At 26.9% G+C, this 115343-nt stretch carries 105 protein-coding genes, 1 tRNA gene, 1 pseudogene and 1 riboswitch (1 of these 108 running past the window's edge); of the genes and pseudogenes, 33 read left to right on the forward strand and 74 right to left on the reverse strand.

What is annotated here, in order from left to right; all coding sequences use genetic code 11:
- Positions 1 to 344 precede the first annotated feature (344 nt).
- A complete protein-coding gene (locus tag BN346_RS09140; RefSeq protein WP_040328087.1) occupies positions 345 to 1523 on the reverse strand; it encodes a class I SAM-dependent rRNA methyltransferase in 1179 nt (392 codons plus the stop codon).
- Positions 1524 to 2125: 602 nt separating this feature from the next.
- Here BN346_RS09140 and BN346_RS09145 point away from each other — a divergent pair.
- Positions 2126 to 3682, forward strand: coding sequence for an ABC-F family ATP-binding cassette domain-containing protein (locus BN346_RS09145; RefSeq protein WP_040328088.1), 1557 nt, complete (start codon positions 2126 to 2128; stop codon positions 3680 to 3682).
- Positions 3683 to 3727: 45 nt separating this feature from the next.
- Here BN346_RS09145 and BN346_RS09150 read toward each other — a convergent pair whose 3' ends face one another.
- The 3 genes from BN346_RS09150 to BN346_RS09160 form a co-directional block, all read right to left on the reverse strand.
- Positions 3728 to 4483 (reverse strand): hypothetical protein, encoded by a 756-nt coding sequence (locus BN346_RS09150; protein WP_040328090.1) that lies wholly within the window; start codon positions 4481 to 4483, stop codon positions 3728 to 3730.
- Positions 4484 to 4510: 27 nt separating this feature from the next.
- Positions 4511 to 5539 carry a hypothetical protein gene (locus BN346_RS09155; protein ID WP_040328091.1) on the reverse strand — a complete coding sequence of 343 codons (1029 nt, stop codon included), beginning with the start codon at positions 5537 to 5539 and terminating at the stop codon, positions 4511 to 4513.
- A 1000-nt stretch (positions 5540 to 6539) separates the two neighbouring features.
- Positions 6540 to 7250, reverse strand: coding sequence for a Fic family protein (locus BN346_RS09160; protein WP_040328093.1), 711 nt, complete (start codon positions 7248 to 7250; stop codon positions 6540 to 6542).
- A 618-nt stretch (positions 7251 to 7868) separates the two neighbouring features.
- Here BN346_RS09160 and BN346_RS09165 point away from each other — a divergent pair.
- The 6 genes from BN346_RS09165 to BN346_RS09185 all read left to right on the forward strand — a co-directional run bounded on the left by BN346_RS09165 (position 7869) and on the right by BN346_RS09185 (position 15224).
- Complete coding sequence (locus tag BN346_RS09165) at positions 7869 to 8105, forward strand: DUF1653 domain-containing protein (RefSeq protein WP_040328095.1); 237 nt, start codon at positions 7869 to 7871, stop codon at positions 8103 to 8105.
- Positions 8106 to 8130: 25 nt separating this feature from the next.
- Positions 8131 to 8913, forward strand: a complete 783-nt coding sequence (locus BN346_RS09170) for a hypothetical protein (protein ID WP_040328097.1) — start codon at positions 8131 to 8133, stop codon at positions 8911 to 8913.
- 10 nt (positions 8914 to 8923) lie between these two features.
- Positions 8924 to 9064 carry a hypothetical protein gene (locus BN346_RS21610; protein ID WP_158644471.1) on the forward strand — a complete coding sequence of 47 codons (141 nt, stop codon included), beginning with the start codon at positions 8924 to 8926 and terminating at the stop codon, positions 9062 to 9064.
- Positions 9065 to 9154: 90 nt separating this feature from the next.
- Positions 9155 to 12430, forward strand: a complete 3276-nt coding sequence (gene hsdR / locus BN346_RS09175) for a type I restriction-modification system endonuclease (RefSeq protein ID WP_040328099.1) — start codon at positions 9155 to 9157, stop codon at positions 12428 to 12430.
- Between the two features lie 2 nt (positions 12431 to 12432).
- Entirely contained in the window at positions 12433 to 13851 is a 1419-nt protein-coding gene (locus tag BN346_RS09180) for a class I SAM-dependent DNA methyltransferase (RefSeq protein WP_040328100.1), read from the forward strand.
- Positions 13852 to 13853: 2 nt separating this feature from the next.
- On the forward strand, positions 13854 to 15224 hold the full coding sequence (locus BN346_RS09185) for a restriction endonuclease subunit S (RefSeq protein ID WP_040328101.1): 1371 nt from the start codon (positions 13854 to 13856) through the stop codon (positions 15222 to 15224).
- A 263-nt stretch (positions 15225 to 15487) separates the two neighbouring features.
- Here BN346_RS09185 and BN346_RS09190 read toward each other — a convergent pair whose 3' ends face one another.
- From BN346_RS09190 to BN346_RS09195, 3 genes are all read right to left on the reverse strand, one after another.
- Positions 15488 to 16468: a hypothetical protein gene (locus BN346_RS09190; RefSeq protein ID WP_040328102.1), complete on the reverse strand. Its 981-nt coding sequence runs from the start codon at positions 16466 to 16468 to the stop codon at positions 15488 to 15490.
- Positions 16469 to 16545: 77 nt separating this feature from the next.
- Complete coding sequence (locus BN346_RS22060) at positions 16546 to 16722, reverse strand: ATP-binding protein (protein WP_278245513.1); 177 nt, start codon at positions 16720 to 16722, stop codon at positions 16546 to 16548.
- 23 nt (positions 16723 to 16745) lie between these two features.
- On the reverse strand, positions 16746 to 16937 hold the full coding sequence (locus tag BN346_RS09195) for a hypothetical protein (RefSeq protein ID WP_040328103.1): 192 nt from the start codon (positions 16935 to 16937) through the stop codon (positions 16746 to 16748).
- A gap of 668 nt (positions 16938 to 17605) precedes the next feature.
- Here BN346_RS09195 and BN346_RS20515 point away from each other — a divergent pair.
- Together BN346_RS20515 and BN346_RS09205 are read left to right on the forward strand one after the other, a co-directional pair.
- Complete coding sequence (locus BN346_RS20515) at positions 17606 to 18751, forward strand: GGDEF domain-containing protein (RefSeq protein WP_051540236.1); 1146 nt, start codon at positions 17606 to 17608, stop codon at positions 18749 to 18751.
- A 77-nt stretch (positions 18752 to 18828) separates the two neighbouring features.
- Positions 18829 to 19230 carry a hypothetical protein gene (locus tag BN346_RS09205; protein ID WP_040328104.1) on the forward strand — a complete coding sequence of 134 codons (402 nt, stop codon included), beginning with the start codon at positions 18829 to 18831 and terminating at the stop codon, positions 19228 to 19230.
- 54 nt (positions 19231 to 19284) lie between these two features.
- Here the strand turns inward: BN346_RS09205 and BN346_RS09210 are convergent, their stop codons facing one another.
- The 3 genes from BN346_RS09210 to BN346_RS09220 form a co-directional block, all read right to left on the reverse strand.
- The gene (locus tag BN346_RS09210) at positions 19285 to 20199 is read right to left on the reverse strand and encodes a zf-HC2 domain-containing protein (protein ID WP_040328105.1); all 915 of its coding nucleotides are present in this window, start codon (positions 20197 to 20199) and stop codon (positions 19285 to 19287) included.
- 4 nt (positions 20200 to 20203) lie between these two features.
- Positions 20204 to 20707, reverse strand: coding sequence for an RNA polymerase sigma factor SigX (locus BN346_RS09215; protein ID WP_040328107.1), 504 nt, complete (start codon positions 20705 to 20707; stop codon positions 20204 to 20206).
- Between the two features lie 419 nt (positions 20708 to 21126).
- Complete coding sequence (locus tag BN346_RS09220) at positions 21127 to 21342, reverse strand: DUF3955 domain-containing protein (RefSeq protein WP_040328109.1); 216 nt, start codon at positions 21340 to 21342, stop codon at positions 21127 to 21129.
- Positions 21343 to 21563: 221 nt separating this feature from the next.
- Here BN346_RS09220 and BN346_RS09225 point away from each other — a divergent pair, with 221 nt between their 5' ends.
- Both BN346_RS09225 and BN346_RS09230 read left to right on the forward strand, forming a co-directional pair.
- Entirely contained in the window at positions 21564 to 22121 is a 558-nt protein-coding gene (locus BN346_RS09225) for a hypothetical protein (RefSeq protein ID WP_040328111.1), read from the forward strand.
- Between the two features lie 216 nt (positions 22122 to 22337).
- Positions 22338 to 22769 carry a YrvL family regulatory protein gene (locus BN346_RS09230; RefSeq protein WP_040328113.1) on the forward strand — a complete coding sequence of 144 codons (432 nt, stop codon included), beginning with the start codon at positions 22338 to 22340 and terminating at the stop codon, positions 22767 to 22769.
- Between the two features lie 768 nt (positions 22770 to 23537).
- Here the strand turns inward: BN346_RS09230 and BN346_RS09235 are convergent.
- The 8 genes from BN346_RS09235 to BN346_RS09270 all read right to left on the reverse strand — a co-directional run bounded on the left by BN346_RS09235 (position 23538) and on the right by BN346_RS09270 (position 31086).
- Positions 23538 to 24047 (reverse strand): GNAT family N-acetyltransferase, encoded by a 510-nt coding sequence (locus BN346_RS09235; RefSeq protein ID WP_040328114.1) that lies wholly within the window; start codon positions 24045 to 24047, stop codon positions 23538 to 23540.
- A 435-nt stretch (positions 24048 to 24482) separates the two neighbouring features.
- A complete protein-coding gene (locus tag BN346_RS09240; RefSeq protein WP_040328116.1) occupies positions 24483 to 25829 on the reverse strand; it encodes an ABC transporter substrate-binding protein in 1347 nt (448 codons plus the stop codon).
- Positions 25830 to 25880: 51 nt separating this feature from the next.
- Complete coding sequence (locus tag BN346_RS09245) at positions 25881 to 26705, reverse strand: carbohydrate ABC transporter permease (RefSeq protein ID WP_040328117.1); 825 nt, start codon at positions 26703 to 26705, stop codon at positions 25881 to 25883.
- An 11-nt stretch (positions 26706 to 26716) separates the two neighbouring features.
- Positions 26717 to 27613 carry a carbohydrate ABC transporter permease gene (locus BN346_RS09250; protein WP_040328118.1) on the reverse strand — a complete coding sequence of 299 codons (897 nt, stop codon included), beginning with the start codon at positions 27611 to 27613 and terminating at the stop codon, positions 26717 to 26719.
- Positions 27606 to 28685, reverse strand: a complete 1080-nt coding sequence (locus tag BN346_RS09255; protein WP_040328120.1) for an ABC transporter ATP-binding protein — start codon at positions 28683 to 28685, stop codon at positions 27606 to 27608. The genes BN346_RS09250 and BN346_RS09255 overlap by 8 nt, the downstream gene beginning before the upstream one ends.
- Positions 28686 to 28697: 12 nt before the next feature.
- A complete protein-coding gene (locus tag BN346_RS09260; RefSeq protein ID WP_040328122.1) occupies positions 28698 to 29267 on the reverse strand; it encodes a CD3072 family TudS-related putative desulfidase in 570 nt (189 codons plus the stop codon).
- A 703-nt stretch (positions 29268 to 29970) separates the two neighbouring features.
- Complete coding sequence (locus BN346_RS09265; protein ID WP_040328124.1) at positions 29971 to 30438, reverse strand: RpnC/YadD family protein; 468 nt, start codon at positions 30436 to 30438, stop codon at positions 29971 to 29973.
- Positions 30439 to 30582: 144 nt separating this feature from the next.
- Entirely contained in the window at positions 30583 to 31086 is a 504-nt protein-coding gene (locus BN346_RS09270) for an Rpn family recombination-promoting nuclease/putative transposase (RefSeq protein ID WP_040328126.1), read from the reverse strand.
- Between the two features lie 218 nt (positions 31087 to 31304).
- Positions 31305 to 31473, forward strand: a riboswitch (cobalamin riboswitch).
- A 117-nt stretch (positions 31474 to 31590) separates the two neighbouring features.
- On the opposite strand from BN346_RS09270, the gene BN346_RS09275 reads away from it, so the two are divergent.
- From BN346_RS09275 to BN346_RS09315, 9 genes are all read left to right on the forward strand, one after another.
- A complete protein-coding gene (locus BN346_RS09275) occupies positions 31591 to 33165 on the forward strand; it encodes an ABC transporter substrate-binding protein (protein WP_040328128.1) in 1575 nt (524 codons plus the stop codon).
- A gap of 65 nt (positions 33166 to 33230) precedes the next feature.
- Entirely contained in the window at positions 33231 to 34181 is a 951-nt protein-coding gene (locus BN346_RS09280; protein WP_040328129.1) for an ABC transporter permease, read from the forward strand.
- Positions 34181 to 35014, forward strand: a complete 834-nt coding sequence (locus tag BN346_RS09285) for an ABC transporter permease (RefSeq protein WP_040328130.1) — start codon at positions 34181 to 34183, stop codon at positions 35012 to 35014. Before BN346_RS09280 ends, BN346_RS09285 begins: the two co-directional genes overlap by 1 nt.
- A 1-nt stretch (position 35015) precedes the next feature.
- On the forward strand, positions 35016 to 35963 hold the full coding sequence (locus BN346_RS09290; RefSeq protein ID WP_040328131.1) for an ABC transporter ATP-binding protein: 948 nt from the start codon (positions 35016 to 35018) through the stop codon (positions 35961 to 35963).
- On the forward strand, positions 35956 to 36726 hold the full coding sequence (locus tag BN346_RS09295) for an ABC transporter ATP-binding protein (protein ID WP_040328133.1): 771 nt from the start codon (positions 35956 to 35958) through the stop codon (positions 36724 to 36726). Before BN346_RS09290 ends, BN346_RS09295 begins: the two co-directional genes overlap by 8 nt.
- 20 nt (positions 36727 to 36746) lie before the next feature.
- A complete protein-coding gene (locus BN346_RS09300) occupies positions 36747 to 37616 on the forward strand; it encodes a class I SAM-dependent methyltransferase (protein ID WP_040328135.1) in 870 nt (289 codons plus the stop codon).
- A gap of 121 nt (positions 37617 to 37737) precedes the next feature.
- Positions 37738 to 38556 (forward strand): alpha/beta fold hydrolase, encoded by an 819-nt coding sequence (locus BN346_RS09305; RefSeq protein WP_040328137.1) that lies wholly within the window; start codon positions 37738 to 37740, stop codon positions 38554 to 38556.
- Between the two features lie 553 nt (positions 38557 to 39109).
- Positions 39110 to 39412, forward strand: coding sequence for a hypothetical protein (locus BN346_RS09310; RefSeq protein WP_040328139.1), 303 nt, complete (start codon positions 39110 to 39112; stop codon positions 39410 to 39412).
- 28 nt (positions 39413 to 39440) lie between these two features.
- The gene (locus tag BN346_RS09315) at positions 39441 to 40136 is read left to right on the forward strand and encodes a flavodoxin family protein (protein WP_040328141.1); all 696 of its coding nucleotides are present in this window, start codon (positions 39441 to 39443) and stop codon (positions 40134 to 40136) included.
- Between the two features lie 64 nt (positions 40137 to 40200).
- Here the strand turns inward: BN346_RS09315 and BN346_RS09320 are convergent, their stop codons facing one another.
- From BN346_RS09320 to BN346_RS09345, 6 genes are all read right to left on the reverse strand, one after another.
- On the reverse strand, positions 40201 to 40575 hold the full coding sequence (locus BN346_RS09320; RefSeq protein ID WP_040328142.1) for a hypothetical protein: 375 nt from the start codon (positions 40573 to 40575) through the stop codon (positions 40201 to 40203).
- 62 nt (positions 40576 to 40637) lie between these two features.
- Positions 40638 to 41540, reverse strand: coding sequence for an acetamidase/formamidase family protein (locus BN346_RS09325; protein ID WP_040328143.1), 903 nt, complete (start codon positions 41538 to 41540; stop codon positions 40638 to 40640).
- 176 nt (positions 41541 to 41716) lie between these two features.
- The gene (locus BN346_RS09330) at positions 41717 to 42172 is read right to left on the reverse strand and encodes an SH3 domain-containing protein (protein ID WP_040328144.1); all 456 of its coding nucleotides are present in this window, start codon (positions 42170 to 42172) and stop codon (positions 41717 to 41719) included.
- Between the two features lie 360 nt (positions 42173 to 42532).
- A complete protein-coding gene (locus tag BN346_RS09335) occupies positions 42533 to 43189 on the reverse strand; it encodes an HAD family hydrolase (protein ID WP_040328145.1) in 657 nt (218 codons plus the stop codon).
- Between the two features lie 180 nt (positions 43190 to 43369).
- The gene (locus tag BN346_RS09340; RefSeq protein WP_101541694.1) at positions 43370 to 44710 is read right to left on the reverse strand and encodes a [Fe-Fe] hydrogenase large subunit C-terminal domain-containing protein; all 1341 of its coding nucleotides are present in this window, start codon (positions 44708 to 44710) and stop codon (positions 43370 to 43372) included.
- Positions 44711 to 44938: 228 nt separating this feature from the next.
- Positions 44939 to 46231, reverse strand: coding sequence for an MFS transporter (locus BN346_RS09345; RefSeq protein WP_040328146.1), 1293 nt, complete (start codon positions 46229 to 46231; stop codon positions 44939 to 44941).
- 294 nt (positions 46232 to 46525) lie between these two features.
- Between BN346_RS09345 and BN346_RS20520 the strand changes: the two genes are divergently transcribed.
- Positions 46526 to 47830, forward strand: coding sequence for a helix-turn-helix domain-containing protein (locus tag BN346_RS20520; RefSeq protein ID WP_051540238.1), 1305 nt, complete (start codon positions 46526 to 46528; stop codon positions 47828 to 47830).
- A 136-nt stretch (positions 47831 to 47966) separates the two neighbouring features.
- On the opposite strand, the gene BN346_RS09355 is transcribed toward BN346_RS20520, so the two are convergent.
- Positions 47967 to 48185, reverse strand: coding sequence for a DUF2922 domain-containing protein (locus BN346_RS09355; RefSeq protein ID WP_040328147.1), 219 nt, complete (start codon positions 48183 to 48185; stop codon positions 47967 to 47969).
- A 210-nt stretch (positions 48186 to 48395) separates the two neighbouring features.
- Positions 48396 to 48617 (reverse strand): DUF1659 domain-containing protein, encoded by a 222-nt coding sequence (locus BN346_RS09360; protein WP_040328148.1) that lies wholly within the window; start codon positions 48615 to 48617, stop codon positions 48396 to 48398.
- A gap of 314 nt (positions 48618 to 48931) precedes the next feature.
- On the opposite strand from BN346_RS09360, the gene BN346_RS09365 reads away from it, so the two are divergent.
- Complete coding sequence (locus BN346_RS09365; RefSeq protein ID WP_040328152.1) at positions 48932 to 50047, forward strand: DnaD domain protein; 1116 nt, start codon at positions 48932 to 48934, stop codon at positions 50045 to 50047.
- Between the two features lie 9 nt (positions 50048 to 50056).
- On the opposite strand, the gene BN346_RS09370 is transcribed toward BN346_RS09365, so the two are convergent.
- Together BN346_RS09370 and BN346_RS09375 are read right to left on the reverse strand one after the other, a co-directional pair.
- Entirely contained in the window at positions 50057 to 50674 is a 618-nt protein-coding gene (locus tag BN346_RS09370) for a class I SAM-dependent methyltransferase (RefSeq protein WP_040328154.1), read from the reverse strand.
- Between the two features lie 177 nt (positions 50675 to 50851).
- Entirely contained in the window at positions 50852 to 51994 is a 1143-nt protein-coding gene (locus tag BN346_RS09375; RefSeq protein ID WP_040328155.1) for a papain-like cysteine protease family protein, read from the reverse strand.
- Positions 51995 to 52339: 345 nt separating this feature from the next.
- On the opposite strand from BN346_RS09375, the gene BN346_RS09380 reads away from it, so the two are divergent.
- On the forward strand, positions 52340 to 52876 hold the full coding sequence (locus BN346_RS09380) for a protease inhibitor I42 family protein (protein WP_040328156.1): 537 nt from the start codon (positions 52340 to 52342) through the stop codon (positions 52874 to 52876).
- A gap of 262 nt (positions 52877 to 53138) precedes the next feature.
- On the opposite strand, the gene BN346_RS09385 is transcribed toward BN346_RS09380, so the two are convergent.
- Both BN346_RS09385 and BN346_RS22325 read right to left on the reverse strand, forming a co-directional pair.
- Positions 53139 to 54287, reverse strand: coding sequence for a papain-like cysteine protease family protein (locus BN346_RS09385; protein ID WP_040328157.1), 1149 nt, complete (start codon positions 54285 to 54287; stop codon positions 53139 to 53141).
- A gap of 342 nt (positions 54288 to 54629) precedes the next feature.
- Positions 54630 to 54932, reverse strand: a pseudogene (locus BN346_RS22325) (hypothetical protein); the annotation flags it as partial.
- 1573 nt (positions 54933 to 56505) lie between these two features.
- Here BN346_RS22325 and BN346_RS09390 point away from each other — a divergent pair.
- Positions 56506 to 57042, forward strand: coding sequence for a protease inhibitor I42 family protein (locus tag BN346_RS09390; protein WP_040328158.1), 537 nt, complete (start codon positions 56506 to 56508; stop codon positions 57040 to 57042).
- Positions 57043 to 57118: 76 nt separating this feature from the next.
- Here BN346_RS09390 and BN346_RS09395 read toward each other — a convergent pair whose 3' ends face one another.
- Positions 57119 to 58267 (reverse strand): papain-like cysteine protease family protein, encoded by a 1149-nt coding sequence (locus BN346_RS09395; protein WP_040328160.1) that lies wholly within the window; start codon positions 58265 to 58267, stop codon positions 57119 to 57121.
- A gap of 508 nt (positions 58268 to 58775) precedes the next feature.
- Here BN346_RS09395 and BN346_RS09400 point away from each other — a divergent pair.
- Both BN346_RS09400 and BN346_RS09405 read left to right on the forward strand, forming a co-directional pair.
- On the forward strand, positions 58776 to 60086 hold the full coding sequence (locus BN346_RS09400) for a hypothetical protein (protein WP_040328161.1): 1311 nt from the start codon (positions 58776 to 58778) through the stop codon (positions 60084 to 60086).
- 48 nt (positions 60087 to 60134) lie between these two features.
- Positions 60135 to 60314: a hypothetical protein gene (locus BN346_RS09405; protein ID WP_040328163.1), complete on the forward strand. Its 180-nt coding sequence runs from the start codon at positions 60135 to 60137 to the stop codon at positions 60312 to 60314.
- Between the two features lie 173 nt (positions 60315 to 60487).
- Here BN346_RS09405 and BN346_RS09410 read toward each other — a convergent pair.
- From BN346_RS09410 to BN346_RS09435, 6 genes are all read right to left on the reverse strand, one after another.
- Positions 60488 to 60563 (reverse strand) — tRNA-Pro (locus BN346_RS09410).
- 359 nt (positions 60564 to 60922) lie between these two features.
- Positions 60923 to 62065 carry an ABC transporter permease gene (locus BN346_RS09415; protein ID WP_040328165.1) on the reverse strand — a complete coding sequence of 381 codons (1143 nt, stop codon included), beginning with the start codon at positions 62063 to 62065 and terminating at the stop codon, positions 60923 to 60925.
- A gap of 3 nt (positions 62066 to 62068) precedes the next feature.
- Positions 62069 to 63181 (reverse strand): ABC transporter permease, encoded by a 1113-nt coding sequence (locus BN346_RS09420; protein ID WP_040328167.1) that lies wholly within the window; start codon positions 63179 to 63181, stop codon positions 62069 to 62071.
- Positions 63182 to 63188: 7 nt separating this feature from the next.
- Entirely contained in the window at positions 63189 to 64124 is a 936-nt protein-coding gene (locus BN346_RS09425) for an ABC transporter ATP-binding protein (protein WP_040328169.1), read from the reverse strand.
- 251 nt (positions 64125 to 64375) lie between these two features.
- Positions 64376 to 65002, reverse strand: coding sequence for a response regulator transcription factor (locus tag BN346_RS09430; protein ID WP_040328170.1), 627 nt, complete (start codon positions 65000 to 65002; stop codon positions 64376 to 64378).
- A gap of 16 nt (positions 65003 to 65018) precedes the next feature.
- Positions 65019 to 66143, reverse strand: coding sequence for a sensor histidine kinase (locus BN346_RS09435; RefSeq protein WP_040328171.1), 1125 nt, complete (start codon positions 66141 to 66143; stop codon positions 65019 to 65021).
- A gap of 318 nt (positions 66144 to 66461) precedes the next feature.
- Here BN346_RS09435 and BN346_RS09440 point away from each other — a divergent pair, with 318 nt between their 5' ends.
- The 3 genes from BN346_RS09440 to BN346_RS09450 all read left to right on the forward strand — a co-directional run bounded on the left by BN346_RS09440 (position 66462) and on the right by BN346_RS09450 (position 70134).
- A complete protein-coding gene (locus BN346_RS09440; protein ID WP_040328172.1) occupies positions 66462 to 67835 on the forward strand; it encodes an aldehyde dehydrogenase in 1374 nt (457 codons plus the stop codon).
- 11 nt (positions 67836 to 67846) lie between these two features.
- Positions 67847 to 68185, forward strand: coding sequence for a hypothetical protein (locus tag BN346_RS09445; protein ID WP_040328173.1), 339 nt, complete (start codon positions 67847 to 67849; stop codon positions 68183 to 68185).
- Between the two features lie 521 nt (positions 68186 to 68706).
- Positions 68707 to 70134 (forward strand): APC family permease, encoded by a 1428-nt coding sequence (locus BN346_RS09450; RefSeq protein ID WP_040328174.1) that lies wholly within the window; start codon positions 68707 to 68709, stop codon positions 70132 to 70134.
- Between the two features lie 79 nt (positions 70135 to 70213).
- Here BN346_RS09450 and murC read toward each other — a convergent pair whose 3' ends face one another.
- Positions 70214 to 71590, reverse strand: coding sequence for a UDP-N-acetylmuramate--L-alanine ligase (gene murC / locus BN346_RS09455; RefSeq protein ID WP_040328175.1), 1377 nt, complete (start codon positions 71588 to 71590; stop codon positions 70214 to 70216).
- Positions 71591 to 72247: 657 nt separating this feature from the next.
- Between murC and BN346_RS09460 the strand changes: the two genes are divergently transcribed.
- Entirely contained in the window at positions 72248 to 73468 is a 1221-nt protein-coding gene (locus BN346_RS09460; RefSeq protein WP_040328176.1) for a NupC/NupG family nucleoside CNT transporter, read from the forward strand.
- Between the two features lie 68 nt (positions 73469 to 73536).
- Here the strand turns inward: BN346_RS09460 and BN346_RS09465 are convergent, their stop codons facing one another.
- Complete coding sequence (locus BN346_RS09465; protein ID WP_040328177.1) at positions 73537 to 74484, reverse strand: calcium/sodium antiporter; 948 nt, start codon at positions 74482 to 74484, stop codon at positions 73537 to 73539.
- A 769-nt stretch (positions 74485 to 75253) separates the two neighbouring features.
- Between BN346_RS09465 and BN346_RS09470 the strand changes: the two genes are divergently transcribed.
- Positions 75254 to 75520 (forward strand): hypothetical protein, encoded by a 267-nt coding sequence (locus BN346_RS09470; protein ID WP_040328178.1) that lies wholly within the window; start codon positions 75254 to 75256, stop codon positions 75518 to 75520.
- A gap of 3 nt (positions 75521 to 75523) precedes the next feature.
- Here the strand turns inward: BN346_RS09470 and pdxR are convergent, their stop codons facing one another.
- From pdxR to splB, 10 genes are all read right to left on the reverse strand, one after another.
- Positions 75524 to 76972 (reverse strand): MocR-like pyridoxine biosynthesis transcription factor PdxR, encoded by a 1449-nt coding sequence (gene pdxR, locus BN346_RS09475; protein WP_040328179.1) that lies wholly within the window; start codon positions 76970 to 76972, stop codon positions 75524 to 75526.
- A 217-nt stretch (positions 76973 to 77189) separates the two neighbouring features.
- On the reverse strand, positions 77190 to 78116 hold the full coding sequence (locus BN346_RS09480) for a DUF2232 domain-containing protein (protein ID WP_051540240.1): 927 nt from the start codon (positions 78114 to 78116) through the stop codon (positions 77190 to 77192).
- A 185-nt stretch (positions 78117 to 78301) separates the two neighbouring features.
- Complete coding sequence (locus BN346_RS09485) at positions 78302 to 79009, reverse strand: 2-phosphosulfolactate phosphatase family protein (RefSeq protein WP_040328181.1); 708 nt, start codon at positions 79007 to 79009, stop codon at positions 78302 to 78304.
- Positions 79010 to 79037: 28 nt separating this feature from the next.
- Positions 79038 to 79994: a TRM11 family SAM-dependent methyltransferase gene (locus BN346_RS09490; RefSeq protein ID WP_040328182.1), complete on the reverse strand. Its 957-nt coding sequence runs from the start codon at positions 79992 to 79994 to the stop codon at positions 79038 to 79040.
- Positions 79995 to 80153: 159 nt separating this feature from the next.
- Positions 80154 to 81089 carry a tRNA modification radical SAM protein MnmL/YtqA gene (mnmL, locus tag BN346_RS09495; RefSeq protein WP_040328183.1) on the reverse strand — a complete coding sequence of 312 codons (936 nt, stop codon included), beginning with the start codon at positions 81087 to 81089 and terminating at the stop codon, positions 80154 to 80156.
- 667 nt (positions 81090 to 81756) lie between these two features.
- Positions 81757 to 81906 (reverse strand): hypothetical protein, encoded by a 150-nt coding sequence (locus BN346_RS21615; RefSeq protein WP_158644472.1) that lies wholly within the window; start codon positions 81904 to 81906, stop codon positions 81757 to 81759.
- 99 nt (positions 81907 to 82005) lie between these two features.
- A complete protein-coding gene (locus BN346_RS09500) occupies positions 82006 to 83355 on the reverse strand; it encodes a DUF4179 domain-containing protein (RefSeq protein WP_040328184.1) in 1350 nt (449 codons plus the stop codon).
- Positions 83348 to 83902: a sigma-70 family RNA polymerase sigma factor gene (locus BN346_RS09505; RefSeq protein WP_051540242.1), complete on the reverse strand. Its 555-nt coding sequence runs from the start codon at positions 83900 to 83902 to the stop codon at positions 83348 to 83350. Before BN346_RS09505 ends, BN346_RS09500 begins: the two co-directional genes overlap by 8 nt.
- A gap of 186 nt (positions 83903 to 84088) precedes the next feature.
- Positions 84089 to 86146, reverse strand: coding sequence for a methyl-accepting chemotaxis protein (locus tag BN346_RS09510; protein ID WP_040328185.1), 2058 nt, complete (start codon positions 86144 to 86146; stop codon positions 84089 to 84091).
- Positions 86147 to 86295: 149 nt separating this feature from the next.
- Positions 86296 to 87303, reverse strand: coding sequence for a spore photoproduct lyase (gene splB, locus BN346_RS09515; RefSeq protein ID WP_040328186.1), 1008 nt, complete (start codon positions 87301 to 87303; stop codon positions 86296 to 86298).
- A gap of 178 nt (positions 87304 to 87481) precedes the next feature.
- Between splB and BN346_RS09520 the strand changes: the two genes are divergently transcribed.
- Entirely contained in the window at positions 87482 to 88561 is a 1080-nt protein-coding gene (locus BN346_RS09520; RefSeq protein WP_040328187.1) for a YkvI family membrane protein, read from the forward strand.
- Positions 88562 to 88914: 353 nt separating this feature from the next.
- On the opposite strand, the gene BN346_RS21620 is transcribed toward BN346_RS09520, so the two are convergent.
- Positions 88915 to 89232, reverse strand: coding sequence for a hypothetical protein (locus BN346_RS21620; protein WP_148361092.1), 318 nt, complete (start codon positions 89230 to 89232; stop codon positions 88915 to 88917).
- Between the two features lie 186 nt (positions 89233 to 89418).
- Here BN346_RS21620 and BN346_RS09530 point away from each other — a divergent pair, with 186 nt between their 5' ends.
- Positions 89419 to 90324 (forward strand): radical SAM protein, encoded by a 906-nt coding sequence (locus BN346_RS09530; protein ID WP_040328189.1) that lies wholly within the window; start codon positions 89419 to 89421, stop codon positions 90322 to 90324.
- A 40-nt stretch (positions 90325 to 90364) separates the two neighbouring features.
- Here BN346_RS09530 and BN346_RS09535 read toward each other — a convergent pair whose 3' ends face one another.
- The 24 genes from BN346_RS09535 to BN346_RS09640 all read right to left on the reverse strand — a co-directional run.
- Positions 90365 to 92164 (reverse strand): heme NO-binding domain-containing protein, encoded by a 1800-nt coding sequence (locus BN346_RS09535; protein WP_040328190.1) that lies wholly within the window; start codon positions 92162 to 92164, stop codon positions 90365 to 90367.
- A gap of 154 nt (positions 92165 to 92318) precedes the next feature.
- Complete coding sequence (locus BN346_RS09540; protein ID WP_040328191.1) at positions 92319 to 93827, reverse strand: sensor histidine kinase; 1509 nt, start codon at positions 93825 to 93827, stop codon at positions 92319 to 92321.
- The gene (locus BN346_RS09545; protein WP_040328192.1) at positions 93811 to 94500 is read right to left on the reverse strand and encodes a response regulator transcription factor; all 690 of its coding nucleotides are present in this window, start codon (positions 94498 to 94500) and stop codon (positions 93811 to 93813) included. Before BN346_RS09545 ends, BN346_RS09540 begins: the two co-directional genes overlap by 17 nt.
- A gap of 252 nt (positions 94501 to 94752) precedes the next feature.
- A complete protein-coding gene (locus BN346_RS09550; RefSeq protein WP_040328193.1) occupies positions 94753 to 96126 on the reverse strand; it encodes a peptidoglycan-binding domain-containing protein in 1374 nt (457 codons plus the stop codon).
- A gap of 330 nt (positions 96127 to 96456) precedes the next feature.
- Positions 96457 to 96711 (reverse strand): putative Se/S carrier protein, encoded by a 255-nt coding sequence (locus BN346_RS09555; RefSeq protein ID WP_040328194.1) that lies wholly within the window; start codon positions 96709 to 96711, stop codon positions 96457 to 96459.
- Positions 96712 to 96747: 36 nt separating this feature from the next.
- Positions 96748 to 98007, reverse strand: coding sequence for a double-cubane-cluster-containing anaerobic reductase (locus BN346_RS09560; protein WP_040328195.1), 1260 nt, complete (start codon positions 98005 to 98007; stop codon positions 96748 to 96750).
- A gap of 173 nt (positions 98008 to 98180) precedes the next feature.
- Entirely contained in the window at positions 98181 to 100001 is a 1821-nt protein-coding gene (locus BN346_RS09565; RefSeq protein WP_051540244.1) for a S8 family peptidase, read from the reverse strand.
- On the reverse strand, positions 99991 to 103572 hold the full coding sequence (locus tag BN346_RS09570; RefSeq protein WP_051540246.1) for a S8 family peptidase: 3582 nt from the start codon (positions 103570 to 103572) through the stop codon (positions 99991 to 99993). Before BN346_RS09570 ends, BN346_RS09565 begins: the two co-directional genes overlap by 11 nt.
- A 105-nt stretch (positions 103573 to 103677) precedes the next feature.
- Positions 103678 to 104349: a helix-turn-helix domain-containing protein gene (locus tag BN346_RS09575; protein WP_040328196.1), complete on the reverse strand. Its 672-nt coding sequence runs from the start codon at positions 104347 to 104349 to the stop codon at positions 103678 to 103680.
- Positions 104350 to 104418: 69 nt separating this feature from the next.
- Positions 104419 to 104793, reverse strand: coding sequence for a DUF3783 domain-containing protein (locus BN346_RS09580; protein ID WP_040328198.1), 375 nt, complete (start codon positions 104791 to 104793; stop codon positions 104419 to 104421).
- A 22-nt stretch (positions 104794 to 104815) separates the two neighbouring features.
- On the reverse strand, positions 104816 to 105334 hold the full coding sequence (locus BN346_RS09585; protein WP_040328200.1) for a peptidylprolyl isomerase: 519 nt from the start codon (positions 105332 to 105334) through the stop codon (positions 104816 to 104818).
- Positions 105335 to 105512: 178 nt separating this feature from the next.
- Positions 105513 to 106550, reverse strand: a complete 1038-nt coding sequence (locus tag BN346_RS09590; protein WP_040328201.1) for a cache domain-containing protein — start codon at positions 106548 to 106550, stop codon at positions 105513 to 105515.
- A 3-nt stretch (positions 106551 to 106553) separates the two neighbouring features.
- Positions 106554 to 106964: a hypothetical protein gene (locus tag BN346_RS09595; RefSeq protein WP_040328203.1), complete on the reverse strand. Its 411-nt coding sequence runs from the start codon at positions 106962 to 106964 to the stop codon at positions 106554 to 106556.
- Positions 106965 to 107226: 262 nt separating this feature from the next.
- Positions 107227 to 108372, reverse strand: coding sequence for a hypothetical protein (locus BN346_RS09600; protein WP_148361093.1), 1146 nt, complete (start codon positions 108370 to 108372; stop codon positions 107227 to 107229).
- 141 nt (positions 108373 to 108513) lie between these two features.
- Positions 108514 to 108645: a hypothetical protein gene (locus tag BN346_RS22240; RefSeq protein WP_278245512.1), complete on the reverse strand. Its 132-nt coding sequence runs from the start codon at positions 108643 to 108645 to the stop codon at positions 108514 to 108516.
- A 71-nt stretch (positions 108646 to 108716) separates the two neighbouring features.
- Entirely contained in the window at positions 108717 to 109493 is a 777-nt protein-coding gene (murI, locus tag BN346_RS09605; protein ID WP_040328207.1) for a glutamate racemase, read from the reverse strand.
- Between the two features lie 170 nt (positions 109494 to 109663).
- A complete protein-coding gene (locus BN346_RS09610) occupies positions 109664 to 110188 on the reverse strand; it encodes a TDE2712 family protein (protein ID WP_040328209.1) in 525 nt (174 codons plus the stop codon).
- A gap of 615 nt (positions 110189 to 110803) precedes the next feature.
- Positions 110804 to 112273, reverse strand: coding sequence for a transcriptional repressor LexA (gene lexA, locus BN346_RS09615; protein ID WP_040328210.1), 1470 nt, complete (start codon positions 112271 to 112273; stop codon positions 110804 to 110806).
- Between the two features lie 139 nt (positions 112274 to 112412).
- Entirely contained in the window at positions 112413 to 113423 is a 1011-nt protein-coding gene (locus tag BN346_RS09620) for an ion channel (protein ID WP_040328211.1), read from the reverse strand.
- 118 nt (positions 113424 to 113541) lie between these two features.
- The gene (locus BN346_RS09625) at positions 113542 to 113733 is read right to left on the reverse strand and encodes a ferredoxin (RefSeq protein WP_040328212.1); all 192 of its coding nucleotides are present in this window, start codon (positions 113731 to 113733) and stop codon (positions 113542 to 113544) included.
- Between the two features lie 43 nt (positions 113734 to 113776).
- Positions 113777 to 113962 (reverse strand): ferredoxin, encoded by a 186-nt coding sequence (locus tag BN346_RS09630; protein WP_040328213.1) that lies wholly within the window; start codon positions 113960 to 113962, stop codon positions 113777 to 113779.
- Positions 113963 to 114208: 246 nt separating this feature from the next.
- Positions 114209 to 114352 carry a hypothetical protein gene (locus tag BN346_RS21625; protein WP_158644473.1) on the reverse strand — a complete coding sequence of 48 codons (144 nt, stop codon included), beginning with the start codon at positions 114350 to 114352 and terminating at the stop codon, positions 114209 to 114211.
- Between the two features lie 199 nt (positions 114353 to 114551).
- Positions 114552 to 114944: a hypothetical protein gene (locus tag BN346_RS09635; RefSeq protein WP_040328214.1), complete on the reverse strand. Its 393-nt coding sequence runs from the start codon at positions 114942 to 114944 to the stop codon at positions 114552 to 114554.
- Positions 114945 to 114962: 18 nt separating this feature from the next.
- On the reverse strand, positions 114963 to 115343 hold the final stretch of the coding sequence (locus BN346_RS09640; RefSeq protein WP_242838417.1) for a rhodanese-like domain-containing protein. 1005 nt of this gene lie beyond the right edge of the window; the window shows 381 of its 1386 coding nt (coding positions 1006-1386); its start codon lies off the right edge, out of view; it ends in the stop codon at positions 114963 to 114965.

The following is a 115343-nucleotide window of genomic DNA, read 5'->3' on the forward strand; positions in this document are numbered from 1 at the left end:
ACCAAGTAAGAGTTAAAAGTGAAAAGTTATAGTTGATATTACTCACTTCGCTTTTAATATCTAAAAATAGAAATGCTTAAAAACTACGTTTTTATATTGTTTTCAACTAATTTGCTCTGCAAATCTAATAAAAAATCATTCTTTAAAATTGGAAGTCCAATTTTCACATTAACTTTCAATTTTCAATTTTCCATTTCCAATTAAATTAATTAGAATTCTCAACTAAAACATGAATAACTTAAAGTTTAGACTTGTTTCCTTATACTAATGGTGATGCTTCTAATCCTATAGCTATTTAATTTTGCCACAATTTCATCATAATTATAAATTTAGATTTTTCTTTCCTATATAACTTGGAATATAAGAAACTTTAAGTAGTATGACTCTTCATCATCAGTCCACAAAATTGGGTGGTCTGGTGCTTGAGTTTTAAATTCAACCTGTCTTAAAAGTCTTCCTGCATCTTTAGCTGCTTCATATATAGCTTCTTTAAAAGATTTTTCATCCATAAAGTGTGAACATGATGCAGTTACTAAATATCCGCCTTGTTTAACAAGTTTTATTCCTCTAAAGTTTATTTTCTTGTATCCTTTTTTAGCATTTTTTATAGTTTCTCTAGCTTTTGTAAATGCTGGTGGATCTAGTATTACAACATCAAACTCTCTATTTTCATAATTAAATTCCTTTAAAATTTCAAATGCATCATGACATTCAAATTTTACTGTATCCTCTAGATTATTAAGCTCTGCATTTTTTCTACAGAAATCAACTGCGTGCTGTGAAATGTCTATTCCTAAAACACTTTTTGCTCCTGCAATTCCTGCATTTAATGCAAATGAACCTGTATGTGTGAATACATCTAAAACTTCTGCATCCTTACATATTTTATGTATTGCTTTTCTATTCTCTTTTTGGTCTAAGAAGAATCCTGTCTTTTGACCATTTTCTATGTCTACATTATATTTAACACCATTTTCTTCTATTGTTATCATAGTATCAAATGGCTCTGTTAAAAATCCCTTTGTAAGTTCCATGCCTTCTTTTAATCTTACGTTTGCGTCACTTCTTTCATAAACACCTCTAGCACCATACTCTTCTTTAAGTATGTCTACAATGATTCCTTTGTACTTATCAATTCCTAGTGCTAATGATTGAATAACATATATATCTTCAAATTTATCTATTACCATTCCTGGTAGAAAGTCTGCCTCTCCAAATACAAATCTACAAGAAGATGTATCTATAACTTTCTTTCTATATTCCCAAGCTGCTTTTAATTTTCTTCTAAAAAGCTCTTTATCTATCTCTTCATTTATATCTCTAGTCATAATTCTTATAGTAATTAAAGATATATCATTTATATATCCTTTTCCTATAAATTTTTCATCTGATGTATAAACTTCAACTATATCACCATTAGTGTATTCTCCATCATATCCAGCTATTTCATTTGAATAAACCCATGGGTGTCCACTAAGTGTTCTCTTACCTCTACCCTTATCTAAATAAAATTTACAAGCCATTCTAAACCCTCCTAAATGTTAAACTTCTTAATATTTATATTAAACTCTTCTAACTCAGTTTTACTTTAATTTAATACGCTTTTGTAGTATATCACACAATGATATTTTTAGAAATGCATACAACCCTTAAACTGTATTATTTATAACTTTGCCACAAAATTCTTTTGACATACACACTCACTATAATTTAAACTATAAGCTGAATATTTTTTTAAAACAAATACATATAGGGTTCCAAACCAATATTTTAATTTATATACTTAATTAGCAAGAATGAAAATGAATTATCAGCTTTTTAATATTTAAAGTAATAGTACTATTTCCTGTTTAAAATATGGTTAGTAGAAATATTATAATGGGGAATTTATTATCCAAAATGAACTTTTTATGGATAAGTATTGCATTAACTTTATTTGAATTGCAAATAAAACATTGCAGCGGGGATTTCAATCCTCAGAGATATTCACCATCATTATTAACCACTAATTAGTTTAAAATATGAAAGCAATAATAAATTATAATTATGAAATTATTATTTTATAAATATTTAATTTGAAATTTAATTTGAACCCTATAGAATTATATATATACGGAGGAATTTTATGAGTATACTTACGGTTAAAAACATGAATCACGGATTTGGTGATAGAGCTATATTTGAAGATGTTTCGTTCAGACTTTTAAAAGGTGAACACGTTGGTCTTATAGGCGCTAACGGTGAAGGAAAATCTACTTTCATGAATATAATTACAGGTAAGTTAATGCCTGATGAGGGAAAAATTGAATGGTCTAGTAGAGTAAGAGTTGGTTATATGGATCAGCATGCCCAACTTCAAAAAGGACAAAGTATAAGAGATGTATTAAGAGGTGCATTTAAATACTTATTTGATTTAGAAGCTGAAATGCTTCAAATAACTGATAAAATGGCTGATGCTACACCTGAAGAACTTGAAAAGCTTCTTGAGGATATGGGTACAATTCAAGATTTATTAGATAATAACGGATTTTATGTTATAGATGCAAAAGTTGAAGAAGTTGCAAAAGGTCTTGGACTTTTAGATGTTGGATTAGACAAGGATGTTGCTGATTTAAGTGGTGGACAAAGAACTAAAGTTCTACTTGCTAAATTACTTCTTGAAAATCCAGACATACTACTTCTTGATGAGCCTACTAACTACTTAGATGAAGTACATATAGAATGGTTAAAGCGTTATCTTCAAAACTATGAAAACGCATTTATATTAATATCTCACGATATTCCATTCTTAAACTCAGTTATCAACCTTATATATCATGTTGATAATAGAAAGTTAAATAGATATGTTGGAAGTTATGATGATTTCCAAAGAATATATGAAGCTAGAAAAAAACAACTTGAGCAAGCTTATGAAAGACAACAAGCTGAAATTGCAAAACTTGAAGATTTCGTTGCTAGAAACAAAGCCAACGTTGCTACAACTGGTATGGCTAAAGCTAGACAAAAGAAATTAGATAAAATAGAAAGAATAGAACTTGCAGAAGAAAAACCAAAACCAACATTCAACTTTAAAGAAGCTAGAGCTGCTGGAAAAATGATATTTGAAACTAAAGATTTAGTAATTGGATATGATTCTCCACTTTCTAAACCATTAAACTTATATCTTGAAAGAGGTAAAAAAGTTGCTCTTGTAGGGGCTAACGGTCTTGGAAAAACAACTCTATTAAAAAGCTTAATGGGTGAAATAAGAGCTTTAAGTGGTAATGTAGAACTTGGTGACTACCAACACATAGGTTACTTCGAGCAAGAAATAAAAGATGCAAACCACAACACTTGTATAGAAGAATTTTGGAAAGACTTCCCTAGCCACACTCAATATGAAGTGCGTGCTGCTCTTGCAAAATGTGGTCTTACAACAAAACACATTGAAAGTAAAGTAATGGTTCTATCTGGAGGAGAAGCTGCTAAAGTTAGACTTTGTAAAATACTAAACAGAGAAACTAACATCCTAATCCTTGACGAGCCTACAAACCACCTAGATGTAGACGCAAAAGATGAACTAAAAAGAGCACTAAAAGCATACAAAGGAACAATCCTAATGGTATGCCACGAACCTGAATTCTATGAAGACATAGTAACAGACATCTGGAACTGTGAAGAATGGACAACTAAAATAGTTTAACGAAGTATAAAAATTTTATAGTTAATACAATAAAAAGCCACTATTCTAGTGGCTTTTTAATATTAAATTAATGAAGTTATTTATCTGAATAAATGAAAATGAATATATAAAACTAGATATAATAATACTAAAACCTAATGCTACTATTAGTTTGCTTATTTTAAAAAATATAACGTTTTTCCAAATATCATATAGACAATTCCAAGCCCAATAGTAATCTCCAACATCTGAAAAATGAGTATCTGATATGGAATCAGTATGAGTAATAATATTAGTTTTAAAATAGTTATTATATTTTTTCATTTGTTTAAATATATGAAATGATGGTAAATCATAAAAGTCTTCTTGTGTAGTAGGAATTGATATGTTTATATTATGACTACCAACATTAAACGTAATATAAGGATTTTCTAAAATATTAGAAGTAATCTTTCCGTCTAATAATGTATGAGCATCGTATCTTTTTATGAATGGCCATCTTGTCCATTTTTCTTCTTGTAAAATATCAGAATATAATATATCAACATTTGATAATATCCTATTTGATTTATCTGATTGGAAAAGTATAACACTTGAAATAATTGCTGAACCAAAAGTAGCAAATATTGCACCTAATGAAATTGTATTGGATAAGTTAAGTTTATTTTTTTCTATACATGAATCAAATATAAAATATGTTAGTATAAGCGGTGAAATTACAATGAAAAAATATAGAATATTAGTTATCATTTTTTCTTTTAGCAACTCTTTATCAATAACCTCTTTTTCAGTACCTTTTCTTAAAATAAGTTTTCCATCCAAAATACTATCTCCTTTCAGTAAGATAACTTAATTATCGTTAGTCATTTTTTGAATTGATACCTTGCTGCTTTTTGTAACTTCTTTTATTTTATTTAAAACTTTTTTAGCAAGGTTATTTATATTTGAATTGCTAGAGTTAAATGTTTTTTCAATTAAATCAGCATCGTTATTAAAAGTAGTATTATCAGCTAAAGTAAAAGTATCATTTTCAGATAATATTAAATAATTAAATATATTCTTCATAATACCTGTTGCATTAACAGTAATTTTAATTGGACTATTCCTGGTAATACTAATTAATCCAAGGTTATCATTGCAGTTTTTTCCTTTTTCAAACATTTGGTCAGAATTAATAATTTTAATAGTATTAGTTGTTTTTTCATAGATACCGATTATAGGTCTAGAAAAATTATAAAAATTATTCATAAATGTTTTGTTAGTAGTAACTGTAGATGTATGGATATATTTTCTATATCTATTATCTATGTTACTATGCTTTTGAGAGAGTTTTTGCATAGTTTTAGTGTAAAATTCTTCATTAGGATATTGTTGAATTTTATAATATTTTTCAATTTTGTCTTTATAATCGTCAAACATATTTTCTAATACTTGGTTCATAGTATTTTGCGAAAGCATTTTTAGGTATTTAATTAGGTCTCGAGACACAAATTTTTTACGTTTTATATTATGGTTTTTAAAATTATCTAACATATAATTTAGGGATTTATATTCATCTAATAAATGTTGAATGTTAGCCAAATCTTCATTATATTCAAAAGGTATTATTTTTCCCATATAGGTTATGTTTTGTAAATCATCTAGATTATTAAGACTTAGCTGATTTCCAGTATTAAAGTATCGACTATAGCTACTACTAATCTTAAATGAGGCACTGAATATAAATATTGAATTCTCTTCTCCATTATTATTTAAGTATTCAGAAATATATTTCAGAATATTTACTTTGTTATTTCCAGTATTAAGAGTATCAAATGTATGTGTTGCTTCCCAATTAGACATATTATAGTTTTTTAAACTTTCAATCTTTACTTCCATTTTTGTTCAATCCTTTCAAATTTATACTATAATATTACAATATATTACGTGGATTTACAATTAATATAAATAGTGAAGTGTGGTATTAAAATGAACAAATAATTTAAATTAATATATAATATACATATAAGAAAGTGTTTTAGTTGATAGACAAGCCTATAATAATTATTGGATTAAAAATTCTGTAGTTAGTGAAGATTTGAAATCATTAGCAAAAATATATTCACAAAGAGAATTGTCTATAAATGATTATAATTATTTAAGGGATATTATATTGTCAAAATGAGAAACTCCATATAAGATGTTAATTGAAGGGGAAGAAAATCCTCTTCTTTTTTTGTTAATAGGTAACTTATGTTACCTAGCTATATAGAAGTATATAAGAAGGTCATCAATGTTACCTATTATTATAGAAATCTTATTTGGAGCGACAGCTACAATAGGCGAATGAGGAACGAATGAAGCCTAATATATTCAAAGTAATGTGTTTAATATAGGTGTAATAATCCAAGTTATACCATCTTATTACAAATGTTCTTTGCTATGGCAGAAAATGAAGTTGCTGAAACTTAAAAAAGGAATAAAAGAGGAAATAAAACATCTATATTACAAAATAGAATTAGATATTTCTAGTATTAAATCCATTTTATTTAATAAAAAAAGCATATTAGAGACATAAATAAAAAAATAAGTAAATTAAAAAATAAACTACAAAGCTCATTAGATATTGAATTAACAAAAGAAGAGTGGTTAGATAGAGTTGAGAGCATATCTGTAAAGAGTAAGAACTCTTTTATAATTAAGTACAATCTTGATTAATTTTTTTTAATTTCAAGCTTGTCATAAAGATACTAAGAATGAACAAATAAAATAATTTAATATAAAAATTAGCACTAATCTTTTTTCGATTAGTGCTTTTTCTTTTATATCTAATACAAGTTATTGAATTAAATACAAATTATTTTTTAATTCAATAACTTGTTCTTTATTAAGTTTTGTATTAATATAAATGACTATTTGTTTCCATGAAATCAGGTAAACTCTCAAGATATTTCGTTAATTGAATATATTCATTAGAGGTACATTTACTTAAAGATTTTCTATATAAATCTTCAGTATCCCATGAAATAATTTTAATAGGTAATTTATTCTCAATCATTTGTTTCAACATTAAAAATCGACCTATCCTTCCATTTCCATCTTGGAATGGATGTATTAGCTCAAATCTAATATGAAATTCTGATATTTCATTTAAAGTTATTTTATTTAAGTTATAATACCATTCTAAAAGCTCATCTAATTTAGACTGCACTTCAAAAGGTTGTGAAATCTTAGCATTAGTTCCAATAATCATATTAGGAATTGTTTTATAAATTCCTGCATATCCCATACTATGAGAAGTAGTGTTAAACATAAGTCTTGCATGAAGGTCTTTTAAAAATCTATCATCTATTTTCTCACCTAATGAATCAATTATTCTATCAAAACAATAACTTGAATTCACTGTTTCTTGAACATCATCTAAAGTATGTTTTCCTTCTACTACATTTTTATCTAGCAATAAAGCTAATGCCTCAGTAGTGAACGTACTTCCTTCTATCTTGTTGGAATGATATAAAAAATCATGTTTCAATACTGTATATAATGAATTTTTCAAATTCTTAGTTTTAATTAATACATCTAAAAACTGATTATAATTTTTATTCTCCATAATAAACCTCCATGTTACATTGTAACTACTTTAATATTACATATAAATAGATTTTACTCTATTAAAAATATAGTGTCAAAGTAGAAAATTTAACTTTTCACCTAATCATAAATCATAATATTTAACCTTGAATTCTATAAACACATAGTAACATACATCTGGAACTGTGAAGAATAGACAACTAAAATAATTTAATATAAAATTATCACTAATCTTTTTCTAGATTAGTGCTTTTTTACATTAGTTTTATAAATAATTAGAATACTCCATAATGAAGAAATTTAAACCGTTAATCTGTGAAGACTTTCTAAATCAATTTTCAATGAATAACTTATTTAAATTTTTCATTATAAAAAATTATATATTGCCTTTATACTTTTATAATAATTTTAACTTTCCATTTTAATTAATACATTTGATAATATATAATCAATAAAAAAGGGATTGTATGGTGAAATCTATGAAGACATAGTAATAGACATATTCAACTATTAGTAATTTATTGTTTTTGATTAACAACAATTTACTTAAATATTAAAATAATCATATAATAAAATATGTAAAATTAGTGATAAAAATGTTATTATGTATATAAATGTACATAATAAGGGGGATACTATGGAGAGAATTATTGAAACCAAAAGACCATATATGCATTTTAAAGGAAATTTATATTATATTCATGATATAGTTAAGCATACTGAAACTGAGGAAATTATGGTTTCTTATCAGGCTTTATATGAACCATACGAAATGTTTGTTAGACCATATGAAATGTTTATTAGTAAAGTTGATAAGGAAAAATATCCTAATTCAAAACAAGAATATCGATTTGAATTATATGGCCGAAGATAATTGAATAAGAATGGAGATGCAACATATGAAAAAAATAAAAGTAATACTTAATGCCATTATATTTGCATTAGTTCCAACTATTTTAGCTTATCTTGGAAAGTCATATAACATATTGAACTACCTCAAAGAAAATGAATATATTGGTAATAAAGTTAATATTAATTTTATTAAAGAAATATGTTTATTTTTAAATATAATCGCTACATTTTTAATTGTAACTTTGAAAGGAATTAAATCTAATATTAATGAAAAAAATTTAACTAAACAACGTGATAATTTGTTAAAACAGTGTAAGGAAATATTAACAAGTGCGTTGTCAAGTGAATTAGATAAGGAACATTTAGAATTAAATGTACGCATTTTTGTTAAAAGAAAAGAAACTTTAAAAGAAAAGTTTAAAAAAATTTGTAGAATAGACTATCCAGTTGAATTTATTATAAAGAATATTACTGGTTTTGCCAATGATGATGTAACTAGTAAATTAAAATTTGAAGTTGCCCCTAATCCTGTAGGATTAGTAGGCAGAACTTTTAAAGATAAATGCATATACTATGATTGTGACTTAGAAAATACTAATACTAGTATGTACAACTTAAGTCATTCACAAATAAATAAAACTAATGACTTAAAGTTTAGTTTAACATGTCCAATATTTAAAACTAAAGACGAGGTTGTTGCTATTTTAGCAATCGATAGTAGGCAGAAAATTGATATAAGTGGTAAGAATGAGAAAATAATAACAAATTCAGTGAATAACTTTTCTACTCAATTATATGAATATGTTCCTGATTTATTTAAAGAAATATAGGAGGAATACTATGAAAAAGTCTTTAATAGTGAGAGTTAAAGTAAAACTTACATGTAAACAAAAAGAAACATGTAATATATTAATGGGAAAAAGTGCCTATGTGAATAAAGAACCAAAACGGAAAATAGAGGCTTATAATATTAATGCATAAATTTATTAACACCATTTATAGAATAAGTGGTGTTAATTCATATATAATGTAGTTAAGTTAATTAATATATTTAATTGGATGTGATGAAGAATGAGTAATTTTACTTTTTTGAAAGAGAGATGGCCAATACTTGAAAATTTAGGGAAATTAGCGGAAAGAAATCTTTATATAGATTCCAACACTACATTTATTAAGTGTGGTATGTTTGGGGAGATCTTAGTTAAGTACATGGTATCAATGGAAGAGGTTGATGAAACACTAATAGCTCATGATAATAATCATAATAATAGAATTAAACTACTTAAAAAAGAAGATTTAATTCCAGAAGATATAGATAGTATTCTTCATATGTTAAGGGTAAAAAGAAATAATGCAGCTCATAATGGATATGAGGATATAGAAAAAGCAAAGATACAATTAGAATTAACATATAAATTAGCTGTTTGGTTTATGCAAACATATGGTGATTGGAGTTTTGAACCAAAGCCTTTTGAAATGCCAATAGATAATGAATATGGTGAAAACGTTAATGATATAGCAAAAGAATATGATGAAAAGCTAAAAGCTTTAGAAGCCGAGCTTGAGAAATTGAAAGCAGAAGAAAAAGACAAAAAACAATTAGAAGAACGTAAGATTCAAGGTAAGAAGGCTAGTAGACATATAGAATTAAGTGAAGCTGAAACTAGAAGAATTATAGATTCACAGTTACAATCAGCAGGATGGGAAGCTGACACTACTAATCTTAGATATTCCAAAGGTACAAGACCAACTAAAGGAAAAAATTTAGCTATATCAGAATGGCCAACATACTCTGATGAAAAAGGAAATGGATCAGTAGATTATGCTTTATTTATTGGAGAAAAGCTTGTTGGATTTATTGAAGCTAAAAAATATTCAAAAGATGTTGCAGGAACTATGGTTGAATCTAAGACTTACGCTAAAGGAGTTAAAGAAGAACATAATGATTATGTTGTTTCTGAATGGAATGGGTATAAGGTTCCATTTTTATTTACTTCTAATGGTAGAAAATACATAAGAGAAATAGAAGACAAAAGTGGTGTTCACTTCTTAGATTGTAGAAATTCTAAAAATAATGAAAAAGTACTTCAAGGATGGTATTCACCAGAAAAACTTGAATCTATGATTAATGAAGATATTATGATTTCCAATAAATCATTAGATGATATGAGTTTTGAATTTTTACAAAGTGAAAATAGTATCGGACTTAGATATTATCAAGTTGATGCAATTAAAGCAGTAGAAAAAGCCATTATTGATGGAAAAAAGTCAGCTTTAATTACTATGGCAACTGGTACAGGTAAAACAAGAACTGTATTAGGTTTGATTTATAGATTGCTTAAGACTAATAGGTATAGAAGAATCCTCTTTTTAGTTGATAGAACATCTTTAGGTGACCAAGCTATGGATACATTTAAGGAAGTTAAGATTGAAGATTTAAAAACATTGAATCAACTTTATAACATAAATGGATTAGATGAAAAACTAATAGATAAAGAAACTAAAATTCACGTAGCAACTGTACAAGCAATGGTTAAGAGAATAATGTATAACGAAGAGGAAATTAATGTGCCATCAGTTGGAGATTATGATTGTGTAATTATAGATGAAGCACACAGGGGTTACACATTAGATAAAGAAATGACTGATACTGAAGTTGAATGGAGAGATAATAGAGATTTCTTAAGTAAATACAAGAAAGTAATAGAGTATTTTGATGCATTTAAGGTTGCCTTAACAGCAACTCCTGCACTTCATACAACTATGATATTTGGTGAACCTGTTAATAATGATGGTAAAGGCTATAGTTATAGAAATGCTGTTATTGATGGATATCTTGTAGACCATGAACCTCCACATATAATAGAAACTGAACTTACAAAGGATGGGATTCACTATAATAAAGGTGATAAGGTAGCAAAGATTAATAAGTATACAGGGGAACTTATTAATGGTGCTGAACTTGAAGATGATGTTAATTTTGAAGTGGATCAGTTTAATAAAAAGGTAATTATTGAATCTCATACAAAAGTAGCATTAGAAGAAGTTTCAAAGTATATTGATCCTGAAAATGATGAAGGAAAGACATTGATATTTGCAGCTAGTGATGCTCATGCTGATATGATAGTTAGATTATTAAAAGAGATATTTAGAGATACTATAGGTGGAGTCGATGATGATTCTATTCTAAAAATAACTGGTTCAATTAAAGATCCAGACTTAGCTATCAAAAGGTTTAAAAATGAAAGATATCCTAATGTAGTTGTTACAGTAGATTTACTATCTACTGGAATAGATGTGCCTAAGATTGATAAAATAGTATTCTTAAGAAGAGTAAAATCGAGAATTCTGTACGAGCAAATGTTAGGAAGAGCAACTCGTCTTTGTGATGCGATAAATAAAAATCACTTTGAGATATTTGACTGTGTAAGACTTTATGAAGCTTTGGAAGATGTAACAAATATGAAGCCAGTTGCAGCAAGTAAAGGTGCAAGCTTTAAGGTACTAAAGGAAACACTAGAAAGAGCTGATAGTGAAGAAGAAAAAGAAGCTACAGTTAAAAAGGTTATTGCAAAGCTTCAAAGAAAGAAAAAATTAATAGATGAAAATGAAAAGTTAATATTTAAGAGCCTTTGTAAGGATAAAACACCTGAAGAATTTATCAAAGAATTAAGAGACAGCCATACAGATATTGCGGTTAATGAAATAATAAATAATAATGCACTTATTGAGTATCTTGATGAAAAGTATAGTAGTGATGAGATAATAATAATATCTGATACAGAAGATAAACTTCTATCACACACTAGAGGTTATGGAAAAGGTAAAAAACCTGAAGATTACTTGGATGAATTCAGAACTTACATTGAAGAACATAAAAATACAATTCAAGCTTTAGAAATTGTTTGTACTAGACCACAAGATTTAACTAAAGACAGTTTAAAGCAATTAAAAGTACTATTAGACAATGATGGTTTTAGTGAAGAATACCTTAAAACAGCTTGGAAAGATTTGACCCATGAAGAAATAGTTGCAGACATAATTGCATTTATTAGGCAACAAGCTTTAGGTAGTCCATTAGAATCTAATGAGGAGAGAGTTAAAAGAGCTGTTACAAGAATTAAGAAAGAATACTATTTAACTAAGCCTCAAGAAAATTGGATTAATAGAATAGAAAAGGTAATGCTAAAAGAAGTAGTACTAGATAAAGAAACACTTGATACTGGCGCATTTAAAACTCAAGGCGGTGGATTTAACAGGTTAAATGAAAAATTATTCAATGGAAACCTTGAAGAAATAATAACAAAACTAAAAACATACATGTTTGAAAATAAGGAGATTAGCTAAAGATGAATACACAAGAGATAGTAAGTAAACTTTGGAACCTTTGCAATGTACTAAGAGATGATGGAATAACCTATCATCAATATGTAACTGAGTTAACATATATCCTATTTTTAAAAATGGCAAAAGAAACTGGAGCAGAAAGTAAATTGCCAGAAGGGTATAAATGGGATGATTTAAAATCAAAAAGTGGAATTGAACTTAAAACATTCTACAAGGATTTATTAAATCATTTAGGCGAAAAATCTACAGGAATAGTACAACAAATATATCAAGGTTCAGCTACAAACATAGAAGAACCAAAGAACTTAGAAAAGATAATAACAACAATAGATGGACTAGACTGGTACTCTGCTAAAGAAGAAGGACTAGGTAACCTTTATGAAGGACTTTTAGAAAAAAATGCATCAGAAAAAAAATCAGGGGCAGGACAATACTTTACTCCAAGAGTTCTTATTGATATGATGGTTAAATTAATAGACCCTAAACCAGGTGAAAAATGTAATGACCCAGCAGCAGGAACATTTGGATTTATGATTGCAGCAGACCATTATTTAAAAGAAAAAACTGATAACTATTTTGATTTAGATACAAATTTGGCAGAGTTCCAAAGAACAGAAGCTTTTTCTGGATGTGAATTAGTTCATGAAACTCATAGATTAGCACTTATGAATGCAATGCTTCATGACATTGAAGGAAATATCATCCTGGGAGATACACTAACTAATGTAGGAAAGCAAATGAAAGACTTAGATGTAGTGCTTTCAAATCCTCCATTTGGAACTAAGAAAGGTGGAGAAAGAGCAACAAGAGATGACTTAACTTTCATGACTTCAAATAAACAATTAAATTTCCTTCAACATATCTATAGAAGTTTAAAAGCAGATGGAAAAGCAAGAGCAGCAGTAGTTCTTCCTGATAATGTTTTATTCCAAGAAGGTGATGGAACTAAAATAAGAGAAGACTTAATGGATAAATGCAACCTTCACACAATACTAAGACTTCCAACAGGTATCTTCTATGCTCAAGGAGTTAAGACAAATGTACTATTCTTTACAAGAGGAACTGAAGATAAAGGAAATACTAAAGATGTATGGTTCTATGATTTAAGAACTAATATGAAAAACTTTAATAAAGGAAATGCATTAAAAGAATCTCACTTTGATGAATTTATTAAAGCTTATATGGCAGAAGATAGAGAAAAAGTTGAAGATGAACGATGGAATAAGTTTACTAAAGAGCAAATTAGAGAGAAGAATGATAACTTAGATTTAGGACTTATAAAGGATGATTCAATTCTTGATTATGAAGATTTACCAGATCCAATAGAAAGTGCAGAAGAAGCAGTATCAAAATTGGAGGAAGCAACAGACCTACTTATGAGCGTAATTAAAGAGTTAAGAGCGTTAGAAAGTGAGGAATAATAATGGCTAAGAAGAAAATTACATTGGAAGAAAAGTTAGAAGAAGCTATTGTTAAAGATATTCCTTATGAAATACCTCAGAACTGGATATGGAGTAAGTTAGATAGTATATCAACTTTAGTTACAGGAAATACACCATCTAAAAAGAATTTAGAGTATTATGGAGAAAATGTTCCATTCATAAAACCTAATGATTTAGATCAAGGAAGAAGATTAAAATCTTCAATAGAAATGTTAAGTAGTTTAGGTGCAGAGAAAGCAAGAATTTTACCGAAGGGATCAACTGCTGTTTGTTGCATAGGCTCTATTGGTAAAACGGCATATTTAGAGGTCGAAGGAGCTACAAATCAACAAATAAATTCAATAATACCGAATAAAGTAAATAATTTATATATTTATTATTATGTCTTAAGTGAATATTTTCAGAGAGAATTAATAAGTAATTCATCAGCAACGACAATTTCAATAATAAATAAATCTAAGATGGGCGAATTAGCTATAGCAGTTCCACCTTTAAAAGAGCAACAAAGAATTGTTGATAAGATAGAAAGCCTTTTTGAAAAGTTAGATAAGTCTAAGGAATTAATAGAAGAAGCTAGAGATGATTTTGAAAAGCGAAAATCTGTAATCACATATAAAGCTTTTAGGGGAAAATTAAATGAAAGAAATGGTTGTATAAAGTTAGACAAAGGATTAGAAGGATATTACAAAGTTCCAGAAAATTGGGAGTGGTTGAAACTTAAAGATGTATGTGAAAAGATAACTGATGGAACACATAAAAGTCCTAAATCATACTCAGAAGGAAAGTATAAATATGTGACAGCTAAGAATATTAAAGAATGGGGAATAGATTTATCCAATATTACCTACTTAACTAAAGAAGATCATCAGGTGATATACAATAGATGTGATGTGCAATTTGGAGATGTACTATATATCAAAGATGGAGCAACGACGGGGATAGCAACTATAAATGAGTTGGATGAAGAATTTTCATTATTATCATCAGTAGCTATGTTAAGAGTCAATAGTAATTTAATTAATAAGTATTTAGCTTATGTATTAAACAGTAATGAAATAAAAACTAAAATTTTGGAATCAGTTAAGGGAGTAGCGATTACAAGATTAACATTAAAAAAGATAAATGAAATTATAATACCAGTTCCTCCATTAGAAGAACAAAAAGAAATAGTAGGAATTCTAGATCAACTTTTAGGTGAAGAATCTAAAATAGAAGAACTTACAAGATTAGAAGATCAAATAGAGCTAATAAAGAAATCGATCTTAGCAAAAGCATTTAGAGGACAGCTTGGAACAAATTGTGAAGATGATGAAAGTGCTTTAGAGCTGCTAAAAGAGATATTGAATAAATAATAAAGAAAAAGTCTTGGTTAAAATAAATTCTTATTTTAGAAGGCATAAATTTACATAGATAGCTATGAAATTAATTGGAATGATGATGTAAATGTTAGCGAATATGAACTATGGAATATTTAACATTTGAATTTGTACAAATAACAAATTACATTTATAAAAAAGCATTAATCTAAAAATATTAGTGCTTTTTTATAAATTTCATATTAATTTTGTAAATAAAATTTTAATTTCAAATGTTTATTACTGATGATTAATTATCATTAAAGTTTTATTATCTTTTTTTTATATAATATGCCTAATGAAATACCTCCCAAAACTAGGAAACTACAGACAATTAGAGGATAGTAGTTATGTTCAGAAGTTTTGTTTATTTCAGTAGTATTTATAGCTGATAAATTTACTGGATTAAGGTTTTCATAGTTTATGGCACCACTTGAACACAGATTTCTTTCTACAGCTGGTTTTAATGCTTCTTCTTGAAATTTTTTTTCAATTTCTAATGCTGATGTTTTTCTTGCTTTAAAAAAATCACTTGCTAAATATGGAGTAAACGCTTTACAAGTTGCAACATTTTCATCATAAGTATCTCCATCACTTAATGGAATTATTATTGGTTGTCCATTTTCTTTTAAGTATAATGCTGCATTTACCCCTTGAATTCCGACAATAACCTTTAAATCTTTAGGGTTTTTTATGCTTAGACTATCTAATAAATCTTTTATATTTTTCTCATCAGATAAAAAATGGATAGTATCTTCTGCCATTATAAAAGTTCCAGAACTAACACTTGCCCAACCATCTATTGTTTTTTCGTCACTTTGCGGATCTTTTATAAATAATATAGAATCAATAAATTGTTCTTCACTATCTCTATATACTGTTATAATAGCATTTTGTTTAGCAATAAATTCATCCAAGTCACCTTTTTCTTCATAAGTTTTATAAAAGTCAGATGATAAAATATCCGCAAATGCATATATTTTTATATTTTCTTTTGCTTTTACATCTTTAGAATCTCTATCTATTAAACCCCTACCATTTTTTTGTCTCTTGTTGTATGATTCAATAACCATATTTATATCTGGAGACATATCTGCAATAGTATTATTGAAACTACCACTTTCTTCCTTGGAAAGCAATATCTGTTCACCTGATTGATTTTGCACATCATTAGTTTCAGCAAATACTGATGTTGTTAATACTGTTATTATTAAAAGTGTTAAAGCAATTATTTTCTTCATATTTATTCTCCCTATTAATTAATTTACACTATAGCTACACCAAGTTTCACTTAAAGACTCTTCTATATGAACATGCCTTATTCTAGATTAAAATCCCCTAACAAAGCTTTGATTTCTTTCATTCTATATGAATTTGATTTCATATTTATTACAAAAGATTTATGAATTAACCTATTGGTCATTTCAGCTTTCATTACTGAATCTATAAAAATTTCACCACACCTATAAAAAGATAAATTGGTGTATAATAAGATTTATGATTAAAAAATAAGGCAGATTATTGACCTGCCTCAGTTTCTTTTCTTATTTTTTTAACTACTTCTATGTTAAGTCCTACTTTTGATGCTATAGTTTCATCATCTAAAATATCTAATAAATTTCTAGTTAGCTCTATTTTTTCTTCTTCTCTTCCTTTTTTTTCTGCTTTTTCTTCCATTTCTTTTATTATAAATGCGTTGTTAGCTACCATATTTTTAACCTCCTCTTTACTTGCTTCTAAAACTTCCCTTGCCTTTTCAGCTAGTCTATCCTCGGTTGTATTTTTTATCCAGTGTTTTATAGCTTTTAATTCTTCCTTGGTACGTTTATCAAAGAATAATGCTATTGTTTTAACTCTTTCTAAAAACTCTATTGGTGTTATTTTTTCATCTAATAAAAATATATAACTTCAATATATTCATTTATGTATATATACTATTAATTTCCAGCTTGTTTTCCTACATTATATCATATGTAAATTTTTTAATTCCATCTAATTGGTTCTATACTTACTAGATTTAATTCTTTAAGCTTAAAAATACCAATGAACAAGAGGGACATACATTTTTAGGTCTAGTTACCTTTTCTTAATTTACTACCCTTTTTAATAAGCTATTTATCTAAACAATCAAAGTCAGTCCCAGGAGCTCTGCTGAGTTTTATTTGTTTAGATTAAATGTTAATTATTAAAAAATAATTTAATAAAAAAGCACTAATCCTTTTTTAGACTAGTGCTTTTTTTCTATTTTTATAATGCTATTAAATATTATAATTCAACGTGTTAAGTTTATATTAATTTTGTAAATTTTTATACATAATGCATAATTTATAGTGTTAAAATTATATGTAATTTTTAAGATTATGTATATGAGGTGCAATATGTTTTATTTAAAAGATTTTTTTAATACACTTACTATTAAAGATGATAAAATAAAATTTTTAAAATTGCAGAAAAATATTACTAGAGCTTTTTATATTTCTATTTATATGATTGGTGCAGAATTTTTTACTTTAATATCATTTATACCTTTTAAGGATAGATTACCTACAAAATTTAAATATATATATATTTCTTTATATATTTTGTTTCTACTTTTAAGTATTCTATCTTTATTTATTTCAAAGAAGGCAAAAGACAATAGTGAGTATTTACACAATCAAAGAAGATTTCTAAATTTTTACTTTCACTCTTTTGTTTTTCTTTCTATACTTTGGTCTGTAATTATAACACTGCTTGATCAGTTGGTTTATGGTCAAATTATTGCATTTGCAATAAACTATGTTATAGCGGCTACACTGTTTATCATAAGTCCTAAGCATTTTTTTCTTATAGAGATTATACCAATATGTATTTTAATGTTTGCATTACCTACATTTCAATTGGACAATGATATTATAGTTGGTCATTATTTTAACTTAATTATTTTAATTACTTTCATAACTTTAAGTAATTACTTTTTATATACATACTTTTATGAAAAAGAATTATCTAGTGAAAAGTTGAAAGCATTATCAGAGAAAGATGAAATTACAAACTTATATAATAGAAGAAGTATGCGTCAATATTTTGATTCAAACTTTTTCAAATTAAATAATGAAATACATAGTTTTTCTATTCTCATGATAGATGTCGATTTTTTTAAAAAATATAATGATTTATATGGACATCCTTCTGGAGATGCTGTGTTATCTTTAATTGGAAATATACTAAATTTAATTGCAAGTAAGCACACTGTTTTTTGTGGTAGATATGGTGGAGAAGAATTCTCTGTAATTATAAAAAACAAATCTCATTCTGATGTTTATGAAATAGCGAGTGAAATTCAAAAACTAATGAATGATTTAAACATTGAACATAAGGCTTCTCCTATTTCTAATATTGTTACTTTAAGTATTGGTTTATATCATACTAATAAAATTGAAAAAAATACTGATATTGTAGATTACATAAAACAATCTGATATTGCATTATATAAGGCAAAGGAAATGGGTAGAAACCAAATATGTGAAATCACAAACATATAAAGTTATAATTAATTTTTATATTATAATACTACATAATGCAATATACTATAGATATAACTATTTCGTGAGGTTTTGAAATGACAACATTCTTAAAGAAAAATATAATAATTATTATTTTAATGATTTTACTTTTAGCATCATTTTTTTACAATCTTAAACTTAGAAATGATATTTATAACATTACTAATGTAGATATTGTTGGCACTTTTAGTACTGAAAATGAACATGATGCTGAATACTTTGTTTTCACTAAGGATGGTAAGTTTTATAATTATAAACAATTTAAACTTTTGCAAAAAGGAACTTATGAAATTGATGAACATATTTTAACTTTAAATTGCAACGATATACAAAAGCATGTTGTATTTGAAAATAAAAATATTTATTGCTTCAACAATGCTGAAAATAATATTTTTAAATACTCAAAAATCAATGAAACTCCTCTTTTTATAAACTTAGAAGGAGTAACTATTAATTAATTTTAAATATATAGAAAAAGCACTACTTCAAAAAAATAGTGCTTTTATTTTTAGTTATTTAGTTGGATTAATTTCAATTTGTCCATTCCATGAACCTGATGTTTTTCCTATTTTATTTATGTTAATATCTAAGTTTACAGGGTATTCTAAAGGATCAAAACCTATAAATGTTATAGTTCCTTCTGCTTTTTCTCCAAGTTCACGAACACCAATTTCTAACTTTTTGCCATCTTTAAATAATTCAAATGGCATACGTTCTTCTTTGCTTTGTAAAAAGTTTATTGTTGAGAATGTGCCAGCTTTCTTATCTAAATAATATTCAGGATTGTCTACTTGTTTTCCATCTACAATACCATCATATTTTAAGTCTAATCCTTCTGTATCATACTCAAGCGGCACAATATTTCCATATTTATCTTCTATTCTATAGTTAACAGATACTCTAGATTCTGAAACATATAATTCTGTTAAATGAACAGTAATGTCTTTATCCGTAATCTTTTTATCTATAGTTTGAAACTGACCATCTTTAGTTCCATCTACAACTGATCCATCTTCTTTAACTAACGTTTCATTGACAATAGTATCATCTAATACATGACTTGAAAATAAACTCTGCACTCCTTTTGCAGCCATTGGTAATGCCATTATCATTAGTGCCGACACTGTAACTGTAGTAAATTTCTTTAATTTATTCATATTCATAAACGCTCCTCTAATTCTGCTAATTACATTTCTATTATTTAATTTTTCTTCTAACTCATTCCATGCTTTTTCTACATCAATTGCATCTCTTTCTATATGTTCACTTTTTAATTCAACTTCCCATTTATTCATATCTAATAATTCATCAAATTGCTTTTGGCACACCTTACATTTATCTAAGTGGTCAGAAACTTTCCCCATCATTTCTTCTGAAAGTTCCCCATCAATATATGATTGTAAAATCCCTGTATCATAACACTTCATATTTTTACCTCCAGTTTTCTTTATATAAATCTCTAAACTTTTTTTGAGCCCGAACTAACATTGTACCAATATTAGCTGATTCTATTTGTAGTATTTCAGCTATTTCTTTATATTTAAGTCCTGAATATCTCAATAATAAAAGCTTCTTATCTTGCTCTTTTAACTTATCCATAACATTTCGCACATTCTCAATTTCTTCTTTTCGAATAAATGTCTCCTCAAGTGCCTGAATATCTTGTTCTTCCATAAAAGCACCTGCCTTTTCTACTCGTGCTTTATGCCTTTTTTCTGATCTTAAATAATTATATGAAACATATATAGCTGATTTATTAAGCCACCCTGTAATATTCTCAATCTCTTTCCAGTTTATCTTATATAATTGCATAAACACTTCTTGTGACAAATCCTCAGCTATAGTTTGATTTTTTACAATTTGCATAACTTGTTTAACAACATACACATAATACTCTTTAAACAACTCCTCGAATTCCATAAATGCTTCAATCATCTCCTCGTTCTACCTCTAATTTTTATCTCTTGTGCAACCTTTTTTATATTCTTTATCTAATTTGCTTTGCAAATTATTATAAAAATTCATTTTTAAACTTGTATTCCTATAATTCTCAATTAAGATATAAAAAGTATACCTTCCACTCAAACTCTCTTAGATATTTATTTTATCCTTTATCATTTTGTCTAGACATATATATAGAAACCACATTTTTGTTTTTTATAACACTTTTTTTATTTTTATTTTCATATGTTTTTATATAATCAAAGTTTTTTATTTTATATCTTTTATTTTTTAAAAATAAAAAGCACAACTCTTTCGAATTAGTGCTTTTACTTATATACTACTTTATTTCAAAATCTTCAACCCATAAATAAACACCATTCTAATGAAGAATGGTGTTTTCTATTTTTGTTTTATAGTTTTTTAAGTAATTTTGTTTTATAACTGATAATTCCTCTTATACCTAACCCTACTATTCCCATGAAGAAAAACATCCATGCAATTGGTATTAGATAGAATGGTTCTACAAGTGTGCCATCACTCAAAATTTCTGAACCTATCATATTAAATGCTACTAAGCAAATTGCTGCAATTCCAAATGGTATTAAATTTATAATATATTTTTTCATTTTTATTACCTCCATAAGTGTGATTTCCTTTGAATTAATATTACCACTTATTTTTGTGAATTTCAATATATTTTTATTGTTTTTCAATAAATTATTATCTCTTATTAATATTTATTTATTGTTTTAGTTTTATTTTTTCTAATAATTACTTTATTATTTTTGTATATCCTTAAATCTTAAAGGATATTCTAACTAAATAAATACAATTATGGAGAGTTTCTATGAATACAAATTTAATTGATGATAATATATATAAAATTCCTATTAAAGTTGATGATTATGATAGTCTATTTAATGAGTTTGATTTTAGCGATTTAAGTGAAAGAGACCTTAACGAGGATATAGATGATTTAATTGATAAGTATATTTTAAAATGTCCAAAAAAAATTAAACATTTAACTTTTGAGCTTATCATAAACTTGCCTAAAGAAGTTAAAAATCCTGAAAAAGAAATAGCTGTAGAAAAAGGCATCTACAATTACTATAAAGGTTATTTAACTTATCAAAAAAGATTAACCTTTACTGGTATTAAAAGAATTGCTTATTATATGTTTTCTGCTTTTATTTTACTTAGTGTTTGGTATCTTATTAGACAAATTAATGGTGATTCTCTTGTATTATCATTATTAAACTCTGGTGGAACTGTACTTCTATGGGAAGTTATGAGTTTAATTTTCATTGAAAGGAAAAATGCTAATGACAAAGCTAATTTAAAAAGAAAACTTATGAAAATGAAAATAACATTTAGATATAGGGTTCCAAGCTCAAATCAAAAATAATAGCTTTATCAAATGATACTAACGATATTGCAGTTTATTATGATATCATATTGAGAAGCAAGTAAAAAGTAAGAGTGAACAGTGAATAGTGCTGGTTGATATTACTAACTTCATTTTTAATATTTATAAACTATTTAAATAAATTGCTCCATAAATAGGTGTTCTTATCCGAATATAAGATTAATATCTTATATTGATTTGAAAGGTTATAAAATTATGAAATACAATAAAAATAAATTCAAAGACTTTATTGGAATATCTATAGCTGCTATTATATTATTCTTAATAATATTTATTCCTATCTACTTTTTTGGTGGAGCTCTTTTCTCATTTTTAGGTTTAAAATACTCTAGTTTTTTTGCTCTTGGTAAGTTTTTTATAATTCTTTTAGTTATATACTCCCCACTAGATTTTTTTGTTGAATGTTTTTTCAAGGTACTAACAGAACTTAATAAAAACAATGCAAAACTTTATAATGTAATAAATAATTTATTATGTATGTTTATAATGTTCCTTAGCATTGAAGTTATAGACATTTTTTTAGAAGATATTGTCTGTCCACCCTTAACTGCTCTTCTATTTTCAATAATATTTTATTTGTTTTTTTATATTGTTGGCGAAAAACTACATTCTAAAGTAGATGAGTAATTAAATTTCAATCTTGGCGGTTTTTGATATGGATATAAAATTTAAAATACCAACGTGTAATAGCAAGGTTAAAACCTCGCCTACATAAGTTGGGGCAAATCTTCTTTCCCCTTTATATCTGAGACTTTAGTCTTGGTGATTTTTGATATGGATATAAATTTAAAAATATCAACGTGTAATAGCAAGAATAAATTCTCGCCTACATAGATTGGTACAATTCTTATTTTGTTGGCACGTTCAATGGGTAGAATGAATTCCACCCTACAAAATAGATATTAATTTAACCTCTTTCCCATTTGTAGCTGAGACTTCAGTCTTGGCGGTTTTTGCTATGGATATAAAATTTAAAATAATAACATGTAACAGCAAGGTTGAAACCTCGCCTACATAGATTGGTACAATTCTTATTTTGTTGGCACGTTCAATGGGTAGAATGAATTCCACCCTACAAAATAGATATTACATTAACTTCTTTCCCATTTGTAGCTGAGACTTCAGTCTTGGCGGTTTTTAATACGGAGGCAAATTAAAATAATAACATGTAACAGCAAGGTTGAAACCTCGCCTACAGATTTGTTGGAACATTTAATTGATAGACTGAATTTCATCTACGTAACAAGCAATATTTTTTGTACAAACATTAATTTATTGATAAAAATGTTTAAATTCTAATTTTTTTCTTTAAAAATGTTTTAATCTCTATATAATAAAAAAGAACTGATTATCTCTTCAATTTAGTTAATCAGTTCTTTTTAATATTTTAATTTTTTAAATTCCAAATTCTTTAGGATACTTCATTGCTCCATTGATAGGCTGTGCATTTTCTTGTAATTTAATAGCCATGAAGTTTTCAGGTGGAATGCCATAAGGTGTTTGTATTCCTAATTGTTCAGCCTTAATATAACCAAAGCGAGAATAATAGCTTTCGCTTCCTAAAACATTAGAGTACTTATAGCCTAATTGCTTTGCAATTTTATGTCCTTCTATTATTAAAGCACTACCTACACCCTTTTTTTGATATTCTGGTGCTATAGCTAATGGTGCTAAAACAAGTACTTTATCATTTCCTACTTTGCCCTCTGTAAACATAATATGACCTGCAATTTTACCATCTATTTCTGCAACTAATGATAATTCAGGTACAAATGAATCACTCTTTCTTAACGCAATAACTAAATCTTGCTCTGTTCCATCACTATGTTCTGCAACTTCAAAAGCAGCTTTAACAACAGAATATACTTCATCAAAATCATTGCTATTTTCTTGTCTGATTAACATAAAACATACCTCCAACTTTATATTCGATTATTCTAAATTATTTAATACGCTATGTCAACAATGCCTTTAAGTATATATTTTATTGTTTCTTTTTTTAACATTAAAATATATCCCACCCTATAAAAATAGATATTATCTTAACTTCTTACTCCTTTGTAGCTGAGATTTCAATCTTGGCGGTTTTTGATATTGATATAAATTTTAAAATACCAACGTGTAATAGCAAGGTTGAAACCTCGCCTACAGAGATTGGCACAATTCTTATTTTGTTGGCACTTTCAATGGGTAGAATGAATTCCACCCTACAAAATAGATATTAATTTAACCTCTTTCCCCTTTGTAGCTGAGACTTTAGTCTTGGCGGTTTTTGATATGGATATATAATAAAAAAGCATTGCACATACTTTTTATTTTGTGTGCAATGCTTTTACTATTTTATTCTCCGAAAGATTTTTTAGCTTCGTCTAGTGCTTTTCTAGTGTTTGTTTCTGCTTCAGTTAATGCATCTTTTGTGCTTTTTTCACCTAGTATTATTTGTTGTAATGCTTTGTTCATGTTTTCATGTATAGCATATCCATTTAATACTTTAGGGTCGCAATATCCATAGTCAAATTCTTCTGTTGCTACAGCTTTTGCTGGATTTTCTTTTTCTGCATAGTCTTTAAAGTCTTTTGAATCTAAAACAGATTTTCTAAGTGGTAAGTATCCTGATTTTGTTCCCCAAGTTAATTGGCTTTCAGGTTCCATAAAATATTTTATGAATTTGAATGCTGCTAGTTTTTCTTCTGGTGATGGTGTATTAAATATTGTTACATCTGTACCTGAGAATAATGCAGCTTCTTTTTCATCTTTAGGTAAAACTGCTGTTTTAAAGTTTATGTTATTACCTTTGCAAGTTTCGATTATTTCTGGTAATGCAGATATTGAAGATATACCCATTGCAGCTTCCCCTCTTCCGAAAGGTCCTGTCATGTATTTTTCTTCATTACATATTTTAGCTGAACCATCTTTAACCATTCCAGCTAAGAAATCAAAAGCTTTTTCTGTTTCTTTTGAATTAAATAATATTTTATCATTTTCTTCATCTATAAGATGTCCGCCTGCTTGTTCTACCCAAAAACTTGAGTCTATTCCAACTGAAGAGTTAAATGCTAATCCATATTTTCCATCAGTAGTTAATTTTTTTGCTGCATCTTTAAGTTCATTCCAAGTTGTTGGAACTTTTACATCAGCACCTTTTAATATATCTTCATTGTAGAATAAAAGGTATGTACCTTTATTGAATGGTAATGAGTGATGTTTTCCATTCCACATTCCATTGTCTCTTAAGAATTCAGGAATATCATTCCAAGCCTTTTCATCAAAGCCTATTTCCTTATTTTCTATGTATGGATTTAAATCTTCTACTAAATCATTTTTAACATAAGCAGTTAATCTATTAGGATATATCATAGATAATGCTGGTAGTTGATTAGATTTTGAAGCTCCTTCAAGTTTAGAGAATAACTCTTTATAATGTCCTTGATACACTAAATTTACAGTGATTTTATCAGGATTTTCTTTGTTAAACTTCTCTGTAATTTCCTTAAGTACTGCTTCATTTTCTCCACTCATAGCATGCCAAAATTCTATGCTTACTGGCTCTTTAATTTCTGTAGCAATTTTAGCTGTTTCTTCTTTTTCACCTGCATTTGCTGATGTGTTTGCTGAGTTTCCACATCCAACTAATCCAAAAGTTAAAAGACAAGATGTTAAAATTGCTGTTAATCTTTTTAGTTTCATAATCTTTCCCCCTCAAATTTTTATATAATTAAGGTTTTGTCTTATTAAGACTTAACCCTTTATACCTGATTTAGTTATTCCAGAAATAATATATTTTTGAAGTACGAAGTATATTATCATTATGGGCACTATAACCGTTGTTGTAGCAGCCATTAATAAATGATATTTTCCGCCTACTTCTGATGTAAAATTCATTATTCCTACTGGCAACGTTCTCATAGTTGGTATATTTGTAACTATAAGTGGCCATAAAAATTCATTCCAACTGTTAACTATTTTAAGTAATGCTATTGTTATTAATGCTGGTTTTGATATTGGAACCATTATTGTCCATAAATATTTAAAATCACTACATCCATCTAACTTTGCTGCATAATAAAGTGAATTTGGTATTGTTAAAAAGAATTGTCTTAGTAAAAATACTGAAACTACACTTATAGTCCAAGGAATTGTAAGCCCTTTAAAAGTGTTTATCCATCCTAGCCTTGCAGTCGTTATATAGTTTGGTATTAACATTAATTCTCCTGGAACCATCATTGTTCCAATCATAATAGAAAAAATAATGTATCTTCCCCAAAAGTTAATCTTAGAAAATGCAAATGCAGCTAAAATCGTTGTTATAAGCGTTCCAACTGTAACAATTGCCGTTATGATTACACTATTGAAAAAATAACGTACTATTGGAATTTGCGTTGCAACTTCTTTATAATTAGAAAACTTCGGATTCTTAGGTATAAACTCTGGTGGCATTATAAATACTTCATTAAGTGATTTCAAAGAAGTACTTAACATCCACACAAATGGAAGTAACGTTATTATGCATCCTACTATAAGAATGATATAAACAAAAATCTTAGAAATTTTAATTTTTTTCATATTCCCACCTCTTAATCATAGTTCACCTTTTTCTTTCCAATCTTAAACTGAATAGTATTTAACACAACAATTATAAAAAATAATACTAATGCAGCTGCAGAGGCAATTCCATATTGATAGTGGTTATAAAATTTATTGTATATATAATAAACCATAGTTAAACAACTATTTAATGGACCTGGTTGTTTATCAAATAGTGCAAATACAGAACCAAATACTTTAAATCCATTTATGCAAGTTATTATACAAACAAAAAATAATGTTGGTGATAATAAAGGTATTACTACATACCTTACCCTTTGCATAAAGCTTGCTCCATCTATTTTTGCAACTAATTCATACTTTTCATCTATATTTTGAAGCCCTGATAAGAAAATAATTATGTTGTATCCAAGTGTCCTCCAAACACTGACTATAACTAAACTCGTCATAGAATATTTAGGGTCTGTAAGCCACTGAATAGGGTCTATATTAAATATAGAAAGAAAATAATTTAAAAGCCCATGGTCACCATGAAAAATCCATCTCCATACCATAGATATAGCAATGCTTGATGTTACAAATGGTAGAAAGTATACACTTCTAAAAAAGCCTTTAAGCTTTATATTTGAATTTAAAAGTATGGCTATAAGAAGTGATAAACCTATAGATATTGGCATAACTAAAAGTACATAAACAAATGTATTCTTTATAGCTAAGAAAAAATCTGGATCACTTAAAAGATAAGCATAGTTATCTAATCCTCTTTCAAAAACTATATTTTTTTGATAGTTATACTTACTGTAAAAACTCATATCAAAAGTCTTTATTATAGGATATATATTAAAAATAATTAATATTATAAGAACTGGTGCTATATATAGTAGTCCTTTTAAAAAAGTTTTTAAATTCTTATTTTCATTAAGCAAATTTTATATTTTCTCCTGTCTCGGCATCAAAGAATAATAATCTATCCTTTTTTATACCAATTGAAATATCCTTAGTTTCTAAACTTAATAAATCATAAGGGACCACTATTTTAACCTTAGCACCGTTAATATCAACCTTTAATATTGAGTCTTTGCCTATATTTTCTCTATCCATAATTTTGCCATCAAAATATTTATTGTCTGCATTCACTACAAAATCTTCTGGTCTAATACCAACCTTGTAGCTATTAACTTTTTCCGATATTTTATCTATATTTTTAAAGTCATCCAATTTTAAATTCTTATCAAAAATGTTTAATACGTTTTTTTCTTTACTTATATAACAATCAAAAATATTTATAGACGGATTTCCTATAAAATTTGCTACAAATAAATTTTTAGGATTTTTATAAAGTTCATTTGGCAAATCATACTGTTGGAGCTTTCCATCTTTTAATATAACGATTTTATCCGAAATACTTAATGCTTCTTCTTGATCATGAGTTACAAATATTGTAGTTATATTCAGTTCTTTCTGAATTCTCCTTATCTCAGATCTCATTTCAACACGAAGTTTTGCATCTAAATTTGATAATGGCTCATCTAAAAGTAATATTTCTGGTTTTTTAACTAAAGCCCTTGCAATTGCTACTCTTTGCTGTTGTCCACCTGACAATTCTGATGGCTTTCTTTTAAGTAGTTCTTCAATCTTAACAAGATTAGCCATATAAAGAACGTTTTCTTTTATATACTGCTTGTCCTTTTTTTGTAATTTCAAAGGAAATGCTATATTATCGAAAACATTCATATGAGGATATAATGAATAGTTTTGAAAAACCATACCTATATTCCTCTTTTCCGGATCAACATTATCTATTACCTTATCATTAAAAGATATAGAACCATTTGCAGCTTTGTGTATACCTGCTATAGTAAAAATAGTTGTACTTTTACCACATCCACTTGGTCCAAGCAAACTCACAAGTTCTCCAGATTTAACATGTAAGTTAAGACCATCTACAGCAACAAAATCTTTAAACTTAACAGAAAGATTCTCAATTTTTAAATCCATAAATTCACCTTCCTAAATTTTTTTCTTAAAGAATTTGATTACTTCATCTATATTTAAACTGTCTATCCCAACTACAGGAACATCTAAATTTTTAACTTCTAATAATTTATAAAGTCTTTCAATAAGTACTCCTGGCTCATTAATAAGCTTTATAGAAGAAATCATCTCAGATAAATTCTCATTACTACCTATCTCACCATACCAATCTCCAGAGCAAGTTTTATCTACTCCACAGCTTGGACTACCATTGATACCTATAATACCTAAAACTGAAAAACCATTATTTATATATTCTTCTATCTGATTTATAGGTTCTTTTAATAATAAATCGCTTACCTCTCTAAAATGAGGTGTATCAAATTGCTCCTTAACATGTCCCCAACGCTTTAACCCATAGCAAGTTGTTTCAGGACATGGAAGTTGTAAAATTCCAACACCATTTTCAAAAAATAAAGAAAGAAGTTCTTTTTTCTTCATTTCAAACTCCTCATTAGATTCTTTAAAACTAACTACCTTCGAAAACGGATTTATTAAACAATGACTTAAAACAATAATTTTTTTACATGTATTTATATTTTTCATAAAACCACCTAAATTAATTAAAAAAAGTAATATAATCGTACGTTTACAGTATAAATATACAAACAAAATATTACAAATATACAATTTCAATAGATATTTGTTATCTATTTGTAAAACAAATAAACATATACATATAATGATAAAACAAAAGAACTGCATAATTTTGCAGTTCTTATAAATACTCTTTTAAATCATCTAAAGATTGCATATCTAATATTTCTGTCAAACTAAACACCTCCTTATTTATTTCAATTTTATCATCAGAATTCTATATTTATAGCATTTCTAGATTTTATATTTTTTATCTTAAAACATCAATTGACTAAAGGAAGTTAATCTTCAGTAGCCGCTGGGACTGGCTCTGATAAATTTATTTATGGATATGCACCTTTGTTCTAGACTCTTCTTAATATATATAACACCTTGAGTTGCCTGTCCCTTTTGTTACGGCTTAAAACTTAGATAGTAATTTACTAATATACGGCTTCTAACTTTTTACTTGACTTTATCCTTACTTAATTTATCTTTTTAATCTTAAACATACCAATCAACAAGAGGGACAGACATTTTTGGGGCTAGTTACCTTTTCTTGATTTACTACCTTTTTTAATAAGCTACTTACCTAAACAAGCAAAGTCAGTCCCAACTGAAGAAGTTACTGTACTTAAATTTTAATTATTATTTTCAAACATAAAAAGACAGGTTATTTACCTGCCTCAGTTTCTTTTCTTATTTTTTTAACTTCCTCTATGTTAAGTCCTACTTTTGATGCTATAGTTTCATCATCTAAAATATCTAATAAATTTCTAGCTAGCTCTATTTTTCCTTTTTCTATTCCTTTTTCTATTCCTTTCTTCTCTGCTATTTCTTCCATTTCCTTTATTATAAATGCGTTGTTAGCTACCATATTTTTAACCTCCTCTTTACTTGCGTCTAAAACTTCCCTTGCCTTTTCAGCTAGTCTATCCTCGGTTGTATTTTTTATCCAATGTTTTATAGCTTTTAATTCTTCTTTTGTAAGTTTATCAAAGAATAATGCTATTGTTTTAACTCTTTCTAAAAACTCTATTGGTGTTATTTTTTGATCTAATAAAAATATAGCTGATGTTACATTTTTATTTTCCACCAATTTTTCTTTTGTAAATCCGTTGTTTATATCTATAGGGTTCAAAGTTTCTCCTTATACTTATCCTTCTTATAACTTTGACACCCTTATTAGTGAGACTAGCTCGGAAAACCCTCTATAAAAATTTAAAATATATAACTTCAACATATTCATTTATGTATATATAATATTAAATTCGAGCTTGTTTCCCTACATTATATCATATGTAAAATTTAAAATTCCATTGTGAAATTTATCTTCATTATAGAACATTTTTCTAAATTCATTTGGTGCATCCCAAACCTTTGTTCCATTATATAAAACAATTGGAACTACTACTGGTATTTTTATGTTCTTATCATTTTTATCATGTTTGGCATTTTTACAATACTCTCTAAGTATTTCACAAATATAAAATAAAAGCCTTATTGGCATTGTGTAGTCAACTCTTGATTGAAATTCTAAAAGTATATAAAATATTGCTTCACTATCTCCTATTTTTGCTTTATATACTATATCTGATTCAGATTCTTCATAATCAGAAGCTATGTAAGACTTGTTAACTAGTGTTAAATCTTCTGCCCTTAATTCCTTTGTAAACTCCTTGTTTACAAAATTCTTTAATAAATCAAGTGCTATTTCCTTTTTTGAATACAAATCTTTATAGGATTTATCATGAATATGATATATATCCTTTTTAGTTTTTTCCTTCATCTAAAATCAATCCTTTATTTGTTCATTTATCTTAAGTTGTACCCTTAAAGTCTAAAATTATACATTATCGCATAAGTCAAAATAATAAATTCCTTTCTATATAAAAGAACAATTATCCTACTATTAACATATCTATTTTGAATCGCTAACTAAGCTTGTGATATCAAAATGGAATGTCTGAATCGTTTACATATATTATTTTAAATGTTATTATTTTGTTGAATTTATAAGACATATGAGAAGATATGTCGAAATATATTTTCTTTAAAGGGAATGCAGTGTAATTCTGCAACAGCCCACGCTACTGTGATGATAATACCTTATTACTATAGTGATTATAGTTCGGTTGATTCTAAGTCAGAAAACCTTCCGTGTATTGTATATACTATTATCTCGATGGGGGATACTTAGTACGACAAATTTCTGTTTTACTATACGTATAAAACAGCTGTGGAATTCCCTCAGCTGTTTTTATTTTTAAAATTATATTAAGGGAGAGAGAATATGAAAAAAGCAACTACTAAACGACTTTCTATTATTCTGACGGTGATGTTTGCCCTATTCACTTTTATAGGATGCTCGCCGAAATCAAACAAAGCTGAAGCTTCTAACATCGATCAAACACGAGAGATGATTTTTGCAGCTTCAAGAGATCAAGCACCTGGTGAAAAAGATGCACATTATTGCACTATTAATTTAGGTGTATGGGAACCACTTGTTACAAAAGATGAAGACGGTAACCCAGCCCCAGCATTAGCTGAATCATGGGAAAGCAATGATGCTCGTACTGAATGGACATTTAAATTAAAGAAAGATGTTAAATTTTCAAATGGAACACCTTTTAACTCTGACATTGTTGTTAAGAACTTTGATCGTTATAAAAAAGGTCCATTTCCATCATCTTTTTATGGAATGAACATAGAAACTACTTATCCAGGTCTTAAGGATGTTGTAGCTGTTGATGAAAACACAGTAAAACTTACATTCTCAAAGGCAAATCCTATGCTTACATATACAATGGCTAACTTCGGAAGTAGTATTTTTGAACCATCTTGCTTTGCTGAAGATGGAAATTTCAAAGAAATGGCTATTGGAACAGGTCCTTATAAACTAGTTGAAAATGTTGTAGGAGAATACTGTGTAATTGAAAAAAATGAAAATTATCATGGTGATGCCCCAACTCTTCAAAAATTAAAATTCCGTGTTATAAGTGATGCAAATAATAGATACTCTGCATTATTATCAGGTGAGGTTCACGGATTATGTGACTTAGGAGCTATAACTCCATCACTTGCTGCAGAACTTGAAAAGAATAAAGACTTCACTGTAAGTGTTGGTGATTCTGGTATCACTCACTTTTTAAATGTTAACGGAAACAAATTTCCTTTCAATGACATAAAAATGAGAGAAGGATTAAGCCTTTTATTAGATAGAGAAGAAATTATAAATGAATTTTACAATGGATACGGACTACCTGCTGGTGCATTCTTAAATTACACATCACCTTTCTACAAGAAAATAGATGCTGTGCATAATGCTGAAAAAGGTAAAAAACTAATCAAAGAAGTAATTGGTGATAAAGAAGTTAATCTTGAATTTATTTTACCAACTGGAGATTGCAACCGTTATCCTTACGAAGAAGAAGCTGTTTATATCCAATCTCTTTTATCAGAAGTGGGAATAAACTCAAATATAACAGTATTTGAATGGGGTAAATGCAAAGAAATGATGAAATCCGGAAGTTATGATATGTGTTTAAAAATTCAAGGACTTCCAAGTGCAGACCCATTTGGTCTTTTTAAAGGATATATGTATAGCAAAGGTGGTTCAAATATTGGATATGGTTTAGGCTATAAAAATGAACATGTTGATGAACTTATAGAAAATGCTAGTAATGAATTAAATATGGACAAAAGAAAATCCATTTATGATGAATTACAAGATATATCAGCAAAAGATTTTCCAAACATTCCAGTAATGTATTCTCAAGAAGTAGTTGCTTGTAGCTCAAAAGTTAAAGGTTACAAAGCTACTCCATACGGTTTAACTGGATACACTCAAGTTGAGTGGGCTGAATAAAATAAAAAAACAAATATCCCTGAAGGTCTTATGACTTTTGGGGTATTTTTTTAAGAGAGGTATTTATGGATTTATTTAAATATATATCAAAACGACTTTTAACTTTAATCCCTGTGCTATTAGGCATTACTTTTTTTGCTTTTCTTCTTGGTCATATATCACCTGGCGACCCTGCTGAAGAAGCACTAATTTCCATAGGCATAGAAGTTCCTAGCGTTGAGCAACTAGCTGAAATGCGCGAAAATATGGGCCTTAATGATAACATCTTTAAACAATATGGACATTGGGTTAAAAATGCAGTTAAAGGTGATTTAGGCACTTCCTATTTCACTAAAAAAAGTATATCTGAAGAATTTAAAACACGAATTCCAATAACACTAAAGATATCTATATTAGCTTTAATTATGACTATATTCCTAGGCATTGGCATTGGTCTTTTAATGGCTATATTTAAAGATACATTTACAGATAAATTGCTCAGGTTGATTTCTGTATTATTTTTATCAATCCCAGGCTTTTGGCTTGCAATAATAATGATTATTATATTTTGCGAAAAACTACATTTACTGCCTACAAGTGGAAATGGTGGAATTAAACACATGATTATGCCAGCCTTTGTCCTTGCTAGTTCTACTATTGCAATGACTTCTAGGGTAACTCGTTCTACACTAATTAAAGAACTAGGTGAACAATATATTGTTGTTGCTAAATCTAAAGGTTTATCTCAAAAACTTGCTACATTCAAACATGCATTCATTAACTCTCTTGTACCTATTGTAACTCTTATAGGTAATTACTTTGGTGGAATTTTAGGTGGTGCAACCATTGTTGAATCAATTTTTTCACTTCAAGGAATGGGAAGTTATGTATTAAGAGGTATTAGTAGTCGAGATTACCCTATAGTTCAAGGTTACGTTTTATATACTGGTATCATTTACGTTGTAATAACTTTAACAATTGATATTATATATATTTTTATTAACCCTAAAATTAGATTGAATGGAGTGAACAATTAATGAATTATAAAGGAAAAGTCAAAATAAGAATTGCTTCATATAGCAGTATTCTCATACTTATTGTTCTAATAAATGTTTTTGCACCTTATATTGCACCCTATAATCCTAACGAAGTTGTAATGTCTCAAAAACTTCAAACCCCTAATAGTGCTCACCTTTTGGGTACTGACAATTTAGGTCGTGATATTTTAAGTAGAGTAATTTATGGTGGTCGTTCATCCATTTTAATTGCTGCCGCTGCTACCTCTCTTTCTATGAGCCTTGGGCTAATAATTGGACTAGCTTCTGGATATTTTGGGGGAATTTTAGATAGCATAATCACTATAATTTCTAATATATTTCAGGGGCTTCCAGGTATGACACTTATGATTGCACTTGTAGGTATTCTAGGTGCTGATAATAAAAGTCTTGTATTCTCTTTAGTTATCACCTCATGGGTTGGTTTTTCGAGATTTGTTCGTGCTGAAGTTATGCGTACAAAACAAGAAACATACATTGAAGGAATGAAGTGCTTTGGTGCTAGTCATCTTAGAATTATTATAAAAGGAATTATACCTAATATTTTAAGCAACTGCCTAATTTTATTTACAACACGTATAGGTAGAGTTGTACTATCAGTTTCTGGTCTTAGTTACCTAGGTCTTGGTATTCAGCCACCTACTCCTGATTGGGGTGCTATGATAAGTGAAGCACAAAAATATTTTCGAACAACTCCCCATCTATTAATTGCACCAGGCATTTGCATAATCATATTTTCACTTGCAGTTAATCTTTTAGGTGATGCTCTTCGTGACTATATGGATGTAAAAAATGACTCAATAAAGGAGTTTTAAAATGGATAAAAATAATATTAAAATAGAAAATTTAAATGTAAAATTTGTAACACCCTTTGGCTCTGTAAAAGCCGTTAAAAATCTTACAACTACATTTACGGCAAATAAAATAACTGGAATAATTGGCGAAAGCGGAAGCGGAAAATCTGTAATGGGAATGGCTATTTTGCAGCTTCTCCCTGAAAATGCCCTTATTAATGGTACATGTACTTATAAGGATTTTAATTTATTTAAATTAGGACCTAAAAAAATGCAAAAAATATGTGGTAAAGAAATTGGACTTATTCCCCAAAATCCCAATGCATCTCTTAATCCAATGATGAAAATTAGAAATCAACTTAAGGAACCTCTTTTAATTCATAAGTTAATGAACAAGAAAGATGCCAATAATGAAGTTAATGATTTATTAAAGCAATTTGGGTTTCATGATTCATCTTCAATTGGACAAAAATATTCATTTCAAATGAGTGGTGGAATGAACCAACGTATTGTTTCAGCTTTAGGCCTTGCTTGCAAACCCAATTGGATAATAGCAGATGAACCAACTAAAGGATTAGATGCCATAATGAGAAATCAAGTTTACAGAGTTCTAAAGAAAATTTACTCTGAAAATAATTGTGGAATGATTGTTATTACACATGACTTAATGCTTGCCTTTCATTTGTGTGATGAAATAAGAGTAATGTATTCTGGAGAAATAATCGAGCAAGGTCCATGTAAAAATGTGTTTGAATCACCTTTGCATCCTTATACAAAAGGTCTTTTAAATGCATTACCTCAAAATGGAATGAAACCTGTTCCATATGGTTCTAAAAATATAGATGATAAGTCTTCTGCATGTGCCTTTTTTAATCGCTGTCCAAATGCTAACTCAAATTGTTTGAATAAAAAAATGGAAAACTTTTCGGTTAGCGAAAAAAGAAAGGTAAGGTGCTTTAACTATGCTTAAATTAAAATCTATTAATAAAAGTTTTGAAAGTGGAATTATCGTTAAACATACTATAAAAGCTGCAAATGGCATATCATTTAATATAGCAAAAGGAAGTACTCTTGGTCTTGCTGGCAACAGTGGTTGTGGTAAAACTACTATATCAAAAATGATTTTAGGCATTTTGCCTCCTGATAGTGGTGAAATTCTTTATAATGATAAAAATATATATAATTTAACAAAACAAGAAATGAAACAATATCATAAGGATGTACAAATCATTTTTCAAAACCCTGAAGGTTCTATGAATCCTTCAAAAACAGTTTTAGATAACTTAATAGATCCTATGATTATCCATAGCATTCTTAACTCAAAAGAAGAGAGAATTAAAAGAATACATGAACTTTTAGATATGGTTGGTTTATCCAAGGGATTATTAAATCATTATCCTCATCAAATAAGTGGTGGTGAAGCTCAAAGATTAGTTATATGTAGAGCTTTAACTTTAAATCCTAAAGTTCTTATATTAGATGAACCAACATCAATGCTTGATGTTTCTGTACAAGCACATATTATGAATTTACTTAAAGACCTTAAAGCTTCACTTGGTCTTACTTATATTTATATTTCTCATGATATTGACCTTCACAAATGGTTTACAGATGAATTAATCATAATGCATGAAGGTTGTATTGTAGAGCAAGGTTCTACTGAAGCTTTACTAAATAACCCTAAAGAAGATTATACAAAGAAATTATTGAACTCCTTTGAAATGTGGGATTAAAAAGAAAGTGGGGATGTTAAATGACTTATTTAAATGAAAGATACTTACCAATTGATTTTAATGAATACTGGGGAGAATTATTAAAACAAGAAGACGGCACATACTCTCAACGTATGAAAGATGACAATGTAGAAAGGGATTTTTGGAAAAACTTTATCAATAAAAAACATGGCTACAATCAAGATGCATCTGCAAAAATAGTAATGAATGAAATAAGAAATATCCTTTCCAATTATTCTATTAACACGATTTTAGAAATTGGGCCAGGATGGGGAAACTACACACTAGACTTAGCTTCTATATGCTCTAATATCACATGTGTTGATATTTCTAATGACATACTTAACTTTATAAACAAAATTGCCAAGGAAAACAATAAATCTAATATAAGTACTGTGTTTTCTAAATTTGAAGATTTTAGCGAAGATAAAAATTATGATTTTATATTTGGTTATAGTTGTTTTTATAGAATGAGAAATTTAAAAGATGTCTTTAAGAAAATGAATACTCTTTCTAATAAACTATGTATGGTAGGTATGGGAATGGGCATTGTAACTGACTATTATAAAGAAATGGAAACTAGTCTTAATCTAGAACTTACTCATAATAAAAAAGATTATATCCACTTTGCCAATATTCTATATCAAATGGGCATTGATGCAAATATAAAAATAATTCCTCTCGAAAAGAAAATTATTTATGACACTTGGGATGATGTTATAAAAAATGAAACTACCAGATTAATAGATAAGGAAACTGTTCTAAAAAAACATTATGATTCAATAAATCAGGTTTTAAAAAAATATTTTAAATTAAACTCTGATAATAAATATGAATATACCTATAAATTTAGGGGCTCTCTAGTATACTGGGAACCTCAAGAAATATAAAAATGCGAGCTCATTTTCATACCTAAGATTTTAGTCTTTATTGTTTTAATATTACTCAAATTCACATATTCAATTATCATAGAATACAATATTAATGAATATTTTGATTGGAGTTATTTATATGGGATATTACATTGAATCAAACTCAAATGTAGACTTATACGTAGAAGACCTTAATCCAACAGGAAGTAACACTATAGTTTTTCTTCATGGTTGGCCTGGAAGCCACAAATTATTCGAGTATCAATTTAATTACTTATCTTGTCATGATTGTCGTTGTATTGGAATTGATCAAAGAGGATTTGGCGAATCAGATAAACCTATTGATGGATATGATTATGATACATTAAGTGATGATGTTAAGTGTGTTGTGGATGCACTAAAACTTAAGGACTTTACCTTAATTGGCCATTCTACAGGTGGTGCAATTGCTATAAGATATATGGCTAGACATAAAGAATTTGGAGTTAATAAACTTATTCTTTGTGCAGCTGCAGCACCAAGTTTAATTAGACGTTCTTACTTTCCATATGGATTAAAAAGAGAAGTAGTTGAAGAAATAATTAAAGAAACATATGCTGATAGACCCAAAATGTTAAATAATTTTGGAAAGATATTTTTCTATAAAAAAGTTAGCCAACCATTTTCAGATTGGTTTCTTCAATTAGGATTTCAAGCTGCAGGCTGGTCTACCGCCGCTATTGCAAAAGCTTGGCTAGATGAAGAACAATTATTTGATGATATGAAGAAAATTAAAGCTCCAACGTTAATTTTACATGGAATTCATGATAAAGTATGCTTGTTTCCTTTAGCTGAGCAACAAAAAAAACTAATTCCAAATGTAAAACTTATAAAATTTGAAAATAGCGGCCATGCATTATTCTATGATGAACTGAACAAATTTAATAAAGAAGTATTATGTTTTATTAATAAACACTAAATTAAAAACATTTTAATTTTTGTTATGATGTGATGCTTCATTTTAAAATAGAAATAAAAAATACTTTATTTCTATTTTTGTTTTTTTGTAAATTAATTACTTCTATAGTACTTTATAAACATTAATGAATATGTGATAAAATATAAATTAATATATAGGAATACAATGTTAAACTTTAAGTTATTCATGTTTCAGTTGAGAAAGAGAAATTTAAAGTATTGTGCAAAAATTAACAATTAACGATGAACAATTAACAATGAAGGATAAAACTGAAGTCTCAGTTTATTTGAATGAATCTTTATGATAATTTGCTAAGCAAATTAGTTTGAAAACAATATAAAAACATAGTTTTTATGGAATTCTATTCATAAATATTAAGAACGAAGTGAGTAATATTAACCATCATTGTTAATCGTTAACTGTTAATTGTTAATTGGTTCCAAGCATGATAATAGTAATAAACTATAAGGTTAGTACTGTGATTTGATAAATCTATTATTTTAAATTTGAACTTGGAACCCTATATAAAAGCTAATTTTAAAGGAGATATTTTATGGATTGGTATTGTGCCGTTTTTAATAGTGATAAAGTTTCAAATGCAATGGGAGCTCAAATTTTATATGATATGCTTTGTGAAGGCAATGATTCTTTAGTCGGTGATATTGAATTTATTGATGACTTTTATAATGATTTAACGTCAAAAAACTTTAAAATAACTGCTGATAAAGGAAAAGGATTTGTCATTGTTGGATGCAATTTAGAGGATGCAGAATATCTAAATGATTTAATTCAAAGCTTAGCTAAAAAACATGGTCTTTCATACTATGAGCCACAAAATTTAACTTATGTATTTTAGATTAAAAATATTTTTTGGGGGTATTTAAATGAAAATCGCCGTTATTTATGGAACTGAAAGAAAAGGCAGTACATATAATATTGCTCAATTATTTATATCTAAATTATCTGATGCTAAAGAAGATGTAACTGAATTCTTTCTTCCTACTTCTATGCCTAATTTCTGTCGTGGTTGCTTTATGTGTTTTAATGAATCTAGTAACTGTCCAGACTATAAATATGTTAAGCCTATTTTAGATGCTATGCTTAATGCGGATATACTTATTTTTGCTTCTCCTGTTTATGTTTATCATGTAACAGGTCAAATGAAAACATTCTTAGACCACTTTGCATTTCAATGGATGGTTCATAAACCTAATGAAAAAATGTTTAAAAAGCAAGCATTAATTATTTCTACAGCTGCTGGTGGTGGTACTAAATCTACAATGAAAGACCTTAAAGATAGCATGATTTATTGGGGCGTTGCTAAAACTCATACTTATGGTGTTAATGTTGCTGCTGGAAGTTGGAATCATGTTTCTGATAAAAAGAAAACAGAAATTAAAAATACTGTAGATAAATTATCAACTAAAATTAAAAATAATAGCTCTCATATAAAACCATGTTTAAAAGTAAAAACGCTTTTTTATGGAATGCGTTTTTTTCACAAAAAGTTTGGTGTCAACAAACCAGACGTTGAATATTGGGAAAATAAAGGCTGGCTCTATAAAACTAGACCTTGGTAATATGTTTTATATTATAAAAATAATAAGCACTTTAAAATGCTTATTATTTTTATACTAATATATTTTAAGCAAAAACTATTCCTGAAGCACTAAGAACATCTATTTCTCCAAGTGCTTGAACTCTTAGTGAATTAGCCAAAATGCTTAGTATATATGAATATGCCAATTTTTTGTATGGATATATAGTTTCATTATTGGTTTCTTGTGAAATTATAAACCTCTTTTCAGCTACTATCCATAAAACTACATATCCAATTAAAACTATTTCTGCACCATTTAACGTAACAGTTGTAGCTTTAGGTCCATCTTCATCTATTTCTAAGATTTCTGTTACATCTATGTTTGCTCCAACTACAAATAAAGAATATCCAATAACTAATAATGTAGCTCCAATCTTCTCAAGATTTGCAAGTTCTATAAGTATATCTTCTTTTTCCATATAACTATTCCTCCATAAATGAAGTCATTTTATTATATGTAAAAAAGTTACATTTAGTGTTCCTAATCACAAATTTTATAATTGTATTTTCTCAAACAACTTAAAGGTAATTCCATCCTAACTGTTTTTAATGGATTTACTACCTGGCAAATAACTAAATTTCCTACCATCGATAAAAGCATTCCTGCATCATATACATCCATTTTTAACTCTTTCACTAAGAAATTATGCATATCCACTGTAGCTTTCTTCCAAGCTTCTTCAACAGTTTTACTAGATGCAACAACTATAAGTTTATCGTCAACTTCTATCATTGGGCCTTCTATTGACTTATTTTTTATAACTGTAACTTTTAATGTAACTTCTCCTTCAATTTCTAATCCACACATTGATATTTCACCATCACCCATTAAAGCATGTAAGTCACCTAAAGCCAAAAGTCCCCCTTCAACTTGAACTGGAAAATATAATGTAGCACCCTTCTTTATTTTTGTACAATCCATGTTTCCTCCATGACTTCCTGGTGTTACCGTTGGCACTACGTCATTACTTGGTGCAACCCCTATTACACCTATCATAGGATCAATTTCAAAACTTAACTTTTCATTAAAATAAGCTATATTGTTTTTCACTTTAATTCTTTTTATTTTAGATTCTGTAAATTTATCTCCAAGGCACCCTTCATTTGCTATTGCACCTATTACTCCAACTTCACCAACTTTGATATCTAATATTTCTACTTTTAAAACGTCATTTACTTCAGCATTATTAACATAAATTGGTCCTGTTGCTGGATTAGTTAAACTCATATCAATTTCCTCTAATGCTTTAGAATCATCTAATAGTTGATTTTTAAAACAATCAAAAGTTTGTACTTTTATTACGTCACCTGATTCTATATTTTTAATTGATTTATTTTCTTTAGAAAAATTATAAATAACATTTTTTCTATCAATATTAATCATATTATTCGCCCCTTCTTATTTTAAAATTTTAATTTTTAGAAGTTGAAACCTAAAATAAATCTAATTTTATTTTCTATATTATACTATATACTCACTGATTTTAAAGTACATTTGTCTTCTCATCTGATGCTTCAGTCTCAATTTTATAACTTAATAAAAAAATAAACTAGCCAAAACTAGTTTATCTTTGAAACTTCTATATTTTTAGATATTGTATTTAGTGGTTTTATTTGATTTTTCATAACAAACCCTTTTAAATTCTTATATTCACCTGCTAAAATTAACTTTACTTCATACCATATGATTCCATATGCTTCACAGCAATCCACCACTTCAACTCTAGTTCCCTTTAATACGTTTCTTAGCGTTGGTAATGTTGTCACTGGTCCAACATGCATAGATGTACTGCTTATAACCTCACCATATTCAACCTCTAAAGGCAAATATGACACAGTTATATTATTTTCACTCATCTGTTCAAATAACTTTAACTTCTGCTGAAGTTCACTATTTCTCTTACTTAAAACTCTACACTTAGTATTCTCTTTATTAGCTTTTAACATTAAATTATAACTATACCCACCTAACCCGCAACAACTAAAAAATAAAATTAATATAAGAAACCCGCTCATTCTCTCCTCCCAGGATTAGCTATTACTTCTCTTAATATTTATATGTACTTTTTTTTAATTAATTACACCTTCATTTCATTTATAGGTTTCCAAGCTCAAATTTAAAGTAATCTTTTTATCAAATGATACTAACAACATTATAGTTTATTCCTGTTTTTATATTTGAAACCAAGTAAGAAGTAAAAGTGAAGAGTGAAAAGTGATGGTTGATATTACTCACTCTGTTCCTAATATCTAGCACTGCCCTGACAATTGTCAGTTTTAAATTTTACTTAGTTTTCACTTACCTCAAATCATAAACTTAATCTAAGTAAAAAAATAAAGGAAGAACACTAAGTTCCTCCTCTAATCATCTAATTTCTATGAAATTTTTTTATTTAATTCATCATATTCATTTATGAATATATCTGCTAATTCCTTCATTGCTTCATGATCTTTTGTTGAGTACTCATCATGTACACCAACAACTTTCATGTTAGCTGCTTTGGCACCTTTAACTGCTGGAAGTATGTCTTCAAAAACCATGCAATTCTCAGGAGCTACCCCTAATTTTTCAGCTGTTAAAAGATATACATCTGGAAAATCCTTACCCCTATTAACTTCATTTGTAGTTGTTATTACATCGAAGTATTCATATATATCATTTCCTTTTAAACATGCTTCTAATAAGCTTGTACTATTACTAGTTGCTAATGCTATCTTTATATTATTTCTTCTTAGTAACTCAAAGAAAGTTCTAACTCCTGGCTTTAATTTTATGTTTTTAGAATATTCCTCATAAGCCATTTCATTCCAATGTTCTTTTATTTCATCAACAGTGTATGGTAAATTAAATGTATTCTTAAAATATGCTGCAACTTCATTATAGCTTAGATGTGCTATACTATCCTTTAAAGTTTCAGGTATTTCTATATTATGCTTACCTAAATAGTTTTCATCTATTTCATCCCATACCCACATAGAGTCGACAATTGTTCCATCCATATCAAATATTGCTGCTTTAATGTTCTCTAACATATCTCGTCACCTCTTTTATCCTAATTTATATAAATATATTTAAAATTCTTTTAAACTTTATTTATCAGTATAACAAATTATCCTAACTTATAAAAGATTATTTGTTATACATTATAGAATATATTTTCCAATTTGACACAAAATAATAGGCCATTAATAAAAATTAATGACCTATTTTTTTTATTTAAAGCTTCTATGGAATATGTTTGTTTTATCATGATTTAAGAAGTCTTTTAATCTTTTTATATCTAACTCAGCTAATATTTCTTGCATTTTTTCACTTTGCGTTGCAACTTTAAATTCAGCGTCATCAGCACATTCATTTACTTTCTTAGTTCCTTCTTCCATAGGAAGTATAGCCTTAGGACCGCCTACACAGCCACCTTTACAGCCCATTCCTTCAATAAAGTTACCATCTACTTCACCATTTATAACTTTATTAAGTAGTACTTTACAATCTTTAACTCCATCAGCTTGTATTGCTGTTAAATTTTCATATTTATTAGGGAATAACATTTCAATAGCTTCTGTTATTGCCATTGAAACTCCACCAGTTCTTGCGTAAAGTCTTCCCCCTTTAGATGCATATTCTAATGTTTTTGTTTCTTCTAATTCAGCTGGATTTATATTTAATGCATCAAAGATTTCTTGAACTTCTGCAAATGTTAATACATAATCTATATCACCTTTTAAATCTGGTTCTTTAGCTTCTGATTTCTTAGCTATACATGGTCCTACGAAAACTACTTTTACCTTAGGATTTAATGCTTTTAAAACTCTTCCTGCTGCTATCATTGGAGATACTGATGGTGATACATGTTTTATTAAATCGCCATAAACTTTTTTAATCATAGCAACCCACATAGGACAACAACATGATGTTATCATAAAATCATCCTTATCTTTTACCATTGCATCAAATTCTACAGCTTCCTTTAAAGTTAACATATCTGCAAAAAATGCAACTTCAATCATATCTGTAAAACCAACCTTTTTAAAAGCTGTTCTCATTTGGTCTAAATTTGCATCATTAAATTGATTTGCAATAGCTGGTGCAACTGCTGCTATAACTACATCTCCACTATTTATAAGTTCAAACAATGGCAAAAACTCAACTTTGTCAACTATAGTTCCACCTTTACATGCCTCTACACATAAACCGCAATCAGTGCATGCTTCAGCATCTATATATCTTCCTGTTTCTTCTTTATTAAGTTTTATTGCATCAAAAGGACAAGATGCTTCACATCGTGCATTATGCTCACTACATCCACTACAATCCTCTGTTATCTTAGTTACTATTTTTTCATTGTTCTCACAGTTTTTAATAGCTTCTTTTAATCTTTTAGGATAATCTTCACTATACCCTAACTCAACTCCACACAAACTAGATATGTTTTTACATAAAACATTTTTATCTCCAGTTTCTTTAGACAATATTTCCTCTATTTTACTTTCAAACACTCCATTTTTATATGCAACAACCAATTCTTTAAACATATCATTATAATTCTTATTCAATAAAATCACATCCTAACTCTTCAAATCACAAAATTTATTTAAATGAAACTTAATTTCACCATATTTTTAAAATACAATATACTTCTATTATTTATGAATACTTTACCCTAATATAAATTAAAATATGCATAACTTACACATTAAAGAACATATATCCATAAAAAAAGAGACTATTCATTAAGTTAAATAATCCCTTTTATCTAATCTATAAATTAAAATTATTTTATCCTAATTCTCATATACGGTTCCTTCTTGAGATGAAATATTTGCTTCCTCATCCCCTAAGCATAAACTTCTTCTTAGTAAAATTGATGCAAGTATTACTATACTAGAAGAAATTATTACCACAATACTTGCTGGAATTTTATCATAAAGCATACCAAAAAACATACTTCCAAGTGGTGAAGCAGCCATTAATAATGCATTCATTACTGTTGAAACTCTTCCTAAGTATTGTACTGACACTTGTTGTTGAACAGATATACCTAGTGCCATGCTAGTAGCTGAACCTAATGCTACAACACATATACATAATACAGTTAAAATAATAAATATAATTGATTTATTTCCTATAATATTAATAATATCTTTTGATGCACATAGCGAAACTAAAAATACACTTATTCCCATAGATATAGTAGCTATAAACATTAATTTCCCGATTTTCATTTTCTTACATAAATATGCACAAAGAACTGGTGCTATAAACATTCCTACAACTAAAACTGATTGCATAATTCCATATTGATAATCAGATACTTTTAAAATCTGTTTACTAATATACAAAACTCCAATACTTATAAAAGAATTAAATGCAAAATTTAAAATTATACCTAACTTAATTATAGCTTTTATTACTTTTCTCTCTTTTACAAAGTTAAGTCCAGCCAAAAAATCCTGCTTAAATACTTTGAAATTAATTTTCTCTGGTCTTTTATTTAACTTAGGTACATTAATAAACATCTCACTTATTGCTGATAATGTAAAACTTATTGCATTTATAATAAATACTAATCCTAAACCCTTTATGCCATATAATATTGCTCCTATACATGGTGAAAGCAATAATCCTATATTCATTATGGTTGAATTTATTCCATTTGCTGCTACAAGTTCTTCTTTTTCTACAATTGACGGTATAATTGTTCCTACTGCTGGTTGAAATAGTAGTTCAATAATTGCAAGTGATACCGTAAGTACATATATATATGGCATTGATATTCCACCATTAATATGAAATATACAAGCATATAAAGCTATAATTAATCCATTTAAAAAATCTAATCCTACAACTATCTTTTTTCTATCAAACCAATCTGCAAAAACGCCTGCTATTGGTCCTAATATAATTTTAGGTATAACTGTTACGGCTAAAACTGATGCAAATTTAGTTGCCGATCCAGTCTTGGCTAATACATATAATGATAATGCTGTAGCTTGCATCTCACTTCCAATTAACGATACAAACTTCCCCTGCATTAACAATAAAAAATCTTTTTTCTTTAAAACACTACTTACCATATTCCCCTCCACAATTATTAAACAGATTTTTTCACTTTCAAATTTAATTACAGTTTCATATCATTTCCTTAGCTTATAAGCCTTTTCTATATAATCATTCATATTCAATTTAGTTACACTTATAATTTTACATATAATTTCATTAATGGTAAAATATTTGTAATTGTTTCCTTATTCATTTTTACAATATATATTTTCTTTTACCGATTATTCTATTGTTTTTTATATAACTTATTATAATTTACTAAAATGTTCTTTTTCAGAACATTCATTCTATTTCAGGGGGACTTTATAATGAATTTAGGTGATAAAATAAAGTTTTTTAGAAAAAAAGTGGGCCTTACTCAACTTGAGTTAAGCTGTGATATATTAAGTAGAAGTACTATTAGTAAAATAGAAAGTAATAAATACACGCCTTCTATACTTCAACTTCAGCATATAGCTAAAGCACTTAACATAGATGTATCTTATTTAATATCTGAAGCTGATGCTATAACAAAATTCCCTACTAAAACTTATAACATTAATCTTATAAGTGACTTATATGAAAATAAAAAGTATCTTGATATAATTGAACGTTTTACTCCCTTTGATTTTGTAACTTATTATTACATTGGTATGAGTTACTATAAGCTTGCTTTATTTAATGATGCACTAAAATACTTAGATTGTTGTGAAAAACTCTTTAAAGATTTATCAAGTGAATTACGTTTTATTAATGTAGAAAATCTATGTTATTCTTTAAATTCCTTAAGAATATTAAAAATAAAATCTTTAGGAGAAGATTTAAACAAACATTATTTGGAAAAAATATTAGCTTATTTAAATTACTATAATAAGTTAAACTGTGAAATTTACTTTATTGCTTACAATAATTTAGGTGTATATTATTTGAATATAAATGATTATGAGAAAACTATATATTTCATCGAGGATTTTTTAAGTAAAAATATAAAAATTAATTCTTTTAGTGTACTTCCAAACATGCACTTAATCTTAAACAATGCTTACTTTTCAATTAAAAATTATCAAAAAGCCATTGACTCAATGCTTAAATGCATATTCTTTTTTAATTATATTGGTAACTTTGATGCTGAACAGGAATGCTATATAATTCTGCTAAACTGTTATTTATATGCCTATCAATATGATAAATTTATTGAAACTTTGAGTGAATTGTTCATAAAATTTAAAGGTTGTGAATTTGAAGAGTCATATAAAGTACTTGACCTAGCACTTTTATATAATAATAATAAATTAAGTGAAATATTGTATAAAACTCGCACTATAAATGTAAATAAATTGAAATTAAATTCTAAAATGGACTACTATTTTATCTTAAGTCGAACTAATTTTATGTTAAACAATACTGATATTGGTTATAAACATTTTAAAAAATGCTATAAATTCTTAAAAGATAACAATAAATTTTTAGATTTATCTCTATTATATAAAGATTTATTTGTAGCTTATAACAATATAGAATATTATAACTCATATATTAAATATAAAAATATACATGAAAATAGCAACTATAATGTTATGAATCCTAATATTACTTTACCACACTATAGGGCTCCAAGCTTAAATTCAAAATAATAGTTTTCTCAAATGATACTATTAATCTTATAGGTTATTGCTATTTTTATATTTGGACCCAAGTAAAAAGTAATAGTGAATAGTGTTTAATAAAAAATAGGGATGTTTCCTATTTAAACATCCCTATTTTTATTAATTAATTTAATTCATATTTTGTTTTGCTTGTCTCAACTAATTCTGCTGAATCCACCTTAACCAGCTCACCCTTAGATGTTTCAAACACATTTTTATCCACTACTAAATTCATAAATTTTAATATGTCATCTTCCACTAAATTATCCTTTACATTTTTTATAGTAATTCTGCTCTTTGTTCCACCCTGATTTATAAAAGTTAATACTAATTGTTTTGCCATTTGAAATTCCCCCTCATTTTTATTTTTAATATATCTGATTTTAATAGTTACCTTTTAAAGTATTATTAAAATCATTTTTTATTTATAGTTATAATTATTTCTAAAGATTTATTTAAAATAAACTTTACAGTAACATTTATATTTATTTTAAATAACTCTAAAAATAATTTTTTTAAGCGGAAAAGTAATTTTTTACTTTTCCTCATATGCCTAACCTACTAGTTCGCCTTTGTCTTCTTTTACTATCTTTTGAATTTCTCCCTCTAGTAAGCTTGTCATTGCACTTCCTATTTCGTATAGTGCTTCATCAGGTGCATCCTTTTTGATCTTTGAAAATTTTTGAGATTTAACAATGTCTTTTCCATTCTCATCCTCTCCAACTTTATAAAATACACTTATGGCACTGCTTTTTCTAAAATTTTTTACTGCCATTATCATCATCCCCTTTCACTCTATATATAGGTGAAAATCACAAAAAACAACAAAACAATTTTTTAAAATTTTAATATCATCGGATTTTTACCCATTTGCTCTTCTAAAAAACACTAAACGCATTAGAACTTCTTTTAAATTAACATTCTATTTCAAATATGAATTTTTTAATAAAAATGGTGTTTATTCTTAATATTTAAGCTTTATATGTAAACATTCTGTTAAAGGTGACTTTTCAATTGTTGTTTTTTCGTTTTTTTCACTATATAGAGATTGAAAGTAATATTAAAAGTTAATTTGAGGGGGTTTTATTTATGTTTTCAATTTCAAATTTTAATCAATTAGAATCAAAAAAATTAGGCGTTTCTTTAGATGATTTACTTATCTTAAATTATATAAAAACTGGTGTTGATAATCTTACTCTTTTTTCTAAAGTTATAAACAAAGAAAAATATTATTGGATTGATTACGAAAAAGTTATAGACACTTTCCCTATTCTTAACATCAAAAAGGATACTTTATATAGAAAATTAAAGAAGCTTTGTGTATCTAAAGTATTAAAACATACCACTGTTAAAAGTGGTGGTACTTACTCTTTTTATACTTTTGGGGAAAACTTCGAAAAGATATTAAATGTTTCAAATAATTATCCACAAAACAAAGATAAATTTACGACTAATGTGGATAGAAATTCTTACACTGTGGACAATTCCAAAAAATCTAAAAAAGTTACAAGTAAAAATGTAAGAAATATAGACTCTAATTCAGATAATACTGCTCTTAATGTACAAAATCCTAATTTTAATTTAGCTTCCGAGCATAATGGAATTTTTTCTGAATATATAAAATCTCAACCCGACTTCACGGATTTATATAACTGTGAATCTAAAGAAAATCCGTTAGCTAGTGAACTTATATCCAAAGTCATTGGAGATAACTCCTTAACTAAATATATATATAATATATTAAATAACATTAAAATGTTATTTAATAATATATCTAAGTCTAATTATATTAATTCTATAAATAGAATTAATAATAATAACAACTGTAGTAATAATAATAGTTTAGATAATGATTTTAATCCTGATAACTTGGATGTTTATAATTACTATACTGAATGTGGTTTAGGTACTTTGAATAATACTGCAATTAATCTTATCAACACACTAGTTAATAAACATGGAATAGAGTCTTTGAAAAAAGCAATGACTGAAGCTGTAAGACAAAACTCACCTAAACTTTCATATGTGGAAGGCATACTTAAAAACTGGGAAAACAAAAATAAAAAGCCAGTAAAAACTCAAGTTCCTACTGACACTAGTACTCAAACACCTACTAAAAGCAAAGATAGCTTTAATAACTTTGAGCAAAGAAAATATGATTTTAAAGAATTAGAATGGGACTTACTAGGCTGGAATAATCTTTAATTTCATAACTTAATTTTCTTTTATAGATCTTAATATTTGGTAGCCATCTTTTTTCTTTATAACTTCACAATTACCAAATAATTTTTCTAGTTTTTCTTGTGAGCTTTTAGCACCTTGTTTCTTTTGAATTACAACGTAGATAATTCCATCTTTATTTAGGTGCTCATAAGCTCCTTCATAAATTGAATGAACTACATCCTTACCTGCACGAATTGGTGGATTTGTAACTACAACATCATAGTTTTTTTCTACATTGTCAAATGTATCTGACATAAATACAGTAGTTCTGTCACTAACATTGTTAGCTTCAGTATTTTTCTTGCATAATTCTAATGCTCTATCATTTACATCCACCATTGTAACTTTAGATGACTCTAAATATGTAGCTAGTGAAATTCCAATAGGTCCATAACCACAACCAACATCTAATATTTCTATATCACTATCTTTAAAGTTTTTAACATCATCTATAACTGTTTGAATTAGCACCATAGATCCAAAATCTATTTTGCTTTTAGAAAAAACGCCATTGTTTGTGTAGAATTTAAAAGTTCTATCAACTATGTAATATTCTATTAGTTTAATTTCATCTTTAGTGCTTGAATTTTTACTAAAATAATGTTCCATAATCCGTCTCCTATACTAAGGCATACTCAATAAACTATTATATATATACATAAATTCTTGAGCATGCCTAATTATTTATAATTTAAAGTTAAATTTCATTCCAATTATACATTATCACTGTATTTATAACAACCATAGGGCCTTAAGCTAACATTTTAAATTGAAACTCTATCTATTCTAGAAATCTAATCTACTAAAACTCCAATAATATGAATCACCATTTAGTATATAACAAACTTGATTACTTCTAGTTTCAGCATTTACTGACACATAATAATCTTTATTTGGATCTATCAAACTATATGATTTACTTCCATCACTATTTTCATTGTATCCTCTTAATGTCATTGAATGTGCTCCGTTATTAGATAACATTCCTAAGTGAATAGGATGACCTCCATCTATTATAGATTTAACTTCTTCATAAGGCACTGTAACTGTTTGTCTTGGGTAAAGCCCCCAATTATTATATACCATTTTCATTTGTTTCCAGCTTCCGCCTTTTTCAATTTCTTCACCATATGCAAACTTAACTAACTCTGCTGCCTCTAAATGTGTGCCTTTTTCATAATTAATTATACTTGCACAAGTTGCTGCCCAACACCAAGGATGCTCCCCTTGTAAAACTATATTTATTGGTAAACTATTTGAGGTTTTTGATGTTGCTTTATAACTATTATCATTAATCTTATTATACTCATTTAATGGAGTTACTATTTTATTTGAATTTATAATTTTTTCATCTGATGCATCTATATTTTTTGTTAATCCATTTATATTAAATTTAGATTTATTTTCTTGGTTTGCGTTAGTGTCTGTATAAGTCTTAGCTAATACTATAGATTTAGTAGGGCTTACTGCTCTTAATTCATTATTGTTATTTACTATCCTAAATTCAGAGTGTTCATTCTCTACCATAGCTTGTAATTTACTTGCAAATCCTTTTTCGAATGTTGATGTATATCCCTTTTCTGAATTCTCACTTACACCTAAAACTGCAACTATTTTATTATCACTTGTAACTGGAAAATAGCATACCTTTGCCAAATCTTCTTTATAAACACTAAAAGGTTCTGCTAACTTAAAATTTTGTATATCATACCCTTCAAATCCATACTGCTTAGGTTCCACCATAACATTCTGTATATGTTTTGGGAGTTCTTTAATAGCATAATCCTTTAAATCAGCTGATATACTTTCAGAAATAATCTTAAAATCACTATTACCGCTATTTATTGCATAACCACTTGTAGTTAATATTAGAAACATTGAAAACAAAATAACCATAAACAAAGAAAGCTTTTTAATTTTTTTATACATATTCCCTCCAAATATAATATTTTTTATAATTTATTATATTAAAAAAGAAACAAATTCTTTCTTACTTAGTTTCCTTAAAACAAAATTTTATTATTTATACATTTTTTGTTCTTATTCTTCATAAATGTCTATAGGCATATAATTTGAAACTTTATGTTGTTTATATTTCAGTTGAGAATTTTAACTCTAAGTTCTAATCTATATTTTTAAAATTGACAATTGATAATTATTAATTTTTATATAAATTCTCAATTAAAATAATAGTAATTTCATTTTCAAGCTTGGATATAGTGTTCTTATTTTACATATGTAAATATACTATATAGTATAAGGAGGTGTTACAATTTGAAAATTAAAGTTACAATCGGCATTGCAATGATACTTGTAATTATTTTTATTATTCAATCCTTCTCAACTACAAAACTTAATATAGGTTCTTCTAAATCTTTGCTTACAAAATTCACCTATGATTTAAACTTTAAAATTGGAGAAGAATATGTTTATGTTATGGTTAAGGACTCATGCACTTCAAAGATTAATAAACTTGTTATGAATAAGAATGTAAGTGCTGATAAAAATCCTACAATATCCGTTCCTAAAAATAGCACCATATATATATCCCTATATTCAAATGCCACAATTCTAGCTGACTGGAAACTCTCCAATGAATCTAACCTAAAAAATTTAAATTATAAAAATTCATTTTTTACATTTCCTAAATACAGCAATTTAAACTCTAAAGCTGAAGGATCATCGCCACGTAGAAACAACTTTGAATTTCAAATAACAAATGTAGGTGAAGAAACTATTAGTTTTGAATACATTGCTACTGAAACTAAAGAAGTATATAACACTTTAAATATGAATATACAATCAAAATAGCAATTTATTAGAAAAATATATATTATACTCAAACCATATAAATTTTCACAATGCATTAGAATACAATTCTAAAATTGATTTGTTATTAAAAACTCTTACTTAGTTCTTAAACTTGATGATCCATCAAAAAGAAATTGTAAATCTTCAGCATTTTCTATGTCAACAGAAAATCCTCCACTTGCATAATAATTAAAAATTATTATATTAATAAAAAAATAACAAACTATGGATTTTAATAAACCATAGTTTGTTACTTTTTATTTTAGAATCCTAATCTACTAGAATACCAATAAAATCTATATCCGTTTAATATATAATAGACATTACTACTATCACTTTTTGCGCTTACTGATACAAAATAGTCTTTGTTTGGATCTATTAAACTATATGATTTAGTTCCATCGCTATTTTCAGTGTATCCTCTTAATGTCATTGAATGTCCACCAGCGCCATATGACATCATTCCTAGATGTATTGGATGTCCACCATCTATAGTAGTTTTTACTTGATCATATGCTATTGGATCAGTTTGATTTGGATAAAGTCCCCAATTATTATATGCTTTTTTCATATGATTCCAGTTTCCACCTTCTTCAACTTCTGAACCATATACATATCTAACTACCTCTGCAGCATCTAAATTGGTACCCTTTTCATAATTTATTATACCTGCACAAGTTGCTGCCCAACACCATGGATGTGATCCTTGTAAAACTATCTTTATTTGCAAGCTATTTGAATCTTGTGTTAATTGCTCATAATTATTAGAATTGCTTGTAGTGTATTCATTTAATGGTGTTGTGATTTCTTTTGAATTTATAACTGACTCTTGAGCCTTATTTACATTGCTCTCTAAATTATAATTGTTAAAATGAGCTTTTTTACTTTGACCTTTATTAGCTTCTGTATAAGTTTTTGCTAATAACACAGATTTAATATTATTTACTGCTCTTAATTCATTATTGTCATTTACTATTCTAAATGCAGAGTGTTCATTCTCCACCATAGTTTGTAACTTATCTGCAAATCCTTTTTCGAATGTTGATGTGTATCCTTCTCCTGAAGTTTTACTTACGCCTAAAAGTGCTATTATTTTACTATTATTTGTAACTGGAAAATAATACACACTTCCATTTTCTTCTGAATAAACACTAAAAGGTTCTGCTAATTTAAAGTTTTGCACATCATATCCTTTAAATCCATATTGTTCAGCTTCCATTTGTATATTTTGAATATGTTTGGGAAGTTCTTTTATGGCATATTCCTTTAACCCACCTGGTATATTTTCAGAAACAATTTTAAAGTCATTATTAGATTTAGTAGTTAATGCATAGCTACTAGTTGTTGTTACAATAAATATTGAAAACAACACAAACATAAACAATGCAATTTTTCTAATCCTTTTTTTCATAATTCCTCCTAATATAATAAATATTTATATTTTATTATATTAATTAGAAACTTATAGTTTCGTTATTTAAGGTCTAAAATCAAAATTTAATTATTTATACATATTTTGTTATTATTTATGCATAAAACTTTGAAATTATTTTTTATTTTCAATAAATTTGTTTTTAAATTTTACTTATAAAAATAAGGCACTATGATGATATTTCACTATAGTGCTATTTTTTATTTTAGAATCCTATACAATTAGATTCCCAATAGAATTTGTATCCACTTAGTATATAGGAACCATTTCTAATATCATTTTATTCACTTACAGATACATAACATCTCATATTTGATTCTATTAAACTATATGATTTAGTTCCATCACTATTTTCAGTATATCATCCTCTAATGTCATTGCGTGTTCACCTGCTTGATAAGAATACATTCCTAAATGTATTGGATGTCCACCATCTATAGTAGTTTTTACTTGATTATATGGTATTGTATTAGTTACACTTGTATAAAGTCCCCATGCATTGTATGTTTTTAGGATATCTTTCCAAGTTCCACCCTTTTCAACTTCTGATCCGAATATATATTTAACTATTGTAACTGCATCTAAATTTATACCTTTTTCATAATTTATTATACTTACACATGTTGCTACCCAACATCATGAATGCGACCCTTGTAAAGTTATTTATACTGGTAAATTGTCAGCTTTTTGTTATTATGGTGCATAATTATTAACATTAATTTCAGCATATTCATTTAATGGAATTGTTATTTCTTTTGAATTTATAACTGATTCTTCAGACTTATTTATATTGTTTTCTAAATCATAATTATTAAAATGAGCTTTTTTACCTTTGTCTTTATTAGTTTCTGTATAAATTTTTTCTAATAATACAGATTTAGTATTATTTTATTATTACTTGTAACTGGAAAATAGCATACCTTTGCCAATCATTCTTTATAAACACTAAAAGGTTCTGCTAACTTGAAATTTTGTATATAATACCCTTCAAGTCCATACTGTTTATATTCCACCATAACATTTTGTATATGTTTTGGGAGTTCTTTAATCCTTTAAATCACCTGATATACTTTCAGAAATAATTTTAAAATCACTATTACCACTATTTATTTCATAAGCACTTGTAGTTACTATTAGAAAGATTGAAAACAAAATAATCATAAACATAGAAAGCTTTTTAACGTATATATATTTCCTCCAAATATAATATTTTTTATAATTTATTATATTAAAAAAGAAACAAATTCTTGCATCCTCAGTTTCCTTAAAATAAAATTTTATTGTTTATACATTTTTTGTTCTTATTCTTCACAAATGTCTATAGAAATACATTTTAAAACTTTATATTATTCATACCTTAGTTGAGAATTTTAACTCTAAGTTCTAATCTATATTTAAAAAAATTGACAGTGGACAGTGAATGTAAAAATTGGATTTCCAATTTTAAAGAATGATTTTTTATTAAATCTGCATAGCAAATTAGTTGAAACAATATAAAAACGTAATTTTTAGGTGTTTGTATATTTAGATATTAGGAACAAAGTTAATAATGTCTGACATCATCTTTCACTTTTACTTCTTACTTTGTTTCAAATACAAAAACATCAATAAATTGTACCCTCAAAATTAAATATAACTGTTTCTTTGGATATTTTATAAAACTAAGTTTTATCCTTCATTGCTAATTATTAATTTTTATATAAATTCTCAATTTATATAATAGTAATTTCATTTTCAAGCTTGGATATAGTGTTCTTATTTTTCATATGTAAATATACTATATAGTATGGGGAAACAAGTTGAAACTTTAAGTTATTCAAATATTAAATGATAATAATGTTAGTAAATGAAACAGGAATTATTTAAACCGTTATTCATGTTTCAGTTGAGAATTCTAATTAATTTAATTGAAAATGGAAAATTGAAAGTTAATGTAAAAATTGGATTTCCAATTTTAAAGAATGATTTTTTATTAAATTTGCACAGCAAATTAGTTGAAAACAATATAAAAACGTATCTATTCTAAATATTAGGAATGAAATGAGTAATATTAACCATAACTGTCAATTGTCAATTTTCAATTGTTAACTGGTTCCAAAAAGAAAACTAATAATAAAATTCAAAGATAATATTATCAATTAATAATTGTATAAACTAAAATATTAACTTGGAACCCTATATAAGGAGGTGTTACAATTTGAAAATTAAAGTTACAATCGGCATTGCAATGATACTTGTAATTATTTTTATTATTCAATCCTTCTCAACTACAAAACTTAATATAGGTTCTGCTAAATCTTTGCTTACAAAATTCACCTATGATTTAAACTTTAAAATTGGCGAAGAATATGTTTATGTTATGGTTAAGGACTCATGCACTTCGAAGCTTAATAAATTTGTTATGAATAAGAATGTAAGTGCTGATAAAAATCCTACAATATCCGTTCCTAAAAATAGCACCATATATATCTCCCTATATTCAAATGCCACAATTCTAGCTGACTGGAAACTCTCCAATGAATCTAACCTAAAAAACTTAAATTATAAAAATTCATTTTTTACATTTCCTAAATACAGCAATTTAAACTCTAAAGCTGATGGTTCATCACCACGTAGAAACAACTTTGAATTTGAAATAACAAATGTAGGTGAAGAAGCTCTTAGTTTTGAATACATTGCTACTGAAACAAAAGAAGTATATAACACATTAAATATGAATATAAAATCAGAGTAAAAATACAAAAATAAGCAGTTACTTTATTAGTTAACTGCTTATATTGTTTTCAATTAAATTAATTTCTAATATATTTTTAAAATCCTGAACAAGTAGATTCCCAATAGAATCTGTATCCACCTAGTATATAACAAACATTTCTGCTATCTCTTTGAGCACTTACTGATACATAGTAGCTCTTGTTTGGGTCTATTAAACTATATGATTTAGTTCCATCACTATTTTCTGTATATCCTCTTAATGTCATTGCGTGTCCACCAGCTTGATAAGAAACCATTCCAAGATGCATTGGATGTCCACTATCTATAGTAGCTTTTACATTATTATATGGTACTGTGTTAGTTACATTTGGATAAAGTCCCCAAGCATTGTATGCTTTTAATATATCTTGCCAAGTTCCACCTTGTTCAACTTCTGAACCAAATACATATCTAACTATATCTACAGCTTGTAAGTTTGTTCCTTTTTCATAATTTATTATTCCTGAAGCTGTAGCTGCCCAGCACCAAGGATGTGAGCCTTGTAAATTTATTTGTATTGGTAAATTGTTGCTATTTTGTGCTGCTTGTACATAATTATTATCATTAATTTTAGCATATTCATTTAATGGTGTTGTTATTTCTTTTGAGTTTATAGTTTCTTCTTGTGCTTTATTTATATTTTTTTGTAAATCGTAATTATTAAAGTTAGATTTTTTAGTGTTAGCCTTATTTGTCTCTGTGTATGTTTTGGCTAACAATACAGATTTAGTAGGACTTACTGCTCTTAACTCATTATTATTATTTACTATTCTAAACTCATGGTGTTCATTTTCTACCATTGCTTGTAATTCACTTGCAAATCCTTTTTCAAAAGTTGTTGTATATCCTTCTCCTGAAACTTTGCTTACACCTAAAATTGCAACTATTTGATTATTGTCTGTAACAGGGAAATAGTATACATTACCATTTTCTTCTGAGTAAACGCTAAAAGGTTCTGCTAATTTAAAGTTTTGAACATTATAACCTTTAAATCCATATTGGTCAGCTTCCATTCTTACATTTTGAATATGTTTAGGAAGCTCCTTTATAGCATATTCTTTCAAGTTACTTGGTATATTCTCAGAAATAATTTTAAAGTCACCACTATTTCTAGTAGTTAATGCATAACTACTAGTTGTTGTTACAATAAACATTGAAAACAACATAATCATAAAAAGTGCAATTTTTTTAATTTTGTTTTTCATAATTCCTCCTAATATATAAATACTTATAGTTCATTATATTAATTAGATACAAAAGTTTTCATGTTTTGTAACTTGAAATTTAAAATTAATTTTTTGTACATATTACACGATTTTTTGTACATATTCTTAAAATTTTATTCAATATTTTATATTATTTTTCATATATTTTGTAGTAAATAATATCTTTTTATCATACCTGTTATTAAAAATTCTATATACACTTAATTATTCTTTTATCTCACAATAGACTCTATCAAATCAAACTTTAACACTTTAACTCTTGTTTTTGTTACTATTTTGCTATTATAGTACAATAAGTGGTAATATATGTTATTTTATATTATGCTATTGATACTCTTTAAGTTTAAATAGTATCAATATTTACTTTTTATTTATTATTTCTATTGATTATTTAATTTGTTATAGTATAATTATTAGTATATTGTAATATTATGTTATTTATTTAATTTTATGGTATTAATTTGTTTCATTGTGTGAGGTGATATATTTGAATTTTCTGGAAGGAAGAGAAAAAATAGCATTCTTAAGAAAAAAATTAAATATAAGTACTGAAGAATTAGCAACAGAAAATTTAACTAAAGATTATCTACAACTTTTAGAAAGCGGAAACTCAATTATATCTAAAGATGTATCAAAATTATTGATATGTAGATTTAAACAAATTGCATTAGAGAAGGAATTAAATTTAGACATAGAACTTGACGAAAATTTCTTTTTAAGAACAAAGCAAGAAGAGGCTAAAAGATATTGTGTTAATCATTTAAATACTAACTCTTCTATAGATGAGTTAGAGATATTATTAACTATTGCTAAAGAATATAACTTAGACTTCAATAAAGCTCAAATCTATACAAAAATAGGTGACTATTATTTTGACATAAATAACTATAACACTTCATTAGAAAATTATTTTACATCTTTGAATCTACTCAATTCTATTAATTCAGACACAACTAGTTTTTCAACTTATATATATAAAAAAATAGGCTCATGTTACTACAGTTTATTAGATTATTATAATGCAATTTCATATTTTTCTAAGTGTAAATCTATTGCTGAAAAAATTAATCAAATAAATTTAATAAACACTTGCATATATAATTTATCTTTGTCTTATATGAAGATTGAAGAATATGATAAATCTATTGAGTTATCTAAAATATTTATAAATAATCTAGATAATGATCCTAACTCAGATTTAATGCCTAATTATTATATATATGCTAAATCACTTCAAGCTTCATGTTATGCATTAAAGGGTTCAATTAATGATGCTATTAAAATTTTAGAATGTATATGTTCTAGTGGCAAACCTATTGATTCTAAGGTTCTTGCCCATGTTTACACAAATTTATCATCATTATACATTAAGGATAATCAACTTGATAAGGCTACTTTATACTCTAAAAAAGCACAAGATATTCGATCTAAAGTTGATGTTGAAAAACTACCACATACACTAATTGAAAAAGCGTCTATTTATATAAAGAAAGAATTATATGATAAAGCGTTATTAATACTTAACAGTGTAGTAATAAAATCAAAAGATAACAATGACAATGATTGTTTAATAAAAGCCTATGAACTACTTAAAGAAATATATATAAAGTTAAATGACTATAAAAAAATTGAAGAAGTCATACAAAATATAATAGGACTAGCTTCGTGTACAAATAATCACATTTTAAGTATGAAGTCCTATAATGAATTATTAAATTTATATTCAAACTATAACAACTTCAAAAAAGCTTTAGAATACAATTCTAAAATGGATTTTGTATTAAAAACCATTACTTAGTTTATTACTATAAATATTTATTTTTATATTGAAAGGTAGGTATTTTTTATGAAAAAATTTTCAAAATCACTATTAATGTTAACTTTATCTTTATCATTGGTTGTACCATTTTTGGGTAGTTCAGCAGTTAATTTAACTAAAAATAATCAAACTCAAAATGTATGTTGTTCAACCAGTGAATCAACTCCTATACATCGTTCATTAATAGAAACTCCACCGCTTGCTTAATTACTAAATACTACTATTTATAAAAATAATAACAACATTTTATTGTTATTAAAGCAAAAGATACTAGCATTTACTTTGTTTATGCTAGTATCTTTTATTATTTCAATTTTATTTTCTTCATAAATTAAACCTGTTCAAGTAAAAAAGAGAGTTGCCTATGCAACTCTCTTTAGTGGTCGGGGTGACAGGGATTGAACCTGCGACCTCATGGTCCCAAACCACGCGCGCTCCCATCTGCGCCACACCCCGGCGACATAAATTATTATATTACACGTGTATAAATATGTCAACACTTTTTTTATATTTTTTATTTTAAATAATTAAATTCCAATCTACTTATTAATCACTACATTCTTCATCTAATCACAAACAAAGTAATATCAATGCTTTTAGTCTAATTTCACTTCAAAAATTTAAATTTATATAAAATAAAAAGTAGGTTATTTCAAAACAAAGTAGTTTTGAAATAACCCATATTTGATGGTGATTTATATTTTTATTAATAAAATTTAATTTTAATTTACTATAAATCCCCTCCTTTACATTTTATTTATATACAGAATTGTAGTGTTTCTTCTTACTTCATCCTTTGTTTCTAATTTCTCTATTTATAAATCTTTGTATATTTTCTCTTTTTTCGCTGTTTTGTAGGCTGCTATTGTAAATAATGCTAATGCAAAAAGTATATCTATTAATAAATTTAAAGTTATATTGCTAAATTTTGCTCCTTGTTGCAAATCTAATAATGCATCCATAGTCCATCTAGTTGGTATAAAATATGATATTTTATTTATAAATTTTGGGAAGAAACTACTTGGTAAAAACCATCCTCCAAGTGCTAATATTCCCATGCTAACTACATTAAATATCATTCCTGAACCTTGTATATCTCCTGAAATGGAGAAACATACTATTCCAACCGATACAGCACTTATAGCTACAACCAATAATATTATAAATAATTCCCAGCATTTTAACCCAGCATCTATATTTACTAAAGTATTTAAACAAATAAGGCAAATTAAAATTTGAATAATCATAACAACTAAAGTCGAGCATATATTAGCTAAATAATACTCTGTACTTGTGACACTTCCTGAAAAAATTCTAGTGTAAACTTCACTCTCCTTATCTTCTACCATAAGTTTTGCTCCGTATAATCCCCTATAAAATATAAACATTGTTACAATTGTTATAAAAAACCTAGATATATGATGATTAGCTCTCAAATCTTTAAGATTTAACCCTTCTATACTTACAATTCCATTATCATATTTTTTCAATGTATCTTTGTATAACTCATCATTTTTATTACTAACTGTAGATAATTTTCTTATGTTGTTTATTTCTATATTTAACTTTTCTTTAATTCCACTAGAAATCTCACTATTTTTACCTTGTTTAAATATCACTTCACTGTCATCATCCATTATTATTGCATTTTCAAATCCTTTAGGTATTGTTATACATAAATCTAAATCATAATTCTCTATAAATTCATCAATATTCTCTTCTTTTATATCTTTAATTGATAACCCTTCTATATTATTTATTTGCTCTACTATTATTTTAGATGTAGTTGTATTATCCTTGTCATTAATAACTGTTTTTAATCCCCATTCCCCTATTGTAAAATACTTAACTGAAACAATAAGAATTATGACTGGCATAATAATACTTATAGCAAAAGTACCTGTTTGCTTTTGAATCATTCGTTTCATGTTGTTTTTAAATAAAACCCAAAAACTCATATTCTAAATAGCCTCCTCTCTTCTCGCATATCTATTTAACATGCATAAAAAAATTATTGAAAGGATAATATCTAACAATATGGCTACTTTTATTACAGAATAATCGTTAGAGTTTGCCATTTTAAAAATTCCTAAATTAGTCCATCTTAAAGGTGAAAGACTAGCACTTTTAAATCCACCTTCATCAGGGAAACTAATATAACATCCTCCTAAAAAACTCATAACAGGAAATATTATTGAGTATAATAATTTACTAAGTCCATCATTCTTTTCATTTGATATACCTCCAATTAAAAGCCCTAGACTTATAAACATCATAGCCAAGCTTATTATTCCCACATATGCTAAGATTGGATAGTTTCCAAAATTTACTTTAAAAATAAATCTTGCAAATAGATACCCTGGAAGTATTATTAAATTTCCTAAAATAAAGTATCCTATTAGTTTTGCTATATAATACTTGCTTGGAGATATATTAGTAATCATTATTCTATTCTTCGATTCTAATCTTTTATCCCTTTGTATTCCGTACATAGAAAAGAATAAAAGATAACTTGCCATCATTGTAATTTCAACTACACCATAATAATCAAAAGATGTTTGTGCTCTCTTTTGTTCAACTTTATCAAACACTACATTTTCTCTATCATTATTTCTCTCTAAATTATATTTAATTTCATTATTATTTAATTTTCCTACTTCATTTTCTAAACTTATCTTTCTATTTATACTTTCAAGCAATCCATTAATCATTCCACCATTTATAAGATATTTATTGTTGGAATAAACTTTAATTGTGTTCTCATCTAAAAATATAAATACATCCTCTCCTAATTTAACTCTTTCTTTTCCTTCTTCTAAGCTGTTTACTTTTTTAAATTCAACTTTTATGCTTCCTTTATTTCTAATAGCTTCCGCTAATATTTTTTTACTTTCTTGTGTTCCCAAATCGTAGTAATATACATTAAAAGGCTCAATCTTTGCAACATTATCAAAGTTATTAAATAGAACTCCACCTATTAAAAGCATTAAAAATATAGGAAAAAGCATATTGAATAATAAATTTTTAGGATATCTTATATTACTTAAAATTACATGTTTTATTATTCCCTTCATATAATCCCTACTCTCTTAAACTTTTTCCTGTTAAACTTAAAAAAACCGTTTCTAAACTTACATCTTCATAATCTATATCCCTAATTTCAATATCTTTGCCTGTAAAATAATTTATTATTTTATCTAAGTTATTAACTTCTTTTAGTGATGTTATTATCACCTTATTTTCATAAACATTAATGTTACTTACCCCTCTTATATTTTTTATTTCATCTTTATTTATTTCCTCAAAATTATTTATTGATATTCTTAAATTTTTCTTATCTGAAACTAAACTTTTCAGTTCATCTTTATTACCTTGAACTATAAGTTTACCATTATCAATAATTCCAATATTTGAACATATCTCTTCTGCTTCCTCCATGTAGTGAGTTGTATATATTATAGTTGCTCCTTTTTTATTAAGCTCTTTAATTGCCTTAAGTATATAATTTCTTGATTGTGGGTCTATACCAACTGTGGGTTCATCCATTATTATTACTTTAGGTTCATGAGCAATCCCACAAGCTATATTTAACCTTCTACGCATTCCCCCTGAAAACTCTGAAGCTAATTTATTTTTTACATCCATTAATCCAGTAAAAGTTAATGCATTCTCAATCTTATCTTCTAAATCTTTTCCTTTAAAACCATAAAGACTTGTAAAAAACTTTACATTTTCATATGCTGTATACTCTGAATAAATAGCAACTTCTTGAGGTACTAACCCTAAATTTTTTCTTGCATGTTTCATTTTAGGTTTAACTTCTTTTCCCATAACTTTCACTATTCCATAACTAGGATTTAAAATTCCACAAATTAATTTAATAGCAGTACTTTTACCTGCACCATTAGGACCTAAAATCCCATATATTTCTCCCTCTTTAATATTTAAAGACATATTATCAAGTGCTATAAATTCTCCAAACTTCTTAGTAACCCCATTTAATTCAACAACATACATCTTCTAGCCCCCCATGTTCTTAATAGTCATCTCTTTAATATTATTATATAAAAATACCTCCTCTAATTAATGTAGAGAAGGTCACATCTTAACCATGACTTTAGTCATAATTAATATTTTAGTTTATCTTTTCACTTTGATATACTTAACAATTACATCTTATTTCAAATTACACACTCATTTTCAGTTTTCAATTTTGCATTTTCAATTAAATTAATCAAACTTCTTAACTTAAAAATCTAAACTATTTTTTATACATTTCCTCTTATGCAATATATAGCTATTTGAGTCCTGTGCTTTAACCCCGTTTTATCTAAAATAGATGTTATATAATTTTTAACTGTTCCCTCTGATATGAATAATTTAGCTGAAATTTCTTTGTTACTAAGTCCTTCTGATATACACTCCATAATTTCAATTTCTCTTTGAGTAAACATTTCTTTATCTATTTTACATTTTTCTTCTTTGCCAATATTATTTTTTATCTTTTCCATAACTTCATCTTGTATTACAGAGTTGCCTTTTATAACAATCTTTAATGTATTTATAATTTCACTAGGTGTATTGTTTTTTAATAAATACCCTTTTGCACCAAATGTAAGTGCCTTATTTATATAATCATCTTCATCAAAAGTTGTTAAAATCACTACTTTTGTGTTGGTTTTACTAACTATTTCTTTTGTTGCTTCAACTCCATTTAAAATGGGCATTCTAATATCTAAAAGTGCTAAATCCACATTATGTGTTAAACAAAACTGAAGGGCAGATTTTCCATCTTCAAAAGTTTCTAATACATTTATTTCACTATCTGCATCTAAAATTATCTTAAGACTTTCTCTAATTAAAATGTCATCATCAGCAATTATTAAATTTATCATATTATCCCCCTTATATTTAATATTTTTTGAAAGGAATTAATAATATAACTTCAAAACCCTCATTGCTATTTATTAATATGTTTCCCCCTAATTTTAAAGCATTTTCCTCTATGCTTTTTAAACCTATTCCTTTTTTTATATATTTGCACCCTACACCATTATCTGAAACCTGCGTTTTACACATTTTATTAAAAGCCTCTATTTTTACACCTATATGATTTCCCTTTGAATATTTAAGTGTATTTGTTGAAGTTTCCATAATAAAATCTAATATAAACATCCACTGTTCCTTATCTATTTTCTCCATATCGCCTTTATAATCTAACGAGAAGTTAAATCCTGTATCTTGAACCTTCTCCTCTAAAAGTAGTTTAACTTTATTTATTCCTATCTGTTCATCTAAAGGTCTTATTTCTCTGAGAGTTTTCCTTATTTCATTCATACCACTTCTTAGCACGCCTATAGTGTTATTAATCATATTACATGTTTTTTCTTTATCATCGCTATTTAACACTATCTTGCATGCTTCAAGCTGCATTATGCTCCCTGCAATAGTATGTCCAACTCTATCATGTACTTTTCCTGCTAACTCATTTCTTATTTCTAAATCTTTAGTGTATAAAGCTTGATTTCTATATTTTATTTCTTTATTTATTTTTTCATTTAAACTTTTAATATATATTCGCTTATCCTCTATTTCCTTCCTACATTTCAAATTATTTTCTATCATCATATTATAATTCTTTTTACAACATAAATACGCAAGTGATATTATAATAAATTGTATAGTTTGTGTTTTATCATCTATTACAAAATTTATAACTATAATAATTGCTATGTTTGCTATTGTATATAATTTAAAATTCAACAATAAGTCTACTAAACTAACATAAAAGAATAAAATTGCAATTGGTGTATACATTATAGAAAAATAGAAAGAAATTATCATTTGAAATACAAGCATAAATTTATTAAACCTATCCTGAATTAAATGTATACTAATTGTTGTTATTATAATAACTAATAAAAAAATAATAGATTGTTGAATTGCATAATCTTTAATTACAGAATCATAAGCTATATAAAATATCAGTAAAAATCTCATATATATATCATAATCATGACCTAGCATTGCCCTCATTTTTAAATCTCCTATTATTTACTTTTCCCCTATTACTTTATAATTCTATTTTTTATAATAAAAACCTTGTTTCAAAAATCTTAAACTTTAAAATGAATTTTTCAGTATATAATATATATAGGAATTCAATCTAATATTTCAGTTCTATCCTTCATTATTAATCATTAATTTTGATATAATATCTTTATGAAGTTATAATAATGAATTTACATTTAATTCTTAGTATTGTATTTTTAAAAAGTTGTACTAATTTATAATTTAAGTTTATTAAATATATTACTAGTTTTCTAAAACTAATGTTTTAAGTGAGGTGTTTATATGATAGATATAAAGAATATTGTTACAATTCAACGTAACTTTTTTCTAAAAGGAAATACTCTTAGTGTAGATTTTAGATTAACTCAATTAAATAAATTAAGGTTAATATTAAAAAATAATGAAAGCATGATTTTAGATGCTCTTCATAATGATTTAAGAAAATCTAACTTTGAAGGCTACGAGACTGAATTTGGAATTGTACTTGAAGAACTTAACTATACAATTAAGCATTTAAAAACTTGGATGCAAGCTACAAAAGTTAAAACTCAAATGGCACAATTTCCAGCAAAGTGTTTTACTTATCCTGAGCCTTATGGAGTCACTTTAATAATTTCTCCTTGGAATTATCCATTCCAATTATCAATGGCACCACTTATAGGAGCTATTGCTGCGGGGAACACTGTAGTATTAAAACCATCTAATAAAAGTTCTAATACATCTAAAGTTTTAACTAAACTTCTTGAGGAAAATTTCCCGAAAGAATTAATTTCAGTTGTTAATGGTGGAAGAGCTGCAAACACTTCTCTTTTAGATCAAAAATTTGACTATATATTCTTTACTGGAAGCGTGCCAGTTGGAAAAATTGTTATGGAAGCTGCATCTAAAAACCTTACTCCTGTGACTTTAGAACTTGGTGGTAAAAGTCCTTGTATTGTAGATGAAACTGCTGATTTAAAATTAACTGCAAAAAGAATCGTTTGGGGCAAATTTTTAAATGCAGGACAAACTTGTGTTGCTCCTGATTACTTATACGTTCATAAAAGTGTAAAAAATGAACTTATTAAACATTTAAAACGATATATCATAAAATTTTATGGCAAAAATCCTAAGGAATCAAATGATTACCCTAGAATTATAGATGGAAAAGCATTTGAACGATTAATTGATTATTTAAATTGTGGAAAAATCGCAATTGGTGGTGATATTGACCAAGATGAATTGTATATAGAGCCTACAATTTTAGATAATATAACCTTTGAAGATAAAGTTATGAAAGATGAAATTTTTGGACCTATACTTCCTGTTTTAGAATTTGAATCTTTAACTGAAGTTATAGATACAATTAATGAAAGACCTAAACCATTAGCTCTTTATTTCTTCTCTAATAATGAAAAAAATATTTCTCGAATTCTTCAAAGAACAACTTCTGGGGGTGCTTGTATAAATGAAACTATAATTCATGTAGCTTCATTATACCTTCCATTTGGAGGCGTTGGAGAAAGTGGCATGGGAAAATATCACGGTGCATCTAGCTTTGAAACTTTTTCTCACATAAAATCTGTAGTAAAAAAGGATTTTTCAATGGATGTTCCATTAAGATACCCACCATTTAGTTCAAGTAAACTCTCAAAATTAAAGAAAATATTTAAATAGGAGTTATCTTAATGTACGAATTTAATCATTATAATTTAAATATAAAAAGTGACTTTGAAATAAAAACATTCAAAGATCGTGAATATGACTTAGACTTACTTATTCTCTTAAATGATAGAACAGTAAACTTTAATTTAAATTCAACTAATTTATCATCTCGTATTCAATTTAATGATATAAAGTCCATTTTGGTAAGAATTTGTAAAGACCCTAATAACAATATTGGAACTGTTCACTTTTTAAAAGATAGTGGTATACACTCTACTGTTTGTAACTTTGAATTCAATTATTTAAATCAAAGTTTATCAATACTTTTAAAAGATTATTCAGTTGAAATGAATTTTATATAAAATCATATAGTCTATGTAATTAAATTATTAATAAATATAGAAAGAGAGACTTAAATTAACAACTAAGTTCTCTCTTTTCATTTTTAATTAACTTAGTTAAAGTTGTTAACTAAGTTAATTTGCATTTTTAGATTACTATAAACTCCATATTAATAATTATTTTATTTGCAAATTAAGTTTTATATTATTTGTTAACTCATTAACTTTTTATTCAAACTTAACTTTTCTGTGATTTTTTCATCATTCGACTATATCTTCTTTTATGTCTCTTCTTTTGCCTTATTATGGGTTTTTTAATACTACATTGTGAGAATTTTATTTATTTTTGGAAAATATATATACAAATACTATAATAAGGTATATAATTTTGAATGTATTTATAGAATTTTAAAAATATTGTATTCAAAAATTCATTTAATGATGGATAGCCTTCATTTTTTTGTTAATAAATTGTTTATATTATGCAATAAATTTAGACTTTTATAGATACAATATAATATTTTACACGGGGTGATTTTTTTATGGAACAAAAGAAGGACAAGCAGATTATGTGGTATACCTTAGCATTTATGGCATTTTCCACAGTTTGGGGATTCGGTAACGTTATCAACGGATTCTCTGAGTATAACGGCCTTAAAGCTATCGTATCTTGGATCATAATTTTTGCTATTTACTTTGTCCCTTACGCATTAATGGTTGGAGAGCTAGGCTCTGCTTTTAAAAATTCTGGTGGAGGAGTAAGTTCATGGATTAATGAAACTATTGGACCTAAACTTGCATACTATGCTGGTTGGACTTATTGGATAGTTCATATGCCTTATATTTCTCAAAAACCATCTGGATTTATGATTGCATCAAGTTGGGCAATTTTCCAAGATAACAGAATTAGTGCTATAGGTACTAAAAAATTACAATTATGTTGCTTAGTTATTTTCTTAATTGGTATGTTTATTGCATCAAAAGGATTAAATCCATTAAAGAAATTAGCTACATTTGCTGGAACATCTATGTTTGTATTATCAATTCTATTTATTTTATTAATGACAGCAGCTCCTGCAATTACAGGTGCTAAGTTAAACTCTATAGATTGGTCATTTAAAACATTTATGCCAACATTTGATCTTAAATTCTTTACTAGTTTATCAATACTTGTATTTGCTGTTGGTGGTTGTGAAAAAATATCACCATATGTTAATAAAATGAAAAATCCTGAAACTGGATTCTCTAAAGGTATGATAACACTTGCAATAATGGTTGCTGTTTGTGCTATACTTGGAACTATTTCACTTGGTATGATGTTCGATTCTAACAATGTACCAAAAGATTTACTTACAAACGGAGCATACTACGCATTCCAAAAACTAGGTAGCTACTATCATGTTGGAAATTTATTCTTAATCATTTATGCAATTGCAAATATGATAGGTCAATTCTCAACATTAATTCTTTCAATAGATGCACCTTTAAGAATGTTACTTGATAGTGCTGATAGAAGATTTATACCAGGTTCTATGTTTAAACAAAACAAAAATGGTGCTTATACAAATGGACACTTACTTATAACAATTATTGTTTCTTTATTAATTGTTATACCAATGTTTGGAATAGAAAATGTTGACGTATTAGTTAAAGCATTAGTAAAATTAAATGCTGTTTGTATGCCTCTTCGTTACCTATGGGTATTCCTTGCATACATTGCACTTAAGAAAGCTGGAGACAAATTTGATGCACAATATAAGTTTGTAAAAAGTAAAGCTGTAGGTATTATCTTTGGAGCATGGTGTTTCGCATTCACTGCATTTGCATGTATTGGCGGAATGTACTCTGAAGACAAATTCCAACTAGCATTAAATATAATAACTCCATTTGTATTAATTGGACTTGGTTTAATCATGCCAATTATTGCAAAGAAAACTAATAAAGACATTGGTTCAAGTTTAGACCAATAAGAATATCTTATACATTCTATAAAAATAAGATGATTTCTAAATATAGAAATCATCTTATTTTTGTTATAAATCAATAATTTTATTGATTTATAAACATTTCTCCTATTTTATATACGTCTCCTGCGCCTACTGTTAAAATTAAATCTCCTTCTTTAACATTTTCATTTAAATATTTAACAGTATCTTCAAAGCTATGCATATTTATAGCCTTAACTCCTGTTTTTCTTACTGCATCACCTAATTTTTGTGAACTAACTATTCCAGTATCCTTTTCTCTTGCTGCATAGATATCTTCAAGTATTAAGTTCTCAATTCCTTCAAAGCTTTGCACAAACTCATCAAATAATGTTGAAGTTCTTGTATAAGTATGTGGTTGGAATATAAAGAATGTTCTATTATGAGGATAATTTTTTATTCCACCTAAAAGTGATTTAATTGCAGTTGGATGATGAGCATAATCATCAATCACCTTAACACCATCTCTCTCACCTTTAAATTCAAATCTTCTATGTGTTCCTCTAAAATTAAATAATCCATCTACTATAGACTTATGACTTATATTTAAAGCTAACGATGCACAAATTATTGACATAGCATTTACTACATTATATTTTCCTGGAACATTTAACTCCACAGTAAACAATTTTTCATCATTTTTATATAAATCAAAAATTCCACAAGCTAAATCATTAAACTTAAGATTTCTAGCTCTATATTCCCCATTTTCTATTCCAAAAGTCATAACATTACATTTAGCATCTTTTATTACATCCATTGAATTTTCATCATCTGCATTAACTATTGCATATCCATCGTCAGGTATTATGCTAATAAACTTTCTAAATGCATCTTTTATATGATTTAAATCTCTATAGTAATCTAGGTGATCTTCTTCAACATTTAGGATAACCCCTATATATGGATAAAACTTTAGGAATGATTCCTTATATTCACATGCTTCTGTTATGAAATAATCACTTTTTCCTATATGAACATTTCCACCAATAACATCTAAATTTCCACCAACTAAGATAGTAGGATCTAATTTTTCTTCTAAAACAATATGTGACATCATTGATGTTGTACTTGTTTTTCCATGAGTTCCTGCTATAGCAACTCCATATTTATGTCCCTTCATTATAGATCCTAAAAATTCTGCTCTATTCATAGAAGCTATGTTTTCTTCTTTAGCTTTCATAAGCTCTGGATTATCAGCTGCAATAGCTGCTGTATACACTACTAAATCTACATCTTTTATATTATCGGCACTTTGTCCTATATAAATTTCAGCACCGTGTTCTCTTAGTTTTTTAGTGTTTTCAGATTCACTTCTATCTGAACCTGAAACTTTATATCCATTTTCAATAAGTATCTCTGCAAGTCCACTCATACTTACTCCACCTATACCTATAAAGTGAACTTTTTTATGAGTATCTCTTAAAAAATCAAAAGACATTTTTAACAACTCCTTAATTATCTTTACTATAATATATTCAATTATTTATTACCTTGTATATTTTTTCATACTAATAATTATATACAAAAGCAATGAAAAAAACACATAAATGTCTATATATTTACAAAAATCAAAACTATAATTCTAATTTTCAAAAATTGACTAATAATAATCCTCCAAATTGCAAGTTATGTAATTTCATTTTTTAATATTTATTTATCATATTATTCATAATAAAATTTATTTTTTTAATTGCTTAAATGTTATTTCTTTAACAAATGTTTTTTATTAACATTTTATTAAAAAATCCTTATTTTTAGCCATATACTACAATGTTAAATTGTACATTATACACCATTTTAAAATTTTATTCAAAATTTTTTTATTGAAAATTGTATAGTTATAATTTATATTTAAATATAGTTTTAATCATTTTTTTTCATTTTTAATATAACATTGAATATTTTTTAACAAATTAGTATGAATAAATATATATCTTTTGGGATTTATATATAAGTGAATACTCTTTTCAAAATAATATATGTACTTATTTAAAAAATAAAACACACTATATAAATTTAGTATAAATTCTATGTTATTTTAAACAATGGAATTTAAAATTTAAAACAAAAATTTAATAATGGAGAAATGGTAAATATGGGTAAATTTATAGGTATTTTAGGTATCGTTGTATTTTTATTAATCGCGTACCTACTTTCAAGCGACAGAAAGAAAATTGACTGGAAACTTGTAGGTATAGGCTTATCTTTACAAGCAATCTTTGCATTACTTGTTTTAAAAGTACCTCTTGGTCAAAAGTTCTTTGGATTTTTAAGTAAAATAATTGATAAACTATTAGCCTTTACTGTAGAAGGAAGCTCTTTTGTATTTGGTAATTTAATGGATACAAATTCATTCGGATTTATTTTTGCATTTAATGTTTTACCTACAATAATCTTCTTCTCAGCATTAATGGGAATATTATATCACTTAGGTATAATGCAATTCATAATTTCCATAATTTCTAAAGGTCTTGCAAAACTTTTAGGAACTAGTGGTGCAGAAACAACTTCTGCTGTTTCAAACATATTCCTAAGTCAAAATGAAGCGCCTTTAATAATAAAACCATATATAAGTAAAATGACAAAATCAGAGTTATTTGCTGTAATGGTTGGTGGTATGGCTACTGTTGCTGGTAGTGTTATGGCTGGATATGTTGCTATGGGAGTTAGTGCAAGTCACTTACTTGCTGCTAGTGTTATGGCTGCTCCAGCTGGTCTTGTTATTGCTAAGATTTTAATTCCAGAAACTGAAGAGCCTGTAACAAAAGGTGATTTCAAATTAGAAACTGAAAAAACAGCTACAAACATAATTGAAGCTGCTTCAAACGGAGCCATTGAAGGTATTCAAATTGCAATAAATGTTGGTGGACTTTTAATTGCATTCGTAGCTTTAATAGCACTTGTTAACTATGTTTTAGGTTTCGTAGGTGGATTCTTTGGTGCTGATTTCTTAAGCTTAAACTGGATATTTGGAAAACTTTTCTCACCAATAGCATTTTTAATGGGTATTCCAACTCAAGATATAAGTGCTGCTGGTAACCTTTTAGGTCAAAAAGTTGTTTTAAATGAATTTGTTGCTTATAGCAATCTTTCACCATTAATAGCAAGTAAAGCACTTTCACCAAAAACAATTGTTATATTAACATATGCTCTTTGTGGTTTTGCAAACTTTAGTTCTATAGCTATACAAATAGGTTCTATTGGTAGCCTTGCTCCTGATAGAAGAAAAGATATTGCAAAGCTTGGAATGAGAGCCGTTTTAGCTGGTTCATTATCAGCATTTATGACTGCAACAATAGCAGGAATATTATTTTAACTAACACCTTTTAAGATTACATAAAAAATAGATAGGATTCTTTATCCTATCTATTTTTATATATTTTTCTAATTTCTCATTATTATATAAGCCATATATATTATATATATTATTACTAATGTAGCACCTTCCATTTTGTTGACTTTCTTTTTGCTTATAGCAAATGCATATGTTATTAATGTTACTATTAAAAGTACAACTAAATCTGTTATAACAGATGCTCCAATCTGTATAGGATGAATTGTTGCTGAAATTCCAAGTATGAAGAATGCATTAAACATATTTGAGCCTATAACATTTCCAAGTGCTATATCACTTTGATTTTTCTTTGCTGCAACTACAGACGTTACAAGCTCTGGAAGTGATGTTCCAATAGCAACTATTGTAAGTCCAACTAATGTTTCACTCATTCCCCACTGAATAGCTATTGCTGATGCTGAATCTACAACAATTTTTCCACCAAAAACTATTCCTATAATTCCTATTATAGATAGTAAAATACTTTTCTTTAATGGCATTTCTTCTATATCTTCACAATCATCATCTTTTGATGTTATTGCCATTGCTATAAGGTAATACATGAATATTCCAAAGAACAATAATAAAATTATTCCATCGCCTCTTGTTAATATGTTTTGCGCACTTCCTTGTAATGCTGTATCAAAAGATATTACTAATAAAACTATTCCTGATAATAAAACAAAAGGAAACTCTTTTAATAATATGCTTTTTTTAACACTAAACGGACATATAAATGCTGACACTCCAACAACCATTAATAAATTAAATATATTTGATCCAACAACATTTCCCATTGCAATTGCATTTTGGCCTTGAATTGCTGACGTTATACTAACAGCTGCTTCTGGTGCACTAGTTCCAAATGCAACTATTGTAAGACCTATAACTAATGTAGGAATTTTAAATGTTTTTGCAATTGCGGATGCACCATCTACAAAATAATCAGCACCTTTTATCAATAATACAAAACCTACTAGTATGAGTACATAATTCAATTTTTTCCCTTCTTTCTCTCATTTTTTAACCTAAAATCACAACATAAAATTTATTTCTATTCTTATGTTGCACATTTAATATTATTTGTAATAAATACAAACATTATTTATAAAACTCTCTATTAAATAATCCATACAAAAAAGATTATATCATTTTATTACATATTTTTATAAAGAATATGTCTGTTTTTATTTCATAATAATTGTTTATAGAAGTTTTCAACTTCATTTTTCTATTTTGCAATTCTTTTTTACATAATTTGTAAGTTATTTATCATCCTTTGTAGAAATTATTTCATTTACATTTTATCATAAAAATAACATAATATTCATATAGTAATAATTTGGAAGTTAGGAGTGATATCTTGAATAATATTCGTGTTTTTAGATTTCTTCAGATATTTATACTTTTTCCGCTCTTAATGGTTTTTGCAACTTCCAAAATGACTCATAAGGAGGAAATGTATTTTATCATCCTGTTTACATCTTATACTGTATTTTACGAAATACTTTTATTAAGAAAAACGAAATAATTTTAAATTTACTTTATTAAACTTTGCATCAAGTTTCTTATAGTTTTTAACTTTAATTAGTTAAGTAATAAAATAATTTATCTTAGTTTATATATTAAATAAACTATTTTCTTAGTACTAACTCTAATAATTTTAAACTCTATAGAATACTTGTTTTTATATATTTTATAGTAATTCTATATTCCATGTTTTATAACATGTTAAGATATATATTTTATTTTTAGGAGGTATTTTTTATGAATTTTTATGAACTTATTTCAATGTTTGTCTTTATTATGACTTTTGGAGCTAAAGTTGTATCTACCATGTACTTTACTAGAAAACATAATGTTTATACTGTGACTCCTGTTATTTTAAAATCCTATAAAAATCAAAAGCTATCATCTAAATTTTATAAACATGTATCAATTAATAATTTTTTAGGAGCGTTAACAAGCAGAACTTTTAAATATAAACTTGAAAGTACACTTTCTGTGGCAACCGAGATTTTAGACGATAGTTAAAGATTAGTTATTACCTAATTCTTTAATTACATCACCAATTATTTTTATACCTTTTCTTATATCAGATTTTTTTACTCTAGAAAAACTTATTCTCATAGTGGAACTTCCACTATCGTCTGTATAAAATAAATCTCCTGGCATGAAAACTACACCTTTTTCATAACATTTTTCAAGAACTTCTCTTGTATTTACATTTTTTAATTTAATAAATATGTGTAGTCCACCCTCGCCCATAACCTCTTCACAAGGAATATTATTTCTAACTTCATTTAGTGTGAACTTATACTTATCTTTATAATATTTTCTTATTTTCTTTACATACTTAAAAAACGCCCCACTATTCATATAATGATAAAATGCTCCTTGATCAAGAAAGGAACAATGAATTGTTCTACATCTCTTAACACTTTCTAGTGTACCAATTAAGTTTTTATCACCAAATATCCATCCTATTCTAAGCCCTGGAAATAGAATCTTCGAAAAACTTCCAATATATACAACGCCATTTCCATTTTTACAAAGTGATGCTATAGGCGGTGTATGTGAACCTGAATATAATAATTCTTCATTGAATCCATCTTCTATTATTGGAATAGAATACTGCTCGCAAATCTTATACACTTTCTTTCTTTTTTCACCTTTCATAACTATACCCGTTGGATTATGATATGAAGGTATTATATATAATAATTTAGGCTTATATTTTTTTATCTTTTCTTCCAAATCTAAAATATTTATGCCATCATTTTCCACATTAACTCCAACAACCTCTAAACCATGCGCCCTCATTATTTTAAGTGCTGTATTATGAGTTGGATTTTCACATATCACTACATCATTTTCATTTGTTAATGAACTTAAAACCATATCAAATCCATCAGTAAATCCATTCGTTATAAGAACTTCTTTTTCTTCTGTGTTTACACCTTTTTCACTCATATAATTCATTAAATAATCTATTAATGGCTTATATCCCTTTGCATATCCATAATTTAAAAGCTTATCGCCTTCTAATGACCATGCTGTCAAAAATGCTCTTTTAAACTCCTCTAAATCAAACATATTTTCTTCTGGTGCAATACTTTTAAATGAAATCATCCCCTTTTTCCATGGAAGTTCAGTTTTCATTATATCTAATTCTTCACAAACACTTGCGTATTTATTAAATTTTTCATTCCAATTTATTATAAATTTTTCTTCTTCTACTTTATCTTCAGTTATAACAAATGTGCCCTTACCTTTTACACTTTCTAAAATCCCTATGCTCTCTAAGTTTTGATATGCAGACACAACTGAGTTTCTACTAATATTAAGCAAACTACTTACTTCCCTTGTTGAAGGAAGTTTACTTCCATTTTGAAGAATACCATTATCTATACTTTCCTTTATATGATTTTCTAATTGAATATATATAGGCTCATCTTCATTTAATTTAAATGCAGAAAAAATCATGTCCTTATCTCCTCACTTATATTTCTTAATATGTATTAATTATATCATTTCAAAATTCAAATAAAATCTAATTTAATACATAAAAAAATCATAATAGACATGAACTTTATTTTTTCATATCTATTATGACAATTATTTTATAGAATATTTTTTAACTTATCAATCTGCTTATTTAATTATTATATATCATAAACCAATAATAAATAAAATTCAAAATTTATGAACTTAAATATTGTTCCATCACATTTATATGACTTTTTCGCATTTTAAATATATGGTCTATTATAAAACCAACTACAATTATTACTATTGCAGTTATTTGAAATTTGTATATTAAAAGAAATAATATAACTAATGAAGACAATCTAACTATTATATTGGATTTAGTTTTTATATAAATAAATTTACATATAAATGAGTAAAAATCTTTTATTACAAAATACAAAACTATACATTGTATTGATACAAGCAATGTTTTAAGGTATATATGTTTTACACTATAATTAAACAAAGATAAAATCTTTAAGCTGACTAAATATATTATTGAAATAATAGTAGCCTTTTCACTACAACAAAAGTAACCAGAACACTTTATAAAATTTATACTTGCTTTAAATTTCTTCTTTCCATCTTCACTTAAAAGTTTAAGTTTTTTTCCTATAAGTAAAGTTGCAAAATAAACTAAAATAGTTGTTCCAAGTGGCAATGCTGCTATACATATGTAGTATAATACATTTTTTAAAGTTTCATTTATATTCCAAGGCTCAATCATAACCTGTATATCTTTTATAAAATCAAACCCTAATAATTTTGAAAAATATAAGTTTATAAGTAGCATAACAAAACAACTTGCTATAGCTGAATATAGTAAATCATCAACAATCAAAGTCTTTCTTTGTATAATAGCACCACATATAAGTCCTACTATCATACTTTGACTCATCCAAATTCCTGAACCTACATCGCCAATTACAAAAACTATAATTATAAGTGATGTTATACAAGAAAGAATTGTATATTTAAAATCACACTTTAAATACATTAATGATATTATTATTGGCACTATTAAATCTAAGTAAAAGGAATATGCTATCCCCGTACTTAATGCTATTAAGCTTAAAACTACAAACAAAGCTGATATCATTGCAGCTTCTGTTAATTTCTTAGTATTTATTTTAAATCACCTCTATCCAAACAAGTATATTAAAATAGTATATACTTAACTTAGCATATACTGCAACGAAATTTATACATCTTTTTTCTACAATTAAATTTTATATAAAAAGAAACGCTTCAAATGTACTGTTTGAAACGCTTCCTAATTTGATTTTAAATTGTTATTACACCATCATTATATTCTGGTACTATATCTGTTAAATCCTTACTTAAACAATATTTTAAATCTTCTTCTAACCCTAAAGTTAATATTCTCTTATAGTGAGATGCTTCTTTAACAAATGATATTATGTCTTTGTTATTATCATAAACATATAATGAAGTAGTTGCTATATCACTTAATTCTACTTCTACCATTTCCTTTATTTTTGATATTATATATCCACTTGTTATAAAGTCATCCATAGAAAACTGACCATATGTACCTGCATTTATAAATACAACATCTTTATTTTCTTTTGCTATTTTTTTAGCAACAGCACTACCATTAATCATTGATGCTATTATTATATTTTCAGCACTCTCTGAATTTTTAATTGCCTGAGTTCCATTTGTTGTTGTCATAATAACAGTTTTTCCTTTAACAGTTTCCTCAGTGTACTCAAGTGGCGAATTAGAATAGTCAAATCCCTCTATTTTAAGTGCATTTCTTTCTCCACCTAAAATGTAATTGTGTCTATCTCTACTAGCAATCTCTACTGCCTCTTCAACCGTTTTTACTGGTATAACTTTTGTACATCCATTTTTAAGTGCAGTAACCATTACTGATGTTGCCCTTAAAACATCTATTACAACAACTGTTTTCCCCTTTATTTTTTCCTCTTTAATATCACTTGCGGAAATTATTATATCTATATTCATAAACCCATCCCCTTAATGTATTTTTATTCTATTCACATACCTGTATATATCTTTTAAAATTGCCCTTTGTGACTATTGCTGTATCCTTTATCTTAAAACCTGATGAAATTATATGTTCATCCATAGTTTCAAATGTTATTATAATCATCTTTTTAGCAATTCTTCGTGCTGTTTTCATTATATTTACTTGATTTTTTAATGTTGTTGGTGAGAACAATCCATATGGAATATCTACAATAGCAACATCAAATTTTTCTTTTACATCATGCATGCTTCCAATGGTTATAACATCATCATGTCCAAAAAACTTAAGATTTTTCTTTGCATTTGTACCAATTGCATTGCTAATTTCATATCCTTTTATATTTAATCCTAGAGAAAGTGCCTCAATAACAACAGTTCCTATTCCACAACAAGGATCTACTACCTTTAAATCAGCTTCATTTCCTATTGCTATATTAACTATTGCCCTAGACATTCTAACACTTAATCCATTTGAATATGAATATGGCTTATCATCGTGAAAATGCCATTCATAATTATTCTTCTCATAAACTCCAAATATCCAACTATCTTCAACTTTGCTTATACCTAAAACCACTTTAGGCTCATGCAAATCAGGATAACCTGTTATAACAAAACCCACATCATGCACAGCTTTAAGTCTTTCATTGTAAGTCACTGAATCATTTTCAGTTGCCTTTATATAAACAACTTTAAAATCATCATATGATACTTTGTTATCCTCTATTTTGTTAACTATTTCTTCTAGATTTTTTTCTTTATATATTATAGAAATTTTTTCTTTAATATATAGACTTCTTGAAGGATTTACTGAGTTTTGTGACAAAATATACTTTTCTTTTGGTATATAATTAAACATGCTTTTCATTTCTAAATCACATAACTCTTTTTCATATTCAGGATAATTTATAACATAAAAACATTCTTTATTGCTTTCTTTTTCTAAGATTAAATCATTCATTTAAACACGTCCTTTTCACTCCCTCATTGTAGTATTTTGCTTTTGTAAAGTCAATTACAAACTAAATACTAAAAAATCAGTTGTTCCCTTGTATAGGGTTCCAAGTTCAAATTTAAATTAATGTCTTTCTCAAATGATACTATTAGCTTACAGTTTAATTTATTTATTACTTATAAAGTTTTTTCCTTGATATAAATTATCGTCTTCCATTTTTTTATCTATTGCATTTAACACTTCCCATTTTTTTAAACTCCACATTGGTCCAACTAATAAGTTTCTTGGTGCATCACCTGTAAGTCTATGTATTACCATATCTTGTGGCAACAATGTTACAGCTTCACATATAGTCTCTATATACTCATCTTGTTCCATAAGTCTTAATTTACCATGCTTATACATAACTTCTAACGGTGTATTCTCCATAACATGAAGTAGATGCATTTTTATGCCCTTTACTCCACTATTAGATATATATTTTATAGTATTTATCATATCTTCTTTAGTTTCATTAGGTAATCCAAAAATAACATGAGCTACTACATCAACATTTCTACTATTTAAATTTTTTACAGCCTCATCAAAAACTTCCAATTTATATCCCCTATTTATAATTTTCGCAGTTTCATCATTAGATGTTTGAAGCCCTAACTCCACCCAAGTATATATTTTTTTTGAATATTCCTCTATTAAATCTAAAACTTCCTCACTTAAACAATCTGGTCTTGTAGCAATAGCCAGTCCTACAACACCTTCATTATTTATTGCTTCATCATACTTTGCTCTTAAAACATCTACACTTGCATAAGTATTTGTATATGCTTGGAAGTAAGCTATGTATTTTCCTTCTTTCCACTTCTTATTCATCATTAATTTTATATCTTCAAATTGCTTAGATATAGAAAAAGCTCTATCTCCTGCAAAATCTCCTGAGCCTCTTTCAGAACAGAAAATACATCCCCCCTTACTAACTTTTCCATCTCTATTAGGGCATGAAAAACCTGCATCTAAAGATATCTTAAATATCTTTTCTCCAAACTTCTCTCTTAAAAAATAATTTAATGTATGATATCTCTTGCCATTCCATTCTGTCTTCATATTTATTCCTTTCTTTCTATAGGGTTCCAAGTTCAAATTTTAAATAACACATTTATCAAATGATGCTATCGATATTATAGTTTATTCTATTATCATGTTTGAAACCAATTAACAGTTATCAATTAACAATTAACAATGATGGTAGATATTAATCATTTCATTCTTAATATCTAAAATAGAAATATAAGTATAAAAAAACTAGTTTTTTTATATGTTTTAACTAATTTGCTTAGCAAATTATAATACAATTTGATTAAAAAAACTGATACTTCAGTTTTATCCTTCATTGTTAATTGTTAATCGTTAATTATTAATTTCGTATAACACTTTAAATTGCTCTTTCTTAATTGGAATAAGAATAATTTCATTTTTCAACTTGTATTCCTATAGTTGCTTACTAATAATATTTAATATCTATTTCAATTTATTTCCAAGAAATATTTTTTATATTTTATTCTTATTATAGTCTATTTTCATTATTCCTAAAACATTTTAAAAATCTACTATAGGGTTCCAAGTTCAAATTTAAAGTAATCTCTTTATCAAATGATATTATTAAGCTTACAGTTTATTTCTATTTTTATATTTGGAACCAATTAAGAGTGAAAAGTTATAGTTGATATTACTCACTTCGCTTTTAATATCTAAAAATAAAAATGCTTAAAAACTATGTTTTTATATTGTTTTTAAGTAATTTGCTTAGCAAATTATCATAAAAATTGATTTTAAAAACTGATACTTCAGTTTTATCCTTCATTGTTAATTGTTCATCGTTAATTGTTAATTTTATATAACACTTTAAATTTCTCTTTTTCAACTGAAACATGAATAACTTAAAGTTTTAACTTGGATTCCTATAAAATATATAAAAGTCAAAGAAGCTACTTCTTTGACTTTTATATATTAATTAACTATTTTATTGTAAATCTATTTGTATTGCTTTATCTTCTAATAATTTGTATTCTGTTTCTGGATATACCATTATTTTTTTATAGTTTGAAAAGTCATATTCATCAACATAATAAGTTATTGTTCTATTATAACTTCCATCTTTTCTATCTACATATTCTTCTCTTAACCCCTTAACTGGTTCAACTTCATTTCCTTCACAATCTGCAAAATCAAAAACTATCTCTGAATCATAATATGACAATCCACTCTTTTTATATTTTATTTTTATATCATTCTTTCCAAACTCAACATTTTCTACTAAAATACTACCCTTAGAATTAGTTTTAAGTTCAATTGGATAATTTTCTAAATCCCCCATAACAAAACCTTTACTTTGATCATACATGCCATTTTCTAAAGGAATTATTTTTATATATTTTGTATCCTTATTTTCACAAATAAACTCAATTGACTTTTTATTTGCATCTGATATACCTTGATCTCCACCAACAATCTCCAAACTATTTCCTTTATCATCTAATATTACAAATGGAAATTTTAAATTTTGAAGACTATCAAATGTAATTTGATTACCAAGAGGTGACATTGATACACTTTCTATCATCATATTATAATTTTGTCCGTCTAAATCTATATCTGCTTTCTTATTTACAGTAAAATTCTTAACATCCTTTTCAAAGTTTCCTTTATTTAAAGTTGTCTCTATATTCCATTTACCACTTATATCAAAAACTCTCTCAGTTGCAATGTTTAGCTTTGAGTTTTCATTAACTTTTGCACCATCCAAATTAACTCTAACTACAGCCTTAAGAATATTTTCTGATTCATAATGTCCTTCCCATCCCATATCTCCTAGAACCACTCCATCTATCTCGTAAAAAAAGAATGGAACATTTGAATACATTTCCATAGGCTTCTCCTTTGGATTATCTTTCTTCGGAATAGGTTTATCACTTTCTATTGTATAAAATGTATTTATGAATTTTCCATCTGTTGATATACTATCTAATGTTATTTTTATTCCATTATCCTCAACAGTTACACCTACTTCGCTACCAAATTCCTCTATTTCTTCCTTGTTAGATGCATATTTAGATTCTGTATTGCTTTCAAAATATCCCTTTACTGAATTTATAGCTTGTTTTACAATATCAGAATTAGTTGCCATAACTGTTGTAAAAGTTAATGTCATTATTGTAGCCACTGAAACTAAAACCTTAAGTGATACTCTCTTATGTTTTTTTACTTTATCTAAACTTTTAAAGGTTTCTTCCATCCTATTTTCTAGGCTTTCTGGAAGTTCACAGCTCTCATTTGCCGCATTTTTTTTAATCATCTCATCAAACTTATCCAATTACTTCACTCCCACTTTCCTTTTCTAATATTACTTTTAATTTATCTTTTGCTCTACTTAACCTTGACTTCACAGTACCCTCTGGCACATTTAAGATACTGCTCATATCTTTTATACTCATATCTTCATAGTAGAATAATATAATAACTGCTCTAGAATCATCATTTAATTGATTAATTGCCCAAATTAAACTTTTGCTTTCTACTTCCTCATATTTCAGGTTATATACTTCCATGTTTTCTTCTAAATCTATCTTGCTTTTTTTATTTATAAGTGCATAGCACTCATTAACTAAGATTCTCATAATCCATGGTTTAAAACTCTCAAGCTCTTTTAACTTATTTATGTTTTTAAATGCTTTAAGTATTGTTTCACTAATTACATCTTCAACATCAGCCTCTATTTTTAACATACTTTTTGCCAATCTATATAAAGAAATTTTATTTTCTTTAACAAGTCCTATAAATATTTCCTTGGTTATATTTCTTTCTTTTGTCCTATTATTTTTTAAATCATAAATACTCAATACATTATCTTTTCCTTCCAAAATTTATCACCTCTCCTTCTTAAGATAATTAATATTAAGAAAAAGTTCCATGATTTTATAAATATTTTAATTTTTTAACCTCCTATATACTTTTAAGATGAATATAACGACTAAAAAGTTCCAAAATAAAAAAACACATCTCTAAATCTACATAAATGCAAATTTTGAAATGTGTCTTTTTATTATTTAAAATTTAAATTTACTTACCATTGTGTCCATTGTTTTCGATATATTAACTTGCTCTTCTGCCATTTCTTTAACTTCATCAACTACATTAGACACTAAATCAACATCTTCCATAATATTATTACTACTATCAGAAGTATCTTGTGCTGACTCAGCTATATTTTGAATTACTAAACTTATTTCATTCATAGTATTTTTAATTCCTAATGCCATATTGCCAAGATATGATGTGAATTTTTCTATAGCCTCGGCATCTTCTCCATATTGCTCTGCAACTCCAACAAATGAATTATAATCAGGTGTTACTGTTTCCCTAACAAACTCTAACATTTCCTTAGAATCTAACATAAGACCTTGAATTGAATCTTGAGTTACTTTAATTGTCTTTTGAATTTCATCTACAGTTGTTGATGTTTCATTTGCAAGTTTACCAATTTGAGCTGCTACAACTGCAAATCCTTTCCCTTGTTCACCTGCACGTGCTGCCTCTATAGAAGCATTTAGAGATAATAAGTTTATTTGCTTTGCAATATTAGAAACTACTTCAGCCATACCTCCAATACTTTCTACTACTCTAGAGCTTTCAATACTTGAATTTAATCTTTCTTCAAATTCTTTACTTAGTTTATTTGATTTTTCAAAAGCTTCATTGCTTGCATTTCTTACTTTTTTTGCTCTATCATTTATATCATTAGTCATATCATTACATTTTTCTGTTTCACTACTTAGCTCAATTATATTAGAGTTAACTTCTTCAACTGATGCAGTAAGTTCTTGTACAGCTGCACTAGATGTCATCATATTTCCATTTATCTCTGAAATAGATTCTTTTATTTTTACAAAGTAATTTAACAGTTTTTCTGTAACAGTATCTAATCTTTTACTTGAATCATCTAATTCATCTGACTCATTAGATATTGTTTGTATAACTGACTTATTTTCTAGATACATTTTATTCAATGCACTTCCCATTTTACCTAATTCGTCTTCAGTTTTAATATTTAAAGTATCTATTGTAAAATTACCATCTGATAATTCAGCAGCAAATTTACCCACATTTTTTATGTTTTTAGTTAAATATAAGACTTGTGATAATACAGCTAGAACAGCACAAACAATTGTTAATACTCCTATTATGAATAACTTAACTAATAAACTTCTAACTGGAGAATTTAATTCATCTTGGGATATTTCCATAATAATTGTCCATCCAAGTTTATCAATTTTTTGAGCGTATGCATTGTATTTTGTTCCATTTTTCGTATACTCACCATTGTATCTTCCTTCTGCATTTTCAAGAAGTTTTTTACCAAACGCTGCAACACTACCTTCCGAATCTTCTGATATAAGGGTTTCCATAACTTTATTTTCTTCATCACTAACAAGGTATAACCCCTTAGAATTTACCATATATGCTCTTCCACTTTGTCCAAATTTAATATCTGAAATAACATTTTGTATTGAAGTAAGATCTATATCTACAGTTATACATCCTATATACTCATTTTTCTCGTTCACAATTGAAATATAGCAAGATGACATGGTTTTATCTGTAGTTTCATCATAATATGCTTCTGTAAACACTGGCTTTGTTGCATTCTTTGAATTAATATAATATTCCTGATTAAAGTAATTATATTTTTCATTGCTATATTCATATGTTGTAACTATCTTATCATCTTTTTTATAAACATATGGTCCTACATACTTTTTATTTTTATCATATACATAAGGCTCAAACCAAATCCCACTACCTAAAATTATATTGCTTTGAGATATTGATTTTTCAAGAATTTCTTCATATTTTTCCATTGGCATAAGTGTGTATGATGAAGAAATGTTATTTGATATACTTGTTGCTATTGTTGAAACTTCCTCAATTTCTTTCATAATCTGAGTGGTTTCAGCTTGCAGTTCTGAATTCATTTGTTTACTGATTTCATCTGAAATAATGTCCTTGCTCGTAACCCCAGCAATAGTTCCTAATGAGAGCATTGCAACTATTATTACTGGTAATATAACTATTAATATCCTTACACTAATTCTTTTAAATTTCATGTGTAATCCCCCAATTCCCACAAATTAAATTAATATTAAATTAATATTTTTTACTTATAAACAATTATCGTGAATTTTATACAAATATTTACGGATATTAATGGAAAATATTGATTTTTTTTATTAATTTTTTATTTTCTTTAATTGTCTCATATAATATAGTTAATATTTTCCTTGCTCCAAAGCTCGCTTATGCTCTCAGTAAAGAAATCTTTATATTCTTTTAACTCATCAGTAGTATACATATATTTTCCATAACCAAATTGACCAAATTTAAATTTTCTAAGTTCTTCTTTCATTGGTAATTTTGTATTAGGGAATATACTTAAAATATTGTCTTTTGCTCTTTTTGTAAATCTATGTGATATAACTTCAAACATCAAATTTTCGTTATCTATAACTGCTTTTATATACTTTAACATTTCATAGTATTTTTCTTTATAATCATCTATTAGAAAAACTGGTGCAATTATAAATCCAATTGGATAACCTGCATCACTTACCTTTTTAGCCGCTGCTATTCTACTTTGAAAATCCTCTGCTTTATGCTCATACATTTTTATAATTTCATTTATATTTAAACTAAATCTTATAGTAGTTCTTCCATTGTGATTAGCATCTAAAAGGCTATCTACATCTGTGAATTTAGTTACAAATCTAAAAAGTGACTTATCATTTTGTCCAAAATACTCAATTGCTTGTTTTAGAGCACCTGTATATTCTTCAACTGGTATTGGATCTGATGTTGCTGCTCCTTCAAAAATAGTTATATCAGGTTTTCTCTCTTCTATATATTCTCCAGCTTTTTCTAATATTTCATCTACGTTTACATGAATTTTTATATATGGTTTTTTGCCCATTTGAGTATTCAAGTAACAATATTCACACATACCCATGCATCCACTCACTAATGGCAATTGATAATGAGCTGATGGTTTGCAACTTTGAAAATATAATTTTTTTCTAACTCCAACAACTAGTGTATTTTTACCTTCCTCATACATCTCTGTACTACTCTTTCCTGGTATTCCTGTTATCCTTCCATTTTTAGAATACTTTATTTCAACATTTTCCTTTTTAAATCTTTCAAACAATTCTTTGCCTTTATCATAATTTAATGCATCCTCTTCAAAAATAACTCTTCTAGGATTAAACATACTTTAACTTTCACCTCTCCTATTTTCTAATTTATTTATTAAAAGTTTAACCCTTTCATTGTAATTTTATTTATTAATACACTCACTATATAAAGTAATAATCAAATTTAGTTAACTTAATGAATAAATAGCCTGTACTGACTATATATTTAAAGTAGACAAGCAAAATATATAAAATATGGGGGAGATTAGCTTGAAAAAAAGATTAATTTTAATATTCCAGGCTGCTACTGTTTTCATTGGTACAATAGTTGGAGCAGGCCTTGCCTCTGGTCAAGAAATCACTCAATTTTTTACCACTTATGGCTACAAAGGTTTTATTGGAATTCTTATTTGTGCAGTACTATACATAACCGTTAGCTGTGCAATGGTTTCTATAAGTTTGAAATTTAACCTTAATTCCTATTCCGACTTTATAAATCTAGTTAGTCCTGGATTTCTTGGCAAAATAACAGATATTTTGACAGGCTTATTTTTAGTTGCTAGTGCATCTATAATTCTAGCTGGCAGCGGTGCTCTACTTAAACAATACTTTGCCATTCCAAGTATTGTTGGTGTTCTTATTATGTCATTAATCTCAATAATAGTCTTGCTTAGGGGGACTGAGGGACTTATAACTATTAATTCCTTAATAGTTCCTTCACTTACAACAATTATAATTACAGTATTTATATGCTACTTAATTAACTTTAGAGGAAATATGAGCTTAAGTTTTATGAAAACTGTTCCTATTCATAAAGAGCTATTAGTTCCTGGTCAATGGATTATTTCATCATTTCTCTATGGAGGCTTTAACATCTTATTTTGCAGTGGTGTTCTAGTTCCTATTAGTAAAGAAATGAAAGACAAGCTATCTATTTTCATTGGTGTTACTATTGGAGCACTACTTTTAACATTTTTATCATTCCTTATAAATTCAATGCTCCTTGTAAATATTCCTGAAATATTTAAATATGAAATTCCATTACTACATGTTGTAAGCAGATTTGGACCATTACTTCAAATTCTACTTTTAATTGTTATATGGTGTGAAATGTTCTCAACAGAAGTTTCAGATATTTATAGCGTTGGTAAAACATTAGAGCAAAAATATCATATTTCTTATAAAACTGCAGTTATCATAATAATGATTATTGCTATACCTATATCTCAACTAGGTTTCAAAAATTTAATAACATATCTTTACCCTGGTTTTGGAGTAATAAGCCTTGTATTTATTACTCAAATTTTTACTTTTTACTTTAAGAAATGTCGCTAATATTAGTGACAGTCATTAAAATTAATGACTGTCACTTTTTAATTTAATTAATGTAAGTTAAATGTTTCCTTACTATAATTTTGAAATTTTTTATAAATTTCACTTATAATAAGTTATTCTTCCTAAATATAATGCTATATTTAATTATAGATGTAATTAAAAGGAGGCTTTAACATGGAATTTTTAATAATTTTTATTTGTTCATTGTTTAATATGGTTTCATCAGTTTGTTTTTCTTTATTAAATAACATTTTTCATAAAAACTTTGACACATTATCATCCATTTTAATAATTATTTCATCTTTTATAGTAATTATTTATTTAAAAAAGTTAAAAGAAAAATTTAAACTACCTCAATTTAATAAAGCATTTATCTTTTCATTAATTACTTTAATATTAGATGTTATACTGCTTATAATAGTTTCTACTATGAATATATCAAATAATAATGTTCTATTCATTCTAACTTCAATTTCTTCATTTTTCATTGTATTTTTAGCTTTGTATACTAACTCTATTTTGTCTTCTGGTATAAGTAAATTATATAAAGAAAAATCAAATAATATCATGTTTTTAAAGGCAGAAACTATTTCAAAATACTTCTTGAAAATATTTATATCTATACTTATATATTTTGTTCTTTTGATTTTTGCAGCAATTGTATCTAACACATTATTAACAATTCTTTTGATTGCTATTTTAATTTTTATGTTTTTTGCACTATATGTTCAAATTTCATTTTTAAAGTTATTATGGGATTGTCATAAAGTTTTTGATACAAAATAATATTTTTGATATGATTATAAGAAAGCAGGATGTTTTATCTTGTTTTCTTATTTTTATGAAAAGGTGATTTTATGAGTAATTTAGATATATTAAAAAATTGTAATCTTTGCCCTAGACACTGCAATGTGAATAGACTAGACGGAAAGTTAGGTTTTTGTTCTGCATCAGAAAAAATAAGAGTTGCTAAAGTTTCTAAGCACTTTTGGGAAGAACCTTGTATTTCAGGTACAGAGGGTTCTGGCACTGTCTTCTTTTCTAATTGCAATTTAAAATGTGTGTTTTGTCAAAACTATAAAATAAGCACTGATGGTGTTGGAAAAGACATCTCTATAGAACGTTTAAGTGAAATATTTATAGAACAACAATCTAGAGGTGTTAATAACATAAACTTAGTAACTCCAACTCATTATATTCCTGAGATAATTGAAGCTGTTAAACTTGCTAAACAAAAGGGCTTAATACTTCCTATAGTTTATAATTCTAATGGATATGAAAATATAGATTCATTAAAATTATTAGATGGTTATATAGATATTTACCTTCCAGATTTAAAATATTTTAATGACAAATATGCTATAAAATATTCAAATGCCAAAAATTATTTTGAAATGGCTACAAAAGCAATAAATGAGATGTTTAGACAGGTAGGTCCTCCTAAATTTAATGATAATGGAATAATGACAAAGGGAGTTATAATTCGCCACTTAATGCTACCAGGTCTTTTATTTGACTCTAAAAAAATAGTGGATTATATTTATAAAACTTTTAAAGATGATGTATTTTTAAGTTTAATGAATCAATATACACCATTTTATAATGCTAGTAAGTTTCCTGAACTTACAAAACCATTAAATCCAAAACATTATGATGCTCTAGTTGATTATTGTAGTGAACTTGGATTTAAAAATGCATTTATACAAGAAGAAGGTACTCAAAAAGAAAGTTTTATACCTGATTTTGATTTAGATAACGTATAAAAAAGGATAGAATTGATAATTTCAATTCTATCCTTATCTTTTAAACTACATATTCTTCTAAACTCTCTCTAAAGTATCTTGCTATCTCATTAAATTCATTTATACTTTCTGTAAGATTTCTTATTTCTTCTGTATAAACATTAACATTAGCACTTACTTCTTGTGATGATGCTGAGTTTTGTTCTGCTGTTGCAGCTAATGTTTCTATAGTGTCGTTCATTCCAGCTATAGACATTGCTCTATCATCTAAATTTTCTATTGTGTGTATCATTGTTGCTGCAACAGTTTTTACTGATACTGCAGTTTCCTTATTAGTTTCCCTTACAGACTCTAATCCTGATGTTTCTTTTTGAAGTATATCATATTCACTTTCTATTTTATTAACTAAACTTCCTATATCACCAACAAACTCACTTAACTTACTATTTATTTCTTTAACTGCATCTTTAGTCTGCTCTGCTAGTTTTCTAACTTCTTCTGCAACAACAGCAAAACCTCTTCCTTGTTCTCCTGCTCTTGCTGCTTCTATTGATGCATTTAATGCTAATAGATTAGTTTGATCTGATATTTGAGCTACAATTGATACTATATTAGTTATATCCTTAGCTCTTTCACCTAATTTTGTTCCTTTTAATTTAACATCTTGGAATCCAGTTAAAGTTTCTAATATATTTTTACTTGTTTCCTCTACTTTTAAATAACTATCATTTATCTTTCCTATAGTAGATTCTAACTCTTCTTTATTTTTATTTTCATCTTCAACTATATCTTTAAGTGCAGATATATTGTCGTTTAATACAGATGCTGCACTTTCAGTATTATTTGCTTGTTCAACCGATGTATCAGCAACTTCGTTTACAACACTAACAATTTCTCCAGAAGCTGAGTACATATTTTCTGATATATTTCCAAGTTTATCAGCAAAAGATGTTAATTCATCTGTTATTCCTTTTAATCCTATAAACTCTCTTTTCATTCCTTTTATATGTTCATTTAATCTGTTATAAATGACTTCAAATTCATCATTTGTTGTAAGACTACTTTCTTCCATGAATTTTTTACCATTTAAATTATCAATAACTTTATATATATGATTTAATGGCATCATTAAAACCTTAGTTGAAATGCCACTTAATCCACCACCTAATATTCCTATTATTAGCGCCTTCCATATACTTTTAAGACCTACTAATGGAATACTTAAAACAAATAAAGTAACAAAAGTAAACAGTGCAACTTTTAAAGAAACACTTTTTAACATTCCAAGTGACAATACTTCATTTATCCTATAATGCTTTTTATATTTAATATCTTCATTAAATGTAATTTTAACTTTCATTGTTGTATCGTTATGCTCTATAACTTCAAATTCTGCTTTTTCATTAAAATATAAAAAACTTCCTTCAAGCATACCAATAAAGTAATCAAACATACGTCTTTTAGATTTATAAGTTATAACTGCTTCTCTGTTAGATATAGCCACTATATCTACACTTGGCGGATTAGCACCTGGCAGTTTTTTAGTCATAGCATAATGAATATCTTGTAGTGATTTTAAAAATGAATAAGTATTATCTTTCTTAAAAAATACTTTTAAATCTTCTGCAAATGAGTAAATATTGTCATGTCCAATTTTTAACCATAACTCTTTTGTGCTAATTCCCTTATGTTTACAAATGTATTCTATAAACCTATCTACCTTTGCATCATCAACATCTTCAGCTGGTGAAAAGAATTTTTTCTTTATAAACCCAGCACTTGACATAGCTTCATCCACAAAATCATTTCCATAAAGTTTTCTACATGTTTTAAACCATGCACTTACAGCTGTACCCTTCATCTTTTTTCCCCCTTTATAATAAATACAAAATTTTTAAGTTAGTATTTATAATTCCTTCTATAAAAATTAATAAAATATTTACTTTTACTAGATTACCATTTTAACACATATTTTTCTTTTTTAATAGATATTATTAATTAATTGTTTTTATCGCTTATTGTTTTACATTACAATAAAAGAAAAATTCAACACCTACTTCAGTATTTCTTACTCCATACTGAAAACCATGAAGTTCTAATATATTTTTTACTATTGAAAGACCAAGCCCACTTCCTCCTAATTTTCTTGTTCTTGATTTATCAACTTTATAGAACTTCTTCCAAACACGTTCTAATTCTTCATCACTTAATTTATTGCATGTATTTTCAAAGCTTACCCTTATAATACCATTTTCTTCTCTAGTTGTTATGAAAATAGTTCCATTTTCTTCTGTATATCTTAAAGCATTTGTTAAAAAGTTCGTTATTACTTGTTCCATTCTAAACTTATCAGCCTCTATTGTTGCTATACTATAATAATTTTCATATACCTCTATGTGTTTATCTTGTATTTTATTAGATAAAATTCTTACCATATTATGAATTAATTCTACTAAATTAAAAACAGATAAATTTAAATCTACTGATTCACTTTCAAGTGCCGATAATTCTAGCATATCTTTTACTAAATTGCTCATCCTATTAGTTTCTTGAATTATTATATCTAGTGATTCAGCGCTCTCTTCCATTGTAAATACACCATCTTTTAGTCCCTCTGTATAACCTTGAATTATAGTTATTGGTGTCTTTAATTCATGAGATGCAGCTGCAACAAATTCTTTTCTAATCTGATCTAGTTTTCTTTCTTTTTCAATATCTCTTTGCAATTGTATATTGGCACTTTGTAAACATGTTAATGCACTGTTTAAATTTTCAGAAAGAAAATTTAAAGTAACTGCAAGATCTCCAATTTCATCTTGTGATTCAACTTGACACTTTTCACTGAAATCTAAAGTACTCATTTTCTTTGCTTTTTCAGATACTTTTCTTAATGGATTAGTTATCATATTTGAGTATACATATGATAATAGTATTATTATAAATATTGCAACTGCATAAAAGAATTTATAAAATTCCTCTATAACACTTATTCCCTCACTTATTGGAAGTAGTGAGGCTGTAGATATTATTATGCTGCTATTATCGATTTTAGCACATACCAAATCTTTATTGTCATTATAAGACCCTTCTACCTTAAATATAACTAACTTCCCTGTAAGTAGTCTATTCATTACATTTGCGTCTTTTTCCATTTCATTTATTATATCTATAATGTATCTTCTTCTCTTGTTTCCACCTTCACCAACCTCAATATTTATTGCAATAGGAAGTTCTGGTCTATTCTCTACAACTGCTACATACATACCATTTTTTTCTTCATATTGCTTTATTAAAGTTGTAACTTCATTATAATCATGAAGTTTATTATATTCATCTATAAATTTTAAAGTATTTACTTGTATATTACTACTTTTCTTATTAAAATACATACTTTCAAAAAATATTCTTTGAACTATTAATGTAAAGCTCAAAAACAATATAAAAACTACTGTTGTTATTAAAAATAGCTTTTTTGAGATACTTTTATTTATACTATCAATATACAATCTATACTTCTTCTTCATCTTTTACCTCAAACTTATATCCAAATCCTCTTACTGTTTGAATATACTTTGATTTTTCCTTTAGCTTTTCTCTAAGTCTTTTTACACTTGTATCAACAACCCTAAAATCTCCTATGAAATTATATCCCCAAACACCATCTAATATTTGTTCTCTAGTTAGTACTATATCTTTATTTTTTACAAAATACATAAGTAGTGAAAACTCTGTTGGTGTAAGTGAAAGGCTTTCTTTATCCACAGTTACATTATGTGCTTTCTCATTTATGCACAATCCATTAAACTCATACACATCTTCTTCTTTTTCTTCACCATATGTTCTTTTAATTAAAGCATTTACTTTAGCTACCAATAATTTAGGACTAAATGGCTTAGTTTCATAGTTATCAACACCAATTCCAAAGGCTAATAACTTATCCTCTTCCTCACCCTTAGCACTTATCATAATTACAGGTACTTCATAATCTTTTCTAATTAATTTAAGTGCTTCAAACCCATCCATTATAGGCATCATTATATCTAACAATACTAAATGTACTTCATTGCTTTTTAATTTATTTAATGCGTCAACACCATTAGACGCTTGTAATACATTGTAATTCTCTCTTCCTAAATATGCCGCCAATAGTTTTCTTATACTCTCTTCATCATCAACTACTAAAATCGTTTTATTCATCTTAAAATCACCCCATAAAATTATTCTATTTTATAATTTATTAAACATTATAAATTTTAAATTTCTAATCTAATCTTTCAAATTATGCTTTTATCATTTGATAATTATAGTTTTATATTTGATTCCTATATTATATATTATCTTATATTCTTTTCATTATCATTACAAAATCTTATATTTTTAATCTAAATATTGAAATATTTATATAAATACTAAAAAAGGAGAGAACACTTTTCTCTCCCTAACTTATCTTTATTCAATTGGAAAATCTATTGTTGGCATGTCAAGTCCTCTACCTGTAATAAATGTTGGTGGTACAAATATTCCAAGTTCTCTTGATATATTTTCAAGTTCATTATCATTTAGACCAATTGATCCTCTAAGTTCTGCAATTTTACTTACTCCAACATATATATTAGATATTTGATACCATGTTGCATAATCAACTTTTCCTGTCTGTGGCAAATTAAATATTTGTTGAAAAACTTTTACACTTTCAGCTGTAGTAGGCCCATAAACTCCATCTACTGCAACTTTAGGTATTAGTGGATAGTTTTGTGAGATTCTATTTAAATAAGTTTGAACATTTCTTACTGGTTCTCCATTACTTCCTATTTCTAGTGTATATCCTGGATAAGATTTAGGTATTCCTGAAACTTTAGGTGCTTTTTCTAAATCTATATCGTTACCATAAAAATGTGTTAAAATTTCATATGGAGTTTTACCTTGATCTCCTAGATACTTACTTCCCCACTGTGTTAGCCAACCAGGACATTTTACTCTTTCACCATCGCAATATTGAGTTAATAAAGGCTGTTTTGCACCTCTTCTTTTTATATAGCTTGTAAATATTTCGTCAACAATCCTACTTATATTATCAAATATATTTCTTCCATAACTAAATGCATGGTCAAAAGCAGTTGAATTTGTAATAGTATACTTATATCCTTTTCCCTCATACCATTCTGTAAAAACTCTATTTAATGTAAATGATAATATGCAATATATATTAGCTCTTATTGTACTTTCTGGCCATGTTGCATATATCTCTGAACTTGCTACGTTTTTAATATAATCTTTAAAAGGTACTGTGTAGTTTGGAGCTCCTGTATTTGTTGGAGTTCCCGCATGTACTATAACATATTCTGGAACACTTACTTGATCTAAAACAACAAATCCTCCACCAGGTGATTTAGGTAATGTTTTTTCAGGTGCTTCTGGAATTTTAGGTGGAAAATTTCCATAAAGCCTGTTTGGTTGAACATCTATAACCTCTTCTTTTACTTCTGTTTCTCTCATGTTTCCTGTTTCCATTAGATTTATATCTTGTACTGCTGTAACATCTGGTAATATTTGTGCATTTTTTATAACTACCTCTTTAAAGCCTTCACCTCTTACTGTTATGTCCCAAAGGCTATATGGTCTTTCAGTATACTCAGGCTTTTGACTTAATTCTATTGGTGGTGCACCTACATCTACAACTTCTGTTTGTCCTATAACATTAGTTTTTAAGTTTATAACATCACTTTTATTTTCTGATGGATTTAATATTACATTAATATCTTTTAACGGTACATAACTTTTGCCTTTATACACATTTACTAAAATTTTACCTTTATCCGCCATAATCTACTCCTCACCCAACTTATAATTCATTATATTATATGTACATTTACATTTATTGTGATTTAATTATATATTTTACATTATTTTTTATGTCTTAATTTAACCCTTTATTGTAAATTATTATTTCTAACCCTTACTTTTTATTGCGAATAATACTAATAAGTAGAAAGTATACACCTGTCATATGCTAATTACATTATCATAATTTACTGTATTCTCTATCTTCTAAAAATAGAATTATTCTCCAATGATTATAATTTTAACTCTTAAAAAAATTTAATTTTTTATATAAAAAAAGCTGAAACACAAAGTTTCAACTCTTTTTATTCTTTATAATCCATAGACATTTCTTTTTTCTTTTTTCAAGGAAAAAAATCCTTTAATAGTTATGTCATTTTCTTCTACCAATTTTTTTATTTTATCTTCATTTTCATATGAGTATTTTATTGATATTCCACAAAATGAAGATAATTTTCTAGGTGTCGGTGACACAACATATTTTATTTTATTTTGTTTTAATACCTTTTCAAGTTTAGTTCCCTCTGTGTAGTTATAAAATAATATATAATACTCTATATTATCCATAGATATCTTCCTTTTACAAAACAGTTCTTCTAGAAATTACATAATTTCTAAGAATGCCTCTATTCTTGTTTTTATTTGTCCTGAATCTTCATTTCCATAATCTGTTTCAATTCTTATTACAGGTACATTTTCTTTCTTTAATTCTTCTTGCAACTTATTTGATTCTATTGAATAAGTATGGCAGAAAGATAATCCAAAATCTATAACACCATCTACATCATATTCTTTTACATATCTTAAAACATCTTCTACTCTGCCTTCGTTTGGTGTAAAACAAGCACAGTTTATATTTAAATATCTGTTAGCTAAATTAGTCACTAAATCATCTAAAGTTTCACCTTTGTCACTAACTAGGTTTTCAAAATATCTTGTTCCTGTACAGGATTCTTCTGCAACAACTTCAGCATTTAAATTTTCTATTATGTAATGTAATTTCCAGTTTGGTAATGCCATTGGTGTTCCTGTTATTAATATTCTTTTTTTACCTGTATCTTTTAAAGTTTTTATTCTCTCTTCTAGTTCATCACATAGCTCATTAACTTTAGCTATGAATCTTTCTGGTTCATCATAAAATGCTATTTGACTAATCAATAAAGAATCTAGTCCACTTATTGGAGCTGGTCTATGTTTTCTTAAGTCATAAAGTCTTTTTAATGCTTGTCTCTTTCTATTGCATATATCTATAGATTTTTTTAAGTTTTCTACAGTAACTTTATTGCCTGTGAATTCTTCCATTTTTTCTATAAATAATTTAATTTCATTTGCCCACATTTTAAAATCTTTTTCTCTTTTCATTTGTGGTAAATCCATAACATGAATTGGTTTTCTTTCTCCAATTATCTCCCATGCTTTTTTCTTTCCATCACAAGTAGTTTCCCCTACTACCATATCACAAGCTAAGAAATACGGACATGTTCTGTCTACTAAAGCTCCTGTAAATGCCTTAATTAATGGACATAAGTTTTTAGGTAATACTTTTTCACCACCCGGAACCCAAAATTGTGATCCTGCACATAATCCTACGCCTATTGAATTTGTTGCTAATATAATCTCATCTGGTACAAATACGCAGAATGTTCCAACTACTTTTTTTCCTTCTTTTTTTGCATCTTCTAGTTCTTGAATTCTAAGTCCATGAACCTCTGAAACCACAAAGTTAAAGTAATTCATTCCTTCTGGTCTATTTTCCTGTTCCATATAAGTAGCACTATAAAGTTCTGGTAATATCTCACACAATTGATCATGTTTTTCTAAATCTACATTTAGACTTTTCCACATTTCTCTATAATCCGCCATAATACATCCTCCAATATAATAATTTATTTAATCTTTGTGTATTTTTTTGTATTTTAAAATAAATTATGTCAATTAAATTCTATCATATTGTTGAATTATTTTTACAATATTCAAATAACTATAAAAAAATCAAATAGATCTAATATATCTATTTGATTTCTCCAATAAAATAATTAAGGAATTCTTATAAAAATTTTATCACTGAACATATCAGTATCATCCAATTTTTTAAGTTCATAACTTCTTGGCTCAGAATTTATTCCCCTTATTGTATCAAACATTCCTTCTAAATTAAAAATACCATATCCCCATTCCCTATTTGGGTATATGTCACCTTTTCTTTTTATAGTTCCACTATATAAATATGATTTTATTTTGCTTGCATATATATTAGGATCATTTCCTTCAACTATTGCCCATTGATAAAACAATGCCATACCACCTGCTAAAACAGCAGCCGCCACACTAGCCCCAGAAACATTAACTATATTTCCACCTGGAGAAATTGTCTGTACATTAATTCCACCAACAGTTACATCTGGCTTTATTCTATTATCCCTTGTATAACCACGTCCTGAATCAACTACTACACTATTAGTATTTTGATTATAATAAGCAGCTGACAAGGCACTATAACTAGTGGATGGTACTGTTAATGTTATATATGGACTGGAATTTAAAAAGCCTGTATTTGTTCCCAATAGTTCCCTTTGATACATCCATATATCTATATCTCCAAATAATATATATTCACCTATTAAATTTAATCTCCATATTCCAGGTTTTATATCTTTAATTAGTACTATTATATTTTCATCACCATTATAATCATCTGGATAATTATATATAACCATTACACTTGTATTCTCAAAAATCAACTTTGCCTCTTTTGTTTTTTTTATTCTAGCTGGTATAGGCTCAATTATCTCCCCACTTGGTGAAACAATTCCAACCGATACTCTATCTGGTTTAGTTGCCCAAATTGTCAATATTAAATTTTTTTGATTTTGATCTACCCTAACTTCAACAGTATGAATATCTCCTGTCTTTTCAATTTTGCCTCTATAATGTGTTTCACTTTGCCCCTGACTTCCACATCCGGTGACAACTAGTGTTCCATTTGTCCTCGATATAGAATCAATATACCTTTCTACAATTGCACTAGCATCATGAGCTGCAAAATTAGTTGCCAGTGGTATATATATAACCATAGGCATCTTTAAATATTGCTTTAATTCATATAAATAATTAATTGCAAGTAATATGTCGGATGTTTGATAAACTGGATACTGAAGTCGTTCAAGACAATTTTGCCTCATAGCTCTATCACTAGCTTCTTGTAACTTAACTACAGCAAACTTGCAATTTGGAGCTGCGCCTTGTTCTATATTAACCCCACGAGCACCTATTATTCCTGCCATCTGAGTACCATGCCCATTATCATCCTTGCTAAAAACAATACTATATGGATCCTCACCTTTTTTTGATGCTTCTATTGCCTTATTAATTTCACTATTACTATATTTATTTCCAAAATAATAGCCATTATTATTTTCCATATTTGAAGTTTGATCCCATATACTTAAAATTCTACTTTTACCATCTTCACTTATAAATTCTGGACTTAAGTAATCTATTCCTGTATCTATAATACCTACAATTACACCATCTCCAGTTAAGTTTAAATATGAATTACCGTGATATTTATTTATATTAGAAGCTTCTAATGGTGATACTGCAGTTAATGAATATATTATATTTCCTTCTACGTTTTTTATGTTTTTTACCTCTTTTACTAATCTATCTATTTCACCTACTTTTACTGCCAATATAGCATAAACAGAATTTATAATCATTGCACATGCATAATCTTTGTTTTTAAGTTCTGATACTATATCCCCATAATATTCCACTATATATGCTTCATAATCATCACTTAAATAGTCTTTTCCACATTCATTATCTACTTTAGTTTTTTCCCTACTATTTTTCATCCTCCTCTCTCCTCTCTATTATATTTTTAAATTCATTCGGAAATTTAATAAAGAGTCTGTTTTCCTCACTAGAAATACTTCTTATATTTTCAAAAACACCATTCAAATCTAATATGCCATAACCAAATTCTCTATTCGGATATATATCGCCTGGCCTTTTTTTAGTTCCACGAACTAAATAAGATCTTATTTTAGGTGTATATAAAAGCGTGTCATTTTTCTCCACTATTCCCCATTGAAGTAGTAATGCTACTACTCCAGCTAAAATAGCAGTAGCTGCTGAAGATCCTGTAACCTTTTTAATTTCATTATTTAGTCCTGTTGTCAATACTCCTACTCCCCCAACAGCAATATCAGGCTTAATTCTATTATCTCTAGTGAAACCTCTTCCAGATTCCGCCATCAATGTATTTTTATCTTGATTATAATAAGCTGTATTTATAACATAATTTGCAGTTCCAGGGGTTGCTAGTGTTATATATGGGTCTGGATTTAAAAACCTAGTATTAGCTTCCAGCAATGCTCTTTGATATATCCACAAATCGTAGTTCCCATCAACTACATAATCCCCAAAAATTTTAAACTGCCAAATTCCATCTTTAAGATTAGTCATAAGTACTTGTATATATTCATTTCCTGAGGACTTATCCGCAACATAATATCTTACTTTTACATTAGTCTTTTCATATATAAAATATAAATCTTCCACTTCTTCAAATTTTACTGGAATCCTATCTATACTTTCTCCACTTGGTGAGGTTATTCCTATAGAAATTTTATCTGGAGTTCTCGCCCAAATGAAAATCATTAATCCTTTTTGATTTTTGTCAACTTGTACTTCTACTGTTTGAATTTCTCCAGTTTTATTTAACTTTCCACTAGTGTGTGTATCTGTATTCCCTTGGTTTCCTGTTCCTGTTACAACTGTTACCCCCTTAATATTTGTATATCTATCTATGAAGTTTTCTACAAGTCCAGTTCCATCATGACCACCAGCATTACTCTCCATTGGTATACATATAACCAATGGCTTATCTACCTTATAGTGATAATTCAATAAATAAGTTATACCTAAAATTAATCCTGTTGTTCCTGTTATAAATGTCTTTTTATTAAAAACTCCATTTTGTTCTAATACAGATTTATCTGATTCTTGACATTTCACAATTGCAAATTCACAATTTGGCGCTGCTCCTAAAACTCCATTTATCCCTCTTGCACCAATAATTCCAGCCACTTCAGTACCATGTCCATTCTCATCTTTTTGTGGTACTATTTTATACGGGTCTCCCCCGTTCATGCTTTCCTCAATAGCTCTATTTATTTCTTCTCTAGTATACTCTGCACCATATGAAAAATTTTCTGGTGGTTTTCCTACTGTTGCACTTTGATCCCATATAGTAGCTACTCTTGTTTTATTGTCTTCTGTCATAAATTCTTTATTTAAATAATCTATACCTGTGTCAATTATTCCTACAATTACACCAGTACCATTTAATTTTAAAAATTGATTGCTATGAAACTTTAGTACATTTGATGTTTCAAGTGGAGATATTTCTGATAATGTATATAATTTGGTTTCATTATATCCAACTATTGTTTTACTGTTTTTAACTACATTTTCAATAGTCCCCTTTTTAACTACTATTAAAGCCTCTGAATTTGTTAATTTAAACACACACACATTAGAATTGTTCTTGTATTCCTCACTTACATCTCCCAAATACTGAACTAAATAATTATCATAATCTACATTATTAAATAATTTCCCGCACTTTTCTAATTCTTCATTAGGGGTTTCTGTAATAAATGGACTTTCTATATTATTTTTAACCTCAGTTTCTCTAATACCTGCTGCATCTCTATATCTAAGAGGTTCTTCATTTAACCAAATTTCTAAGGAATCTCTTAAGCACAATGTTCCATATCCCCATGTTGGATTAGGATGATCTTCATTGCCTTTTATCTGTTTTGCTCCCTTTAATATATAATATTTTAATCTCTCTCCATATAAGTATGGATCTCTTCCTTTTATAAATCCCCATTGTAGTAATAATGCAGCTGCTCCTGAAACTACTGGAGTTGCCATTGATGTTCCACTTAATTCATCATATCCACCACCAGGTATTGGCCCAACTATATTTTGTCCAGGTGCTACTATATCTGGCTTTATATTCTCTGAATTTAGTCTTCCTCTTCCAGAAAAACTGGATATATCACCAATATTACTATTGTAGCTTCCTACTGTTATAACATTTTGAACTGTTCCAGGTATACCAAGTGTATTATATACTGTTGGCCTTAAAAACTTTGTTTGCCTATTTAGTGCTTCACTTATAGGTAGCCAAACATCAACACTTGTAATTTCCTTTCCCTCTCTATACAATACTATTGTCCAAACACCTTCTAGTAAGTATTCATTTTGTGCTACTAATGTTAATATAATTTCTCCTCCTATATTAAATGGAAGTGGCCCTGATTTATATATAAAATAATATGTTCCCCTTAAATTACCTTCTACATATGCTCTATTAAAATTTATTATTGGAGTTCTATTTCCATCTGGTGCAATAATTTGCACACTTATATCAGATATAAACTTTTTATATAATTGAAATATCAATGCTGGTTCTCCAGAAGCTACATTAAGTTCTATTTTAGATACTTCATTTACCTCTACGCTTACATGATGACCTTTATCTCCTTCATTTCCTGCTGCACAAACAAAACTTATCCTCTCTAATGCACTAATTACTGATATATATTGTTCAAAAAGAGTTCCTCCATTATGTGCTCCATCATTTGTACTAAAACTTAAATTTATTACTAATGGTTTTTTTAACTCCCTAAATTTATCTAATAAAAATCTTATGGCTCTCATAACTTGACTACTTTTTGTAAATGTTCCCTCGCCTTCCCTAGTAAGCTTAACCATAATTATTGAAGCTTCTGGTGCTACACCATAATTTTCTTTGGGAATTCGTCCACCAGCAGCTGCTATACCAGCTACATGAGTACCATGTCCTACCTTATCAACATGTTCTACTATAGATTGAGGATCATTTGACTTTAATGCTTCATTTATTTGATTTGAATCATAAACCTTTCCAATACTTAAATCGTAAATATAGTCTATTCTTGTTGTTCCATCAGCATTTGTAAATGCAGGATGCATATAATCTATTCCTGAATCTATAAATCCTATTACTACACCTAACCCTGTTAATCCATAATTTATTCTGGGTGTATTTATACATGATGCTGAGTTTACACTTTCACTATCATAGTGAACAGTTCTAGGTAATTCTATATATTGTATTTCATTTATTGAACCAACCTTTTCTACATCACTAAAATTCACTGTTACAATTCCAAATCCATAACCTAAGTCGTCTAATACACCACCTATGCTTTCTACTTTAGATTTAACAATTTGAAAATCAGTACTATATAATACAATTAATTCAATTTTTTCTCCACTTAAGGTTTGCTTATACTTTGCTGAAACTTTGTTTAATAATCCCCTTGGTATATTCAAAATTAAGTTTAAAAAGCCCTCAAAATTCTCCAAAACTTTCAACTCCAAATATTATTATTCACTTATAATTTTATGCACTTAAAATAAAAAAAAGTATCTATAGTAGAAATTTAACCTACTATAGATACTTTTTGTTAATTATAATTCAAATTCAATTCTATTTAATTTTGCTATGACTTTTATGTCTTTATGTGATACTGTTTCTGTTCTTAATGAATTCTTATTGCTTATAAGTAATATTTTGCTTGCATCTAGTCTTTTTATTTGTCTTATTACTCTTTCATTATTATAATCTATAAGACAAATAGCATTATTCTCTATTTCGCTTGTTAGATTAGCAAATGCTACATCACCTTCACAAATTCTAAAACCCATTAAATCATCATTTGCAATTTTTATAAATAATACTTTATCTGCATTAAAACCTTCAACTTTTTTAGATATTATAGGTAATTGTTTATTTCCTACAGGTTTTGATAAATCATAATTATAAATTCCTATAGTTTTTATTACTGATCCAAAAGCATCATCCCATACTTCATTGATTTTTTCTGGTGCTTTATTTCTAACTTCCGTTTTAACTGTTTTAGACTCTTCGTAAGCTATATCTTGGAACATTGTAGAAGCTGTTTTAAGTTCTCCACCTAAAACCTTTCCAATTCTCTCCATCATTTTTTCATTTATAACTTTACGACCAGTTTCAACTTCATTTATAAAACCTTCAGAAACTCCTAGTTTCTTAGCTAATTGCTTTTGGCTCATTCCCTTGTCGTTTCTGGCTTTCTTTAAAGTTTCTCCTACTTTACTCATATTACTACCCCTTACTTAAGGACTTAATTTTTATAAAATAAATCCTTCTATAATGTTAAAATAAAATATTTATTTCTTAGAAAATTGTTCACGTTCCTTAATTAAATGTTCAAGCAAAAATTTGAAGCTCCAGTTGATTGATACTGGTGTAACTGATGCTAATATAGGTTTAGATTCTAAATTATTTCTTACAATTTTAACTGCACTTTGAATTGCCCCACTAGAAAAATTATTAAATATAATCACTTTTTCCTTAGGCATTTCATGTATCTCATCAACCTCTATCTTTTCACTTAATATATCTCTTAGTTTTAGCTTTGACATATTCTCTTTAACTACAATACATTCTCTAGATGTTTTGTCTTTAAATTTTAAATTTAAAATTTCTAGTTCGCTTTCATCTAATCCATAAGTTATCATTACTTTATCATTTAAATTATTCATATTAAACCCTCAAGTATTCTAATTACATTTTTTCTGGTTCTGGATACTCTACACCAAAAGTTTCTACTGTAACTTCTTCCATTACTTGATCTTCATCTGGTTTATCCATGTAATTTCTTGATACTAAAGAAATTTCATCTGCAACATCTTGACCTTCTATAAGTTTCCCAAATGCAGCATATTGTCTATCTAAGTGTGGTGAATTTTCTACCATTATGAAGAATTGACATCCAGCAGAATTTAAAACTTGAGTTCTTGCCATAGATAAAACACCTTTTGTATGTTTTAAATTATTTTCAAATTTATTTGCAGCAAATTCTCCTTTTATACTATATCCTGGGTTACCCATTCCAGTTTTATCTGGACATCCACCTTGAATCATGAATCCAGGAATTACTCTGTGGAATATTAATCCATTGTAAAAACCTTTATTTATAAGACTTATAAAGTTATTAACTGTATTTGGAGCTATTTCTGGATATAACTCAGCTTTCATTATTTTACCACTATTCATTTTTATAGTTACTATTGGATTTTGCATAATATTTCTCTCCTTTATTTTAACTTTTCTAAAATATATTCATTTACATTTTTAGATATTATACAATGATTATATCACATGAAAATTATTCATTTAAGACTTATTATTTCCTAAATCTAATATAAATATAACCATAGTAAAAATTCATAAAAATAAGGGAGAACTGCTTCCCCCTAAATTATGACTTATCTTTATCTTCTTTGCTGTCTTTATCTTCTTCATTTATAGCTTCATCTATAATTTTCTCAACTTTATCAATATTTATATCACCATTTGCTATATCTTTCAAATTAAGATTAATTCCTAAAACTTTTTTTAAAATTATTTGAATAAATATTAATAGTATTCCTTGTATTGATGTTAATATGGTTGCTTTTTGACTATCACCAGACATACGTTCATCCATCTTATCCTTATCAACTTCCACTATCAATGTCCATCCTAAATCCTTATCTATTGTGAAATATGAACCATAAACATCTTTATTTCTATAATTTTTATATGGTGTATATCTTGAATAATCTATATTTAACTTAACCCTATCTATATCAACCTTTTGTTTACCTACCGCTCCTGGAATATATCTAGATTCAGTTAAAAACATACCTTCATCATTTACTATATAAGCCTCTGAATATTCATTAAGTCTGTTTTGTTTCATTATATCATTTAGCTCTTTCAAGTTAGTCCTCATCCAAATTAATCCCATAATATTTTTATTTGAATCTATTATAGGATTGTACATATCAACTGTATAGTCATTATCACCTAAAACAGTTTTTACTCCCATTGCTTTTGTTTCAAAAACTTTATTAACCTCTTCAGATTCTCTAAATTTATCACTTTCGTCTATATATCCATAAACTATTTCTTTGTTTTTGTTAAGAACTAATATATTATCATATCGTTGTCTACTTGCCATTATAAAGTTCATCTCTTTAGCTACCTTAGTCTGATCCATATTAGTTAAGCTATCTGATAATGAGTATAACTTTATTTCATAAAAAACTTGACCTATTGAATTTTGAACAGTTTTTGCTAAATCTTGACCTATATAATAAATATTATTTACCACCATTTCATTATTCTTTTTTACATTATCATTATTAACTTTTAGAAATCCACCTAAAGAAAATAACATAGAAAATGAAGTTATACATATTACTCCAATGACAAATTTACTTATAGTTTTTTTAGGTTTTTTTATGCATAACATTTTTTATAACTCTTCTTTATAAGAATGTACTCTTAAATTTAATTTTTTATCATAATTTACAAACTCTATAACTAAGGATGCACCTGGTAAGATTATAAAATAATCCTTATTTAATATATTTATACTTCTATCTTTCATTATTTCCTCTTTATGAAATAACAAAACATCATCATCCTGTAGATTTACGCTCTCCATTACTTCCTCAGTTTCATCCTCATTTAAATTACATCCGTAAATATTAATAATATTATTTTCCTCAGGATTTTTTACAATTATATCATTAACAATATATATACTATTACTGTTTTTTGGATTAACTATATCTATTCCATTAAAATTTTCATTCATTTTAAAATCTTTATATTCATCTAATTGTTCATCACTATTTTCTTTATTCATTTTGAAAACTCTCATAACTTACCACCCTGTTACTATATTTTTTCATAAATAACTTAAATTAAAAATTCAACTTGAATATTTAATTTTAAAATTAATTCAAATTGTCTAGTGCATTGTAGAAATATACGTAAATATTTGTTTTTTTGACTTTCTATATAATTAATTTATGTAAAACTATAGTATGTTGTTAAAGGATTTTGTAAAACTTTTTATATTTATTAGATTTTAGATTTACCCTTTTGCGTATAAAAAAAAGAACCACATATTGTGATTCTTTTTATAGCATATCAAATAATATAATATTATTATCAAGGGTTACATATGCGCCATCATAATTAACAGTATCTAAGGTTTTCAAATCTGTTATATTTAAGATTTCTTCTCCTAATGATGAAGTAATAAGTTTGTCCTCTACATATGATATAAAGCACCAATCAGGATCATTAATTGGTATTTCAACATTATTTTTTTCGCCTTTAACTATTGTTTTTCCATTTACCTCTCTTTGACTTACTATTTGCTTACTTTCAATATCATAAAATCTACTTCTTTTACTACTACCATTTTCAGTATATATATAACTTTCTATTATTCTTGTATCACTTGTATCCTTTTTTAATAAATATATATCTTCTTTATTTTCTTTAAAATTAACAACTTTATAATAAATATTTTCTTCATCCGCTTTTAACAATCTTGCTCCAAAATCATCTTGACTTTTGAAAATATAATTTATATTTAATTTTGAATTATTATTAATACTTAAAATTAAATCATTTAAGCTAATACTATAAATTTTATAATCTTTTCCATCTACTATAAAATCCTTGTTTTTATAATTATTACAACTTCTTTCTTCCAATAAAATTTTTGTATCTTCCTCATAATTATATTTAATTATATTTTCTACATTAGCAAAACTTATATCACTATTATTTATTTTATGTTTACTTTTCTTTTCCATATCAATTAAATAAAGTTCATAATGACTTATATAATTAGGGTCTCTATCATCATAGTCTGCGCCATACAATAAAGCATAACGTTCATTTAAAATTTCTACTCTTCCTTCTTTATCAACACTACATAATTTATCTACTTTACCATTTCGTAAACATATTCTATAAAAATCAAAAAAATCATGTGTGCCTAATGCACTAGTATATATATATTGTCCATTAGTGTATGTGCTTAAATGCATAGCAAATTCATACATTTCTATAGGTATTTTATTAACTTTTTTATACTTATTACTTTTTAAGTTATACCTATAAAAATTTAAAAATGTCTTTCCCTTTATTAAGTCAACATCTCCAAATATAAATTCTTCATCATTAAGCTTTATAACATTGTCAAAATAAAAATCATGTTTTTTTAAATCTACCACATTAATCAACAATATCAATTCCCTTCTAATTATCATTATATTTGTATTATGTCCATTTTTTTACTTTTATTCACTTAATATGAATTTAATTAAGTAAAAAGTAAGAGTGAAAAGTGAAGAGTTATGGTTAATATTATTCATTTCATTCATAATATTTAAGATAAAAATACCTAAAAACTACGTTTCTATATTGTTTTCAACTAATTTGCTCTGCAAACTTAATAAAAAATCATTCTTTGAAATCGGAAATCCAATTTTTGCATTCACTTTCAATTTTCCATTTTCAATTAAATTAATTGGAATTCTCAATTAAAATAAGAGTAATTTCATTTTTCAGCTTGGAATCCTATACAATAAAAATGACTTATTAAATAGATAAATTATCTATTTAATAAGTCATAACTAAGTTCTATCATTTTTTCATCTTCTGATGAATTAAATATTTCTATCTTTCCAGGTTTACTACTATTATTTTTAATATCATTTTCAATTAATAGTCTTTCTACTTGCCTTGCCGTACCTAGACTTCCATCTATAATCTCTATATCTTTATTTAGAAAATTTAATATTTTTTCTTTAATAAATGGATAATGTGTACATCCTAAAACTATAGAACCTACCTCTTTTTCCTTTAATATATTAATTTTTTCTTCTAAATAATTATGTATTGCCAAACCATCAATATCTCCAGTTTCTATTAACTCTGCAAGTCCACCACAAGGCATAGGTCTTATTTTTGCTATTTTACTATATTTATTTTGAAGTTCTGCAAATTTCTTTTCTGCTAATGTCACTGGTGTTGCCATAATTACAATTTCACCTTGTTTTTTAAGTTCAACTGCTGGCTTTAAAGCTGGCTCTATACCAATAATAGGTATATCTTTGTAAGTATTCCTTAAATCTTCAATTGCAACACTCGTTGCTGTATTACAAGCTATAACTATAGCCTTAACATTTTTACTCAATAAAAACTTTACAGCATCAAAGGTTAATTTCTTAATTTCGTCATATGTTTTTGTCCCATATGGAGCATTTTTAGAATCTCCAAAATATATAAAGTTTTCATTAGGTAAAAGTTCTAAAGTCTTTTTAAGAACACTAAGTCCTCCAACTCCTGAGTCAAAAAAACCTATACTTTCTTCTCTTTTTAAAGTCATTATTGTCACCACCTTATAAAAGAAACTTATAATTCATTTTTTATATTTATATCCCATATATTTAAAAATATATCACAATATATAAATAAATTTCTACAGTAATATATTTATTTTATATTATTTTCATCAAAAAAATAATCACTATAATTTAGTGATTATCTTTTATTATACTACTTGTTTTGTAATTCTTCTATTTTTTCTTTAATATATTCTGTTAATTCTTTATCAGCTATACGAGTTTTATCATCCATAATAGGTGGATTTACTCTAAAGAAGTTTATTATTAATTTATTTTCTTTTATTATATATTCATCTGAATGTAGTGGTGAGAATATAACTTCAACTTCCTCATATTTATCACCTTTTATTTCTGAAACTAAATTATCTAAATTTAATTTTTTTACAGGTGCAGCCATAGCACTTGTGTATTCCAAGTCTTCCATCATCCACATATTATTATTCCAGAATTTTTTTTCTTTCTTATTGCCAACAAAAGGTTCTCTATTTTTTATAGCACTTAATGCTCTTCTAACTGATTCAGCATTAAATTCATCATCATATGCAGCACTTAAAGCTGGCATTTCAGAAACATCATAGAAAAAGTTTTCTGGTATGTTATCCTTTTCACTTGCTGCTTGCCAATAATAAAGCATTGCTTCAACTGCTTCAAGATTTAATTTAATTCTTTTTACCATAACTAAAAACTCCCCTTTTTTAATTGTTTTTCATATGTTTAATATGAATTTATTATGTATAAAATTTCAAGCTTATTTCTCTCTAAGTTAATAAAATTTAATTTTATATTCCTATAGATTAGCTTGTACATATTTTATTATACAATAAATAACTAAAAATAAGTTTAAATTTATAAAATATTTTGATTTTTAAAGTAATTTTTAGTTATATGTATAGGGTTCCAAGTTTGAATTTTAAATAACATCTTTATCAAATGATATTATTAAGCTTACAGTTTATTTCTATTTTTATATTTGGAACCAAGTAAGAGTTAAGAGTGAAAAGTGAAAAGTTATGGTAAATATTACTCACTTCGTTCCTAATATCTAAAAATAGAAATGCTTAAAAACTACGTTTTTATATTGTTTTCAATTAATTTGCTTAGTAAATTTAATAAAAAATCATTCTTTAAAATTGGAAGTCCAATTTTTACATTCACTTTCAATTTTCAATTAAATTAATTAGAATTGTCAACTGAAACATAAATAACTTAAAGTTTAGAATTGTACTCCTATATTAGTGATAAAAAAAGTAGATGGAAATTATCCATCCACTTTTTTTATATGAATTAAATTTTAGTCATTTCTTTTTATGATGCCTATAGCTTTTCCTATTATCATAGCATTTTCATCTTTTACTTCAATAGGATCATATTTATTATTTTCTGGGACTAATAGTATCTTGTCCTCTTTTATGCTTAATCTTTTCAGTGTTGCACTTCCATCTAAATCCACCGCTACAATATCATTGTTATTTGCATTATATTGCTTTCTTATAATAACAAAATCTTTATCATTTATATCGGCATTTATCATACTGTCACCTTTTACTTTTAATATAAATGAATCTTTAGCACCTTTTAACCAATATTGTGGAAGACTTACTGTACCCTCACAAGTATCATTAATCATAATCGGTTCCCCTGCAGCTATATCATTATATATTGGGATAGATACAAGTTCATCATCATGAATAATCTCTCCACTTCCATTTGGATCTAATATAAATTCATCCTCACTTGTTGTATCTATTGAAAATTCAAAATCTAAATTATGCCTAATATCTAAAAACTTATAACTCTCCATAACTTCCTCTTTGTCTTTAACCTTTAATACTTCTTTTTTATCTAAAAATATATCTTTTTCAAATTTTTCTTTTAATATATACGTTTTAATCTTATTTACATCTAAAAATAATTCTTTTATCTTTATTCCTTGAATTCCTAGTGAATTCTCAACCTTTTTACCCTTTGGATTTAATGTAACTACTATATTAGAATACTCTTTTCTATTTATAAATCCTTTTATTATACTGAATTGTAATTTAGAAAAGTTATTTAGATTATCAATTATTAAATGATTATACCTTTGATAAGGTGAATTTTGAATGTATTTTAACATTTCTTCTTCCATTACAACTTCATCAATATATTTTTCTCTAAATAAACTCTCATAATATATATCCATTAATTTATAAATGCAATCTCTTATAGAAGAATTCTTAGGTAAACTTTTAGGTGCATTGACTTCTTTAGATTTTCTACCTCTTCGAGTAAAATTTTTATATTCATCTATTGAGTTTATTCTATTACTCTTTATGTACTCAAATTCCTTTAAAAGAAATTCAATATAACACTTATTTAATATCTTTGCACGTTTTCGTTCTTTTTTATATTTATCTATGCTTTTCTCTAATATATTGTACTTGATTTTTTCACTAGCAATTTTAAAATGTAAATTTAACTGTATTTCTTCAAAAATTTCATTAATGGTTTTTATATCTAGGCTATGTTTTATATATGAAAATAAACTAATACTTTCTTGCAAATCATCACTTCTATTGTATATCTCTAATGCATTTTTCTTTTCTTCATAACTATCAACTATAACAAGAATATTATCATTTTCATATAAACAATAATTATCTTTTAAATATATTGCTCTATTTATAGCCGTTGTTGTTTTTCCTGTGTTCTCTTCACCTTTAATTATCAATGCGCCATTAAATTTATAATTTATAATTTGCTTTTGCTTCTTTGAAATCATAACTCCACCCCCCTTTTTTATCATTTATATATATTTTATAAAATTTATTTTGTTTTTTATATCAGTAAATATTGTAAACTAATTATTTTTTGATAACTTTTATTATATCATTACTATAATTATAATATTTTTTATTAATTTATCTAGTCATTTTTCTAACTATTGTAGAAGTCCATATTCCAACCATTAATACCCCTAACGTAATTTCTAAATCTGAAACAATATTACTAATTACTCCTATTGGTATTACATTTCCATATCCAACTGTAGCAAATGTAACTAAACTAAAATTAAAACAATAAAAAAAATCCTTAATAAACATTAAATTTAAAATAGAGTTCATATTTAAACTATATTTAATCATTCCACTAGATGTTTCAATTCCAGCAAAAATATATATAAATGCACAAAATAGTACTATAAAAAGTGATACTGTAAATGTTCTAAATGGCTTTTCTCCATAGCCACATATATAATATGATAATGTTGATTTTAACTTAGAATATCCTTTTAACGTTCTGTGTAACGCTTTCTTGCTTTCATAAAAACAAAAACCGTATTTATCTTGCAAATCATTTTTTAAATATTGATTTGCAAAAGCCAAATATGTATTACATATATTTATATAAAAATCATCATCTACTTTTATGCTATGCTTATATCTAAACCCACCTATATAAGACCCCAAATTTAATTTACATGTATAACTATCATTTATGAATTGCATATCAAATTCTTTACTACAACCTTTAATAATACAATTACTTAAATTACAATTATCTATAAACTTAACGTTTATATATGAGTTCTTAATTAAATTGCATTGACCTAAAAAACAATCTTTAAACTCTACAGATTTAAATGACGTTCTTTTAATAATTATATTTTTAAAATTACATTTTCTTGAACTTATATTAATGAGATTACAATAGTAAAATGCACATATAGATTTATTAACTATATTGCAATTTTCTAACAAGCAATGTCTAAATTCACAATTGTTAAATACAACATTTTCAAAGGATATACTTTTAAAATCCAACCCTATAAATTTGCAATTCCTATACTCTACAAAATTAAAATTTATTTCTTCTAATGATTCAAATTTATAATTTTCTACAACTTTATTTATAACACTTATATCCTTCATAAAATTAAACTCCTATATACATAAAATATTCTAATTTAATTTCTAAATAACCTTTATATAATAAAGAAAGGAAGTTAATTTAACTTCCTTTCTTTATTGTATAAGATTTTAATTCTAATTATTTATCTATAGATATTGCACTTGTTGGGCAACCTTCTGCTGCTTCTTCTGCTGCTGATTCACATTCTTTAGGTACAGTATCTACTATTGCTTCTGCTTTACCGTCATCACCAAATTCAAAAACCTCTGGACATGTTGATGGGCATAATCCACAACTTATACATTCATCTTTATTTACTACTGCTTTCATAATTAAAATTCCTCCTTTGTTTTTCTTAATATATTAAAATTTTTTAATCTAATGATATAGCTGCTACTGGGCAACCATCTCTTGCTTCTTCTGCTGCTGATTCATGCTCTTCAGGCACTGAATCTACTATTGCATGAGATTTTCCATCATCGCCAAATTGAAACACTTCTGGACAAGTGCCTACACATAATCCACAGCTAATACAAGTTTCTTCTACTACTGGCTTCATAGTCTTTCCTCCTAAGCTTAATTAAATATTAAAATTATTTAATTTTGTCCTAAGTATTTTAACCTTATATATAAAATTTTATTCTAACTTTAAACTTCTAAATATTTAATAAAAAAATTTAGATTCACTTAATACTCAAATAATATCTAGAATAAAATTTTAAATAAGCCCTATAATCTTGAATGTTAATCTCTATTAAATTTAAATTATGATACTTAATAATAAACTATCAAATACCATTTTATGTTAACTAGTAAAAGCTGCATATACCATTATACTTATTATTGCAAATATCAAAATTAAACCTGCTATAAATATTGATATATATACCATCATCAAAGCATCAATTGTAACCCTTCTTGTTTCACATTTTTGGATTTTTTTCTTCATTTAATCCCTCCTAATAAATTAACATATTATATACATTTTAAACTTTATTTCATAATATAGTTGATTTATTAAGTTGAGTTAAACATAAATTTACATTTTATTAAATAATTGTATTTATATTGTTCCTAAAATAGAAAATAGATGAAAAATCATATTACATATTTTACATCTATTTTTGTGTTATTTAAATACTTTTTTGCTATTTTTTAAAATTTAATTTTATTATTTCTATAATTAAGCATATATTCATACATATTAATAAAACATAATACGACAATATCACTTCTGATTTAACTACTATTGCAAATATAATGCACATTATAGATATTACACTAAAAGTTAAACTCCATTTTAATTCTTGCTTTTTCATAAAATTAATTATAGTTAAAATTATAAATATCGATAGTATAATTATTAAACTAAAAGTCATATATCTATCAAAATTTTGGTTATTCCAATTAATATTTCTAAACATTAATGATCTTTTTAATCCCATTTTTTTATTTGATAAGTAATATATCACTCCTGTAATTATAATTAAACAAATTTGAATACTTGTAAGTAACCATTTAAAAACATTTTTTATTTTCATATCATTTCAGCTCTTCTATTATTTTTTTGGCTCTCCCTTTTCTATTGGATTTGCTGGATTTCCTGTGTTTCCACTCCATTCATTCCAACCACCATCATACAATGTTATGTCTTTTATTCCCATTACATCTGCATAATATAATGCTTCTGCAGCTCTCCATCCTGTTCCACAATAGAAAACTAATTTTTTATCTGGTGTTATTCCATAATCGCTCCACATTTTAAGTATTTGATCTTCATTAAGCATTGTATTATCTATATTTCTATATTGATCCATACCAGCTTTAGTTCCTGCATGACCCCATAATGCACCTTCAATACGTCCTGTTGTTTTTATATAATCATAACCAGAAATTTTTCCTATATATTCATCCCAATTTCTTACATCCACTAATGTTGT

The organism is Clostridium ihumii AP5, from assembly GCF_000612845.1.
Classification (GTDB): Bacteria; Bacillota; Clostridia; order Clostridiales; family Clostridiaceae; genus Clostridium_J; species Clostridium_J ihumii.

Coding starts and splice junctions, on each gene's coding strand:
- BN346_RS09140 (WP_040328087.1), bottom strand. CDS start 1,523: ATGGCTTGTAAATTTTATTTAGATAAGGGTAGAGGTAAGAGAACACTT.
- BN346_RS09145 (WP_040328088.1), top strand. CDS start 2,126: ATGAGTATACTTACGGTTAAAAACATGAATCACGGATTTGGTGATAGA.
- BN346_RS09155 (WP_040328091.1), bottom strand. CDS start 5,539: ATGGAAGTAAAGATTGAAAGTTTAAAAAACTATAATATGTCTAATTGG.
- BN346_RS09160 (WP_040328093.1), bottom strand. CDS start 7,250: ATGGAGAATAAAAATTATAATCAGTTTTTAGATGTATTAATTAAAACT.
- BN346_RS09165 (WP_040328095.1), top strand. CDS start 7,869: ATGGAGAGAATTATTGAAACCAAAAGACCATATATGCATTTTAAAGGA.
- BN346_RS09170 (WP_040328097.1), top strand. CDS start 8,131: ATGAAAAAAATAAAAGTAATACTTAATGCCATTATATTTGCATTAGTT.
- BN346_RS21610 (WP_158644471.1), top strand. CDS start 8,924: ATGAAAAAGTCTTTAATAGTGAGAGTTAAAGTAAAACTTACATGTAAA.
- hsdR (WP_040328099.1), top strand. CDS start 9,155: ATGAGTAATTTTACTTTTTTGAAAGAGAGATGGCCAATACTTGAAAAT.
- BN346_RS09180 (WP_040328100.1), top strand. CDS start 12,433: ATGAATACACAAGAGATAGTAAGTAAACTTTGGAACCTTTGCAATGTA.
- BN346_RS09185 (WP_040328101.1), top strand. CDS start 13,854: ATGGCTAAGAAGAAAATTACATTGGAAGAAAAGTTAGAAGAAGCTATT.
- BN346_RS09190 (WP_040328102.1), bottom strand. CDS start 16,468: ATGAAGAAAATAATTGCTTTAACACTTTTAATAATAACAGTATTAACA.
- BN346_RS09195 (WP_040328103.1), bottom strand. CDS start 16,937: ATGGTAGCTAACAACGCATTTATAATAAAAGAAATGGAAGAAAAAGCA.
- BN346_RS20515 (WP_051540236.1), top strand. CDS start 17,606: ATGTTTTATTTAAAAGATTTTTTTAATACACTTACTATTAAAGATGAT.
- BN346_RS09205 (WP_040328104.1), top strand. CDS start 18,829: ATGACAACATTCTTAAAGAAAAATATAATAATTATTATTTTAATGATT.
- BN346_RS09210 (WP_040328105.1), bottom strand. CDS start 20,199: ATGAAGTGTTATGATACAGGGATTTTACAATCATATATTGATGGGGAA.
- BN346_RS09215 (WP_040328107.1), bottom strand. CDS start 20,707: ATGATTGAAGCATTTATGGAATTCGAGGAGTTGTTTAAAGAGTATTAT.
- BN346_RS09220 (WP_040328109.1), bottom strand. CDS start 21,342: ATGAAAAAATATATTATAAATTTAATACCATTTGGAATTGCAGCAATT.
- BN346_RS09225 (WP_040328111.1), top strand. CDS start 21,564: ATGAATACAAATTTAATTGATGATAATATATATAAAATTCCTATTAAA.
- BN346_RS09230 (WP_040328113.1), top strand. CDS start 22,338: ATGAAATACAATAAAAATAAATTCAAAGACTTTATTGGAATATCTATA.
- BN346_RS09235 (WP_040328114.1), bottom strand. CDS start 24,047: ATGTTAATCAGACAAGAAAATAGCAATGATTTTGATGAAGTATATTCT.
- BN346_RS09240 (WP_040328116.1), bottom strand. CDS start 25,829: ATGAAACTAAAAAGATTAACAGCAATTTTAACATCTTGTCTTTTAACT.
- BN346_RS09245 (WP_040328117.1), bottom strand. CDS start 26,705: ATGAAAAAAATTAAAATTTCTAAGATTTTTGTTTATATCATTCTTATA.
- BN346_RS09255 (WP_040328120.1), bottom strand. CDS start 28,685: ATGGATTTAAAAATTGAGAATCTTTCTGTTAAGTTTAAAGATTTTGTT.
- BN346_RS09260 (WP_040328122.1), bottom strand. CDS start 29,267: ATGAAAAATATAAATACATGTAAAAAAATTATTGTTTTAAGTCATTGT.
- BN346_RS09270 (WP_040328126.1), bottom strand. CDS start 31,086: ATGAAGGAAAAAACTAAAAAGGATATATATCATATTCATGATAAATCC.
- BN346_RS09275 (WP_040328128.1), top strand. CDS start 31,591: ATGAAAAAAGCAACTACTAAACGACTTTCTATTATTCTGACGGTGATG.
- BN346_RS09280 (WP_040328129.1), top strand. CDS start 33,231: ATGGATTTATTTAAATATATATCAAAACGACTTTTAACTTTAATCCCT.
- BN346_RS09285 (WP_040328130.1), top strand. CDS start 34,181: ATGAATTATAAAGGAAAAGTCAAAATAAGAATTGCTTCATATAGCAGT.
- BN346_RS09290 (WP_040328131.1), top strand. CDS start 35,016: ATGGATAAAAATAATATTAAAATAGAAAATTTAAATGTAAAATTTGTA.
- BN346_RS09295 (WP_040328133.1), top strand. CDS start 35,956: ATGCTTAAATTAAAATCTATTAATAAAAGTTTTGAAAGTGGAATTATC.
- BN346_RS09300 (WP_040328135.1), top strand. CDS start 36,747: ATGACTTATTTAAATGAAAGATACTTACCAATTGATTTTAATGAATAC.
- BN346_RS09305 (WP_040328137.1), top strand. CDS start 37,738: ATGGGATATTACATTGAATCAAACTCAAATGTAGACTTATACGTAGAA.
- BN346_RS09310 (WP_040328139.1), top strand. CDS start 39,110: ATGGATTGGTATTGTGCCGTTTTTAATAGTGATAAAGTTTCAAATGCA.
- BN346_RS09315 (WP_040328141.1), top strand. CDS start 39,441: ATGAAAATCGCCGTTATTTATGGAACTGAAAGAAAAGGCAGTACATAT.
- BN346_RS09320 (WP_040328142.1), bottom strand. CDS start 40,575: ATGGAAAAAGAAGATATACTTATAGAACTTGCAAATCTTGAGAAGATT.
- BN346_RS09325 (WP_040328143.1), bottom strand. CDS start 41,540: ATGATTAATATTGATAGAAAAAATGTTATTTATAATTTTTCTAAAGAA.
- BN346_RS09330 (WP_040328144.1), bottom strand. CDS start 42,172: ATGAGCGGGTTTCTTATATTAATTTTATTTTTTAGTTGTTGCGGGTTA.
- BN346_RS09335 (WP_040328145.1), bottom strand. CDS start 43,189: ATGTTAGAGAACATTAAAGCAGCAATATTTGATATGGATGGAACAATT.
- BN346_RS09345 (WP_040328146.1), bottom strand. CDS start 46,231: ATGGTAAGTAGTGTTTTAAAGAAAAAAGATTTTTTATTGTTAATGCAG.
- BN346_RS20520 (WP_051540238.1), top strand. CDS start 46,526: ATGAATTTAGGTGATAAAATAAAGTTTTTTAGAAAAAAAGTGGGCCTT.
- BN346_RS09355 (WP_040328147.1), bottom strand. CDS start 48,185: ATGGCAAAACAATTAGTATTAACTTTTATAAATCAGGGTGGAACAAAG.
- BN346_RS09360 (WP_040328148.1), bottom strand. CDS start 48,617: ATGGCAGTAAAAAATTTTAGAAAAAGCAGTGCCATAAGTGTATTTTAT.
- BN346_RS09365 (WP_040328152.1), top strand. CDS start 48,932: ATGTTTTCAATTTCAAATTTTAATCAATTAGAATCAAAAAAATTAGGC.
- BN346_RS09370 (WP_040328154.1), bottom strand. CDS start 50,674: ATGGAACATTATTTTAGTAAAAATTCAAGCACTAAAGATGAAATTAAA.
- BN346_RS09375 (WP_040328155.1), bottom strand. CDS start 51,994: ATGTATAAAAAAATTAAAAAGCTTTCTTTGTTTATGGTTATTTTGTTT.
- BN346_RS09385 (WP_040328157.1), bottom strand. CDS start 54,287: ATGAAAAAAAGGATTAGAAAAATTGCATTGTTTATGTTTGTGTTGTTT.
- BN346_RS09395 (WP_040328160.1), bottom strand. CDS start 58,267: ATGAAAAACAAAATTAAAAAAATTGCACTTTTTATGATTATGTTGTTT.
- BN346_RS09405 (WP_040328163.1), top strand. CDS start 60,135: ATGAAAAAATTTTCAAAATCACTATTAATGTTAACTTTATCTTTATCA.
- BN346_RS09415 (WP_040328165.1), bottom strand. CDS start 62,065: ATGAGTTTTTGGGTTTTATTTAAAAACAACATGAAACGAATGATTCAA.
- BN346_RS09420 (WP_040328167.1), bottom strand. CDS start 63,181: ATGAAGGGAATAATAAAACATGTAATTTTAAGTAATATAAGATATCCT.
- BN346_RS09425 (WP_040328169.1), bottom strand. CDS start 64,124: ATGTATGTTGTTGAATTAAATGGGGTTACTAAGAAGTTTGGAGAATTT.
- BN346_RS09430 (WP_040328170.1), bottom strand. CDS start 65,002: ATGATAAATTTAATAATTGCTGATGATGACATTTTAATTAGAGAAAGT.
- BN346_RS09435 (WP_040328171.1), bottom strand. CDS start 66,143: ATGAGGGCAATGCTAGGTCATGATTATGATATATATATGAGATTTTTA.
- BN346_RS09440 (WP_040328172.1), top strand. CDS start 66,462: ATGATAGATATAAAGAATATTGTTACAATTCAACGTAACTTTTTTCTA.
- BN346_RS09445 (WP_040328173.1), top strand. CDS start 67,847: ATGTACGAATTTAATCATTATAATTTAAATATAAAAAGTGACTTTGAA.
- BN346_RS09450 (WP_040328174.1), top strand. CDS start 68,707: ATGGAACAAAAGAAGGACAAGCAGATTATGTGGTATACCTTAGCATTT.
- murC (WP_040328175.1), bottom strand. CDS start 71,590: ATGTCTTTTGATTTTTTAAGAGATACTCATAAAAAAGTTCACTTTATA.
- BN346_RS09460 (WP_040328176.1), top strand. CDS start 72,248: ATGGGTAAATTTATAGGTATTTTAGGTATCGTTGTATTTTTATTAATC.
- BN346_RS09470 (WP_040328178.1), top strand. CDS start 75,254: ATGAATTTTTATGAACTTATTTCAATGTTTGTCTTTATTATGACTTTT.
- pdxR (WP_040328179.1), bottom strand. CDS start 76,972: ATGATTTTTTCTGCATTTAAATTAAATGAAGATGAGCCTATATATATT.
- BN346_RS09480 (WP_051540240.1), bottom strand. CDS start 78,116: ATGATATCAGCTTTGTTTGTAGTTTTAAGCTTAATAGCATTAAGTACG.
- BN346_RS09485 (WP_040328181.1), bottom strand. CDS start 79,009: ATGAATATAGATATAATAATTTCCGCAAGTGATATTAAAGAGGAAAAA.
- BN346_RS09490 (WP_040328182.1), bottom strand. CDS start 79,994: ATGAATGATTTAATCTTAGAAAAAGAAAGCAATAAAGAATGTTTTTAT.
- mnmL (WP_040328183.1), bottom strand. CDS start 81,089: ATGAAGACAGAATGGAATGGCAAGAGATATCATACATTAAATTATTTT.
- BN346_RS09510 (WP_040328185.1), bottom strand. CDS start 86,146: ATGAAATTTAAAAGAATTAGTGTAAGGATATTAATAGTTATATTACCA.
- splB (WP_040328186.1), bottom strand. CDS start 87,303: ATGTTTAATCCTAGAAGAGTTATTTTTGAAGAGGATGCATTAAATTAT.
- BN346_RS09520 (WP_040328187.1), top strand. CDS start 87,482: ATGGGGGAGATTAGCTTGAAAAAAAGATTAATTTTAATATTCCAGGCT.
- BN346_RS09530 (WP_040328189.1), top strand. CDS start 89,419: ATGAGTAATTTAGATATATTAAAAAATTGTAATCTTTGCCCTAGACAC.
- BN346_RS09535 (WP_040328190.1), bottom strand. CDS start 92,164: ATGAAGGGTACAGCTGTAAGTGCATGGTTTAAAACATGTAGAAAACTT.
- BN346_RS09540 (WP_040328191.1), bottom strand. CDS start 93,827: ATGAAGAAGAAGTATAGATTGTATATTGATAGTATAAATAAAAGTATC.
- BN346_RS09545 (WP_040328192.1), bottom strand. CDS start 94,500: ATGAATAAAACGATTTTAGTAGTTGATGATGAAGAGAGTATAAGAAAA.
- BN346_RS09550 (WP_040328193.1), bottom strand. CDS start 96,126: ATGGCGGATAAAGGTAAAATTTTAGTAAATGTGTATAAAGGCAAAAGT.
- BN346_RS09555 (WP_040328194.1), bottom strand. CDS start 96,711: ATGGATAATATAGAGTATTATATATTATTTTATAACTACACAGAGGGA.
- BN346_RS09560 (WP_040328195.1), bottom strand. CDS start 98,007: ATGGCGGATTATAGAGAAATGTGGAAAAGTCTAAATGTAGATTTAGAA.
- BN346_RS09565 (WP_051540244.1), bottom strand. CDS start 100,001: ATGAAAAATAGTAGGGAAAAAACTAAAGTAGATAATGAATGTGGAAAA.
- BN346_RS09575 (WP_040328196.1), bottom strand. CDS start 104,349: ATGAGTAAAGTAGGAGAAACTTTAAAGAAAGCCAGAAACGACAAGGGA.
- BN346_RS09580 (WP_040328198.1), bottom strand. CDS start 104,793: ATGAATAATTTAAATGATAAAGTAATGATAACTTATGGATTAGATGAA.
- BN346_RS09585 (WP_040328200.1), bottom strand. CDS start 105,334: ATGCAAAATCCAATAGTAACTATAAAAATGAATAGTGGTAAAATAATG.
- BN346_RS09590 (WP_040328201.1), bottom strand. CDS start 106,550: ATGTTATGCATAAAAAAACCTAAAAAAACTATAAGTAAATTTGTCATT.
- BN346_RS09595 (WP_040328203.1), bottom strand. CDS start 106,964: ATGAGAGTTTTCAAAATGAATAAAGAAAATAGTGATGAACAATTAGAT.
- BN346_RS09600 (WP_148361093.1), bottom strand. CDS start 108,372: ATGATAATTAGAAGGGAATTGATATTGTTGATTAATGTGGTAGATTTA.
- murI (WP_040328207.1), bottom strand. CDS start 109,493: ATGACTTTAAAAAGAGAAGAAAGTATAGGTTTTTTTGACTCAGGAGTT.
- BN346_RS09610 (WP_040328209.1), bottom strand. CDS start 110,188: ATGGTAAAAAGAATTAAATTAAATCTTGAAGCAGTTGAAGCAATGCTT.
- lexA (WP_040328210.1), bottom strand. CDS start 112,273: ATGATTTCAAAGAAGCAAAAGCAAATTATAAATTATAAATTTAATGGC.
- BN346_RS09620 (WP_040328211.1), bottom strand. CDS start 113,423: ATGAAGGATATAAGTGTTATAAATAAAGTTGTAGAAAATTATAAATTT.
- BN346_RS09625 (WP_040328212.1), bottom strand. CDS start 113,733: ATGAAAGCAGTAGTAAATAAAGATGAATGTATAAGTTGTGGATTATGC.
- BN346_RS09630 (WP_040328213.1), bottom strand. CDS start 113,962: ATGAAGCCAGTAGTAGAAGAAACTTGTATTAGCTGTGGATTATGTGTA.
- BN346_RS21625 (WP_158644473.1), bottom strand. CDS start 114,352: ATGAAGAAAAAAATCCAAAAATGTGAAACAAGAAGGGTTACAATTGAT.
- BN346_RS09635 (WP_040328214.1), bottom strand. CDS start 114,944: ATGAAAATAAAAAATGTTTTTAAATGGTTACTTACAAGTATTCAAATT.